95 protein-coding genes, 1 tRNA gene, 1 pseudogene and 1 riboswitch (1 of these 98 running past the window's edge) are annotated in these 115,343 nt (G+C 63.0%); of the genes and pseudogenes, 62 read left to right on the top strand and 35 right to left on the bottom strand.

Translation table 11 applies throughout. From position 1 onward, the window contains the following. A protein-coding gene (locus B1526_RS02210) for an amidohydrolase family protein (protein WP_095614487.1) crosses the window boundary here: on the bottom strand, nucleotides 1-1,249 show its 5' portion. 89 nt of this gene lie to the left of the window's left edge; the window shows 1,249 of its 1,338 coding nt (coding positions 1-1,249); its start codon is at nucleotides 1,247-1,249; the stop codon falls past the left edge of the window. A 151-nt stretch (nucleotides 1,250-1,400) separates the two neighbouring features. Between B1526_RS02210 and B1526_RS02205 the strand changes: the two genes are divergently transcribed. From B1526_RS02205 to B1526_RS02170, 8 genes and pseudogenes are all read left to right on the top strand, one after another. Further along, nucleotides 1,401-2,948: a PucR family transcriptional regulator gene (locus tag B1526_RS02205; RefSeq protein ID WP_162287920.1), complete on the top strand. Its 1,548-nt coding sequence runs from the start codon at nucleotides 1,401-1,403 to the stop codon at nucleotides 2,946-2,948. A 232-nt stretch (nucleotides 2,949-3,180) separates the two neighbouring features. Further along, complete coding sequence (locus tag B1526_RS02200) at nucleotides 3,181-4,479, top strand: MFS transporter (RefSeq protein WP_095614688.1); 1,299 nt, start codon at nucleotides 3,181-3,183, stop codon at nucleotides 4,477-4,479. 63 nt (nucleotides 4,480-4,542) lie between these two features. Continuing rightward, the gene (locus B1526_RS02195) at nucleotides 4,543-5,283 is read left to right on the top strand and encodes a creatininase (RefSeq protein ID WP_095614687.1); all 741 of its coding nucleotides are present in this window, start codon (nucleotides 4,543-4,545) and stop codon (nucleotides 5,281-5,283) included. 144 nt (nucleotides 5,284-5,427) lie between these two features. Continuing rightward, nucleotides 5,428-6,996 carry a Y-family DNA polymerase gene (locus B1526_RS02190; protein WP_095614686.1) on the top strand — a complete coding sequence of 523 codons (1,569 nt, stop codon included), beginning with the start codon at nucleotides 5,428-5,430 and terminating at the stop codon, nucleotides 6,994-6,996. Continuing rightward, a pseudogene (locus tag B1526_RS09455) lies at nucleotides 6,993-7,181 on the top strand (hypothetical protein); the annotation flags it as partial. The gene B1526_RS02190 and the pseudogene B1526_RS09455, both read left to right, overlap by 4 nt. A gap of 451 nt (nucleotides 7,182-7,632) precedes the next feature. Further along, a complete protein-coding gene (locus B1526_RS02180) occupies nucleotides 7,633-8,235 on the top strand; it encodes a DUF6591 domain-containing protein (RefSeq protein ID WP_095614484.1) in 603 nt (200 codons plus the stop codon). 122 nt (nucleotides 8,236-8,357) lie between these two features. Next, a complete protein-coding gene (locus B1526_RS02175; protein WP_095614483.1) occupies nucleotides 8,358-9,578 on the top strand; it encodes a GTP-binding DUF697 domain-containing protein in 1,221 nt (406 codons plus the stop codon). 290 nt (nucleotides 9,579-9,868) lie between these two features. Next, nucleotides 9,869-10,516, top strand: a complete 648-nt coding sequence (locus B1526_RS02170; protein WP_235606989.1) for a hypothetical protein — start codon at nucleotides 9,869-9,871, stop codon at nucleotides 10,514-10,516. 233 nt (nucleotides 10,517-10,749) lie between these two features. Here the strand turns inward: B1526_RS02170 and B1526_RS02165 are convergent, their stop codons facing one another. Beyond that, nucleotides 10,750-12,078, bottom strand: coding sequence for a hypothetical protein (locus tag B1526_RS02165; RefSeq protein WP_133088406.1), 1,329 nt, complete (start codon nucleotides 12,076-12,078; stop codon nucleotides 10,750-10,752). Nucleotides 12,079-12,182: 104 nt separating this feature from the next. Then, complete coding sequence (locus B1526_RS02160) at nucleotides 12,183-12,932, bottom strand: helix-turn-helix domain-containing protein (protein ID WP_235606988.1); 750 nt, start codon at nucleotides 12,930-12,932, stop codon at nucleotides 12,183-12,185. A gap of 483 nt (nucleotides 12,933-13,415) precedes the next feature. Here B1526_RS02160 and B1526_RS02150 point away from each other — a divergent pair, with 483 nt between their 5' ends. The 5 genes from B1526_RS02150 (at nucleotide 13,416) to B1526_RS02130 (ending at nucleotide 18,145) form a co-directional block, all read left to right on the top strand. Further along, nucleotides 13,416-15,026 (top strand): DUF6591 domain-containing protein, encoded by a 1,611-nt coding sequence (locus B1526_RS02150; RefSeq protein ID WP_095614685.1) that lies wholly within the window; start codon nucleotides 13,416-13,418, stop codon nucleotides 15,024-15,026. A gap of 40 nt (nucleotides 15,027-15,066) precedes the next feature. Next, complete coding sequence (locus B1526_RS02145) at nucleotides 15,067-15,723, top strand: hypothetical protein (protein WP_095614480.1); 657 nt, start codon at nucleotides 15,067-15,069, stop codon at nucleotides 15,721-15,723. A 52-nt stretch (nucleotides 15,724-15,775) separates the two neighbouring features. Further along, on the top strand, nucleotides 15,776-16,225 hold the full coding sequence (locus B1526_RS02140; RefSeq protein WP_026644469.1) for a hypothetical protein: 450 nt from the start codon (nucleotides 15,776-15,778) through the stop codon (nucleotides 16,223-16,225). 74 nt (nucleotides 16,226-16,299) lie between these two features. Further along, complete coding sequence (locus B1526_RS02135) at nucleotides 16,300-16,881, top strand: hypothetical protein (RefSeq protein WP_095614479.1); 582 nt, start codon at nucleotides 16,300-16,302, stop codon at nucleotides 16,879-16,881. 52 nt (nucleotides 16,882-16,933) lie between these two features. Then, nucleotides 16,934-18,145 carry an SPFH domain-containing protein gene (locus B1526_RS02130; RefSeq protein WP_095614478.1) on the top strand — a complete coding sequence of 404 codons (1,212 nt, stop codon included), beginning with the start codon at nucleotides 16,934-16,936 and terminating at the stop codon, nucleotides 18,143-18,145. A gap of 118 nt (nucleotides 18,146-18,263) precedes the next feature. On the opposite strand, the gene B1526_RS02125 is transcribed toward B1526_RS02130, so the two are convergent. The 4 genes from B1526_RS02125 to purT all read right to left on the bottom strand — a co-directional run bounded on the left by B1526_RS02125 (nucleotide 18,264) and on the right by purT (nucleotide 24,987). Further along, complete coding sequence (locus B1526_RS02125) at nucleotides 18,264-18,761, bottom strand: pyridoxamine 5'-phosphate oxidase family protein (RefSeq protein ID WP_095614684.1); 498 nt, start codon at nucleotides 18,759-18,761, stop codon at nucleotides 18,264-18,266. Nucleotides 18,762-18,936: 175 nt separating this feature from the next. Next, nucleotides 18,937-22,668, bottom strand: coding sequence for a phosphoribosylformylglycinamidine synthase (locus tag B1526_RS02120; RefSeq protein ID WP_095614477.1), 3,732 nt, complete (start codon nucleotides 22,666-22,668; stop codon nucleotides 18,937-18,939). Between the two features lie 164 nt (nucleotides 22,669-22,832). After that, a complete protein-coding gene (gene purC, locus B1526_RS02115; RefSeq protein ID WP_095614476.1) occupies nucleotides 22,833-23,585 on the bottom strand; it encodes a phosphoribosylaminoimidazolesuccinocarboxamide synthase in 753 nt (250 codons plus the stop codon). A gap of 154 nt (nucleotides 23,586-23,739) precedes the next feature. Further along, the gene (purT, locus tag B1526_RS02110; protein ID WP_095614475.1) at nucleotides 23,740-24,987 is read right to left on the bottom strand and encodes a formate-dependent phosphoribosylglycinamide formyltransferase; all 1,248 of its coding nucleotides are present in this window, start codon (nucleotides 24,985-24,987) and stop codon (nucleotides 23,740-23,742) included. Nucleotides 24,988-25,081: 94 nt separating this feature from the next. Between purT and B1526_RS02105 the strand changes: the two genes are divergently transcribed. Next, complete coding sequence (locus B1526_RS02105; RefSeq protein ID WP_095614474.1) at nucleotides 25,082-26,305, top strand: glycosyltransferase; 1,224 nt, start codon at nucleotides 25,082-25,084, stop codon at nucleotides 26,303-26,305. Between the two features lie 98 nt (nucleotides 26,306-26,403). Here B1526_RS02105 and B1526_RS02100 read toward each other — a convergent pair whose 3' ends face one another. After that, nucleotides 26,404-27,429 carry a threonine aldolase family protein gene (locus B1526_RS02100; protein WP_095614473.1) on the bottom strand — a complete coding sequence of 342 codons (1,026 nt, stop codon included), beginning with the start codon at nucleotides 27,427-27,429 and terminating at the stop codon, nucleotides 26,404-26,406. Between the two features lie 49 nt (nucleotides 27,430-27,478). Next, nucleotides 27,479-28,333, bottom strand: coding sequence for a hypothetical protein (locus tag B1526_RS02095; protein ID WP_133088404.1), 855 nt, complete (start codon nucleotides 28,331-28,333; stop codon nucleotides 27,479-27,481). A gap of 655 nt (nucleotides 28,334-28,988) precedes the next feature. Between B1526_RS02095 and B1526_RS02090 the strand changes: the two genes are divergently transcribed. The 6 genes from B1526_RS02090 (at nucleotide 28,989) to tuf (ending at nucleotide 34,320) form a co-directional block, all read left to right on the top strand. Then, nucleotides 28,989-29,189, top strand: a complete 201-nt coding sequence (locus tag B1526_RS02090; protein WP_095614471.1) for a hypothetical protein — start codon at nucleotides 28,989-28,991, stop codon at nucleotides 29,187-29,189. A gap of 313 nt (nucleotides 29,190-29,502) precedes the next feature. Continuing rightward, a tRNA-His gene (locus B1526_RS02085) sits at nucleotides 29,503-29,578 on the top strand. A gap of 363 nt (nucleotides 29,579-29,941) precedes the next feature. Further along, nucleotides 29,942-30,313, top strand: coding sequence for a 30S ribosomal protein S12 (gene rpsL / locus B1526_RS02080; RefSeq protein WP_006294990.1), 372 nt, complete (start codon nucleotides 29,942-29,944; stop codon nucleotides 30,311-30,313). Nucleotides 30,314-30,318: 5 nt separating this feature from the next. Then, on the top strand, nucleotides 30,319-30,789 hold the full coding sequence (gene rpsG / locus B1526_RS02075) for a 30S ribosomal protein S7 (protein ID WP_003813834.1): 471 nt from the start codon (nucleotides 30,319-30,321) through the stop codon (nucleotides 30,787-30,789). Between the two features lie 33 nt (nucleotides 30,790-30,822). Then, nucleotides 30,823-32,952: an elongation factor G gene (gene fusA, locus B1526_RS02070; RefSeq protein WP_095614470.1), complete on the top strand. Its 2,130-nt coding sequence runs from the start codon at nucleotides 30,823-30,825 to the stop codon at nucleotides 32,950-32,952. Nucleotides 32,953-33,120: 168 nt separating this feature from the next. Then, nucleotides 33,121-34,320, top strand: coding sequence for an elongation factor Tu (gene tuf, locus B1526_RS02065; RefSeq protein ID WP_024540765.1), 1,200 nt, complete (start codon nucleotides 33,121-33,123; stop codon nucleotides 34,318-34,320). 356 nt (nucleotides 34,321-34,676) lie between these two features. On the opposite strand, the gene B1526_RS02060 is transcribed toward tuf, so the two are convergent. Together B1526_RS02060 and B1526_RS02055 are read right to left on the bottom strand one after the other, a co-directional pair. Continuing rightward, nucleotides 34,677-35,387 (bottom strand): Pr6Pr family membrane protein, encoded by a 711-nt coding sequence (locus tag B1526_RS02060; protein WP_095614469.1) that lies wholly within the window; start codon nucleotides 35,385-35,387, stop codon nucleotides 34,677-34,679. Between the two features lie 203 nt (nucleotides 35,388-35,590). After that, nucleotides 35,591-36,142 carry a hypothetical protein gene (locus B1526_RS02055; protein WP_095614468.1) on the bottom strand — a complete coding sequence of 184 codons (552 nt, stop codon included), beginning with the start codon at nucleotides 36,140-36,142 and terminating at the stop codon, nucleotides 35,591-35,593. A 174-nt stretch (nucleotides 36,143-36,316) separates the two neighbouring features. Between B1526_RS02055 and efp the strand changes: the two genes are divergently transcribed. The 6 genes from efp to gmk all read left to right on the top strand — a co-directional run bounded on the left by efp (nucleotide 36,317) and on the right by gmk (nucleotide 43,756). Continuing rightward, nucleotides 36,317-36,880, top strand: coding sequence for an elongation factor P (gene efp / locus B1526_RS02050; protein ID WP_095614467.1), 564 nt, complete (start codon nucleotides 36,317-36,319; stop codon nucleotides 36,878-36,880). Nucleotides 36,881-36,913: 33 nt separating this feature from the next. Next, on the top strand, nucleotides 36,914-37,345 hold the full coding sequence (gene nusB, locus B1526_RS02045) for a transcription antitermination factor NusB (RefSeq protein ID WP_095614466.1): 432 nt from the start codon (nucleotides 36,914-36,916) through the stop codon (nucleotides 37,343-37,345). A gap of 68 nt (nucleotides 37,346-37,413) precedes the next feature. Continuing rightward, complete coding sequence (gene carA, locus B1526_RS02040) at nucleotides 37,414-38,661, top strand: glutamine-hydrolyzing carbamoyl-phosphate synthase small subunit (RefSeq protein ID WP_162287919.1); 1,248 nt, start codon at nucleotides 37,414-37,416, stop codon at nucleotides 38,659-38,661. Next, a complete protein-coding gene (gene carB, locus B1526_RS02035; RefSeq protein ID WP_095614464.1) occupies nucleotides 38,648-42,040 on the top strand; it encodes a carbamoyl-phosphate synthase large subunit in 3,393 nt (1,130 codons plus the stop codon). The genes carA and carB overlap by 14 nt, the downstream gene beginning before the upstream one ends. 33 nt (nucleotides 42,041-42,073) lie before the next feature. Continuing rightward, nucleotides 42,074-42,979: an orotidine-5'-phosphate decarboxylase gene (gene pyrF, locus B1526_RS02030; RefSeq protein WP_095614463.1), complete on the top strand. Its 906-nt coding sequence runs from the start codon at nucleotides 42,074-42,076 to the stop codon at nucleotides 42,977-42,979. Between the two features lie 159 nt (nucleotides 42,980-43,138). Further along, nucleotides 43,139-43,756: a guanylate kinase gene (gmk, locus tag B1526_RS02025; RefSeq protein WP_095614462.1), complete on the top strand. Its 618-nt coding sequence runs from the start codon at nucleotides 43,139-43,141 to the stop codon at nucleotides 43,754-43,756. A 104-nt stretch (nucleotides 43,757-43,860) separates the two neighbouring features. Here gmk and ilvD read toward each other — a convergent pair whose 3' ends face one another. Beyond that, nucleotides 43,861-45,720, bottom strand: a complete 1,860-nt coding sequence (gene ilvD / locus B1526_RS02020) for a dihydroxy-acid dehydratase (protein WP_095614461.1) — start codon at nucleotides 45,718-45,720, stop codon at nucleotides 43,861-43,863. Nucleotides 45,721-45,939: 219 nt separating this feature from the next. On the opposite strand from ilvD, the gene rpoZ reads away from it, so the two are divergent. From rpoZ to fmt, 5 genes are all read left to right on the top strand, one after another. Then, complete coding sequence (gene rpoZ / locus B1526_RS02015) at nucleotides 45,940-46,224, top strand: DNA-directed RNA polymerase subunit omega (protein WP_026644451.1); 285 nt, start codon at nucleotides 45,940-45,942, stop codon at nucleotides 46,222-46,224. A 172-nt stretch (nucleotides 46,225-46,396) separates the two neighbouring features. Next, a complete protein-coding gene (metK, locus tag B1526_RS02010; protein ID WP_095614460.1) occupies nucleotides 46,397-47,626 on the top strand; it encodes a methionine adenosyltransferase in 1,230 nt (409 codons plus the stop codon). Nucleotides 47,627-47,839: 213 nt separating this feature from the next. Then, on the top strand, nucleotides 47,840-49,123 hold the full coding sequence (locus tag B1526_RS02005) for a class I SAM-dependent methyltransferase (protein WP_095614459.1): 1,284 nt from the start codon (nucleotides 47,840-47,842) through the stop codon (nucleotides 49,121-49,123). A gap of 34 nt (nucleotides 49,124-49,157) precedes the next feature. Beyond that, nucleotides 49,158-51,356: a primosomal protein N' gene (locus tag B1526_RS02000; RefSeq protein WP_095614683.1), complete on the top strand. Its 2,199-nt coding sequence runs from the start codon at nucleotides 49,158-49,160 to the stop codon at nucleotides 51,354-51,356. Between the two features lie 90 nt (nucleotides 51,357-51,446). Next, on the top strand, nucleotides 51,447-52,424 hold the full coding sequence (fmt, locus tag B1526_RS01995; protein ID WP_095614458.1) for a methionyl-tRNA formyltransferase: 978 nt from the start codon (nucleotides 51,447-51,449) through the stop codon (nucleotides 52,422-52,424). 17 nt (nucleotides 52,425-52,441) lie between these two features. Here the strand turns inward: fmt and serB are convergent, their stop codons facing one another. Continuing rightward, nucleotides 52,442-53,125 carry a phosphoserine phosphatase SerB gene (gene serB / locus B1526_RS01990; RefSeq protein WP_235606987.1) on the bottom strand — a complete coding sequence of 228 codons (684 nt, stop codon included), beginning with the start codon at nucleotides 53,123-53,125 and terminating at the stop codon, nucleotides 52,442-52,444. Nucleotides 53,126-53,246: 121 nt separating this feature from the next. Between serB and B1526_RS01985 the strand changes: the two genes are divergently transcribed. The 6 genes from B1526_RS01985 to B1526_RS01960 all read left to right on the top strand — a co-directional run bounded on the left by B1526_RS01985 (nucleotide 53,247) and on the right by B1526_RS01960 (nucleotide 60,105). Continuing rightward, complete coding sequence (locus tag B1526_RS01985; protein WP_095614682.1) at nucleotides 53,247-53,870, top strand: DedA family protein; 624 nt, start codon at nucleotides 53,247-53,249, stop codon at nucleotides 53,868-53,870. A 186-nt stretch (nucleotides 53,871-54,056) separates the two neighbouring features. Then, nucleotides 54,057-55,673 (top strand): proteasome ATPase, encoded by a 1,617-nt coding sequence (arc, locus tag B1526_RS01980; RefSeq protein ID WP_235606986.1) that lies wholly within the window; start codon nucleotides 54,057-54,059, stop codon nucleotides 55,671-55,673. Beyond that, nucleotides 55,670-57,262 carry a depupylase/deamidase Dop gene (gene dop, locus B1526_RS01975; RefSeq protein ID WP_095614455.1) on the top strand — a complete coding sequence of 531 codons (1,593 nt, stop codon included), beginning with the start codon at nucleotides 55,670-55,672 and terminating at the stop codon, nucleotides 57,260-57,262. Before arc ends, dop begins: the two co-directional genes overlap by 4 nt. A 188-nt stretch (nucleotides 57,263-57,450) precedes the next feature. Further along, nucleotides 57,451-58,323: an inositol monophosphatase family protein gene (locus tag B1526_RS01970; RefSeq protein WP_407640986.1), complete on the top strand. Its 873-nt coding sequence runs from the start codon at nucleotides 57,451-57,453 to the stop codon at nucleotides 58,321-58,323. A gap of 109 nt (nucleotides 58,324-58,432) precedes the next feature. Continuing rightward, on the top strand, nucleotides 58,433-58,624 hold the full coding sequence (locus tag B1526_RS01965) for a ubiquitin-like protein Pup (RefSeq protein ID WP_095614454.1): 192 nt from the start codon (nucleotides 58,433-58,435) through the stop codon (nucleotides 58,622-58,624). Beyond that, on the top strand, nucleotides 58,624-60,105 hold the full coding sequence (locus B1526_RS01960) for a proteasome accessory factor PafA2 family protein (RefSeq protein WP_095614680.1): 1,482 nt from the start codon (nucleotides 58,624-58,626) through the stop codon (nucleotides 60,103-60,105). Before B1526_RS01965 ends, B1526_RS01960 begins: the two co-directional genes overlap by 1 nt. A 217-nt stretch (nucleotides 60,106-60,322) precedes the next feature. Here the strand turns inward: B1526_RS01960 and B1526_RS01955 are convergent, their stop codons facing one another. The 12 genes from B1526_RS01955 to B1526_RS01900 form a co-directional block, all read right to left on the bottom strand. Continuing rightward, on the bottom strand, nucleotides 60,323-60,604 hold the full coding sequence (locus tag B1526_RS01955) for an HU family DNA-binding protein (RefSeq protein ID WP_022857750.1): 282 nt from the start codon (nucleotides 60,602-60,604) through the stop codon (nucleotides 60,323-60,325). A gap of 161 nt (nucleotides 60,605-60,765) precedes the next feature. Then, on the bottom strand, nucleotides 60,766-63,237 hold the full coding sequence (locus B1526_RS01950) for a lysylphosphatidylglycerol synthase transmembrane domain-containing protein (protein WP_095614453.1): 2,472 nt from the start codon (nucleotides 63,235-63,237) through the stop codon (nucleotides 60,766-60,768). A gap of 213 nt (nucleotides 63,238-63,450) precedes the next feature. Continuing rightward, nucleotides 63,451-64,893, bottom strand: coding sequence for an adenylosuccinate lyase (gene purB / locus B1526_RS01945; protein ID WP_095614452.1), 1,443 nt, complete (start codon nucleotides 64,891-64,893; stop codon nucleotides 63,451-63,453). Between the two features lie 77 nt (nucleotides 64,894-64,970). Further along, nucleotides 64,971-66,467 (bottom strand): esterase/lipase family protein, encoded by a 1,497-nt coding sequence (locus B1526_RS01940; protein WP_235606985.1) that lies wholly within the window; start codon nucleotides 66,465-66,467, stop codon nucleotides 64,971-64,973. An 8-nt stretch (nucleotides 66,468-66,475) separates the two neighbouring features. Beyond that, on the bottom strand, nucleotides 66,476-66,856 hold the full coding sequence (locus tag B1526_RS01935) for a hypothetical protein (protein ID WP_133088402.1): 381 nt from the start codon (nucleotides 66,854-66,856) through the stop codon (nucleotides 66,476-66,478). 201 nt (nucleotides 66,857-67,057) lie between these two features. Then, complete coding sequence (locus B1526_RS01930; protein WP_095614449.1) at nucleotides 67,058-67,648, bottom strand: DUF6466 family protein; 591 nt, start codon at nucleotides 67,646-67,648, stop codon at nucleotides 67,058-67,060. Continuing rightward, nucleotides 67,645-68,667 (bottom strand): vWA domain-containing protein, encoded by a 1,023-nt coding sequence (locus B1526_RS01925; RefSeq protein ID WP_095614448.1) that lies wholly within the window; start codon nucleotides 68,665-68,667, stop codon nucleotides 67,645-67,647. The genes B1526_RS01930 and B1526_RS01925 overlap by 4 nt, the downstream gene beginning before the upstream one ends. Further along, the gene (locus B1526_RS01920; protein ID WP_095614447.1) at nucleotides 68,664-69,713 is read right to left on the bottom strand and encodes a vWA domain-containing protein; all 1,050 of its coding nucleotides are present in this window, start codon (nucleotides 69,711-69,713) and stop codon (nucleotides 68,664-68,666) included. The genes B1526_RS01925 and B1526_RS01920 overlap by 4 nt, the downstream gene beginning before the upstream one ends. A 2-nt stretch (nucleotides 69,714-69,715) precedes the next feature. Beyond that, nucleotides 69,716-70,252: a hypothetical protein gene (locus B1526_RS01915; RefSeq protein WP_095614446.1), complete on the bottom strand. Its 537-nt coding sequence runs from the start codon at nucleotides 70,250-70,252 to the stop codon at nucleotides 69,716-69,718. Beyond that, entirely contained in the window at nucleotides 70,249-71,214 is a 966-nt protein-coding gene (locus B1526_RS01910) for a DUF58 domain-containing protein (protein WP_095614445.1), read from the bottom strand. Before B1526_RS01910 ends, B1526_RS01915 begins: the two co-directional genes overlap by 4 nt. Beyond that, on the bottom strand, nucleotides 71,211-72,269 hold the full coding sequence (locus B1526_RS01905; protein ID WP_095614444.1) for an AAA family ATPase: 1,059 nt from the start codon (nucleotides 72,267-72,269) through the stop codon (nucleotides 71,211-71,213). The genes B1526_RS01910 and B1526_RS01905 overlap by 4 nt, the downstream gene beginning before the upstream one ends. Before the next feature lie 129 nt (nucleotides 72,270-72,398). Beyond that, nucleotides 72,399-73,100 carry a uracil-DNA glycosylase gene (locus B1526_RS01900; RefSeq protein WP_095614443.1) on the bottom strand — a complete coding sequence of 234 codons (702 nt, stop codon included), beginning with the start codon at nucleotides 73,098-73,100 and terminating at the stop codon, nucleotides 72,399-72,401. Between the two features lie 135 nt (nucleotides 73,101-73,235). Between B1526_RS01900 and B1526_RS01895 the strand changes: the two genes are divergently transcribed. The 3 genes from B1526_RS01895 to groL all read left to right on the top strand — a co-directional run bounded on the left by B1526_RS01895 (nucleotide 73,236) and on the right by groL (nucleotide 76,297). Then, entirely contained in the window at nucleotides 73,236-73,907 is a 672-nt protein-coding gene (locus B1526_RS01895; protein ID WP_095614442.1) for an Ig-like domain-containing protein, read from the top strand. Nucleotides 73,908-74,159: 252 nt separating this feature from the next. Next, a complete protein-coding gene (locus tag B1526_RS01890) occupies nucleotides 74,160-74,366 on the top strand; it encodes a cold-shock protein (protein WP_095614441.1) in 207 nt (68 codons plus the stop codon). 317 nt (nucleotides 74,367-74,683) lie between these two features. Next, on the top strand, nucleotides 74,684-76,297 hold the full coding sequence (gene groL, locus B1526_RS01885; protein WP_095614440.1) for a chaperonin GroEL: 1,614 nt from the start codon (nucleotides 74,684-74,686) through the stop codon (nucleotides 76,295-76,297). A 147-nt stretch (nucleotides 76,298-76,444) separates the two neighbouring features. On the opposite strand, the gene B1526_RS01880 is transcribed toward groL, so the two are convergent. Then, nucleotides 76,445-76,738, bottom strand: a complete 294-nt coding sequence (locus B1526_RS01880) for a WXG100 family type VII secretion target (RefSeq protein ID WP_095614439.1) — start codon at nucleotides 76,736-76,738, stop codon at nucleotides 76,445-76,447. A gap of 84 nt (nucleotides 76,739-76,822) precedes the next feature. Here B1526_RS01880 and B1526_RS01875 point away from each other — a divergent pair, with 84 nt between their 5' ends. From B1526_RS01875 to B1526_RS01855, 5 genes are all read left to right on the top strand, one after another. Next, nucleotides 76,823-77,743, top strand: coding sequence for a TPM domain-containing protein (locus tag B1526_RS01875; RefSeq protein WP_095614438.1), 921 nt, complete (start codon nucleotides 76,823-76,825; stop codon nucleotides 77,741-77,743). Nucleotides 77,744-77,804: 61 nt separating this feature from the next. Then, nucleotides 77,805-78,542 carry a response regulator transcription factor gene (locus tag B1526_RS01870; RefSeq protein ID WP_095614679.1) on the top strand — a complete coding sequence of 246 codons (738 nt, stop codon included), beginning with the start codon at nucleotides 77,805-77,807 and terminating at the stop codon, nucleotides 78,540-78,542. Nucleotides 78,543-78,607: 65 nt separating this feature from the next. Further along, on the top strand, nucleotides 78,608-80,479 hold the full coding sequence (locus B1526_RS01865) for a sensor histidine kinase (protein WP_095614437.1): 1,872 nt from the start codon (nucleotides 78,608-78,610) through the stop codon (nucleotides 80,477-80,479). A gap of 175 nt (nucleotides 80,480-80,654) precedes the next feature. Further along, nucleotides 80,655-81,044 (top strand): cold-shock protein, encoded by a 390-nt coding sequence (locus tag B1526_RS01860; protein WP_095614678.1) that lies wholly within the window; start codon nucleotides 80,655-80,657, stop codon nucleotides 81,042-81,044. A gap of 3 nt (nucleotides 81,045-81,047) precedes the next feature. Continuing rightward, nucleotides 81,048-82,418: a DUF3027 domain-containing protein gene (locus tag B1526_RS01855; protein WP_095614436.1), complete on the top strand. Its 1,371-nt coding sequence runs from the start codon at nucleotides 81,048-81,050 to the stop codon at nucleotides 82,416-82,418. Between the two features lie 88 nt (nucleotides 82,419-82,506). Here B1526_RS01855 and B1526_RS01850 read toward each other — a convergent pair whose 3' ends face one another. Together B1526_RS01850 and B1526_RS01845 are read right to left on the bottom strand one after the other, a co-directional pair. After that, nucleotides 82,507-83,574: a hypothetical protein gene (locus B1526_RS01850; protein ID WP_095614435.1), complete on the bottom strand. Its 1,068-nt coding sequence runs from the start codon at nucleotides 83,572-83,574 to the stop codon at nucleotides 82,507-82,509. Between the two features lie 125 nt (nucleotides 83,575-83,699). Then, nucleotides 83,700-84,695 (bottom strand): universal stress protein, encoded by a 996-nt coding sequence (locus B1526_RS01845; protein WP_095614434.1) that lies wholly within the window; start codon nucleotides 84,693-84,695, stop codon nucleotides 83,700-83,702. A 169-nt stretch (nucleotides 84,696-84,864) separates the two neighbouring features. On the opposite strand from B1526_RS01845, the gene B1526_RS01840 reads away from it, so the two are divergent. Then, nucleotides 84,865-87,414: an ATP-dependent Clp protease ATP-binding subunit gene (locus B1526_RS01840; RefSeq protein ID WP_095614433.1), complete on the top strand. Its 2,550-nt coding sequence runs from the start codon at nucleotides 84,865-84,867 to the stop codon at nucleotides 87,412-87,414. Between the two features lie 108 nt (nucleotides 87,415-87,522). Here B1526_RS01840 and B1526_RS01835 read toward each other — a convergent pair whose 3' ends face one another. Continuing rightward, the gene (locus B1526_RS01835) at nucleotides 87,523-88,950 is read right to left on the bottom strand and encodes a DUF349 domain-containing protein (RefSeq protein WP_095614432.1); all 1,428 of its coding nucleotides are present in this window, start codon (nucleotides 88,948-88,950) and stop codon (nucleotides 87,523-87,525) included. A gap of 118 nt (nucleotides 88,951-89,068) precedes the next feature. On the opposite strand from B1526_RS01835, the gene hisS reads away from it, so the two are divergent. From hisS to B1526_RS01795, 8 genes are all read left to right on the top strand, one after another. Beyond that, nucleotides 89,069-90,460, top strand: a complete 1,392-nt coding sequence (gene hisS / locus B1526_RS01830; RefSeq protein WP_095614431.1) for a histidine--tRNA ligase — start codon at nucleotides 89,069-89,071, stop codon at nucleotides 90,458-90,460. A gap of 101 nt (nucleotides 90,461-90,561) precedes the next feature. After that, nucleotides 90,562-92,358, top strand: a complete 1,797-nt coding sequence (aspS, locus tag B1526_RS01825) for an aspartate--tRNA ligase (RefSeq protein WP_095614430.1) — start codon at nucleotides 90,562-90,564, stop codon at nucleotides 92,356-92,358. Between the two features lie 470 nt (nucleotides 92,359-92,828). Further along, nucleotides 92,829-93,611: an alpha/beta hydrolase family protein gene (locus tag B1526_RS01820; RefSeq protein ID WP_095614429.1), complete on the top strand. Its 783-nt coding sequence runs from the start codon at nucleotides 92,829-92,831 to the stop codon at nucleotides 93,609-93,611. A gap of 164 nt (nucleotides 93,612-93,775) precedes the next feature. Beyond that, complete coding sequence (locus tag B1526_RS01815; RefSeq protein WP_095614428.1) at nucleotides 93,776-94,555, top strand: amino acid ABC transporter ATP-binding protein; 780 nt, start codon at nucleotides 93,776-93,778, stop codon at nucleotides 94,553-94,555. Nucleotides 94,556-94,604: 49 nt separating this feature from the next. Continuing rightward, nucleotides 94,605-95,453: a glutamate ABC transporter substrate-binding protein gene (locus B1526_RS01810; RefSeq protein WP_095614427.1), complete on the top strand. Its 849-nt coding sequence runs from the start codon at nucleotides 94,605-94,607 to the stop codon at nucleotides 95,451-95,453. 1 nt (nucleotide 95,454) lies between these two features. Beyond that, nucleotides 95,455-96,132, top strand: a complete 678-nt coding sequence (locus B1526_RS01805) for an amino acid ABC transporter permease (RefSeq protein ID WP_095614426.1) — start codon at nucleotides 95,455-95,457, stop codon at nucleotides 96,130-96,132. Nucleotides 96,133-96,135: 3 nt separating this feature from the next. Next, entirely contained in the window at nucleotides 96,136-97,257 is a 1,122-nt protein-coding gene (locus B1526_RS01800) for an amino acid ABC transporter permease (RefSeq protein ID WP_095614425.1), read from the top strand. Between the two features lie 322 nt (nucleotides 97,258-97,579). Continuing rightward, nucleotides 97,580-98,539 (top strand): PPK2 family polyphosphate kinase, encoded by a 960-nt coding sequence (locus tag B1526_RS01795; protein ID WP_235607008.1) that lies wholly within the window; start codon nucleotides 97,580-97,582, stop codon nucleotides 98,537-98,539. Between the two features lie 137 nt (nucleotides 98,540-98,676). Here B1526_RS01795 and B1526_RS01790 read toward each other — a convergent pair whose 3' ends face one another. Then, nucleotides 98,677-101,244: a DEAD/DEAH box helicase gene (locus tag B1526_RS01790; RefSeq protein WP_095614423.1), complete on the bottom strand. Its 2,568-nt coding sequence runs from the start codon at nucleotides 101,242-101,244 to the stop codon at nucleotides 98,677-98,679. An 87-nt stretch (nucleotides 101,245-101,331) separates the two neighbouring features. Between B1526_RS01790 and B1526_RS01785 the strand changes: the two genes are divergently transcribed. Both B1526_RS01785 and B1526_RS01780 read left to right on the top strand, forming a co-directional pair. After that, nucleotides 101,332-102,750 carry a replication-associated recombination protein A gene (locus B1526_RS01785; protein ID WP_095614422.1) on the top strand — a complete coding sequence of 473 codons (1,419 nt, stop codon included), beginning with the start codon at nucleotides 101,332-101,334 and terminating at the stop codon, nucleotides 102,748-102,750. Nucleotides 102,751-102,830: 80 nt separating this feature from the next. After that, nucleotides 102,831-104,342, top strand: coding sequence for an MFS transporter (locus tag B1526_RS01780; protein WP_407640985.1), 1,512 nt, complete (start codon nucleotides 102,831-102,833; stop codon nucleotides 104,340-104,342). 506 nt (nucleotides 104,343-104,848) lie between these two features. Here the strand turns inward: B1526_RS01780 and B1526_RS01775 are convergent. Further along, entirely contained in the window at nucleotides 104,849-106,726 is a 1,878-nt protein-coding gene (locus B1526_RS01775) for an AMP-dependent synthetase/ligase (protein WP_095614420.1), read from the bottom strand. A 286-nt stretch (nucleotides 106,727-107,012) separates the two neighbouring features. Here B1526_RS01775 and B1526_RS01770 point away from each other — a divergent pair, with 286 nt between their 5' ends. From B1526_RS01770 to B1526_RS01755, 4 genes are all read left to right on the top strand, one after another. Next, nucleotides 107,013-108,584, top strand: a complete 1,572-nt coding sequence (locus tag B1526_RS01770) for a DUF6508 domain-containing protein (protein ID WP_095614419.1) — start codon at nucleotides 107,013-107,015, stop codon at nucleotides 108,582-108,584. Between the two features lie 124 nt (nucleotides 108,585-108,708). Continuing rightward, nucleotides 108,709-109,431: a GNAT family N-acetyltransferase gene (locus B1526_RS01765; RefSeq protein ID WP_235606984.1), complete on the top strand. Its 723-nt coding sequence runs from the start codon at nucleotides 108,709-108,711 to the stop codon at nucleotides 109,429-109,431. A 17-nt stretch (nucleotides 109,432-109,448) separates the two neighbouring features. Beyond that, on the top strand, nucleotides 109,449-110,303 hold the full coding sequence (locus tag B1526_RS01760; protein WP_095614418.1) for a MazG nucleotide pyrophosphohydrolase domain-containing protein: 855 nt from the start codon (nucleotides 109,449-109,451) through the stop codon (nucleotides 110,301-110,303). Further along, nucleotides 110,290-110,661, top strand: coding sequence for a metallopeptidase family protein (locus tag B1526_RS01755; protein ID WP_095614417.1), 372 nt, complete (start codon nucleotides 110,290-110,292; stop codon nucleotides 110,659-110,661). Before B1526_RS01760 ends, B1526_RS01755 begins: the two co-directional genes overlap by 14 nt. 160 nt (nucleotides 110,662-110,821) lie before the next feature. Here B1526_RS01755 and B1526_RS01750 read toward each other — a convergent pair whose 3' ends face one another. Next, nucleotides 110,822-111,181, bottom strand: coding sequence for a YccF domain-containing protein (locus B1526_RS01750; RefSeq protein WP_095614416.1), 360 nt, complete (start codon nucleotides 111,179-111,181; stop codon nucleotides 110,822-110,824). 310 nt (nucleotides 111,182-111,491) lie between these two features. Next, nucleotides 111,492-111,603: riboswitch (TPP riboswitch) on the top strand. Here B1526_RS01750 and tenA point away from each other — a divergent pair. Further along, nucleotides 111,594-112,343: a thiaminase II gene (gene tenA / locus B1526_RS01745; RefSeq protein WP_095614415.1), complete on the top strand. Its 750-nt coding sequence runs from the start codon at nucleotides 111,594-111,596 to the stop codon at nucleotides 112,341-112,343. It overlaps the preceding riboswitch by 10 nt. A gap of 212 nt (nucleotides 112,344-112,555) precedes the next feature. On the opposite strand, the gene B1526_RS01740 is transcribed toward tenA, so the two are convergent. Beyond that, nucleotides 112,556-112,861 (bottom strand): YhbY family RNA-binding protein, encoded by a 306-nt coding sequence (locus B1526_RS01740; RefSeq protein WP_095614676.1) that lies wholly within the window; start codon nucleotides 112,859-112,861, stop codon nucleotides 112,556-112,558. A 235-nt stretch (nucleotides 112,862-113,096) separates the two neighbouring features. Continuing rightward, a complete protein-coding gene (locus tag B1526_RS01735) occupies nucleotides 113,097-113,927 on the bottom strand; it encodes an aldo/keto reductase (protein ID WP_235606983.1) in 831 nt (276 codons plus the stop codon). Between the two features lie 493 nt (nucleotides 113,928-114,420). Between B1526_RS01735 and B1526_RS09450 the strand changes: the two genes are divergently transcribed. Then, a complete protein-coding gene (locus B1526_RS09450) occupies nucleotides 114,421-114,873 on the top strand; it encodes a transposase-like zinc-binding domain-containing protein (RefSeq protein WP_456061920.1) in 453 nt (150 codons plus the stop codon). Here the strand turns inward: B1526_RS09450 and istB are convergent. Then, on the bottom strand, nucleotides 114,821-115,343 hold a 523-nt coding region (istB, locus tag B1526_RS01730), incomplete at its 5' end, for an IS21-like element helper ATPase IstB (RefSeq protein ID WP_106408088.1). The two genes, B1526_RS09450 and istB, sit on opposite strands and share 53 nt — an antisense overlap.

The following is a 115,343-nucleotide window of genomic DNA, read 5'->3' as shown; positions in this document are numbered from 1 at the left end:
TCGTCGTCGCCTGGAACATGGTGCGCCCATCGCGCACCGACATCACGACATCCGCGCGCTCGTACACGGCGTCGAACGCGTTGTGCGCGTCGAGCACGATGAAGTTCGCGGCGTTGCCTTCCTTGATGCCATAGGTGTCCGACAGGTGCAGCGTCGTCGCGCCGTTGACGGTGAGCAGGTCGAGCGCGCATTCGATTTCGTGCGGCGTCATCATCTGCGCGAGGTGCAGCGCATAGTCGAGGATGATCATCATGTTGCCGTTGCCGAGCGGATACCACGGATCCTGCATCGAATCCTGCCCGAGCGAGACGTTGATGCCCGCATCCGTGAGCTCCTTGACCCGTGTGATGCCCCGGCGTTTCGGGAACGTGTCCTGACGGCCCTGCAGGTAGAGGTTCTCGGTGGGTGCGCACGCGAAGTTCATCCGCGCATGCCTGAGCAGCTTCGTCAGATGGAAGAAGTAGCTGTTGTCCGCCGATCCGAGCGAACATGTGTGGCTCGCCGTCGTCATCGTCCCGATGCCCTCCGCGCCGGCGAGTGCGGCGAGCAGCTCGACGTAGCGCGAGTTCGGATCGTCCGTCTCGTCGCAATGCACGTCGATGAGTTTGCCATAGCGGGACGCGAGCTCGACCGTCGTGTGCATCGAACGTTCGCCGAATTCGCGGCACGCCTCGTAATGGGGGATGGCGCCCACGCAATCCGCGCCCATCCGCAGTCCCTCCTCGACGAGTTCGGCGCCCCCTTCATACGAGTACATGCCTTCCTGCGGGAACGAGACGATCTGGATCGTCACAAGGTCCTTGAGTTCCTCGCGCAGTTCGAGGAGGGCGCGCAACGACGTGAGTCTCGGGTCGGTGACGTCGGCATGGGTGCGGATGTACTGCACGCCGTGCCGCACCTCCATCGCGACGGCCTTGCGCGCACGTCCCTTCACCTCATCGACGGTGAGGTCGGACTTCGTCTCACCCCAGCGTTGGATGCCTTCGAACAGCGTGCCCGACGTGTTCGCTGCACCGGGTTTGCGTGATGTGAACACATAGTCGAGGTGTAGATGTGTATCGCAGAACGGTGCGCTGACCAGATGCCCGGTGAGGTCGACGATGGACGCATCCCGGAGGTCGTATCCCTGTGCGGCGAGCTTCGGGAGCAGATGTGTGCCGATCATGCGGAACACGCCATCCTCGATGAGCATGTCCTGGGGTTCCGTGCATCCGCGAAATGCGGCGTTCGTGAATACCGTCGTGGCCATCATGGCTCCTTTCGTGCCGGCGCGCCATGTGTGACGTGCCGGTAACGTGCGTCTGGGTTTCCTGTAATCTGTGCCCGCTATTCTCGCCGGCATCGTTTGCGCGCGTATGGCGGCGATGTGAATGCATGGCAACAGGGAATGGACGGTTTGTATGACGGTCACGGTCAAGGACATCCTCACGCGATCCGTGCTTGCGAAAGCGGATCCGATCGTCGAAGCGTCGCCGGACACGCTCGACAACACCGTCCGGTGGGCGTATACGAACGAACGGTATGATGTCGCGCGCTTCCTCTCCGGCGGCGAACTCGTCATCGTCGAAGGAAGCGCGCTGTTCGCCCATCTCGAGGACCACGAACTCGCGAAATACGTGGACTCGCTTGCGGACATCGGCGCGGCGGGGCTCGTCGTCGAGCTCGTCGAAGGACTGAAGGACATTCCCGCGGCGCTACGCGCGCGTGCGGACGAGCGCGGTCTTCCCGTCATCGGATTGCGCTCGCGCATACCATTCGTCGACGCCTGCCAGAGCGTGAACACACTCATCGTCAAGGACCAGTTCCTTGTGCAAATGGAAGTGGACGCATTGTCCACGGTGCTGCGACGCGAGCTCGCACAGGCGGACGATGTACAGGACGTGGGTGAACACCTCTCGCATATCTGCGGAGAATCGGTCGCCATCTACGACGCCGACGGTTTGCCGATCGCACAGTATGGCCCGACGATGGACGCTGGTGAGGCCCCTGTCGTGCTCATCCCGATAGAACGGCAAGGCGTGCCGGTCGCCACACTCGAACTTTCGCAGCGCGTACGGCTGTTCGACGAACGCACACGCACACAGATCGCGCATGTCGTCGGACAGGTCATGGCGGCGCTCATGCCACGGGACGCATCCGCCGCGATGACCGCGCGGGTGTTGTCCGGACCAGCCGATGGCATACATGCGGGACGCGAGGAGGCGGGCGACATCGGCCAGCTGCTCAAGGCGCTCGGGGCCGGCGACACGGCGTCGTACTACCCATTCGCTGTCGGCGTGCGCTCGCTCACGGCGTCCGCAGGGCGCATCGAACGGCTGCTGGAGGGGTTCGCCTCAATCGAGGGGGCCCAGACACTATGCATGTTGGATGGCGGTGTGATGTTCGGACTCGTCCATGTGGACGGCGGCGTGTGCGGGAGAAGAGAGGAAGGGGTTCCTACCGGCCTCGCTTGGCTCTCGAACCAATGCGACGAAGTGCTTGCAGGGGCGGCCGCCGATGCCGGAGGAGTCTGGACGATCGGCGGCCGCGCCGTCGCGGAGGCGGGCATGCTCGCCGATGCGATTGGCGTGATGCGCGCATGGATTCGGTCGGGCGCGCCGCAATGGGGGATGATGCACAGCGTATACGACGGGCTGCTCCCACGGTTCGCGCATGTGGGGAGGACGGACGAAGCGCTCGCGATGCTGCGCGGTGTGATGATGGGGGAGTCCCTCGCGGCGGATGATGCGCTCGTCCGTACACTCGCCGCCTGTTTTGAGACGGGGGACAACAAGACCCGCGCATGTGAGCGTCTGGGAATCCAGCGACAGACGCTGTACAACAGGCTTGACAAAGTGACAAGGTTTTGCGGAATCACATCCGAGGATGGCGTCGCCTGGTCCTTACTGTTATTCGCGGCGCAAATCGAAGCCGAGACGAACGGCGACGCGCCTGGGGCGACGTGGTGAGGGGCCGCGGTCGCGTTGACGAAACGTCGTCCGCATCGGCGCCGGCATTAACGATGCGTTCATGGTGCGGCAAACGCATCGCGCGATAGTGCGGATATCGCGGCACGACGCCGCGGATGGACAATCCGAGCAGAGTAGAAAGGTGGATGCCATGAGTGCCATAACAGATATGGGCATGGATGTCCGTGAGCTGGGCGGCGTGGAGCGCGAGCCGGAAGATGAGCGCCAGGGCATGGTGCGCAAAGTCGCATGGTCGTCGTTCCTCGGCAACTTCATCGAATGGTTCGATTACGCCTCGTATTCGTACTTCGCCACGGTCATCGCGGGCGTGTTCTTCCCCTCCTCCAACCGCACGGTCGCGCTGATGGAGACCTTCGGCGTCTTTGCGTTGTCGTTTGTGCTCCGACCGGTCGGGGCGCTGTTCTGGGGGCATTTCGGAGACAGGTTCGGGCGCAAACGGGCATTGAGCCTGTCGATCCTGCTGATGTCGGGGGCCTCGTTCCTCATCGGCTGCCTGCCGGCCTACGCGGTCATCGGCGTGCTCGCACCGCTCCTGTTGCTGTTGATGCGCATGGTGCAGGGCTTCTCGGCATCGGGCGAATACGCTGGTGCGGCGACGTTCCTTGGGGAATACGCCCCTGCCAGGCGTCGTGGCATCTATTGCTCACTCATTCCGGCGTCGACCGCGATCGGACTCCTCGCCGGTTCGACGCTCGCGATGCTGATGACGACGAACCTGGATGCGGTGGCGATGAGCGCATGGGGATGGCGTGTGCCGTTCCTGATGGCGGGTCCGCTCGGACTCATCGTGCATTACATCCGCAACAATGTCGCGGATTCGCCGATCTACGAACAGATGAACGCCGAGCTCGAACGCAAGGAAGGCGGAATGGATGCGGGGAAGGGGACGCGCAACGTCTCGCCGTTGCGCACACTGTTCCACGATCATCTCAAGCAGGTGTTGCTCAGCTTCGGCGCGTGCATGCTCAATGCGGTCGGTTTCTACACGGTGCTCACGTACCTGCCGACGTACCTTTCGGAAACGGTCGGCATGGAGGCCTCGCAATCCTCGCTCATCACGACGGTGTGCCTTGTGCTCTACATCGGTCTTGTCTTCGCGATGGGGCATATCTCCGATCATTTCGGCCGCAAGAAGGTGCTCGTCGGCGCCTGTGTCGCGTTCATCGTGCTGACCGTCCCCGCCTTCATGATCCTCGAGACCGGCGCGTTCTGGCCGGTGCTGCTCGTGGAGCTCGCGTTGTGCGCGACGCTCACCGCGAATGACGGCACACTGTCGAGCTATCTGACCGAGACATTCCCGACAAGCGTGCGGTTCACTGGTTTCGCGTTCAGTTTCAACCTTGCGAACGCCTTGTTCGGTGGCACGGCCCCGTTCATCGCGACGTGGCTCATCTGGGCGACCGGATCGGCGATCGCCCCTGCCTGGTACATGGTCGTCATCGCCGCCATCGCGCTCGTGGCGATGTGCCTGTCGCATGAGAACACCGAGAAGGACCTGGGGACGATCTGAATGTGCGGTGCGGCGCACTGTGGATGTGAAACGACAACAAAGGAGACAACAATGACGTACCGTATGGATGAGATGACATGGCCGGAGTTCGCGGCCCGCAAGGACAAGCCGGTCATCGTGCCGATCGGGTCGACCGAACAGCACAGCCAGCATCTGCCGATGCGCACCGATGCGACGTTGGCGGCGTGCATCGCCGAGGACCTCGCGAAGGCCGTGGACGGCACGGTCATGCCGACGATCAGCTACGGATACAAATCGAAGCCGCTTTCCGGCGGCGGGCCGTTGTTCCCGGGGACGATCGACATGAACGGCGCGACCGTCATCGCGCAGATGCACGACGTGCTGCGCGAGCTCATCGACGATGGATTCACGAAGATCGTCGTCATGAACGCCCATTTCGAGAACGAGGCGTTCATTGTGGAAGCGATCGACCTCGTCACGAGGGAGACAGGAGGCGCGGCGACGATCATCGAGACGAACTGGTGGGACCCGCTCACCCAGGACGTCATCGATGATGTGTTCAGCGGTGACCTTGTGTTCCCGGGGTGGGCGCTCGAACACGCGGCTGTCACCGAGACGGCGCTCATGCTGCATTACGCGCCCGAGGCCGTGCATATGGATCGCATCGTATACGAGGGGCCGGTGACGCCGAGACCATACGTGCGCTACCCGGTGCGTCCGGGGGACGTGCCGGCGTACGGCGGCCTCGCCGATCCACGTGGGGCGACCGCCGAAGCCGGGAAGCTCATGGCGGAGGCATGCGTGCGTGAGGTCGCGTCGATCTGCGAGCGCGAGTTCGCCTGATGCCTTGGCGTATGCGGGGACGGTGCCGGCGGTGTCGGCACCGTCCCCGCATACGCCATCCTTCCATCACGGGCATGCCATGGGACTTCGGCGCACGACGCGCCGGACTCGACGACTTCGAACATCTGTTCGATAATGGTCGTCATGAACGAGCGAACGTATCTTGCGATAGACCTCAAGTCGTTCTACGCGTCCGAGGAATGCGTGGAACGCGGCCTTGATCCGCTCGACGCCAATCTGGTCGTCGCGGATGAGTCGCGCACGTCCAAAACGATATGCCTCGCCGTCTCGCCGTCGCTCAAGGCGCTCGGCATAAGCGGACGGCCGCGCCTGTTCGAAGTCGAACAACGCATGCAGGACGTCAATGAAACGCGGCGTGTGCATGCGCCGGGACGCAGGTTCGCGGGGGAGTCGACAAGTGCGGCGCGGCTCGCGGCCGACCCGTCGCTCAAAGCGGCGTTCGTCATCGCGAAACCGCATATGTCACGCTATCTTGAGGCGAGCGCGCGCATCTACGGCATCTATCTGCGTTACGCGGACGCGAAGGACGTCCATGTCTATTCGATCGACGAAGTGTTCATCGACGTCACGTCGTACCTCACGTTTTTCGGATGCGACGCGCACGAGCTCGCGCGTCGCATCGTCGCGGACATCGTCGCGGAGACGGGCATCACGGCGACGGCGGGCATCGGCACGAACCTGTATCTCGCGAAAGTCGCGATGGACATCGTCGCGAAGCACATCCCGGCGGATGGTGACGGCGTGCGCATCGCGCGGCTCGACGAGATGGCGTACCGGCGTACGTTGTGGGCGCACCGTCCGCTCACCGATTTCTGGCGCGTCGGGCGTGGCGTCTCGCGCGCGCTCGAGCACCGCGGACTGATGACGATGGGCGACATCGCGCGCTGTTCGCTCGGTTCGGCGAACGACTATTACAACGAGGACCTGCTCTACAGGATGTTCGGCGTCAACGCGGAGCTGCTCATCGACCACGCATGGGGATGGGAGCCGTGCACGATTGCGGACATCAAGGCGTACAAGCCGCGCTCGTCGTCACTCAGCTGCGGGCAGGTGCTCCATGAACCCTACGATTGGGCGCATGCGCGCACGATCGTGCTCGAAATGGCCGACGAGGTCGCCTATGACCTGCTCAGGCACGGCGAGGTGACCGATCTCGTCATGTTGACGATCGGCTATGATGCCACGAGTCTCGACCGTCCGCAGGCGCAAGGGTACAGGGGGCCGGTCTCGACCGACCGGTACGGCAGGCGCACGCCGAAAAGCGCGCACGGCTCGAAACGGCTCGATCATGCGCGCGCGAACGCGTCGCGTCTGCGTGAGGCCTTCGCCGATGTGTTCGACCGTATCGCCGATGAGCGGCTGCTCGTGCGGCGCGTGACCGTTGGGGCGTCGCGGGTCGGGACGGACGGTGTGGACGGTGGCGATGGCGTCGCTGCGGATGGCACCCATCATGGGAGGTATGAACAGCAGGACCTGTTCGATGCCGTGGCCGGCGAAGGCACGGATGGGGAGGATGTGTCCGTGCGGCGGGATGGGGGTATGGGGCGCGATGCGCGCGAGCTCGCTGTGCAACGCGCGTTGCTTGGCGTCAAGGAGCGGTTCGGCGGCAATGCCGTGGTCACTGGGCGTAACCTTGAGGAAGGCGCGACCGGCATCGAGCGCAACCGGCAGATAGGAGGGCACGCCTCATGATCCTTGAGCCCACGCACCGCTATGACGACATCATCGTCATGGAGCACCACCGTTCGCGCGCGCATGGGCATATGCCCGTCGGGCAGCGGGCGGCGCAGTTCATGCCGTTCGCGGCGCTCAGCGGATACGGTGAGCTCATCGAGGACGCGTCGAAACCCGTCGAACGCCGTATCGAACTCGGGGAGGATGCACGCGAGGAACTCGACCGTAGGTTCGCGGCCGTGCTCGCGCGCATCGATGACCATCCGGTTGTCTCGGTGACGTATTTCCGGACGGCAGACCGTGCCGACCGCGGCATGTATGTGACGGCCGAAGGTGTCGTCGAACGGTATGATGGCGCATCGCACAGGCTGTTCTTCGATGACGGCGTCGGCGTGGCGTGTACGGACATTGTACGGATCGCCATGAAGGGCGCTGATGGTGACGTGGATCGGTGATCGGATGTGGATGGGATATCGGAATATCGGGGGTCGGGAATCTCGGATATCGGGAATCGGGTGTCGCGAGCGCAACCGTGAAGATTGTGTCAAAAACACGGTGGAAGATGTGAGTATGCGGAAGTTGTCATGGCTCTGATTTGTTACGATGGTAGTTAGATTGCGACCAGTGTGATGCAAACGATGTCAAGGAGACGGAATGGAAAAGACCACGTCGGATCAGGAAGCCGCATCGAAGAAGAAGGTGTGGGTCATCGCCATCGTCGGCGTGATCGTCGCCGCATTGGTCGCGGTGGGCATCCTCCTCGCGCTGCACTTCACATCGAAGAAGGACGCGTCCGCCGAAGCATCACCCTCGTCGGCGTCTTCGCAAAGCGCGGCTTCGGATGAGGGGAAGAAGGAAGTCACGCCATCGACGACCGATCCGGAACAGGTCATGAAGAACTATGAGGAATTCATGACGAAGTATGCGCATTTTGCGACGCTCCTCAACAGCGACGAAGGCATCCCGGCAAGCGAGGTGGAGGACTACATCGCCTGGAACGAACAGGCGGAGGACATCATGGCGCAGCTCCACGCGGTCCAGGACACGGAACTCACACCCGAGCAGCAGAAGGAATTCGATGCGATGCTCGACCGCGTCGACGACATGATGGTCGAGGCGACCGGTTCGGAACTCGTGCGGACGCCGCGTACGGCCGAGGAGGCGGAACAACAAGCGAAAGCGCGCGAAAAGGCGGCCGAGGAATCGCGCAACGCCCTTTCGAACACATCCGGACAGGACGCCGACCAGACGGAGTGACGCAGCTGCATGCGTAGACACACCTATCGCCGCGCCGCGGTACGACAGCGCACCAAGTGACACACCTATGCGCACAGGGCAAGCCGGCGACACGTCGATGCGCGTGTGCCTATGATGGCGGCATGACATACGATAACGGCCAAGTGATCGACGTGCAGCCCGTACCGCCGACGAACGGTGGCGCGCCCAAGGGGAATGTGTTCGTCCTGGGGAACTCGGGCGTCGGCAAATCGACGCTCATCAACGCCGTCATCGGTGACGACGTCGCGAAAACAAGTTTCGGCACCCGCGGCACGACCGAGGAACTCGACATCTACGAAAGCCCCGACGTGCCGTTCCGTGTGATCGATTCGATCGGATTCGAACCGTCGCCGATCAAAAGCATGCGCGCTGTGTACGCGGTACGCAAATGGTCACGTTTGAGCGCGAAAGACGGCAACGAGAACACACGCATCAACGTCATCTGGTTCTGCGTGGACGGCACCGCTGCGAAACTGTTCCCGGAAACGATCCGCAACCTGTCGAACGCGGTGCGCATGTGGAAATCGGTGCCGATCATCGCCGTCATCACGAAGTCGTATTCGCAGCCGGACCGCGCACGCAACATCGACATGGTGCGCGAAGCGTTCCGCGGGACGCGCGTCGAAAGGAACCTGCGTGCGATCGTGCCCGTCGTCGCGCAGACCTACATCATCAACGAGACCGCGTTCGCGGCGCCCGAAGGCATCACCGACCTCATCGACGCGACGATGCGCGCGATGCCGGAAGGCATGCAAGGCGGCACACGCGATCTGATGCAGTTCAAGCTCGCGCGGAAACGCGCGCTCGCACAAGGCCTCATCGGCGTGAGCGTCGTCGCCGGGGCCACGGTGGGCGCCGTGCCGATCCCGATCGCCGATTCGCTTGTGCTGTCCCCACTCGAACTCGCCGAACTCAACGGCCTCGCGCGGCTGTACGAGATAGACAAACATGAGGATGCGAAGCATTTCCTCGACTCGATCGTGCAGGTCGGCACGGCGAGCGTCGTCGCGCATTCGGCGATCAGCGCGATCAAAGCGATTCCCGGCATCAACATCGCGGCGAGCGTCCTCAACGCGGTCGTCGCGGCGAGCATCATCGCGGCGCTCGGCGAAGGCGCGGTCGTCGCGTTCGAACAGGTCTACACCGGCCAGCGGAGCGTGCGCGACACGAGTTGGGTGCAGCATCTGATGGAGGAACAGTTCGGTGACGGATTCATCGGCAAAGTCAGCGGCATCGCCGAAGCGACGCAAGGCGGCGGCAAGGACATGACGCAGATGATCATCGACCTCGTCAAAGCCGCGTTCTTCGGCCGTGGGAAGTGAATGTCACGCATTGACATTGCGGGGGAATCTCGGGTGTTAATGGAGAGACATTATCAGACTGATTATGTTGATTTGACTATCGATTCTTCTTGCGTGCTATTTACGTTACCGCTCTTTCCTGTGCGCATCGCAATCATGGACGACAGAGTCCCCGTTATCGGTTTCTCTGATAGAGTAATCCCGTGAAAAGGAGGTGCAGTGGATTCGGGCGATGTTCCTTTTGTCGCACCGGATGCGCTGTTGCGGGCGAAGGTGGCCGGTTTTCGCTGACGTGAGGGAGGAGAGAGCCCATGGCTGAAACAAACGGAAGAAAGAAGTTCGGCAGTTTGCAACAAGGGAACATCTGGGCTGTGGCGATTCTATGTGTGATAGTCGGGATTGCCGGAACGTTAGGGATCTTCTGGTTGTGTCCCTCGGTGATGCCGCCGTGGCTGCGTGAGAAGGGCACGGATGACACCCAGGTGATTCATTCGATGAAGCGAACGAAGGAAGTGTCGCTGTTGAGGCTTGGTGTGACGGGCATCATCTCGAAAGAGAACAAAAGCCATTTCTTCAATATGGAGATCCCGGGGACGGAACGCGCGCGGTTCATCCAATACACATTCGATGCGAAACTTGGGTTTGAAGGCAAGGAAGTCGTCATCAAAGAGGCTGGCGAGAACACGTTCGATGTCTCGATTCCGGAATTCAAATTCATTGGGTATGATCATCCGGAATACCGCGTGATCGTCGAACAAAATGGTGCATTGAGCTTTGGCACGCAACAGATAGATTCCCTTGACATGGTGAACAACATCCTTACCGACAAAGCGAAGAAGGAATACATTGATTCGAACCGGGACATCCTAGAAGAGCAAACGAAATCGTTCTATACGTCGATTGTCGCGAGCGTCAACCCTGATGCGAAGCTCAATTTCAGCTTCGCGAAGGCCTCGTAAGGCCGCGTATCGGCGTATTTGGCCATCTTTGGGTGCCTGAAAAGTCTCCATATGGGCGTGTCGTGTCAGAAGCGGCGCTATCTGGTCATCTTTGGGTGTCTTGAATACCCAAAGATGACCAGATAGCCCCGCTGGGTGCCTGACACGCCCGCGCGCGGCCGTTTTTAGGTACCCAAAGATGCCGAGAAAGGCCGTGCACGGCGCGAAGGGGGCTGAGTTTGGGGGAGATCAGGTCACCACAGTTTCGGGAAATTGCCGAATGCCTTCTTGATCTGGTCGCCTGCACCGTTGACCAGATTCCCGACCTGCTTGGTGCCTTCCTTCAGGTTGTCTCCCGCCTGCTGCAGGAGATGGCCGGTGCCGTCCGCCAACGCTTGCCCGACTTCACCCATCGCATCATTCCATTGCTTCTCGGAGAAGTGTGTCACCGCATATTCCTCACCCAGGGCTTTGTCGAATCGGGCAAGGGCGTCCACGATCGCATTGCCTTCGCGCATGACGACAGGTGCGTCCATCGGCAGGAGGATGACGCGCATGGTGTCATCCTTGCCCTGGACCGCTTCTTTGATGGCCTGCCGCAAATGGGCGGTCGCATCGGTGATGGAATGGTACCGGGCGCGTCGGTTCTCCGCGATGACGAAACGATGCTTGCTGAGGAGGTCCGGTGTGATGTCCGCGTCGATGAAGCGCTGCACTTTGAGCATATCGATGCGGTCCCGCATGCGGAGGCAATCGGCGGCGACGGCGAGCCAATCGCCAATGCCTGATCGGGCCTTGACGAGAGTGTCCTTCGTGGTCCGGGTATCGTTGACCGACGAGGCGATCTTCTCGGCGATGTCCTTGAGCTGGAGCAGTGAATACTGTTGGACTTCGTTCACTGTCTGGGCGCTGTTGCCCAATTGGTCCCATGTGGCATCCGAAAGGGTGCCGATGTGGGACAGTTCGTTCTCGGCTTCCGCCACCAATCCGGCGACGCTGAGGAATTTGGCAAGCTCGGCGTTCTTCTGCTGGCGCAGCACTTGATCGACTTTCGCGTCGATCTGCTTGAGGTAGTCGGTCATCTCCTTCATCGCCTGTTCAAGTGCCATCGTCAGCATGAGCATTTCGACATTCGCCACTTTGGCGGGGTTGAAGCCTCCCGCTATCCTCTCGAACTGCACATTGCCTTTGATGCCGCCTTTGCCGCCTTTGCCGATCACTCCCATGAAGTTGCCGGTGGCGTTATTGCGCAGAAACCCGTGCTCGCGGGCCTTCTGTGCGGATTCCTTCGTGAGCTTCACCCACCGTCCCGAACGTTCCTGTGCCTTGCCGAACATTTTCGTGGCACGATGCGCGGTCTTCAATATCGCAGCCTTGCTGATGTCCGTCGTGTGCTCTTCGCTGATCTGGAGCTCGGCGAGGGCCTGCTGGATGTCTTCGGAATCTCCCAGAAGCATGATGCCATCATCATCGCCGTATACTTCGATCTCTTCGGCCATGGTGTTCCTTTCTCTGCCGTTCAGGTTGAGCTCGCTACATCGATATCGATGTGGTAAACCTTCTGCGCATTCAATTATCCCCATATCGCTGTGTTATGGAGGGGAAGACGACGGAATATGACACAAATCTCCGCAGTGGGGGCGGCTATATGCGGCACATGTATGCAATATGCGCCATCCAGCGGGCCTCAGAGCGCGCCGTACCAAAGGTCGTCGTCGGAAGTCTCTTGCGCATCGTCATCGTCCTGTGTGTCCGAGATGTCCTGTGTGTCGAGGGAGTACTCGAATTGTTGTTCGGTCGGGGTGGGGTAGGCGTCTTTCAGCAATGCCGAGAACGATTCGTTCGCCATGCCGTAGAACGCGCCGATGATCAATTGGAACGTCAGATCGTCAGGCAGCTCGCTGCTGGCGGCGAGCGACCGCATCAGATTGTGGAACCGCTCGGGGTTGGTGTGGCAGATCGTGGACATCTCATAGAGCGTGAGCATTTTCGCCGCCAGCTCGTTGAACAGATCCGAGAAGAACATGCGGTTGATCGTATCGGCGCGCCAATCGCGCAATTCGGCGTCGGGGGAGCCGCCGGGGGAGTCTATCCATTCACGGATCGCCAGTAGGGCGTTGCTGCTCAGCCCCGTATAGGAACTCGCCTTCTCGAGGTCGAAGGATGTCTCGTCCGTCTCGCCGGTCAAATATCCGACGTCGACTCCGAAGAAGTCCGCGATGAGCATCATCGTCTCGTATTTGGGAAAGCCGATCGTGCCGTTCGCGGATTGGTTGCCGGTGTTGAGCCATCTGCTGACGTCCTTCTGGTGGAATTTCGTCAGATAGGTGCGATTGAGCGCACTGACGAACTCCACCTGTGTGAGGCCGCGCTCGCGCAGGCACTCGCGCAACCGTTGCCGCCAGCAGGCGGCGCGAAGCTGGGTTATATCATCCATGCTATATTCGCCTTCTCTTAATCCGCAAATTTATAACATGTTATGTCATTGACATTATATGCCGAAGTTTCGAGAATGGAACAACAGGGCATAGGACTCGTCATATCCCCGGAAAACCGCCGATTGTCGCGATAGGTAAGGAGTGCGATTCGCGAATAAAACATGCCCCTTAATGACGAGAAGCATGGCAGGGCGCAGACCCGACATGACCGAAGGACGGTCGTGGAGCATCTCTCGTCAGAAAGGAGTGCAGATATGTTCGCTCAGTTGGCAAGCATGATTCTGCGCGGCGTTCGAGAGTTGGATGAGGCGGCACGTGAGGCGTCGTCGGGTGAGCATCGTCCGCGTACGGCGGATGACGGGAGCCCGGCGTCGGCCTCTATGGGGAGTTCCGCGCTGGAACAGAACGACCGATAGGTGATCGGGTGTGCGGACGCGATCATGCATCCGCACACCTTGCCGCCAAGGAGGAGGGAAGAAGTCATGACCACGCCAGAAGTGAACCTAGGGGCGGGTCCGCAGCCGAATCAACAGACATATATGGCATCGGCGCAGGACGTGTACGGCGCATTGGAGCAGATGTTGCAGTTCAGCGCCGGATTCGATCTGATCCATAAGGACGATCAAACGAGGACCGTCACGTTCAGTGCTCCGGTCATCAGTGGGCTGTTCATTGCGAAGGTGGCGGAAGGCACCGATTCCTCCTTCAGCACCGTGCAGGTGACGGTGCCGGCCGAGGCGGGGGAGAGCGCACAGCAGGAGATCGCGAAATTCTACAAGGATCTCGGCGACCAGCTGATGGTACAGGCCCCGACGCAGACGATGCCGCCCGCGACGACGACCGTGCTCACCACGCAGGAACAGCCGACGCAGGCGATGCCGACGATGGATGCGACTACTACCACGACGACTCCGGTGTCGACGACGCCGACGAGCGGAGCCGCTGACGGTAATCAGTCGGGCGCTGGCGCTCATCGCGCGCCGAAGAACAAGTTCGCGGCGCTGCTGACCGACGAGAACACGGGGAGGACGTCCGCGATTGCAGTTGCGTCGCTCATCGTTAGCGCCGTGTATTTCCTTATCGGTCTGTTCGCTATGGGGACGCACCCGTCGATTGGATTGTGCGTAGTCCTTGCAATTGTCCCCATTGTGCTGTGTATATTGGCGTTCTCGCAAACACAACCGGGGAGGAAGCATGGTCGCATGCTCACGGTCATTGCGGCTGGCGTCACCGTCGTTGCGCTGGTGTTGTCGCTGATTGGGGCTGCAAGCGGAAGGTCTTCTTCGTCTTCTTCGTCTTCTTCGTCGTCGACTTCGGAAGATACCACCTCCTGCTCTGCTGTCACATTCCCGCGTGATGGCATTTCCGCCAAATTGCCTGCGATGGATAATGCTCAAGGCAGGATATATTATGAATACTCTGACCATATGGCCATGCAAGTATGCAATATTTCGCCAGAAGAATTTAATGACTATGTGGAGAAAATAAAGAAAGCTGGCTTCACTGCAGATTATGAGAAGAGCTCGGTTCATTATCAGGCGAAGAACAATGATGGCGACGAAGTTCGTGTGCAGTATGGCGAAAGCTATAAACAAATGACGATTCAAATCGAATCAGCATCTTATATAAAGGAGCAAGAGGAAGACGACGCTGCCGACGAGGAGGCTGCGAAGAAGGCCGAGGAGGAAGCCGGCAAGAAGGCTGAGGAAGAGAAGAAGGCCGAGGAGGAGCGCAAGAAGGCCGAGGAGGAGCAGAAGCGCCTCGAAGAGCAGGAGAGGAGGGCCCAGGAGGAGGAAGCGAAGAAGCAGCAGGGGGCGCAGAACCAGAACTCCGGTGGCGTGACCCCTGCCGTCAAGGAAGCGATGGATTCCTACGAGTCGTATATGAACAAGTACTGCGACTTCATGGAGAAGTACAATTCGTCCTCCGACCAGTCCGGCATGATGACCGAATACCTCAAGATGATGCAGGAATATTCGGATATGACGCAGAAGATCGAGGGAATGGACCAGTCCACATGGACCGACGCCGATCTGCAGTACTACCTTGAGGTCATGAACCGCGTCAACCAGCGGCTCGCCTCGGTCGGCTGATCCACTCCCAATCACTATCCACTTATCCGAAGGACCCATCATGACCGAATCGAATCCCGCGACACACCGCGTGCCAGTAGCTCGGCAAAGCTATCAAGCGCCCGTCGCGCAGACCTATGCCACGTTGCTGCAGACGTTGCGGTACAGTGCGGGATTCGACGTGGTCGGCAACGATGACGCCGCGCGCACCGTGAGTTTCCATCTTCCAAACGGTGGTGGTACATACGAGGCGCGCGTCGTCGAAAGCGGCGAACAGAGTGCGGTCATCATCGACGCGCCGCTCGGCGCGAACGACAGCAGTGGCGCATGCAGCCGCCTGTACCGTGAGCTTGCCGAACAGATGGCCGCGCAGAGCACCGTCGTTCCCTCGGATGTCATCGCGAAACGGCGGTTCTGGCGTTGGGTCACCGCGGACAACAACGGACCACGTTCAAAATGGGCGATCGCCGCGGTCGTCGTCGCATGCCTTGGCGCGATATACGGCGTATCAAGCTTCGACGAATGGAGCCCGAACTGGAGCGGCGCCCTCATGTTCATCATCCTCATGTTCACCGTATGCGGCGTGGCATTCGCGGTCACTGGGCGCCGAGGGCACGTGTCAGGACGCAACCTTGTCCTGATCGCGCTCGCGATCGCATGTGTCGCGACAGTACTGCTGCTGTGCGCGTCGATCGTCGTCCAAATCAGTCATGGGTAGCAATCATCCATTCATTCAATCAATCTTTCTTTTCTATATATAAGGAGTCATCATGAAGAGGACATCACTCGCAGGACCGCGCGCGCTCACGATCATCGGATCACTCGTCATGCTCGTCTCACTCGTGCTGCCATACGCCACGGCAAGCAATGACACGATGACGGCGTTCACGATCGCGGAACGGTGGAAGGAAATGCAGCAGATCGCGAACATGAGCTTCGGCGTATCCGAGGTCATCCTCGGCATAATCATCGTCATCGCGGCATGCGGTGTGCTCGCGCTCATCTTCGCGATCGCCGCGAAAGGCATCCCGACGCTCGTCTTCGCGATCATCGCGACATTGACCTACGTCTATTTCAATATGAGCTTCACCCCATACGGATCCTATAGCCTCGGCTTCGGCGTCTATCTGTTCTACATCGCCGCCGTCGCCGTCATCGTAGGATCGATCTGGATGATCGTCGTCAAGCGCGGCAACAAGAACGCAGTCGCCAGCGCATGACAGCTAAGGCCGCTCTGGTACGGTGAATTTAGCTGAGAGAAGCACATTCCACAAGGAAGTGAGGAGGGACAGATATGCACAGCATCGATCTGCTGCCGAATGAAGGCATCATCGCGCAGTTTGACGGCGTCGGTTGCGAAAGCCCCGATTTCAAGGGCTTCGAGCGCGGAGAACTGACGTTGACCAACATGAGTCTCGTGTTCACGTACACGCAGATCAAGATGTTCGGCAAGGACATCGACCACACGTTCTCGTGGGCGCTGCGCGACATCAAGGTGGTGAACGGCAAGCCGCAGCTCATCATCGACAAAGGCGACAACCACCAATGCGACATCCTGCTACGCAAAGGGAAGATCGAACTGCGCATGGAGTCCCATACGGATCTCATGAAGCTTGCGAACGGCATCAACAAGGAGATCACCGGCAGCGACGAGGACATCGTCGGCGCGCCGAAGACGTTCATCTCCGGAATCGCGAGCATGCTGAGCGGTGCGACGAAGGAAGTCGCCGAAGCGTTCACGATGAGCGGATTGGCGAAACCGAAAGGCGCGGGGAAAGCAGTGTCGCGCACATGCCTCGGCTGCGGGGCCGCACTGCACGGGACGGAAGGTGACACCGTCATATGCGAATACTGCGGCAGGACCGAGCAGCTGTAGCCGCCGCGCAGGAACCCGTTGACTTCCCAGGAACTTCAGAAAGAAGGCGACAATGGCGTTGATCAAGGCATTCGCGGGCGCATTGGGTGGCACGTTCGCCGACCAGTGGCTCGACATCATCACCGTCGACCAGTTCGATGAACACGCGGCGCTCATGCCGGGCGTGTACCAGGAGACGAACCGCGGGCGCGGCTCGAACACGAAGCATTCGGACGCAGTCATCTCGAACGGGTCGCGCATCTACGTGCCCGAGAACACGGCCGCGTTCATCTTCGACCAGTCGGGCATCGAGAACATCATCACCGAATCCGGAGGGTACGAGTACCGCACCGGCGGCACGGACAGCGTCTTCGCGGGCGACGGCATCGGCAAATCGATCTTCGGGCAGATCGGGGAGCGGTTCAAGTACGGCGGCGAACCGGTCGCGAACAAACGTGTCGCGTTCGTGAACCTGCGCGAGATCCGCGGACTCAAATTCGGCACGCCGGCGCCGCTCATGTACCACGATAGGTTCTACGACACCGACCTTGACATCCGTGCGCGCGGCATGATGTCGCTGCGCATCACGAACCCGACCGCGTTCATCCGCCAATTTGTGCCACCGAACGTCGACTACATCAGCTTCGACGATCCGAAGACGAAATCGCAGCTGCTGAGCGAATTCATGCAGTCGTTCTCGGTCGCGCTCAACTCGCTGTCGAACGAGTACCGCATCTCCGAACTGCCGAGCCAGGCGAACGCCATCGCGCAGACGATCGCCGCTGACGCGGGCAACGCCGGTACGTGGGAGTCTCGTTTCGGTATCCATCTTGCGGGCATCGGCATCGAGAGCATCGAGTTCACGCCGGAATCACGGGAGCTCGTCAAGCAGTATGCGGCGAACCGGATGAATGTGACGGCGTACGAGAACGTTTCGCAGCAGGCGTCGAACATCGCGGCGCAGCAGAAGATCGCGCAGGGTGTGCAGGACAACGGGTTCGGCGACATGGGCGGGATGATGCTCGGCCTTGGCTTCGCGCAGGGGGTCAATCCGATGACGGGTGCGATGCCGGGGCAGCAGATGCCCGGGCAGGTCGACGCGGCGAATGCGGCGGTCGCGCCGTCGACCGCACAGTCCGCGGCGGCGCAGGGTGCGCCGGCGCAGCCTGCGATGTCGGTGTCCGAACAGATGGAGGCGTTGAAGAGCCTCAAGGAGCTGCTCGACGCTGGCATCCTCACCCAAGAGGAGTTCAACCTCAAGAAGAGGCAGATCCTGGGGCTGTAGCCATCTGGTTATCTTTGGGTGTTGACGACACCCAAAGATAACCAGATGACCCCGCTTTTGGTGCAACGCGCCCGTAAGGGGCCGGTTTGGGTACCCAAAGATGGGCAGAAAGGCATGTTCACATGCGTGCGGCGGGCGCCGGATGCCGTTTCGCCGTGAATTCGGTCGACTCGATGCGCCATACGGCGACCTTCGCGACCTGCCGTAGCAGGAACGTGACGTCGTGCATCGCGGTGCGCTGCCGCATGAGCAATGTGAGCGCCTCGATTTTCTGCTCGGTGTCCTCCACGAGGCTCGCCACGCCGGTGCCGATGATTGACCGGAACGCCGTCGTCGACGAGCATGGTGTGCGCCCGGTGTATACGGTCGCGTCGCAATCCATTTCGAACGCGACGGGCAGGACGTTCCCGGCCGCGCGGATCGCGTCGATCTTGCGCCCCTCACGCGCCGAATGCATGAACAGCCGCAACATGCCCGGTGCGAACTCATACGCGAAGTTCACCGGTACGATCGTCAGGCCTTGGGCATCCTGATAGGCGACGCGCACGTCGGCGCAATCGCGCAGAATCGCCTCGACGTCCTCCGGGGCATGCACTTCGCGATCGGCGCGGCGCATCGGACGCAGCTGGGTGGTTGGGTCCTGCTCCAGCATGCTGTTCCTCCATATCTCAGCATCTTTGGGTGCCGAAAAGGCCCCATATGGGCGTGTCGCGTCAAAAGCGGGGGTTTCTCGGTGTCTTTGGGGGTTCACGACACCCAAAGACACCGAGAAACCCCCGCTTCCTGTCACATCACGCGAAGTAGGCGACGCCCGCCTCGAAGATCGGCTGGTAGGTGTTGCCCGGCACGTTCATGTACAGGCCGTTGCCCGAACGCTCCGAATGGCCCATCTTGCCGAAGACGCGGCCGTCGGGGCTTGTGATGCCTTCAACGGCGAGCATCGAACCGTTCGGATTGACCGACAAGTCCATGCTCGGCACGCCGTCCTCGTCGACGTACTGCGTGGCGATCTGGCCGTTCGTGGCCAGCTGCGCGAGCATGTCGTACGAGGCGACGAAGCGTCCTTCGCCGTGCGAGATCGCGACGGTGTGCACGTCGCCGACCTCGGTCTTCGCGAGCCACGGCGAGAGGTTCGACGCGACGCGCGTGCGCACGAGGCGGCTCTGGTGGCATCCGATCTCATTGAACGTGAGCGTCGGGCAGGCATCGGTCATCGGCACGATGTCGCCGAACGGCACGAGGCCGAGCTTGATGAGCGCCTGGAAGCCGTTGCAGATGCCGAGCATCAGACCGTCACGGTTCTTGAGCAGGTCGCGCACCGCTTCGGTGACGGCGGGGGCGCGGAAGAACGCGGTGATGAACTTCGCCGACCCGTCCGGTTCGTCGCCACCCGAGAAGCCGCCCGGAATCATGACGATCTGGCTGCGTCCGATCTCGTCGACGAGCGCTTGCGTCGACTCCGCGACCGCCTGCGGCGTGAGGTTGTTGACGATGAGCGTCGTCACGTCCGCGCCCGCGCGTTCGAACGCGGCCGCCGTGTCGTATTCGCAGTTGTTGCCGGGGAACACCGGGATGACGACGCGCGGTTTCGCGATCTTCGGCCCCGTGTACTGCACGCGCCGCTGCGTTGCGAACGAGACGGTCTCGACCTGTTCGAGTTCGGTGCCGTGGGGGGTGCGGTACGGGAAGACCGATTCGAGTCCGCGTTCCCATGTCTCCTGCAGCTGCGCGAGCGGCAGGTCGACGCCGTCCGCGTGGAAGACGTACTCGTCCGTCGTTTCGCCGACCTGTGCGATGTCGACGAGGTTCGACGCTGCGGGGATCTTCGCGTCGTCCGCGAGTTCGACGATGAACGATCCATACGCCGGGGCGAAGAGGTCGTCGACGTTGATCGAGTCGTCGAGACGGACGCCGATCGCGTTGCCGAGCGTCATGCGGAAGAGCGATTCCGCGGTGCCGCCGTATCCCGGTGTCGCGACCGCGACCGCGTCGTGGAAGTCAACGAGGTCTTCGACGACGCGGAACACCTCGAGGAGCGCGTCCTTGTCCGGGGTGATGCCGTCGTCGAGGTAGCGTGGCGCGATGCGCACGACGTGGTGGCCGCCCTGCTTGAACTCGGGGCTTGTCGCGCGGCGCATGTCGCCGACCGCGACGGCGAACGAGATGAGTGTCGGGGGCACGTCGAGGTCCTCGAACGATCCGGACATCGAATCCTTGCCGCCGATCGCGCCGACGCCAAGGTCGACCTGGGCCATGAGCGCGCCGAGCACGGCCGCGAGCGGCTTGCCCCAGCGTTCCGGCTCGTCGCGCAGCTTCTCGAAGTACTCCTGGAAGCTCAGGTACGCCTTCTCGTGTTCGAAGCCTGCGGCGACGAGCTTCGCGAGCGATTCGACGACCGAGAGGTATGCGCCGGTGAACTGGTTGCGTTCCATGATGTACGGGTTGAAGCCCCATGCCATCGCGGATGCCGTCGTCGTCTCGCCGAAGACGGGCAGTTTCGCGACCATCGCCATCGGCGCGGTCAGCTGCCTGCGGCCGCCGAACGGCATGAGCACGGTGCCCGCGCCGATCGTCGAATCGAAGCGTTCGGACAGGCCCTTGTTCGAGGCGACGTTGATGTCCGCGAGCATCGCGTGCATGCGTTCCTCGAGCGTGCCTTCGCCGAACGGCGTGGCATACGTGCCCTGTTCCACCACATGCGCGTCCTGGTGCTTGTCCGCGCCGTTCGATGCGAGGAATTCGCGCGACAGGTCGACGATTGTGTCCCCGTCCCAACGCATGACCATACGGGGTTCCTCGGTGACGGTCGCGATGACGGACGCTTCGAGGTTCTCCTCCTTCGCGTAGGTGAGGAATTCGTCGACGTCCTCGGCGGCGACGTCGACGGCCATGCGTTCCTGCGATTCGGAGATCGCGAGTTCGGTGCCGTCGAGTCCTTCGTATTTCTTCGGGACCTTGTTGAGGTCGACGTCGAGGCCGTCGGCGATCTCGCCGACCGCGACCGAGACGCCGCCCGCGCCGAAGTCGTTGCAGCGCTTGATGAGGCGGCATGCGTCGCCGCGGCGGAAGAGGCGCTGGAGCTTGCGTTCGACCGGCGCGTTGCCCTTCTGAACCTCGGCGCCGTCGAGTTCGAGCGATTCGACGTTGTGTGCCTTCGACGAGCCGGTCGCGCCGCCGATGCCGTCACGGCCCGTGCGGCCGCCGAGCAGGATGATCCGGTCGCCCGGTGCGGGCGTCTCGCGGCGCACATGGTCGGCGGGCGTCGCCGCGACGACGGCGCCGACCTCCATGCGTTTCGCGACGTAGCCGGGATGGTAGATCTCATCGACCTGTCCGGTCGCGAGCCCGATCTGGTTGCCGTAGGACGAATAGCCATGCGCGGCCGTCGTGACGAGCTTGCGCTGCGGCAGCTTGCCTTCAAGCGTCTCGTCGATAGGCGTGCGCGGATCCGCCGCGCCCGTCACGCGCATCGCCTGGTAGACGTACGAGCGTCCCGAGAGGGGATCGCGGATGCAGCCGCCGATGCATGTCGCGGCGCCGCCGAACGGTTCGATCTCGGTCGGGTGGTTGTGCGTCTCGTTCTTGAACAGGAAGAGCCAGTCCTCGTCCTCGCCGTTGACGTCGACCTTGACCTTGACGGTGCACGCGTTGATCTCCTCGGATTCGTCGAGGTTCGTCAAGATGCCGTTCGCCTTGAGCCACTTCGCGCCGAGCGTGCCCATGTCCATCAGTGTGACTGGGCGGTCGGCGCGCCCGAGCTCCTCACGCATCCGCAGATAGCGTTCGAAGGCCTCCTTGACGGTCGCGTCGTCGATCGTCACGTCGTCGAGCTGCGTGCCGAATGTCGTGTGGCGGCAATGGTCGGACCAGTACGTGTCGATGACTTTGATCTCGGTGATCGTCGGGTCGCGGTCCTCGTCGATGAAGTAGTCGCGGCAGAACTGCAGGTCGGCGACGTCCATCGCGAGCCCACGGTCGGCGATGAAGCGTTCGAGCTGTTCGTCGTCCATCCCGCGGAAGCCGTCGATGACTTCGACCTTGCCGGGCGTCGGGATCTGCGTCACGAGCGTGTCGCGCGTCGCGAGGCTCGCTTCGCGCGCTTCGACCGGGTTGATGACGTACTTCTTGATCGCGTCGATGTCGGGCGTGCTCAGATTGCCCTGCAGCGCGTAGAGCGTCGCCGAACGCACGGTCGGGCGTTCACCTTGGCTGATGAGCTGGATGCATTCGCTCGCCGAGTCGGCGCGCTGGTCAAACTGTCCGGGAAGGAACTCGACGGCGAACACGGCGTCGTCGCCGAAATCGGGAAAGTCGAACGCGACGTCGTCGGACTGCGGTTCGCTGAAGACGGTCGGCACGACCTGTTCGAACAGGTCCTCGCCGATGCCCTCGACGTCGTAGCGGTTGATCAGGCGGATCCGCTCAAGCGGCTTGATGCCCAGAATCGTCCTGAGTTCGTGGGTGAGCTGCTGGGCCTCGACGTCAAAGCCGGGCTTCTTTTCAACATATACGCGGAAAACCACGGTTCTTCCTTGCTCTCTCTTGGTGATGGAAACTGGTGCTGAAAAAACGGGAGCCGTGCCGTAGCCGGCACGGATGGGGAAATCAATGTAAGAAAAAAGGGGAGGGGGTGGCGGACGGAATCGGCCCGCACCCGGTGGCGAACACCAGATGCGGGCCGCTCATGTCATTCGGCGCGTTCGATGCCTTCCTGCTGTGCAAGCGCTGTCAGGCGATCGTAGATCTCCTCATAGGCGGGGATGATGTTGCCGAGGTCGCGGCGGAACAGATCCTTGTCGAGGTGCTCGATCTGGCCCGAACCGTCCTTGAGGTCCCACAGGCGGCACGTGTCAGGCGTGATCTCGTCGGCGAGCAGGATCGTGCCGCCGGACGTCTTGCCTTCCTCGATCTTGAAGTCGACGAGCTGCACGTCAATCTTCGAGAAGATGTCGAGGAGCGCGTCGTTGACGGCGCGCGCCTGCTTCGAGATCTCGGCGAGCTCCTCGTCGGACGCGAGGCCGAGCGCGACGATGCCGTCGTCGTTGATGAACGGGTCGCCGAGCTCATCGGACTTGTAGCAGAATTCGAGGATTGGCCGTGCAAGCTTCGTGCCCTCCTCGACGCCGTAGCGCTTCGCGAACGAACCGGCCGCCGTGTTGCGCATGATGATCTCGAGCGGGTACATGTCCATCGAGCGGACGAGCTGCTCGGTGTCCGAGATGCGCTTGATGAAATGGGAATCGACTCCACGGGCCTTGAGCAGGTCGAAGAGGACCGACGTGATGCGGTTGTTGAGGCTTCCCTTGCCTTCGATCTGAGCCTTCTTCGCGCCGTTGCCGGCGGTCGCCTGGTTCATGTATTCGACCCAAAGGACGTCCGGGTCGTCGGTTGCGTACAGTTTCTTGGCCTTGCCCTCGTAGAGCTTGTCCATTTTCTGCATAATTGGTGCTTCTGCCTTCCGTGGATCTACAAAATGGAACGCTGATGAACTGACGCCATCAGCGTAGCAAGCGGCGCTAACATGGGCGCGGTGTTTCTCACGTTTCAAACGGCCGCGCGGCGCGGTATGCGCCGCGCGGCCGGGATGGCGGTTTTCAGATGACGGTGATCGAGAGCGCCTGCGCCGTTTCGACGGCGCGCACGCGCGCTTCCGCGACGTCCGCGCCGAGCGCGAGCGCGACGCCCATCCTGCGGTGCCCTTCGACCTTCGGTTTCGCAAAGACGCGCACGTCGGTCCCCGGTTGCGCGAGCGCCTCGTCAAGGTTCGTGAACTCGGCTTCGCCGTGTCCCTCGACGACGATCGCGTGGCTCGCGGCCGCCGTATGCTCCGGGATGTCGAGCGCGACGTGCCCTTCGGTGACCGGTGCGCCGAGCATCGCGCGCGCGTGCAGGTCGAATTCGCTCAACCGTTGGCTGATCATCGTGACCATGCCCGTGTCATGCGGGCGCGGCGATACTTCGTTGAACAGGACGTCGCCGTCCTTGAGCACGAACAGCTCGACGCCGAACACGCCCCACGCGCTGTCCGTGCCCGCGCGAGCGACGAGTCCGTTCACCGCCGCGTCCGCGATGCGTTTCGCCTCCGCGAGCACATCCGCGGGCACGTTCGCCGGCTGCCACGAGTCGCGGTAGTCGCCGTCCTGCTGGCGCTGCCCGATCGGCTCGCAGACGACGACGCCCGCGGACGAGCTCACGGTGAGCATCGTCAGTTCGTAGTCAAGGTCGACGAGGCGTTCGACGATGACGCGCGACACGTCGCCTTCGTCATGCGCGCGGCGCCCCTGTTGCGCCTCCGTCCACGCGTCCGCAACGCCGTCCGCATCGTGCACGACCGACTGGCCGTGTCCGGACGAGCTCATGACCGGCTTGACGACGCACGGGTATCCGATCGCGTCGGCCGCCGCCTTGAGTTCGTTGAGGGAACCTGCGAAACGGAACGGCGTCGTCGGCAGTCCCAGCTCATCCGCCGCGAGCGTGCGCAGCGCCTCGCGGTCCATGCAGATGCCGGCGATCTTCGCGCTCGGCACGACGTGCGCGCCATTGTGCTCGGCCTCTTCGAGCACCGGTGTCGCAATCGCCTCGACCTCGGGGATGATGATGTCCGGATCGACATCCGCGATGAGTGCACGCAATGCGTCCGCGTTCGCCATGTCGAGGACGCGCGCCTCATGCGCGACCTGCTGCGCGGGCGCATGCGCATAGGAATCGGCGGCGATGACACGCACGCCGAGACGCGTGAGCGAGATCGCGACCTCCTTGCCGAGCTCGCCGGAACCGAGCAGGAGCGCACGTGTGGGATGGTTGCCGTTGGGGGTGCCGAGGGCACAATCGAATTTCGTCATGGCACCATTGTGCCACCGGCAGTGCACGTGCGTGGAGCCACCCCCGTCGCCGCGAACCGCCGGTTCGGCGCACCGACCGCTAGACTTGACAACCATGTGCGCACAACAGAACACGGCATCCGCCGACGCGGACCGCGACAATGACGAATGGCCGCTCACAGTCGCGCTCGTCGTCGACACATCCGGCAACGGGGGCAACGGCACGTCCAACTCGGCGACGCAATGGGCGGCCGAACTCAAACGGCAAGGGCACGAGGTGCGGCTCGTCGGCATCGGCGCCCCACGCTACCCGGCGCGCGTCAACCACATCCCGCTCGTCAGCTGGATATCGGCGAAGCAGCAGATGCAGTTCGCGCAGCCGAGCAAGACGCTCTTCGACCGCGCGTTCGACGGCGTCGACGTCGTGCACATCTACGAACCGTTCAAATTCGGCAGGCATGCGCTTGCGAACGCACGTGCGCACGGGCTGCCGGTCACGGCCGGCTTCCATGTCCAGCCGGAGAACGTCATGTACTCGGCCGGGCCGCTGCGCTACATCCCCGGCATGAACTCGTTCCTGTACTGGCTGTTCCACCATTGGCTCTACCGCAACGTCGACGCGATCCATGTGCCGACGAAGCTCGGCGCGCACCTGCTTGAGAAACACCATTACGGCGAGCCGATCTACGTCATCTCGAACGGCTACCAGCCACGGTTCACGGCGAAGCGACAGCGTCCGGGCGCGGAGCCTGCGGCCGTGCCGTTCCGCATCATCGCGTCGGGAAGACTCGCGAACGAGAAGAACCATATCGAACTCATCGAGGCGATCGCATTGAGCGCACACGCCGATGACATCCATCTGACGATCGCCGGCACCGGTCCGATCAAGCGGCGCGTCGTGCGCAAGGCGCGCAAGCTGCTCAAGCGTCCCGCGACAATCGGGTTCCATAGGAACGCCGACATGCCGGACCTGCTGCGCTCATGCGACCTGTTGTGCCATCCGTCGATCGCCGACCTCGAATCGGTGAGCGTCATCGAAGGGATGGCGTGTGGCCTTGTCCCCGTCATCGCCGACTCGCCGTTGAGCGCGGCCGGGCAGTTCTCGCTCACCCCGGAATCGTCGTATCCGATCGGCCATCCCGAGGAGCTCGCCGACCGCATCGACTGGTGGATCGACCATCCGCGCGACCTCAACGAATGGGGGGAGACCTACGCCGAACATACGAAGGAGACGTATTCGGTCGAACAGTCGGTCAAACGGTTCGTCAGGATGGAACGTGAGGTCATCGCCGCGCATAAGGCGGGCACACGCGCCGCAGGAAGCGACGGTGAGGAATAGGAAATGAGAGGATTGTGCCATATGCGATGCGCGCCCACCACAGAACAGTGGTGGGCGCGCATCGCATATCTGACCGGTATCTGGATCCGTACAGGTCGTCACAGATACGAGATCAGTTCGTCGACCTCGTCATCGGTCGTCGCCCAGCTTGTGCAGATGCGCAGCATGACGCTGTCCGTACCGACGGCCTCGATGAACCCCAGCGTCACATGCTCGGCGAGTTCGGCGGCCTTCTTGTCGGAGACGGTGATGAAGATCTGGTTCGTCTGCGAGACGAAGGCCACATCGTAACCCTTGTCCGCGAGCGCTTCGCGAATCTTGTCGGCCTCCTTGTTCGCGTGTGCGGACAGTTTGAAGTACAGGTCGTCGGTGAACAACGCGTCGAACTGCAGACCCAACAGCCATCCCTTCGCGAGGAGCGCGCCACGCTGCTTGACGAGCGTCGTGAAATTCGCGGGCGTGTTCGCGCGGGTGAACACGACGGCCTCGCCGAACATCGCTCCGACCTTCGTGCCGCCGATTGTGAACACATCGGCGACGCGCGCGATGTCGTCGAGGTCGGCGTCGTTGCCGTCGCTCGTCAACGCGTAGCCGAGGCGCGCACCGTCGATGAACAGCGGCAGGTCACGGTCGTGCGCGACCTGGGAGAGCGATTCGAGCTCCTCAAGTGTGTAGACGGTGCCGTATTCGGTCGGTTGGGAGATGTAGACGGAACCGGGGAAGACCATGTGCGTATGGTTCGGATCCGCATAGAACCGTTCGCAATAGTCGTCGAGTTGTTCGGCCGTGATCTTGCCGTCCTCGTTCGCCAACGCGAGCACCTTGTGTCCGGTCGCCTCGATCGCGCCCGCCTCATGCGTGTTGATGTGGCCGCTGTCCGCGCACACGACGCCCGCGTATTGCGGTGTGATCGCCGAGATGACCGTCTGGTTCGTCTGTGTGCCGCCGACGAGGAACCACACCTGCGCCCGGGGGTCGTCGCACTGTGCGGCGATCTTGTCGGCGGCGGTCTTGCAGTAGTCGTCGGTGCCGTAGCCCGGATGCTGCTCGTGCTGGATCTGCTGTACGCGCGCGAGGATCTGCGGCGCGGCGGTCGAGGAATAGTCGTTCTGGAAGGACAGCATTGCGAAACTCCTTGGTTCGGGATGGTTCAAGCGTCGGTAGTATGCCAGTCTAGTCGTCCACGTCCGCGCCGCGGCGGATTGTGGTGACGGTGAACGGTGCGTGGCGCATGCGCGCGTTCGAACGTTCGAGCGAGCGCGCAAGCGAAAGCGCGGGTGTGCGGGGTGTGAGGTCCTCATGCCAACGTGCGGACACGGCGAGGAAGATCAGATAGACGTACGGCATACCGAGGTTCGTCTCGAGAAGCGAATCGATGACGAGCGGCTTGAGCGACTCGACGAGGCCCAGTCCGGCGCTGCGGATGCCGCCGAGCAGCAGCGCCGCCTCCCATGCGAACTGGATGCCGATGCCGCATACGAGGAGCCAACGGATGTCGATGCGCAGCGCGGGGCGTGGCGCGCGTGTGAGGTTGTGGATGATGACGCCCGCGTATCCGACGAACAGGATGACCGCCATCCATCCGTGGTAGGCGCCCGTCGTGCGTTCGATCGTGATCGGATCGGCTACCTCGTCGGGGAGGAAACGGGATGTGATCGTCTGTGTGATGAGCGGCGCGCAGAACCACCATCCGAATATGAGCGTCGACCATTCGACGAGACGGTCGTCGTGTCGCAGATACAGCCATATCCATGTGAAATTCGTGAAACCGTAACTCATCGACATCCACAACAACACCCAGAACAATGACGCGTTCGGCGAGATCGAACGCGTACCGAGCGCAAGATGGAAGATGCCGAAGTCGACTGCGAAATACAACAGTCCGGCGGCGATGCCGACGAGTACCGTCATACGGCGGCGGCGCCACAGCAACAGCGCGGCGTAGAACATGAGGAACGCGACGTCGAGCCAGATGTAGAGGGGCGCGAACTGGCGGCGCGCGACGAAGTCGGCGGTTGTCGTGGACATCGTGGCTGTTGCGGAGGTTGCGGCAGCTGTGGTGAGCGGAAGGAAGGTCATGGTTCCAGCGTAGACGATGCGGTGTTGTGGTGAGTGGTGTAGCGGTGTAGCTGTGCGCGATTGTGGGTGGATTGGTCGGTGTGGTCTGCGAAGTGGGACGCAAATGGGGGCGTTTGTGGGTGGATTTGCAGGTGGGAACCGCGAAGTGGGACGCTGTGTCCGTTTTCGTGGATGCGGATTGCAAGTCGGGACGCAAACAGGTGTGTTTGCGGGTGGATTTGCAGGTGGGAACCGCGGTGTGGGAGGCTGTGTCCGATTTCGTCGGTGTGGTCTGCGGAGTGGGACGTACACGGGGGCGTTTGCGGGCGGATTTGCTGGTGTGAGCTGCGGTGTGGGACGTTGTGTCCGGGTTCGTCGGTGTGGTCTGCGAAGTGGGATGCAAGTGGGGGCGTTTGCGGGTGGATTGATAGGTAGTGGCTGCGAAGTGGGACATTGTGTCTGGTTTCGTCGGTGTGGTCTGCGGAGTGGGACGCGAATGGGTGTGTTTGCGGGTGGATTTGCAGGTGGGAACTGCGAAGTGGGACGCTGGGGAACAGGGTACACAGAAAGCACGGTGCACGGGGCAACAGGGTGCACGCATGAAGACGGCCCCCGAAGTGTCTAGGTGCCTTCGGGGGCCGTCTCGTTCTTCGACATCGCCATATCATCCAACACATCGGCGATGCACGTGCGCCGGGAATCCGACCTGTCCGAGGTCGAAACCGCCGATTCCCGGAAACGTCAGGTCTCGTGCTCCCAGCGCGTCGCCGCCAATCATCCGACGGTGGTGGCGTCCATTGCCGCCTCCGTCATCGTCGACGTGTGACGGATGCCGTCATCGGCGCGCGCCGCACGGGTCACCTGACCTACCCATGACCACGGTGATGTTCACTCTCATCCACATCACTCCAGTACAGGAAACCATCATGTAGGGAAAGGAGCCAAGCACCACATGTGCTTCATGTTGTGAACCCTGTTGAATTATGGTTCCAGTCTACCTCTTCGCGGTGCGCGACAGGCCGTTGGGGAGTGGTGCGGGTGAAGTATCGGAGGTAGACGACACGCCGTGTGCGGGATTTGGGTGGAGGTGGTGTATAGTTTTCATCTGTTGCCCGGTTCTTCACGGAACCGTTGCGATGGTGGCTATAGCTCAGTTGGTAGAGCATCTGATTGTGGTTCAGAAGGTCGCGCGTTCGAGCCGCGTTAGCCACCCCATCGAGAACCCTCCCTCGTGGAGGGTTCTCTGTTTTCCACAGCACATGGGCGACGCGGCGCGCAATCGCGATGAATGGTGAAGACACACCGCGCGCGTCTTCACAATTGCGGTATATCCGGCCCGTGTGGTATGTTCATAACTTGTGTGTGCCAGCCAAGCACCTTATGTGACAGGAGCTCGCGCTGGGATATCCCCAAGTTCGTTTGTACCACGCGCAGTAATGCGGCAGAGGGAGAACGAAGGGTCATCGGGCCGGTGAACAGTGGCTGTCTTTTCTTCATTCAGTGAAGTGGGGGAAAGTGAGGCTGCGATCAGTCGGCTTCACTAGGAAGAACAGAAACCACTGAATCGGAGAATTCAAGTTGCCTACTATTGAACAGCTTGTCCGTAAGGGACGCAAGGCAAAGCCGAAGAAGTCCAAGACTTTGGCTCTCAAGGGAAGCCCGCTGCGCCGCGGCGTGTGCACCCGTGTGTACACGACGACGCCGAAGAAGCCGAACTCGGCTCTGCGTAAGGTCGCCCGTGTCCGTCTGAGCTCGGGCGTCGAAGTCACCGCTTACATCCCGGGCGAAGGCCACAACCTGCAGGAGCACTCGATCGTGCTCGTGCGCGGCGGCCGTGTCAAGGATCTGCCGGGCGTGCGTTACCACATCGTGCGTGGCGCGCTCGATACGCAGGGTGTCAAGGATCGTAAGCAGGGCCGTTCCCTGTACGGAGCAAAGAAGGCGAAGTAAGAGATATGTCACGTAAAGGACCCGCCAAGAAACACCAGCTGCTGCCGGACCCGATCTACGGCTCGACCGTCGTGGCGCAGCTCATCAACAAGATTCTGCTCGACGGCAAGAAGTCGATCGCCGAGGACATCGTCTACTCGGCCCTCGATATGGTCAAGGAGAAGACCGACCAGGAACCGGTCGCGGTGCTCAAGCGCGCGCTTGACAACATCCGTCCGTCCCTCGAGGTCCGTTCCCGCCGTGTCGGCGGCGCGACCTACCAGGTCCCGGTCGAGGTCAAGCCGGCCCGCGCGAACACGCTTTCGCTGCGCTGGCTGACCGATTTCTCCCGCGCACGCCGTGAGAAGACGATGGCCGAGCGCCTCGCGAACGAGATCCTCGACGCCTCCAACGGCCTCGGCGCTTCCGTGAAGCGTCGTGAGGACACCCACAAGATGGCGGAAGCCAACAAGGCCTTCGCGCATTACCGCTGGTAATCAGTCACGGAAACGAAGAGTTAAGGAACATTCATGGCACTGGACGTGCTTACCAACCTCAACCAGGTTCGTAACATCGGCATCATGGCTCACATCGATGCCGGTAAGACCACCACTACCGAGCGTATTCTGTACTACACCGGTAAGAACTACAAGATCGGCGAGACCCACGACGGCGCTTCGACGATGGACTTCATGGCGCAGGAGCAGGAGCGCGGCATCACCATCCAGTCCGCCGCGACGACGTGCTTCTGGAACCGCCAGACCCATGACACGGGCGAGAAGTTCCAGATCAACATCATCGATACGCCGGGCCACGTCGACTTCACCGCCGAGGTGGAGCGTTCGCTTCGCGTCCTCGATGGCGCCGTCGCCGTCTTCGACGGCAAGGAAGGCGTCGAGCCGCAGTCCGAGACCGTGTGGCGTCAGGCCGACAAGTACGGTGTCCCGCGCATCTGCTTCATCAACAAGATGGACAAGCTCGGCGCCGACTTCTACTACTCGGTCGACACGATCAAGGAGAAGCTCGGGGCGACCCCGCTCGTCGTCCAGCTGCCGATCGGCGCTGAGAACGACTTCGTCGGCGTCGTCGACCTCATCCGCATGAAGGCCTACGTCTGGAACGACGTCAAGGACGACATGGGCGCCCACTACGACACCGTGGACATCCCGGACGATCTCAAGGAACGCGCCGAGCAGTACCGCGCCGAACTCCTCGACCAGGTCGCGGAGTCGGACGAGGAGCTCATCGAGAAGTACCTCGAGACCGGCGACCTGACCGAAGAGGAGATCCGCAAGGGCATCCGCACGCTCACGATCGCACGTGAGGCCTATCCGGTCCTGTGCGGTTCCGCGTTCAAGGACAAGGGCGTGCAGCCGATGCTTGACGCCGTCGTCGACTACCTGCCGAGCCCGGAGGATGTCCCGTCCATCGTCGGCTTCGACCCGTCCGACGAATCGATCGAGATCGACCGCAAGCCGACGCTTGACGATCCGTTCTCGGCGCTCGTCTTCAAGATCTCGACCCACCCGTTCTACGGCAAGCTCGTGTTCGTGCGCGTCTACTCCGGCTCCGTCAAGCCGGGCGACAACGTGCTCGATTCGACGAAGGGCAAGAAGGAACGCGTCGGCAAGATCTTCCAGATGCACGCCGACAAGGAGAACCCGGTCGACGCCGCCGAGGCGGGCAACATCTACACGTTCGTCGGTCTCAAGAACGTCACGACCGGCGACACGCTGTGCGATGAGAAGCACCCGATCTCGCTCGAGTCGATGACGTTCCCGGATCCGGTCATCGAGGTCGCCGTCGAGCCGAAGACGAAGGCCGACCAGGAGAAGATGAGCCTCGCCCTCGCGAAGCTCTCCGACGAGGATCCGACCTTCCAGGTCAAGACCGACGAAGAGTCCGGCCAGACCCTCATCTCCGGCATGGGCGAGCTCCAGCTCGACATCATCGTCGACCGTATGCGCCGCGAATTCAAGGTCGAGTGCAACGTCGGCAAGCCGCAGGTTGCCTACCGTGAGACGATCCGCAAGGCCGTCATGGGCCAGGAGTACACGCACAAGAAGCAGACCGGTGGTTCCGGCCAGTTCGCGAAGGTCCTCATGAACTTCGAGCCGCTCGACACCGAGAACGGCGAAGTCTACGAGTTCGCGAACGAGGTCACCGGCGGCCACATCACGAAGGAATTCATCCCTTCGATCGATGCTGGTGTGCAGGAGGCCATGGAGTCCGGCATCCTCGCCGGCTTCCCGGTCGTCGGCGTCAAGGCGACGATCGTCGATGGCCAGGTCCACGACGTCGATTCCTCGGAAATGGCGTTCAAGATCGCAGGCTCGATGTGCTTCAAGGAAGCCGCCCCGAAGGCGAAGCCGGTCATCCTCGAACCGATCATGGCCGTCGAAGTCCGTACCCCGGAGGAGTACATGGGCGACGTCATGGGCGACCTCAACTCCCGCCGTGGCTCGATCCAGTCGATGAACGACGCGACCGGCGTCAAGGTCATCGACGCGAAGGTCCCGCTGTCCGAGATGTTCGGCTACATCGGCGACCTGCGTTCGAAGACCCAGGGCCGCGCGATGTTCACGATGCAGATGGACTCCTACGCGGAGGTCCCGAAGGCCGTCGCGGACGAGATCATCAAGGCCCAGCGCGGCGAGTGACACGCGCTGCCATTTGGCTTGAACCTGTCTCCAGTCGGCGCTAGTATTTTGTAGCGCTGACTGGGTTCGGGTCCTATCAAGTGGCGAAAACCCAGAAACCCAGTAAACTGTAGCAAGTGCCTTGATGCCTCAAGGCTTACTACGAGAAACGTCCAGGAGGACAAACACATGGCAAAGGAAAAGTACGAGCGTACTAAGCCGCACGTTAACATCGGTACGATCGGCCACGTCGATCACGGCAAGACGACCCTCACCGCAGCGATCTCGAAGGTCCTGCACGATGAGTATCCGGATCTGAACCCGGAGTATGACTTCAACCAGATCGACGCCGCTCCGGAAGAGCAGCAGCGTGGTATCACGATCAACATCGCCCACATCGAGTACCAGACCGCGAAGCGTCACTACGCTCACGTCGACTGCCCGGGCCACGCCGACTTCGTCAAGAACATGATCACCGGCGCCGCCCAGATGGATGGCGCGATCCTCGTCGTCGCCGCGACCGACGGCCCGATGGCCCAGACCCGCGAGCACGTCCTGCTCGCCCGTCAGGTCGGCGTCCCGAAGATCCTCGTCGCCCTCAACAAGTGCGACATGGTCGATGACGAAGAGCTCATCGAGCTCGTCGAAGAAGAGGTCCGCGACCTCCTCGACGAGAACGGCTTCGACCGTGACTGCCCGGTCGTCCACACCTCCGCTTACGGCGCGCTGCATGACGACGCTCCGGACCACGAGAAGTGGGTTGCGACGATCAAGGAACTCATGGACGATGTCGACGACTACATCCCGACCCCGGTCCATGACCTCGACAAGCCGTTCCTGATGCCGATCGAGGACGTCTTCACGATCTCCGGTCGTGGCACCGTCGTCACCGGCCGTGTCGAGCGTGGCCGTCTCCCGATCAACACGAACGTCGAGATCGTCGGCATCCGCCCGACCCAGACGACGACCGTCACCTCGATCGAGACCTTCCACAAGCAGATGGACGAGTGCGAGGCTGGCGACAACACCGGTCTGCTCCTGCGCGGCATCAACCGCACCGACGTCGAGCGTGGCCAGGTCGTGGCCGCCCCGGGTTCGGTCACCCCGCACACCAAGTTCGAAGGCGAAGTCTACGTCCTCACGAAGGACGAAGGCGGCCGCCACTCGCCGTTCTTCTCGAACTACCGTCCGCAGTTCTACTTCCGCACGACGGACGTCACCGGCGTCATCACGCTGCCGGAAGGCGTCGAGATGGTTCAGCCTGGCGATCACGCGACCTTCACGGTCGAGCTCATCCAGCCGATCGCTATGGAAGAGGGCCTCACCTTCGCAGTGCGCGAAGGCGGCCACACCGTCGGCTCGGGCCGTGTCACCAAGATCCTCGGCTGATTCGTTCAGCTTCGATCTGACGCGGTAGTACGCGACTGACAAGGGAGCCCCCACCATGATGGTGGGGGCTCCCTTCGTATATCCACATCCATTTGTCGGTACCATCGTCGACCATATATCGTCGTTCACCATCGCACCAGTATTCCAATGGATCTAGTTGGCGGCGGTGCCGCGATGTGCGGCCGTCTGCGACGCGCATATGGTAGTTCGTGGCGGCGGTGCCGCGATGTGCAGCCGTCTATGACGTACAGATGGATCTAGTCGGCGGCGGTGCCGCGACAGACAGCTGCATAGAACGACAGACCGCCGCCCAATGGTGCATTGGGCGGCGGTCTGCGGTGTGCGATCGGTATCGATCAACGGTCGGAGATGACGGCACCGTCGGTGGCTGTCAGTGCGTCGGTGGACGCGTCCGTTCCGCGGCTGCCGCGGGGGAGGACACGGTCGACCGCCATCATCAGATACCCGAATATGATGAACGCGACAAGCAGGACGCCGATCCATCTGAGGACGCCGCCGACGCCGATTTCTGAGGCGTCGAGGAAGAAATAGGGGTAGAGGAGCGGCACGTCGGCGTCGAACCCGTAGAGCCACGCGCGTACGTAGACGAAACCGACATAGCACAGCGGGAAGATTGTCGCCGCAAGCGGATACGTCCACTTCACGCGGCGGTGTTCATAGCACAACAGCCAGTCGAATGTGAACATGAGCGGGAGCACAACGTGGAACGTGATGCTCGTGACTTCGAAGTTCTTCGCGGGGTCACGGTCGGGCTGCCCGGCGAGCAGCAGGTTGAAGACGAAGAACGTGAGCAGGATCGCGATGACGCTCACGAACTTGAGCGCGGGGTGCAGACGCACGGGGCCGTCTCCGCGGCGGCGCGCGGTCGCGACGAGTTCGCACAGCATGAAGCCGATGCACAGGTAATTCGAAAGGTTCGTGAAATACACGAAGAAATCGGGGTCGAATTCGGCGTCGTACAGCCCGAGGCTGCCGAATATGCCGACGACGCCGAGCGCGACGTAGCACGATTGGAGGATGAGTTGCGCGGTTCTGCTGCGGATCATGGATGCTGCACTTTCGTATATCGGAACGTGACACGTCCGCGCATGGCGCGCGCGGACGACGCATCATCCTACGCAATGCGGATATGTGCCGCGTTGTGCGAATCGCGGGAAGCGCGCGGCTGGTTTTTGTATGGAACGACAAACGGGGCGCGGACGTGCGCACACGTCCGCGCCCCGTCAGACGGCGTCATCCGATGATGCGGTCAGTGGAACGTGACCGTATGCAGGCCTTCCTTCTTGAGGTCGACGACATCGAGCGATTCGACGTTGCCGTTCGCGTCGAGCGAGACGACGACCGGGTTCATCGCCTTGATCGCGGCGTCCGAGAATTCGGTGTGCCCCGACGGCGACGACTTGAGCAGGATCATCGGCAGATCGTCGCGCAGCGTGTCCTCGGCGTCCGAACGTGCGTCGTTGACGAGGAGGACCTGTCCGTCCTCCTGTCCGGCGAAGTCCATGAGCATGCGCACGATGTCGCCGCGGCGCATGTTCGGCACCGCGACGGCCGTGTCACCATCATCGCGGATTTCGTGGTGGATCGTATCGACGCCTTTGAAATCGACGTCGATGACGTTCGCAGACGGCGGGACGGTCGGCAGGATATGCTTGTCATCGATGATGGCGAGCTTGCGCATGTCGGCGACGGCGTCGACGAGCGACTGGAACACCGTCACCTTGTCCGCGAGCGGCGCGGCACCGACGATGATGACGGAGCGGCCGTCGAGCAGTGCGTCGTTGACGAGTGGATCGATCATGAATGCCTCCTTGACATGGGTCTGCCCTCAGGTATAGCGCGCATCGGCCGTGCGCGGGGACGGTTGCGGTCATCGGCGTAACGGCGGGCGGCGCCACGCTGTATGGAGGTGCTGGCATAATATGCAAGGCTCTTTGTATAGCTGCACGATACGTCGAATGAATAGGTGAGTAATTTGGCACAGACTACCAACGACATCAAGAACGGATCCATCCTCAACCTGGACGGCCAGCTGTGGCAGGTCATCAAGTTCCAGCACGTCAAGCCGGGCAAGGGACCCGCTTTCGTGCGCACGACGATCAAGAACGTCCTCTCGGGCAAGATCGTCGACAAGACCTTCAACGCGGGCATGAAGATGGAGTTCGAGACCGTCGACAACCGCACGCTGCAGTACTCCTACGACGATGGCGACAACTTCGTCTTCATGGACATGACGACCTACGACCAGGTCATGATCCCGAAGGCGCTCGTCGGCGACAAGGCGAAGTACCTGCTCGAAGGCACCGACTGCATCGTCTCGTTCCATGACGGCCAGCCGCTTTCCGTCGAACTGCCGGCGTCCGTCGTCCTCACGGTCACGCACACCGAGCCGGGCCTGCAGGGCAACCGTTCGAACGCGGGCACGAAGCCGGCGACCGTCGAGACCGGCGCCGAGATCCAGGTGCCGCTGTTCATCGGCGAAGGCGAGAAGGTCAAGGTCAGCACCGAAGACGGCTCCTATCTGGGCCGCGAGAACTGATCGGGCTTTCCAGACAGTAAGGACGACAGCTCCATGGCACGTTCCACCGCCCGCAAGAGGGCTCTGAACACGTTGTATGAAGCGGACGAGAAGGGACAGGACATCCTGTCCCTTCTTGATGAGCGCATCGCCGAACCGGGCGCGCAGACACCGCTTCCCGAATACGCCGTCGAAATCGTGCGCGGTGTCGCCGAGCATCACCGGGACATCGACCGCATGCTCAACGACCATTCCACAAGTTGGAAAGTGCGCCGCATGCACGTCGTCGACCGTAATATCCTACGTATTGCGACGTGGGAGATCGTCTACAACGACGATGTCCCCGACAAAGTGGCCATCGATGAAGCGATCAACCTCGCCAAGACCTTGTGCGACGACGATGCACCATCCTTCATCCATGGTTTGCTCAGCGCGGTAAGCGCGACCGAGCACACCGGTGACGAGGAATCCGGCAAAGCCGAATAAGCCAGACGCGTTTGGCCGGGTCGCGAGTCTCAACCGGCCGCTATCCATCGTTTCGACAACCTTGATGAATGGGGGTTTGGGTGAACCAGATCGACTCGGCAACCGTGTTCACGGACGACGACGCCGTCCTCGTGCTTGAGGACGGGCAAGTCTACGTGGGCGAACCATACGGCGCGCGTGGCGGGACGAGGGGAGAGATCGTCTTCTCGACCGCGATGACGGGATACCAGGAGACACTCACCGATCCAAGCTATGACCGGCAGATCGTCGTGCAGACGTTCCCGCACATCGGCGACACCGGCGTCAACCATGACGATCCGGAATCGTCGCGCATCTGGGTCGCCGGCTATGTCGTGCGCGACCCCAGCCCGACCGTGAGCAACTGGCGCGCCGACGGCACGCTCGACGACGACCTCGAGCGCAACGGCATCGTCGGCATAAGCCATATCGACACCCGCAAACTCGTGCGCCATTTGCGCAGCGTGGGCGTCATGCGCGCCGGCATCTTCTCCGGCGACGCGCTCCTTGGCGCCGACGGCGAGCCTCGCTCCGTCGAATCGCTCCTCGCCGACGTGCGTGACACGCCGCAGATGAAGGGCATGAGCCTCTACGACGAAGTGAGCACCGACGAAGCCTACGTCATCGAACCGACGGGCGACTTCGCCGGCAAGGAACCCATCGCGACCGTCGCCGCGGTCGACCTCGGCATCAAGGCGATGACACCGCACCGCATGGCGGAACGCGGCTGCCGCGTGCATGTCCTGCCGTCGACGACGACGTTCGAACAGATCGAGGCGCTCAACCCCGATGGCGTCTTCTTCTCGAACGGCCCGGGGGATCCGGAGCAGGCCGGCCAGATGGTCGCGCTGCTGCGCAACGTCCTCGACGCTGGATACCCGTTCTTCGGCATCTGCTTCGGCAACCAGCTCCTCGGGCGCGCGCTCGGCTTCGGCACTTACAAGCTCAAGTTCGGCCACCGCGGCATCAACCAGCCCGTCAAGGATGTGACGACCGGCAAAGTCGAGGTGACCGCTCACAACCACGGCTTCGCCGTCGACGCCCCGATCGGCGAGACGGTCGATGCTCCGTTCGAGGATGGCAAATACGGCAAGGTCTTCGTGAGCCATGTCGATCTCAATGACAACGTCGTCGAGGGTCTGCAGTGCGTCGACATCCCGGCGTTCTCCGTCCAGTACCATCCCGAGGCCGCGGCCGGCCCGCACGACGCCGCCTATCTGTTCGACCGCTTCGTCACGATGATGAACGACGCCAACGCCAAGAAAGCCAAGGAGGAATCCACGAATGCCCAAGCGTAACGACATCAAGTCGGTCATGGTCATCGGCTCCGGCCCGATCGTCATCGGCCAGGCCGCCGAGTTCGACTATTCGGGAAGCCAGGCATGCCGTGTGCTGCGTGAGGAAGGCATCCGCGTCATCCTCGTCAACTCCAACCCCGCGACGATCATGACCGATCCGGAGATGGCGGACGCGACGTACATCGAGCCGATCGCGACGCCGATCCTCGAACGCATCATCGCGAAGGAACGCCCCGACGCGCTGCTGCCGACGCTCGGCGGCCAGACCGCGCTCAACGCCGCCGTCGCGCTCGGCGAGGCCGGCATCCTCAAGAAGTACAACGTCGAACTCATCGGCGCCTCGCTTGAGGCGATCGACCGTGGCGAGGACCGCGAATCGTTCAAGCAGGTCGTCGAGGAGGCGGGCGCCGAATCGGCACGCTCCGACATCGCGCATACACTCGAGGAAGTCGACGCGATCGCCGAACGCTTCGGCTTCCCGCTCGTCGTGCGCCCGAGCTTCACGATGGGCGGCCTCGGATCCGGCATCGCGCATGACACCGAGGAGCTGCACCGCATCGCGGGCGCGGGCATCCACTATTCGCCGACCGACGAGGTGCTCATCGAAGAGGGCATCGAAGGCTGGAAGGAATACGAGCTTGAGCTCATGCGCGACCGCAATGACAACGTCGTCGTCGTCTGCCCGATCGAGAACGTCGACCCCGTCGGCGTGCACACGGGCGACTCGATCACCGTCGCGCCGGTCTTCACGCTCACCGACCGCGAATACCAGAAGCTGCGCGACATCGGCATCGCGATCATCCGCGGCGTCGGCGTCGACACGGGCGGCTGCAACATCCAGTTCGCGATCCATCCGGACACCGGACGCATCATCGTCATCGAGATGAACCCGCGCGTCTCGCGCTCGTCGGCGCTCGCGTCGAAGGCGACTGGCTTCCCGATCGCGAAGATCGCGACGAAGCTCGCACTCGGCTATACGCTCGACGAAATCCAGAACGACATCACGAAGTCGACGCCGGCGAGCTTCGAACCGACGATCGACTATGTCGTCACGAAGGTGCCGCGCTTCGCGTTCGAGAAGTTCCCGGGCGCCGACCCGACCCTGACGACGTCGATGAAATCGGTCGGCGAGGCGATGGCCCTCGCGGGCAATTTTGCCGAATCGCTCGGCAAGGCGATGCGGTCGATCGACAAGCGCGACATGGGCTTCTCGTGGGACGGCGAACGCCCGTCCGCAGCGGAGGTCGACGAGCTCCTCGAAGCGATGAAGGTGCCGACCGAGCACCGCTATCTGCAGCTCATGCGTGCGATCTGGGGCGGTGCGAGCGAAGGGCAGATCTTCGCGGCGACGAAGATCGACCCGTGGTTCATCCGCCAGTTCATGATCATCAACGACATGGCGATGCAGGTGCGCGCCGCCGAGACGCTTTCCGTGCGCCTGCTCAAGAAGGCGAAGCTCGCGGGCCTGTCCGACTTGCAGATCGCGCATCTGCGCGGCCTCGGCGACGCCGGCGAGAACACGGTGCGCGAACTGCGCTGGAACTACGGGCTGCACCCGGTCTACAAGACCGTCGACACATGCGCGGCCGAATTCGACGCGGCGACACCGTACTACTATTCGTGCTACGCCGACGAATCCGAACTGCGCAAGCGCGACCGCGAAGCCGTCATCATCCTCGGCTCCGGCCCGAACCGCATCGGCCAAGGCATCGAGTTCGACTACACGTGCGTGCACGCCGTGCAGGAACTCGGCAAGGACTATGACACGATCATGGTCAACTGCAACCCGGAGACCGTCTCGACCGACTACGACATGTCCGACCGCCTCTACTTCGAGCCGCTCACGTTCGAGGACGTCCTCGAAATCTACGAGGCGGAGAAGAAGATGGGACCGATCAAGGGCGTCATCGTCCAGCTCGGCGGCCAGACGCCGCTCTCGCTCGCCGCGCGCCTCAAGGCCGCCGGTGTGCCGATCCTCGGCACGACGCCGGAATCGATCGACCTCGCCGAGAACCGCGAGCTCTTCGGCGAAGTGCTGCGCGCCGAGAAACTCAACGCGCCGCGCTTCGGCACCGCGCTGAGCCTCGACGAGGCGCTCGACGCCGCGCATGCGATCGGTTATCCGGTGCTTGTGCGCCCAAGCTATGTGCTCGGTGGACGCGGCATGGAGATCGTCTATGACGACGCCCAGCTTGAGAAATACGTCAACCGTGCGCTCGACCAGGCGAAGGCGGACACCGTCGTCTCCGGACGGCTTCCGTCGCCGCTGCTCATCGACAAGTTCCTGCAGGACGCGATCGAAATCGATGTCGACGCACTCTACGACGGCCACGAACTCTATATCGGCGGCATCATGGAACACATCGAGGAGGCGGGCGTCCACTCCGGCGACGCGGCGTGCACATTGCCGCCGAGCACATTGAGCGACGACCAGATCCGCAGGCTGCGCGAGGCGACGCTCGCAATCGCGAAGGGCTGCGGCGTGCAGGGACTCATCAACGTCCAATACGCGTTCATGGCGAACACCCTCTACGTCATCGAAGCGAACCCGCGCGCCTCGCGCACGGTGCCGTTCGCATCGAAGGCGACGGGCGTCGCGCTTGCGAAGGCGGCGGCGCGCATCATGGTCGGCGAGACGATCGAGCAGCAGCGCGCGAACGGCCTGCTGTTGCCGCACGGCGACGGCGGCGATGTGCGCATCGGCCAGCAGGTCGCGATCAAGGAATCGGTGCTGCCGTTCAAGCGCTTCCGCACACCCGTCGGCAAGACCGTCGACATCCTGCTCGGCCCCGAGATGCGTTCGACGGGCGAGGTCATGGGCTTCGACCGCGACTTCCCGCACGCGTTCGCGAAGAGCCAGCTTTCGGCATACGAAGGCGGCCTGCCCACGTCGGGAACCGTGTTCATCTCCGTCAACGACACCGACAAGCGCCAACTGCCGCTCTTCGCGGTGCGCCTCGTTGAACTCGGGTTCACGATCTGCGCGACGGAGGGCACGGCGTCCGTGCTGCGCCGTTACGGCATCGACTCGAAGATCGTCGACAAGATCACGGCGCGCGTCGACTCCGACCCGGATGCGCCTGTCGAGGTCGCGAAGGCCGCCGGCAGCATCGGCAAGAACGTCGTCGAACTCATCGAGGAAGGCAAGATCGACCTCATCCTCAACACGCCGAACTCGCGTGGTTCGCGTTCGGACGGATACTCGATCCGCGCCGCCGCGATCGCCGCCGATGTGCCGCAGTTCACGACGATGACCGAGTTCTCTGCGGTACTATTGGCGATAGAGGCCGTCAAGGCGAACGACTACCAGGTCATGAGCATTCAGGAGCATGCGCGTGAGCTGTTCGCCATGGAAAGCCGAACGGAAGACAACGAATAGCCGATCTACCTTCACAAAAGGGGGAGCAGTACGATGACCGACCCCAGCACGCAGGAGCAGCTCGCCTTGCGATCCGATTTCGGAGTGAGGCTGAGCAATTCGATGAAACAATACGGACCACTGTGCGTGGGCATCGATCCGCATCGAAAGCTCCTCACGGACTGGGGGTATGAGGTCGACGCGCAAGGCGCCGAACTCTATGCGATGCGTATGCTCCAGGCCGCGAACGGACGCGCGGCCGCGGTCAAATTCCAGACCTCGATGTTCGAGCGCTACGGTTCACGCGGATACGCGGCGCTCGAACGCGTCCTCTTCGCGGCACGGCAGATGGACATCATCACGATCGTCGACTGCCTGCACGGAGGATTGTCGACGACGATCTCCGCGATCGCCGACGCCTATTTCAAACCGAACGCGCCGATGCTCGCCGACGCGATCACCCTGCTGCCGTATTACGGCGCGCGTTCGCTCGGCGGCGTCATCGACGATGCGCTCAACAACGGACGCGGTGTGTTCATCGCGTCGCTCACGTCGAACCCGGAAGGCGCGAGCCTGCAGACGGCGATCCGCCAGACAGGTGAGTACAAAGGCAAGACGGTCGCGTACGGCATCGCGAACACCGCACAGAAATACAATATGGACACGCCGGGGCTCGGATCGGTCGGGCTCATCATCGGCGCGACGATTGGACAGTGGCTCCAGGAAAGCGGCGTCGCACCGTCGAGCTTCACCGGCCCGATCCTCTCGCCGGGATACGGATGGCAGGGCGCGGAGGCGAGCGACCTCAAGACCGTCTTCCGCGGCACACACGGCAACGTGCTCGTCACCGTCTCCCGCGCGATCGCCGAACACGGACCGGATATCCAATCGCTCATCCAGGCGACGGAAAGCATCGCGCTCGACGTCCGGCTCGCGCTCATGGAGGAGACGCTCGACTGAGCATATGGACGGTGCAACCGTCATCCGACCCATCGATATCCATATCGATTTCTCTAATCCATCCATCCATCCATCCATCTCTGCGGCGGCTGTGGCCGTCACATGACTGTACGGGAGCACAACGTGGAGAGCACGCAACACACACAACATACGGACGACATGGACACAGCGGCCGCGACTACGGCAAGCAATACCGCAAAAGGAGGCAGGCTTGTCGTGCTCACCGGGCCGACGGCCGTCGGCAAAGGCACCGTCGAGGCGGCGATGCTCGCGAAGCACCCCGAGGTGTGGGTTTCCGTGTCCGCGACGACGCGCGCCCCGAGGCCGGGAGAGGTGGACGGCGTCAACTATTGGTTCCTCGACGACGACGAGTTCCTTGCGCGGCAGGCGCGCGGCGAGTTCCTCGAGACGGCCGTCGTGCACGGCATGGCGCGCTACGGCACGCCGCTCGCACCCGTACGTGAGCATCTCGCGGCGAACACGCCGACGCTCCTTGAGATCGATCTGCATGGCGCGCGCCGCGTCAAGGAACGTGCGAAGGAGCTCGGCCTTGACGTCGTCTATGTCTTCATCGCGCCGCCGAGCTTCGACGAGCTCAAGCGCAGGCTCGCGGGGCGCGGCACCGAGACGCCCGCACAGCAGGCACGGCGCTTGGAGACGGCGAAGGTCGAGCTCGCGGCCGAACCAGAATTCGATGTGACGATCGTCAACAACACCGTCGACGAGGCCGCCGACGCGTTGTGGAAGGTCATCGCGGACGAATACGGGCTTGACTGATCGCTACTGGCAGCCGGCGAACCTCATGGCAAGGGGGCGGGTTCCGGAAATCGATTTCCGGAACCCGCCCCCTTGCCATGAGGTTCAGTGCCGTTCACCGCCTGTCAGGCGAGGCCCGAGAGACGGTCGATCAGGTCGGGGTCGCGCGTCGCACCCTTGTCCGCGGAGCGCGCGAACGCGGCGAAGGCCTTGAGCGCCTGGCTCACGTGGCGGTCGCGGTGCGCGACGTAGCCGGCGCCGGCCTCGAGCTTCGCGCGTCGTTCGGCGAGCTCCTCATCACTCAGTTCGACGTTGATCGTGCGATCCGGGATGTCGATCGCGATGATGTCGCCGTTCTCGACGAGCGCGATGTTGCCGCCGCTCGCCGCCTCAGGGGCGACATGCCCAATCGACAGGCCCGACGATCCGCCCGAATAGCGGCCGTCGGTGATGAGCGCGACTTCCTTGCCGATGCCCTTGCCTTTGACGAACGACGTCGGGTAGAGCATCTCCTGCATGCCCGGGCCGCCCTTGGGGCCCTCGTAGCGGATGATGAGCGCCTGGCCCGGCTTGAGCGTGTCATTGAGGATGACCTCGACGGCCTGTTCCTGGGATTCGACGACGAGCGCGGGGCCTCGGAACTCCCAGATCTCCTTCGGCACGCCAGCGGTCTTGACGACGCAGCCGTCGGGCGCGAGGTTGCCACGCAGCACAGCGAGGCCGCCTTCGGTCACCGCCGGATGCTCGACGTCATGGATCGCGCCGTTGACGCGGTCGGTGTCGAGCTCGTCGAACTTCGTCTCATGCGTCCACGGTTCGGGGGAGACGATGTGCCCGGGCGCCGCCTTGAAGAAGTCCTTCGCGTAATCGGTGCACGTCTCGCGCATGATGTCCCAATCGTCGAGTTTGCTCTCAAGCGACGGGTAGTCGATCGAATGGACGTCACGGTGCAGCTTGCCGGCGCGGTCGAGTTCGCCGAGGATGCCGGTGATGCCGCCCGCACGGTGCACGTCGGAGATCTCCCACTCACCGGATGGCGAAGCCTTGCAGATGCATTGGACGGTGTGGGAGATGCGTTCGATGTCGTTGAGTGTGAAGTCGACGTCCGCGGACTGCGCCATCGCGAGGATGTGCAGGACCGTGTTCGTCGAGCCGCCCATCGCGACATCCATCGTCATCGCGTTCTCGAAGGCGTGCTTCGTCGCGATCGAACGGGGGAGGACCGACGTGTCGTCCGCGTGGTAGTAGCGGTTCGCGATGTCGACGACCGTCTTCGCGGCGCGCTCGAACAGCTGTTTGCGGTAGCCGTGGGATGCGAGGACGGTGCCGTTGCCGGGAAGCGCAAGCCCGATCGCCTCGGTCAGGCAGTTCATCGAATTCGCCGTGAACATGCCCGCGCATGAGCCGCATGTCGGGCACACGGTGCGTTCAAACGCGAGGAGGTCCTCGTCGGTCATCGCATCGTCCGCCGACGCGTACATGACGTCGATGAGGTCGGTGTTCTCCTTGACGGTGCCGTCGGGCATGACCGTCGTGCCGGATTCCATCGGGCCGCCCGAGACGAACACGGTCGGGATGTTCAGGCGCAGCGCGGCCATGAGCATGCCCGGCGTGATCTTGTCGCAGTTCGAGATGCAGATGAGGGCGTCGGCGCAGTGCGCATTGACCTGGTATTCGACTGTGTCGGCGATGATCTCACGGCTCGGCAGCGAGTAGAGCATGCCGGTGTGGCCCATCGCGATGCCGTCGTCGACGGCCATCGTGTTGAATTCGCGCGGGATGCCGCCGGCCTTTTTGACGGCCGCGGAGACGAGTCGTCCCACTTTGTTGAGATGTACGTGTCCGGGGACGAATTCATCGAAGGAGTTGGCGATGGCGACGATCGGCTTGCCGAAGTCCTCGCCATCCACACCGGCGGCGCGGTAGAGCGCGCGGGCACCGGCGAACATTCGTCCGTTCATGATTTTCGCAGATCGCATTTCCATAGCAACCCATTCAACCGTACGATCGCCGCGCCTTACACCGCGATGGTCATATCGTGGGAAATCTTTGCCGAATATTGACATTTGCGGATACGGCTGTCATATGACGCGGCGTGTCGCATATGGGGACAACGTCGATCGTCGTGCTTGAACGCGTCGCGGCGATGCGATATCATGAATGCTTTGAACAAGCATTGTGCTAGTGATTTGGAGACCTCAACTATGGCATTCGGTACCGAGCCTACACCCACCGGACTTGCGAATCCACCTATCGACGACCTCATGGAGCATGCGGACTCCAAGTATGCGCTCGCGATCTTCGCCGCGAAACGCGCGCGTCAGATCAATTCGTATTTCACGCAGCTCAACGAGGGGCTGCTGCAGAACGTCGGCCCGCTCGTCGAGTACCAGAGCCAGGAGAAGCCGCTGTCGATCGCGTTCCGTGAGATCAACGAAGGTCTGCTCGAGGAGACGCTTGGCGAGGACGACCTCAACGAAGGCAACTGACCGCGGTCTCCCGCGGATCGGCAGGGCCCCGGTTTCCCATGCGGCGTAATGAGCCGGAGGGAAACCGGGGCCTAGTATTATGCGGCGAAGCGGCTATGATGTGTTGAGCGCCGCCCAAGCGGCTCGACGCGCCGCACCATGACAAGCACACGACAAGCACCAGGGGAGTCTTATGGCCGAACTCAAGTTGATTTCCGCGGAATCGGTGACCGAAGGGCATCCGGACAAGATCTGCGACCAGATCTCCGACGCGATCCTCGACGACATGCTGCGTCAGGACAGCCATTCGCACGTCGCCGTCGAGACATCCGCGACGACGGGGCAGTTCTTCGTCTTCGGCGAGGTGTCAAGTGAGGGGTACAGCGACATCCAGAACATCGTGCGTTCGGTCGTGCGCGACATCGGGTACACGAGTTCCGAGGTCGGACTCGACGCCGATTCGTGTGGTGTCCTCGTGTCGATCACCGAACAGAGCCCCGAGATCAACCAGGGTGTGTCGAGGCTCAGCCGCGACGAGGAGAGCGCCGCGTCGCGTGAGGAACGCTATGAGGCGCAAGGCGCGGGCGACCAAGGTGTCATGTTCGGCTACGCGAGCGATGAGACCGACGTGCTCATGCCGCTGCCGATCCATCTCGCGCACCGCCTTGCGAAGCGGCTGACCGATGTGCGCAAATCCGGCGAGGTGCCGTTCCTGCGCCCCGACGGCAAGACGCAGGTGACGATCGAATACGACGAGCATGATGTGCCCGTACGCCTCGACACCGTCCTCGTTTCGACGCAGCACGACCCGTCGGTGCGTCAGGATTGGCTCAAGGAGCAGCTCGACGAGCACGTCATCAAGCCGGTCCTCGACGAGGTCCTCTCCGACCGCGTGCGCCACGATGACTACCGTGTCCTCGTCAATCCGACCGGCTCGTTCATTATGGGCGGCCCTGCGGCCGATGCGGGCCTCACGGGCCGCAAGATCATCGTCGACACCTATGGCGGCGCCGCGCACCACGGTGGTGGCGCGTTCTCCGGCAAGGACCCGAGCAAGGTCGACCGTTCCGCCGCGTACGCCGCACGTTGGGTCGCGAAGAACATCGTCGCCGCAGGGCTCGCGCACAAGGTCGAAGTACAGGTCGCCTATGCGATCGGCGTCGCCGACCCGGTGAGCATCAACGTCGAGACCTATGGCACCGAGGCCGACGGCGTGACGCGTGACGACATCCAACGCGCCGTGCGCCGCGTGTTCGACCTTCGCCCGGCCGCGATCGTCGACGAACTCGACCTGCTGCGCCCGATCTATGCGAAGACGGCCGCCTACGGCCATTTCGGCCGCGACGACGCCGACTTCCCTTGGGAGGCGACGAACCGCATCGACGCGCTCAAGGACGCGATCGCCGACGAACACCGCGCGTGAACGGCATGCCGATTCGCACGCCAGCATGATGACGGCAGGGGCCACGCATCCGCGTGGCCCCTGCCGCGTTGTCCGGTGGCGCTCGCGCCGACGCCTGTACCATACCGGTTTTACCGGCAGCTGAATGCGATAGGCAACATCCGATGGGTACACTGTGCTTCCAAGTCGGAAAGCCGTAGCAGCATCACCGGATGCATTGAGGAGGAGGCATACATGGCATCGATGACCGTCGCGCAGATGGTGGAACTTTTCGTCAAACCGGACGCCCCGATCCATGTGGCCGCGTTCGACGGGTCGAGCTTCGGCGACGCCGACGCGCCGGTCACGCTCGAGATCAAAAGCTCGCGCGCGATCTACTATCTCGTCAACGCGCCCGGCGAACTCGGACTTGCACGCGCCTACCTGCAGGGGGACATCGACTCGCCGCAGCTCGTCCCCGGCGACCCGTACCGCCTCTTCGGCGACCTCGTCGCCGTCAAGCCGTATCTGCGCGCACCGAATCCCGCGCAGCTCGCGCATGCGGTCGCATCGGTCGCATCGCATGGCATCCGCCTCCCCGAACCGCCGGCGATCGAAGGGCCGGGACGCCTGCACCGCCTCACGGAAGGGCTTCTGCCGCATTCAAAGGCCGGTGACGCTGCGACGGTGAGCTACCACTACGACCAGTCGAACGATTTCTACGCGTTGTTCCTCGGCCCGTCGATGACGTACACGTGCGCCGTCTTCGATTCTCCTGACACGTCGCTTGAGGCCGCGCAGAAAGCCAAGCTCGACCTCATCCTCGACAAGCTCGCACTCAAGCCCGGCGACCGCCTCCTCGACATCGGATGCGGATGGGGCTCGATGGAGATCGAGGCGGCGAAGCGCGGCGTCAAGGTCCTCGGTGTCACGCTCTCCGAGGAACAGGTCGAATGGGCGCAGCGTTGGATTCGCGAGGAAGGGCTCGAGGACCTCGCCGAAGTGCGCCTCATGGACTACCGCGACGTGCCCGAAGGCGACTTCGACGCGATCTGCTCGATCGGCATGATGGAACACGTCGGGCACAAACATTACCCGTCGTATTTCAAGGAGATCTACGACAAGCTCAAGCCCGGCGCGATGCTGCTCAACCATCAGATCACGCGCTGCGACTCGCATCAAGGCAAGAAGGCGGGGCAGTTCATCGACCGCTACATCTTCCCGGACGGCGAACTGTCAAGTCCGGCGGAAATCGAAATGGTCATTCAGGACACGGGCTTCGAAGTCATCAACCAGGAGAACCTGCGCCAACACTACGCGCTCACATTGCACCGCTGGAACGAGAACCTCGTCGCGCATTGGGACGAGGCCGTCAAGCTCGTCGGCTCGCCGAAGGCGCGCCTGTGGGGCCTGTACATGGCCGGTTGCGCATACAACTTCGAGATGAACAACATCCAGGTGCACCAGTTCCTCGCCGTCAAGCCGCAGGACAACGGCACCGACACGTATCCTCTGCGTCCGTGGTGGCCGCGCCACTGAGCGCTGCTCAGCCCTCCCGTTACACTGGATGGGCATGAGCACACCGGAAGCGACGCAGCCCACATTCGACGGCATGCAACCGCGCGCGCGGCGCAAGCGCGGTGGTGCGGGGCACACGACCGCGCGTACGCTTCCCGTCGCGCGCGTCGTGCTCGACGTGCAGGCGACGCATCTCGGGCGCTGTTTCGACTACCTCGTCGACGAACGCCTGTCCGACGCCGCACAGCCCGGATGCATCGTGCGCGTGCGCTTCGGTGGACAACGCATCTCCGGCATCATCTGGGAACGCGTCGGGGAAAGCGACACCGACGAGTCGGCGTTGCGGTACATCGAACGGGTGTTGAGCGGCGTTGTCCTCAATGCGCGCATGCGTGCGGACATCGCCGCGATCGCCGACGCATACGGCGGCACCTACGCGAACATCGTGCGTGTCGCGCTCCCGCAGCGCATCGCCGCGATCGAACGGCAGATGCAGGATGCCCCGCATGCGGACACGCACGACGCCGCAACCGTCGACGTCGACGCCGAGCGGCGCCTATCGGATATGTTCGCGCGTCGCTACGAGCAGGCGCGCGTCCTTGCGGACGCGCTCGCCGCCGACCGTTTTCAATCGTTCGTCGTCGACGGCGTCGCCGGGACGGCATGTGACGGCCTCGCATGGATGGCGCTCCGCGCGCTTGCGTACGGCAAAGCGGCCGTGTTCGTCATGCCCGGCATGCGCGAGGTGTGGGAGCTCATGCATGCGCTTGATATGGCCGGATTGCACGCGTATGCGCCTGATGCCGACAACGGCGGGTACACAGGGGACGTCGCCGTGCTGAGCGCGTCGGTCGGACAGGCGGAGCGTTACCGCGCGTATCTCGCCGTCAGTGCCGGGCATGTGCGTTGCGTCGTCGGCACGCGCGCGGCGATGTATGCGCCGGTGTCCGGGCCGGCCCTGTTCGCCGTGCTCGATGACGGCGCCTATCAATACGCCGACGGACTCATGCCCTACGCGAACGCGCGCGGCGTGTGCCGCCTGCGCGCGCGGTTGCACGATGGTGTGTTCGTCGCATACGCGTATGCGCGCAGCGTCCTGAGCGCATGGGAATGCGAAGACACGACGGCGATGCCGGTCGCCGTAAGCGGACCGAGCGCGTCGATCGTGCCGTACCGTGACGAGGCGCGCGCGGTGGCGCCTCCCGTACGGTGGCTCAACCGTGACGAACTCGCACGTCTCGCCGACCCGAGCATCGGCGCCCGCGTGCCGCATACGGCCGTGCGCGCGCTCGAAACGGCGCTTGGCCGAGGTCCGGTCCTGTTCTCTATCCCATCCGACGGCATCACGGAAACGCTCGTATGCGCGCAATGTCTGCGTCAGGCGCGCTGCCTGCGCTGCACGGGACCCCTCGAACGCAGCGGCCCACAGTCGGCCGCGCGCTGCCGCTGGTGTGGCGCGGCGGCCATTGATTGGCATTGCGCGCATTGCGGCGGCGGACGGATGCGCGTCGTGCGCGTCGGCGCCGCCGGCACCGCGCAGGAACTGCAGGGCCTGTTTCGCGGCGCGCCGATGGTGCTTTCGAGCCCACACCAGCCGCAGGGTGTCATCGAACAGGTCGGCGATGCGCCGGCGATCGTCATTGCGACACCCGGTGCCGAGCCGCATGTGCGCGGTGGCCGATACAGCGCCGTCGCGATCCTCGACGCGTGGACAAGCCTGTACCGGCAGAACATCGACGCGCGTATCGACGTGCTGCGCGATTGGATGCGCGCGATGGCATTGTGCGCGCCACGTGCCGACGGTGGCGTCGGACTGCTCATCGGGGAGACCGACCCCGTGATCGCGCAGTCGCTCATGACATGGGATTCAAGTGTCCTCGCGCGCGACGAGCTCGACGACCGGCGTGAGACCATGCTGCCGCCCGTCACAAGCGCGGCATGCGTATGGGGACAGCGCACGGCCGTCATGGAGGCCCTGCGGCGCATCGGCGCGATCGATGGCGATTGGGCGACCGTACGGTGCGGCGACGATGAGCGTGAGGCAGTGCTCGGACCGGTGCCGATCGCGCCGGAGCGCACGATGGACGCGCGTGAGCTCGAGCAGATGCGTGACCGTGTCAAGGCAATCGTTCTCGTGAACCATGTGCATCGCGCCGAGCTTGCGACACGGTTGCGCACGGCCGTCGCAAGGCATGTGGCCGCGCGCGCATTCGGCGAACTGCGGTTCCGCATCGACCCGAAGGACCTGCTGTAGGCGCTCAGCCCACGGCGGCATGGCCCCACGGACGCACGGCGCCGACTACGATTGTGGACGAACCATACGAGTGGACAAGGAGAACACAAGATGCTGCGGGTACTGTTTGCGGGCACGCCGGAAGTGGCGGTGCCGTCGTTGAGGACACTGGCGCACGACACGGAGCATTTCGAGGTCGTCGCCGTGCTGACGCGTCCCGACGCGCCGACGGGCCGTGGGCGCCGTCTCATGCCGAGCCCCGTCAAGATGGCGGCACAGGAGATGGGGCTCCCCGTCATGGAATGCGATCCGAACGAGGAGGCGTTCCTCGCCGCGCTCAAGGCGACGGGCGCCGAGGCGGCCGCGGTCGTCGCCTACGGCAGGATCATCAAGGAACCGGTGCTTGAGGCGCTTCCCCTCGGCTGGTACAACCTGCATTTCTCGCTTCTGCCGCAGTGGCGCGGCGCCGCCCCTGTGCAGCGCGCGATCTGGGCCGGCGAATCGGTGACCGGCGCGTCCGTGTTCCGCATCACGAAAGGCATGGACGAAGGGCCGGTGCTCGCGCAGTCTACGACCGAGATCGGCCGGCATGAGAACGCCGGCGAATTGCTCGACCGCCTCGCCGAGGACGGCGCCCATCTGCTCGCCGCGTCGCTCGAAGGCATCGCCGAAGGGCAGATCACGCCCGTTGAGCAGCCTGCCGGCGCGTTCGAGGTGGCCGCGAAGATCTCGCATGACGACGCGCATATGACATTCGATGTGCCGGCGTTCGCGCTCGACCGTCAGATCCGCGCATGCACACCGCTGCCGGGTGCATGGTGCGACCTGCACACGCAAGGCGATGCGCTCGCCCCGACGACGCTGCATGTGACGAAGGCATCACCCGCGAGCGAGGAGCTGCGCGAAAGCGTCGACGTGCCGGACGACCTCAAACCCGGCGAACTGCGTGTCACGAAGCGCCATGTGTGGGTCGGCACGGCGACCGAGGCCCTCGAGCTCCAACTCGTCAAAGCGCAAGGCAAGAAGGAGATGGGCGCGGCAGAATGGGCGCGCGGCGCACATCTCGGCGAAGGCGCGTTCCTCGACTGAGACCGGCGGGACGTCGGCTATCGGCGTAGGAAATCGAGGACGCGCATGAGGTCGCGTTCATCGATCGTGTGCGGCGCGGCCGCACGCACCGCGGGCTTCGCGCAGAACGCGACGCCGAGGCCCGCTGCGCCTATCATCGGCAGGTCGTTCGCGCCGTCGCCGACGGCAACCGTCTGCCGTTGCGGTATCGTGTTCGCGTCCGCCCATGCACGCATCGAGCGTAGTTTGACATCCTTCGTGACGATTGGGCCGCGCACGGCGCCTGTGAGCGTGCCGGTCCCCGGGTCGGCGTCGAGGCGGTTCGCGATCCAATAGTCGAGGCCGGCGTCCTCGGCGAGCCGGTCGACGATCTCATGGAATCCGCCGGAGACGACGCCGACCTTCCAACCATGCGCGTGCAATGTGCCGATGAGCTCCAATGCGCCTTCCGTGAAATGCAGACGTGCGTACACGTCGTCGAATATCGAAACAGGAAGCCCTTTGAGGAGTGCGACGCGCGCATCGAGCGCCTGCGCGAAATCGAGTTCGCCGTTCATCGCACGAGCCGTCACCTCACGGATGAGTTCGCCGACACCGGCGGCCTCGCCGAGTTCGTCGATGACCTCCTCGTCGATGAGCGTCGAGTCGACGTCCATGACGAGCAGGCCGGGACGGTCGATCGTGGGGCAAGTGTCAAGGATTTGCAAAGGTGTTGCGCTCATAGCAATGATTGTCGAAAAACGCTGGGACAATGGCCGCATGCGTTTTTCGATGGTTCTCTCCCAGATTCCGGTCGATGAGCAGCTGCAATGCGCGACAAGCTCGGACGGCCTCATCGGCTCGATGACCGCATGGCTCGTGCAGCTCATGGAGACCGTCGGCGGTGTCGGCGTCGCGCTCGCGATCGCGCTTGAGTCGATCTTCCCGCCGATCCCGAGCGAAATCATCCTGCCGCTCGCCGGTTTCACGGCGGCGCGCGGCAGCATGGGCCTCGTCGCGGCAATCCTGTGGGCGACGATGGGCTCATTGCTCGGCGCATGGACGTTGTACGGCATCGCCCGCTGGTTCGGCCTGCACCGCATCCACAGGGCCGTCGACCGCATCCCCGGCGTCGGCCGCGACGACGTGGACAAGGCGAACCGCTGGTTCACGAAATACGGCAACTGGTCCGTGCTCATCGGCCGTGTCATCCCGGTCGTCCGCTCGCTCATCTCAATCCCCGCGGGATTCAACCGCATGAACTTCGCGCAGTTCTCGCTGTGGACATTCATCGGATCGGCGGTCTGGAACACCGTGCTCGTCACTGCCGGCTACATGCTCGGCGACCAATGGTGCTCGATCCTCGGTGTGCTCAACGTGTTCGAGGACGTCATCATCGTCGTGTTCGCGTCCGTGCTCGTCTTCTTCGGCGCGCGTTGGGTTCGCAATCTGATACGCGAGCGCCGCGCCTCACGTGGCGATGCGTAATATGACGGTACGCGATACGCGTTGAAGTCAAGGCCGGATGGGAGCCTTCCGCTACACTGTGAGGGGTCGCATGCATATGCGACGCCGAAGTGTGCGCGGACCCCATCCGGCCGTTTCCATACGATGCCGGACAAAGGTGGCCGCGCTCTCGGTGCAGATGATGACAGGCGTATGGCAAGGTGGAAGATGGACGATACTGACGACGTACATGATGCGCTCGAAGCGCTCGCCGCACACAACGACCGTCTACAGGCGAAGAACCACGCGCTCGCCGCGGCGCTCAAACGGGCGGGCGACGAGCTCACGAAGGCGAAATCCCAGCTCGAACGGTTCACACAGCCGCCACTCACCTTCGCGACGATGCTGCGGCTGCACACGTGCACGACCGACGACCGTGGCGTGCAGCGCGCAAGCGCCGAGGTGCTCAACGGCACGCGGCGTATGATCGTGCCGGTTGCCGCCAACGTGCCCGCGTCGCGTCTCGAACCCGGCATGACGCTCGTGCTCAGCGAGAACCTCGTTATCGTCTCGACCGCGGCGAGCGAAACGGTCGGCGCCGTGCGCACCGTCGATGAGGTGCTCGACGACGGCCGGCTCGTCGTCGCCGATGTGTCAGGCGAGCGCAGGGTCGTGCGACGTGCGCCCGATCTTGCCAGTGTGCACCTGACTGGCGCGGACAGGATCGTCATCGACCCATCGCACCATTTCGCGGTCGCGGTCCTCGCACGCGAGGAGGCGTCGCAGCTGCTCCTTGAGGAGACGCCCGACGTCACGTTCGACGACATCGGAGGACTCGACGAACAGATCGCGCGCATCCGCGACACCGTGCAGCTGCCGTTCGAACACCGCGACCTGTATGCGGCGTTCGGCCTGACACCACCGAAGGGTGTGCTGCTCTATGGGCCTCCGGGCAACGGCAAGACGCTCATCGCGAAGGCGATCGCGCACGAACTTGCGGGGCGCGACGGCGCGCACGGCGTCTTCCTCGCGGTCAAAGGGCCGGAACTGCTCAACAAATACGTCGGTGAATCGGAACGGATCATCCGACTCATCTTCGACCGCGCGCGCGAACGCGCCGCGCGCGGCGAAGCGGTCATCGTCTTCATCGACGAAATGGACGCGTTGTTGCGCATACGCGGATCAGGCGTGTCCTCCGACGTCGAGACGACGATCGTGCCACAGTTCCTTGCGGAACTCGACGGCGTCGAACGTCTTGACAACGTCATCGTCATCGGCGCGTCGAACCGTGTCGACATGATCGATCCGGCCGTGCTGCGCCCCGGACGGCTCGGCGTCAAGATCCGCGTCGACCGTCCGGATGAGACACAGGCGCTCGCGATCGTCGCGAGGTATCTGACCGCCGGTCTGCCATATGCGCCGGGCACCGATGCGGCCGCGCTCGCGCACGCGCTCGTCGACGACGTCTACCGTCGCGACGGCGCGCGTGCGCTCGCGCGCGTCACCTTCGATGACGGCGCGCGGCGCACGCTCGACCTCGCCGACGTCGTCTCGGGCGCGATGCTGCGCAATATCGTCGACCGAGTGAAGACGAACGCCGTCAAAGCGAGTGTGCGGCACAAGGACATGGCGCGGATCGACATGGGGATGGTCGCCGACGCCGTCCGTGACGAATACGAGTCGGTCCGCGATACGCTCGGCGATGTCGACGCCGCGCAGTGGGCGAAGGTCAACGCGATAGGCGGCGGCCACGTCGTCGAATTGCGGCGGCTGCCGACGGCGTATGGTGATGACGTGAATGAGGATGGCAACGAAGTGGACGATCGACGAAAGGGACGCATATGAGTGTGAAGAGGGTCATCGGCACGGAGACCGAGTATGCGGTGACCGCGGCGCACGGCAATCCCGTGCAATGGTCGTTCGATGTCATCGCGGGGGCCGCCGACGGGCGTGCACGGCGCATCCGTTGGGACTACCGTCAGGAGGACCCGGTCAACGACATGCGCGGGCGCAGGCTCGAGCGCGCGGCCGCACGTCCGGACATGCTCACCGACGAGCCGCAGCCGCATATCACGAACGTGCTCGCCGACAACGGCGGCAGGCTCTATGTGGACCATGCGCACCCCGAGTACTCGTCGCCCGAGACGACCGATCCGTTCACCGCCGTCGTCTACGACACGGCGGGCGATATGCTCATGCGGCGTGCCGCGGCGCGCGCGAACGCGGACGGCCGGGCCGACGGCACGCTGCGGCTCTACCGCAACAACGTGGACGGCAAAGGGGCGAGCTGGGGGGCGCATGAGAACTATATGATGCGCCGCGATGTGCCATTCGACGACGTCGCCGCGATGATGACGGCGCATTTCGTCACACGCCAGCAGTATACGGGTTCGGGGCGCATCGGCATCGGCGAGCGGGGGGAGCGGCCCGGTTTCCAATTGAGTCAGCGCGCCGACTACTTCCATATGAACGTCGCGCTGCAGACGACGTTCGACCGGCCGATCGTCAATACGCGCGACGAGCCGCACGCGCCCGCCGACATGCGGCGGCTGCACGTCATCGTCGGCGACGCGAACCGCATGGATGTGCCGCGCGTGCTCAAGCTCGGCACGACGAGCATGCTGCTGTGGACGCTCGAACATGCCGACGACGCAGGCATCGACATCGATGCGCGCCTCGGCGAGTTGCGTCTCGCCGACCCGGTCGACGCGATGCACCGTGTGTCGCATGACCTGACACTCGCCGAACCGCTCGCGTTGGCCGAAGGGAGCGTGATGACGGCATGGCAGATCCAGGTCATGCTCAACGCGCTCGTCTATGAGACCGCCGCGGCGGTCCATGGCGTCGATACGCGTGGCGAACCCATATGGCCGGACCGCGAGACGCGGTCGGTCATGATGATGTGGAAGCAGGCGCTTGTCGACATCGCGACGATACGCCATGCAGACGTGTGCGAACGTTTGCAAGCCGAGGGGGAGGCGTCGCGCCTCGAATGGCTCCTCAAATGGCAGATCATCGAACGCATGCGCGCCCGGTTGCATCCCGACACACCGTTCGACGAGGCGTTGCATGACCCGCGGCTCCAGATGATCGACCTCAAGTGGGCGAGCCTCGACGATGAAGGGTCGATTTTCGCGAAGCTGCGTGCGCGCACCGAACGCACGGCGTCGGATGACGAGGTCGCCGAGGCCTCGCATACGCCTCCCGAGGACACGCGCGCATGGCTCCGTGGCACGCTTGTCACGAGATGGCCCGGTCAGATCCGCGCCGCCTCGTGGACGCGTATCACGACACTCGACGATCCGGACGGTATGCAGTGGACGCTCGATATGGCCAATCCGCTCGCCTACACGCGCGAACAGTGCTCCGCGGCCGTCGCCGCCGCGGACGACATATGGGATGTGATGCGCGCGCTTGGGGCGCATCATGACTGATGGGAACGGCGCGGCGCTGCGATATGCGCGGCGAATGCCGCATGGTAAATGCAAACGTTGTACTCAATTTGGGCGTCCGTGCCACATAACCACATGGATGCCGCTATAGTGGACAGTGCGTGCCGACCGGCGGAACCGGCAAGCGCATGCGAATGACACGACCGACGAGGAACGAAGGTGTGCACACGATGACGATGGAACTGCGTGACCTTGCGATGCAGGTCGCCCGCATCGCCCAGGACGCCGGCAAACACGCACTCAGCAACCAGGTGACACCGAAGAATCTGACCGAGCTGAGCACGGCGGCCCGCGACTACTCGCGCGGACTCGAACTGGACGGGCGCCTCAGCCAGTTCATCTACAACCGGCTCACCTACGTGGACGCGTTCAACGGGCGCTGGGACGAGCGCGACGACGCATGGCACGCGGGGGACCGCTACTGGTGCATCGGCGGCATCGACGGCGTCATCAACTACACGCGCAACATGGCTGAATGGTCGGTCACCGTCTCGCTCTTCGAGTTCAACGAGTTCGGCTCCGCACAGCCGATCCTCGGTGTCGTGCACGCCCCGGCGCTGCAGCTGACCTACATCGCCGCCCGCCGCAGCGGCGCGATCCGCATGCGTACGACGCCGCTCGGCGAGAAGCGCGAGAAGATCATGCCGTCGACGACGCGCAGCCTCGACGGCTCGGTCATCGGATTTGGCATGTCGTTCAAGTCCGCCGAGGCGCGTCACGCGCTCAAGGTCGTCGGAGACATCGCCGGCCTGCCCGCCGACATGAAGCGCATCGGACCGTCGTCGCTCGACCTGTGCAAGGTCGCCGACGGCACCTACGACGCCTACTTCGAGCCGCATCTGCACAAATGGGACGTGCCGGCGCTCTCAGCCGGCGCCGTCGTGCTGTGGGAGGCGCAGGGCCAGCTGAGCAACTGGCGCGGCGACCTGATCCACTGGCGCAGCGAGAACAACCTCGTCGCAACGAACGGCCTCATCCTCGACGATCTCAAATCGTATCTCGTCGAATCCTGGGAACACGGAAACGACGAAGCGCACGACTGAACACAGGCACCGGGGCGGACACATGACGTGTCACCGGTGCATGTCCGTGCGTGCGATGCGGTAGTGTGGCAGACGACACGACAACCGTCCGACGACGAGAGGAACAGACATGCCGCAGGAACAACGGTCCCCATCGACCCAGCACGACGACACCGCAGCCGCAGAGACACGACACAAGACGACCACGCGCGCCGACGCGGGCATCGACGACCTCGACGCGATCCTCGACGACATCGAGACCGTCCTCGAGACGAACGCCGAGGAATACGTGAGCGGATTCGTACAGAAGGGCGGCGAATGATGCCCCAGCTGCACGACAGCCGCAACCGCGGGCGCGGCGACGCAGCCTCGTCCGCGCACAAGGACGGCTTCGAGCGCATCTTCGGCATCGAAACGGAATACGGGTTGAGCGTGACCGGCACGGCGCGCGCGACCGACGCCGGACAGGTCGCGATGATGATGTTCCAGCCGATCGTGCAACGTGCACGTTCAACGAACACGTATCTCGAGAACGGCTCCCGACTCTACCTCGACATCGGCTCCCACCCCGAATACGCGACCGCCGAGGCGCGCACACCGGGCGCCGCACTGCTCGCGGACGCCGCCGGCGAACACACCATGCGCGACCTCGCACTCGACACCCAACGCCGACTGCGCGACACCGTCGACCTGCACGCGACGATCCATCTGTTCAAAAACAACGCGGACAGTGCGGGCCATTCGTTCGGCTGCCACGAAAACTACCTCGTGCGCCGTGGCGTGCAGCTCAAAGCGATCGAGACGCAACTGCTGCCGTTCCTCATCACACGGCAGATCCTCACTGGCGCGGGACGGTACACGGACGGGCATTGGACCGTGACGCAGCGTGCCGCGTTCGTCGACGAGACGGTATCATCGGCGACGACACGTTCGCGTCCGATGATCAACACACGCGACGAGCCACACGCCGACCCCGAATCATTCCGTCGCCTCCACGTCATCATCGGGGATTCGAACCGTTCGCAATGGGCGACGGTGATGAAACTCGCGATGACGCACCTCGTCCTGTGCACGATGGAATGGGGCGCGCGCAGCGGTTCGCCGACAGGACTCGAACACCTCGCGCTCGCCGACCCGGTCGATGCGAACCTCGCCGTCGACGCCGACGGCGCCGACGCGTGGCTCGTGCTCGCCGACGGTACGATGATGACGGCGCTCGCGATGCAGCGGCGGATGCTCGACGCGGTCGCGACGTTCGCCGACGGATTCCATGACGAAATCGCCGCATCGTTCGACGGCGACCCGTTCATGACGCTCGACGATGTGCTCGACGAATGGAGGACGGGGCTCGACGCGCTCGCGGCACACGAATGGACGGCGCTCGCCGACCGGGTGGATTGGGCATGCAAACGGCATGTCATGGCAGGCATCGAAGCGCGTGGCGCTGTCGATCCGATGCGGATGCGGCAACTCGACCTCGACTACCACGACATCGCGAATGGTGTCCTGTACGGCTCGCTTGTGCGCCATCACAGGATGCGCGCACTGTGCACGAACGAACAGATCGAGGATGCGGTGACGACGCCGCCCCCGGACACGCGCGCCGTGCTGCGTGGCGCATTTGTCAGGCATGCGCTTGGGGCCCCGGTGACATGGGCGTGCGATTGGACGCAGCTCAAGATCACCACGCCGGTCAAGGATGAGATCATGCTTCTCGATCCGTTCGACGCGGACGGGGGCGCCCCGTTCGCGCGCATCATCAGGGAGGTCGACGCAAGCCGCGCCGCGGACAGCGCCGTATGAGCGCAGGCCGGTCGAATGGTGGCGCACCGGCCGTTGCCGTTGTGGTGCCGACGTGCGTATGACAGCGATATATGACAGACGTGGAGGGGCCCACGACCAACGTTGGTCGTGGGCCCCTCCACGTCTGTGGCATCAAGCGGCCGGATCCGTCATCCGATCATTGGCGATGGCCTGCCGGGATACCGGTCCGTTCGACGCGTGGCGCCATCCACTCAGTTCACTCAGTGACGGCCTTCTTGAGCAGCGAACCGGCCGAGATGCGCACGCCGTAGGTCGCCGGGATCTCGATGGTCTCGCCGGTGCGTGGGTTGCGGCCGGTACGGGCGGCGCGCTTGACGCGCTCGGCGGAGAAGAGACCGGTCAGCTTCAGGCCTTCGCCAGACTTCATGGCCTCGACGAATACATCCTGGAATGCATTGACGGCGGCCTCAGCCTGAGCCTTGGTCAGGTGGGACTTCTGAGCGATCTTGGTGACGAGATCAGACTTGTTGTATGCCATGTGAGCATCCTTCTTGGTTCAGGGGTTGAGCCCATTGCGCGTCTCAACCACATGTTCAGTATGAATCTTAGCGCATGAATGTGGTGAAACCGGTGTTTCTCAAGGGTTTTGAGAACTTTTTTCGCCGTTGGCACGTTCCGGGCCCCCAAATCGCGCTGAAATCAGATCAGATTGTGCCTGTCGAGCCACTTCATCGCGAGGGCACCGATCGGGATGCGCAGCCAGTAGAAGCCGAGACGGTAGACAAGCGTCGCCGAGATCGCGATCGTCGACGGCACACCGACCGCCGTGAATGCGACCGAGAGCGCCGCTTCGACGGCGCCGAGGCCGCCCGGTGTCGGCACCGCCGATCCGAGTGTGTTCGCGAGCAGGAAGATGAACGTCGTCTCGATTGGATTCGTCGAATAGCCGAAGGCCTCAAGCGCCGCCCAGAAGCCCAGGCCGGTCGACAGGTTGAGGATGAGTCCGCCCGCGGCGCTCACGGCGAGCTTCGCCGGCTGCGTGAGCGTTTCAAGCAGGCTGCGCGCGTACGACTTGACGAGCGGCAGGTATTTGTCGGTCACCTTCTTGCGGATGGGGGGAATCGCCATCGCGATCGACACGATGAGGGCGACGGCGGCGATGACGATGATGAGTGTGTTCGTCGGCACCATGCTCGACAACGAGTTGCGGCCGGTGAAGATGCCGATGACGATGAGCAACACGACGGTGACCGCCGCCTGCACGGCCCACACCGCGCTCATGATCGCCGTCGCGACGGTGTTGCGGTAGCCGCTTTTGCGCAGGAACTGCAGGTTGACGAACGCCGGGCCGATGCCGGCGGGCATCGAGACGGCCGTGAATCCGGCGGCCATCTGCGAGAACAGGATGCCGAGCGGATGGCGGTGGTCACGGTCGATGAAACCGCCGAGCGAGACCGCCGAACCGACCCATGCGAGGAAGCTGAACAGCAGCACGACGATCGCCATCCAGATGTTCGCGTCGCGTGCAGCCTTGATCATCTCGCTCGGGTTCATCTGGGTGACGACGACGAACACGGCGACGACAAGCAGTGCGATCGCGAAGAACGACCGTGCGCTGAAGCGTGAGAGCGTGACCTGTTCGAGCGATTCGGAGACCTCTTCGGGGGCAAGCGCACCCATCGACTTGCGTAGGTCCTCGAGGAGCGTCTTGTTCCATCCTTCGAGCGTGCGCGTGGATGCGGGCACGGCCGCCTTCTGCACGAAAGGTATGAGGTTGACGAGTGTTTCGTCGTCCCATGCGCGCCGCGCGAGCGCGACGGTGCGGTCGATGCCGATGAGTGCGGCGAACAGCGCGAGCATCTGCACTTTGTCCAATGAGACATTCGCCGAGGAGCTCGCGTCGTCGCCGTTCTGCCAGCCCGCGATCACGGGTGTGCCCTGTTGTGTGCGCGCGAGGACGTCGGACGTGATGCGCCGGTGCGTGTAGCCGCGCCGGTGCGCGCGTTTGAGGTACGTCATGTATCCGAGGACCATGTCGTCGTCGAGTTTCCCGGTGTCGGTCGTGTGCAGTGCCGACGCATGGTCGAGGACGAGGATTGACGATTCGCCCGCGTCGACGACGCCGTATGGGCGCATCGATGGCAGACTGAGGTTGCGCAGCCCAAGGAGCATCGCGAAATGGTGGTGCGTCGCGCTCACGGCGGAGCGGTCATGGCGCACGGCGACGCCGCTCAGGCGGATGAGCTGCCAGAGCTGGTTGAGGTAGCCGGTCACATGCAGCTGGTTGTCGAGGACGGAGACGACACACTCATGGCCGTCCTGTGTGCGGCATGTATAGATGCGTGAGTTCTCGACGAGGTCATCCTCAAGTGACGTGTGCAGGATGCCGTTGTGTGTGTCGTCGGCGTCGCGCAGCCGCAGTTCGCGCGGTGCGAGTCCGATCTGGCGCAACGCCGATACCACATGCACACCCCACGCGCCGGAGTTCGGTGTGCCGATCGCGAAACGGATGACAAGACCGACGATCCTGCCGACGCATATCGACACGATGACGCCCGGTACTGAATTCCACGAGCTGATGATGAGCAGGATCGCGCCGACAAGGAGCACGTTCCAACCCCATTTGACGGTCGAACGCATGCGCCGTGGTCCAGCGACCGTCAGGAACGCGCTGATCGCCGCATAGAAATCAGGCAGGAGCGATGTGCCGGTGTGGGTGCCGGTCGACAGCAACGAGTTGACGAGGATCGCCGAACCGTGTGTCGACAACAGGTATGAGACGCCCCATACGGCGCCGAAGCCGAGGATGAGTCCGCCGACGGAGCATGCGGATTGCAGCCATTCGCGGTTGATGACGAGTTGGATGAGCACGCTGACGACGGCGAACAGCACGATGAGCTGCTGCAGGAACGACGCAGGGACGTCAAGGAGCCATTCGAGCGCGCGCGCTGCCGTGTGCGCGTCGCTTTCGACACCGCTTGTGATGCCGCGCAGATAGACGGCGAACACGATGATGAGCACACCGAGGATGAGCGCGGCGGCGGCATGGATGAGGTCGGAGAAGACATGCGTGCGTTTCGGCTCGATGTCCGCGATGACGACGTCATCGGGGGCCGCCCGTCCGCCGGACTCCGGCCGGGGCTGCTGCGTTTCCTGTTGAGATGCTTGCATCGACGTCCTTCTCCTACGTGGGACGGGGGATGACGGCCTTTGGCTGCCTGTCCTGTCTGTCTTCGAACCCTACCCATTCTAGAGGAGCATGTGCCAAAGCGCCTTGCATATGACATGAAGATGGTTCAGGGCATACGAAAACCGCCGCCACGGACCCTGGCAGGCGGCCATGGGTGCGCGGCGGCGGATGGAGGCCTGTAGGCCGGCGGCCGGTCAGTGGTCGAACGCGACGAGCTTCGCGGCATCGCCGACGTATGTCGCCGGTGTGAGCGCCTTGAGTCGCGCCGCGGTCGCATCATCGAACGCGAGGGAATCGATGAACGCCTCGACGTCATGCTGGCTGATCTCATGGCCGCGCATGAGCTCCTTGACCTTCTCGTAGGGCTTCTCCATGCCGGGTAGGCCTGCGAGCTCGCAGGCGCGCATCGCCGTCTGGATCGGCTCGCCGAGCACCTCCCAGTTCGAGTCGAGCTCACGGTCAATGACGATCGTGTTCGGATGGATTGACTTGAGGCCGCCGAGTAGGTTGGCCAGTGCGAGGACCGAATAGCCGATTGCCGATCCGATGTTGCGCTGCGTCGTCGAATCGGTCAGGTCGCGCTGCCAGCGGGATTCGACGAGCGTCGCTGCGAGCGTGTCGAGCAGCGAGCACGAGATCTCGAAGTTCGCCTCCGCGTTCTCGAAACGAATCGGGTTGATCTTGTGCGGCATCGTCGATGAGCCGGTCGCGCCCTTGACAGGCACCTGCGCGAACACGCCGCGCGAGATGTACATCCACACATCGACGCACAGATTGTGCATGATGCGGTTCGCATGGCTCATCGTGCCATAGAGCTCGGCCTGCCAATCATGCGATTCGATCTGCGTCGTCAGTGGGTTCCACGTCAGGCCCATGCGTTCCTCGACGAACGTGCGCGACACGTCGATCCAATCCACATCGGGAATCGCGGCGAGATGGGCGCCGAACGTGCCCGTTGCGCCATTGATCTTGCCAAGGTACTGCTGCGCGCGCACATGGGAGATCTGGCGGTTCAGACGGTACACGTAGACGGCGAGCTCCTTGCCGAGCGTCGTCGGCGTCGCCGGCTGCCCATGCGTGAGCGACAGCAGCGGCATGTCCTTGTAGCGTTCCGCCTGTTCGGCGAGCAGGTCGACGATTGCATCGATCCCCGGAAGCCAGACACGTTCTACGGCGTTCTTGACGCAGCGCGCCGTCGACAGGTTGTTGATGTCCTCGCTCGTGCATGCGAAATGCACAAGCGTCTTGAGACCGGTCAGCTGCGTCTCGTGCCCGAGTATGTCGGCGGCCTTGTCGAGCTGGTCGTCGATGTAGTATTCGACGGCCTTGACGTCATGATGCGTCACGGCTTCATGCGCGGCATGCTGTGCGATGCCCTCGGCGCCGAACTCCTCGGGGATCGCACGCAGGAACGCCTGCTCCTGTTCGGTGAGCGGCTCGACGCCCGGGACGATCGGTTGCCAGCCGTTGCCGGCATAGCCGTTGGCGAGCATGATCATCCATTCGACTTCGACGCGCATGCGCTCGCGGTTGAGCGCCGGTTCGCTGAGATACTCGACGAGTTCGGCGGTCTGGGCATGGTAACGGCCATCGAGCGGGGTGAGCGCGATGGCGGGGGAGATGTCGGTAAGCTTCATGTCATTCACTCTACGCAAGGCCGTGAACGCATGGCCCATCCGTCTCACGGATGTGCCATGCGCCGTGCGCCGGCTCGTCACCGGTCCTCATCACCCCGGTCGCCGATGCGGCCCTGCCAGTATGACGTCCCTTGGTATTCTCCGGCGATCGTACGGCGGAAATGGTCGTCATGGCGTTCGAGTGCAGGCGTGCCGAGTTGCGCCGCGCTCGCATACGCGGCCTCATGGTAGGCGAGGTCGTGGGTGAGCCCGGACGGCCCCTCGGCGATGTCGACGGCGCTTGACGCGAGCAGGCGGTCGTCATCTTCATGCGCGAGGCTGCCCCGCACGGTGAGCCAGCGGCCCTGTTCCGGGTTCGCCGCCCCGTCAAGCGCCGCGACAAGTTCGTCGTCCATTTCGACGCTCGTCACCCATGTGCCCTTCGCGACCGGATGGTTCGCGATCGGCGACCCGGCCGTGACGACATGCCCGACTGTGAATTCGTCCGTGTAGTCGCTCGCGATCGTCGCCGCGATGATGCCGCCTTGTGAATGACCGATGAGCGCGACCGGATCGCCGCACGCGACACCGGCACGGCGCATCGCCTCGGCGACGAAGCGTGCGCTGTCCGCGTGCGCGCGCTCCGTCGCGTCGTCGCTCATCAGCTCGACGTTCTGCTCCCATCCCAATGGCGAATCCGCCTGCCCGTCGGTGCCGGGGATCGTGACGAGCCATGCGTTCGTGCCATCCGCACGCGCATACCGTGAAATGGCGATTGTCGCATAGGACAGTCCGCTGCGTGCTGTATCCGCGTTCGCACGGCCAAGCCCGCGCAGGTCATGCAGCGCCGTCGCGGTGTTGTCGGCGTATCCGACGGGTGCCGTCAACGCATGCACCTGTCGGATGGTGAGCCGTGAGCCTTGCACGAGGTCGTTGGCCGGGGCGCTTATTGCGGTGATCCGGCCAGCCGCGGCGGCGACGCCCGAACCGTTCCTCATGATCGTATCGAGCGGGGACGCGCCCGACATCCTGTCGCCAATGCCGGCGAGCAGGCCCTCCTGCATCCATGAGGTCGCATGGGACATATGCGCGACGCCGAACGTGCCTTCCGTCGCATAGCCGTATCCAGCGCCGAACAGTCCCATGCCCAAGCCGATGACCGACATCGCGAGCGGATCGGCTTTCGCAAGCAGTTGCACGACCTTCGTTGTACGGGCGCGGTTCCTTGATTCCGCGGCGTTGTATATGCCCCACGCCCGGGCGACGAGGTCGGCGAGACGGCCGCATTCATCGGCGAGGCGGCGCACCATCACGCCAACGTCGTTGCATGCGTCGACCGCACACGCGATCCGGTGCATGAGCATATCCGCGTCACCGTCCGGGGCGTGCATGGATGGTGTGGACGTGGGCAGTGCGGTCGCGGGGAAGCGCACGCTTACATCCATCCTTCGTGACGAAAGCGCGCACGCCGTGCGTGTCCACCGTGCCGCGCACGCCGTGAGCACGTCATGCTGGCTCGCGAGTGTGCGATGGGCGTGCAGGTAGGCGCCGTCATCGGCGACGCCGAAGGATCCCCCATGGACTGATGAGGTCACGTATCGTGTCATATCGTCCCCTGACCGAACAACATCGCCGGTGCGACGTCGCCTTGCGCACGGACGATGGCCGCCTGTGTACGCAACGCGCGGATGCGCTCGCGGTAGAGTTCGCCTGCCGGCCCATGCCATGCGTCGATCCGCACCATGGCGGTTGTGCGCAGCAGGTCGTCGAGTGCAGTGTCGCATTCATGTGCCATGCGCTGCATGAGCGCATGGCAGTCGCGCATGACCGCGAGGAGTGCTTGCGCGCGTGTCGTGTCAAAAGCCGCGGCCGATCCCGGGACAAGGGTGGAGCCGGCTGCGATGAGCATGCGTACTGGCCGTCGTGCATGCCATCCTCCGGCCGTGGATGTGGTCAACGGTGTGATGTGGTGTGTCGTATCCATGCTCCCATTGGACGCCATCGGCACGATCCGCGTCCAATGATGTAGCCCTCTGTGACCGGAACGTGGGCTCGGTCCCATCGTGTGGACGACACGGCGCGTTATCCACAGCGGCGGTTATGCACACCGGTTGTGGAAGGGGCCCGGTCCATCCACATGACGTGGATGGACCGGGCCCCTTCCACAGGAGAAGATTTTGCGCCGTCACCACGGTTTGGCGTCCTGGCTGCCTGCTGTGCCGGCGTCCTGTCCGCGTTTGCCGTTGTTCGACGTCGTTTCCTCATCGCTGTTCGTTGTCTCGTTGTTCTTGAGCAGCTCCTCAAGCTTGCGCCGTTCCTGGTCGTTGAGCGCGGGGTCGCCGGTACGGTCCGCATCCGCGGTCGATGTGCCGCCGGAGGATTGCGGGCCGTCCGCCTTGCCATCCTCATCGATCTGGTGTGCAAGGCGTTCGGTGAGCGTTTTCGACACGGCCGCGTTCGCTTCAAGGGAGGATGCAAGCTGCGGCAGGAGCGCCGCCTTCGAACCGAGGAGGGTGTCGTAGCGCGCATCGGTCTGGCGTTGCTGGGTGAGCAGCCGTTTGAGGTCGGCGTCCGGTTTGCCGGCTTCGTCAATCGTGCGCGTGAGTGTCGCGGCGAGTGATGCGCCGTCATGCGCGGCATGGATGTTCCAAGCCGACCAGACGGCCGCGGCGAGCGCGGCGACGGCCATGATGATGAGGATGACGCGCACGGCGAGCGGCGTGCGCGAATGTGTGCCATCCGCGCCGCCGCGGGCGGCATGTGATGTCTGTGTCACGGCAAAAGCCTCCTTGACTGGCCGAACCATGCGCCGACCTCCCACGCCAGTACGGCGAGCAAGATGAACACGAGCGGCCAGACGACCGGTGTGATGCGCACGCGTTCCTTGTGCGTCGTCGTCGAACGCCACTGTTTCGATTCGGCCGTGATCCCCGCGTCGACGGCCGTGCCGCCGTCCGCGGTGAACAACGCCGTGCCGCTGAGTTCGTCGGCGATCGATTCGATCTGCCCTTTGTCCATGACCGACACGCCCGATTGCCCGGTCGCCGGATCGATGACCCATGCGCCATCGCCGTCCGTGCCGTCGACATCGGAACGTGGCACTTTGCCGCCTGACTCGGTGCCGACGCCGATGACGCATGCGTCGTCGATGTACCGGCGCAGCGACGAGAACGTCCGCCGTGATGTCGGGATCGTCTGCTCACCGTCGGTGATCAGATACAGCACGATGCGGTCGTCGGGGTGTGCGTCGCGTATTGACTTGAGTGTGAGCAGCAGCTGGTCGATCGCGGCGTCCGCCGACGACCCCGCCGAGGCCGAGGTCGGTTCGGTGCGCAGCGCCGACGCCCAATGGTCGATCGCCGCCGCATCCGGCGTGAGCGGCACATCGAGCGTTCCCGACGCGCCGAAGCTGACGGCCGCGAAACTTGAGTTCGCATACTGCTTCGTGATGTCGTCAATCGCGTCCTTCGCCGCGTCGATGCGGCTTATGCCACTGTGCGCGCCGTAGGTCGCGTCGCCGACACCCATCGAACCGGTGACGTCGGTCGCGATGACGACGTCGGTCGCGTTCACGGCGCGGCTTGTCGTCGTCGTCGCGATGCTCGGCGTCAACGCGATCACCGCGACGAGCACACATATGATGACGCGTCTGACGCACATGCCGACCGTCTCGTCGCTCGCGCCGCGCCTGCGTACATGGAGCACAACGACCGCGGCCGCGCACACGGCCATGGCCACGGCGAGCGCGGATCCGGCGACCCATCCGGGCGCCGGGGCAAACGTGAACGTGTTCATCGCCTCAACCTCCAAGCCACAAGCAGCCATGCGCCGACGAGCACGGCGAGCGCGAGCGTCCACCATCCGGGCGCGTCGGTCCATGCCGCACGGTCGTCGGTGTCGACGTCCTTCGTCTGCCGTTCGTCGATCGAACGCACGAGCCCATCGACCGAATCACCGTTCGACTGGGTGAGGAACACGCCGCCATGCTGTTCGATGAGGGTGCGCATGCGCGCCGTCTGCTCGTCGCCTTCGCTTTCCTTCGGCCCCGAGAACAGGCCGTCGACGGTGATGCCGGCCTTCGACGTCATATCGAGCGCCTCCTCGAGCGTGTACGTCGGCGTGCCCGATACGACATTGTCGGTCGCGAGCACGATCGACGCGTCACGGTCCATGTCCTGCTGCGACCTGCCATAGGAGAAGCCGGGCAGCATCGCCGCGCAGCTGACGAGGCCATCCCCGATGAGGCTCGTCGCGTTCTTGCGGTTCTGCGTGCCGGCAAGCCAATCGGAAACCTGCTGGTACTGTTCGTCGCTCATATCGTCGATATTGTCCTGCGAGGCGACGCCTTCAAGGAGCGTGCTCGCCTCGTCGAGTTCACGACTGACCATCGCGTAGTCGTCGGTGAGCGGGAACACCGTGCGCGAAGTCGAGTTGAAGATGCTCATGCCGATGCGTTCACCCTGGAACCGTTCGACGAGCGAACGGTAGGTATCGATCACCTCGCGGTCGTAAGGCAGTGCGGAACCCGAGACATCGAGGCACAGCACGATATCGCGCGTCGCGCTGCGCTCATGTTGCGCATCCACATGCGTCGGGCGTGCCGTGAACGCGCACGTGACGGTGAGCGCGGCGACGAGGAGCGCGGCCGCCGTACGGCCGAGCCTACGCCACAGACGCATGAGCCGTGCGCCCTCATCGGTTTTCAGGTCGTCGTCGATGCCGAATGCCTCGGCGGCGTCGGCATCATCCCGCCGTGCGTTGAGCCAGAAGGCGAGTGCGCCCACGGCGATTGCGGCGGCCACGGAGACCGCAGCGGCCCATGGCCATTGCCAATGCAGCATGTTCAGCGCCACCTTTCGACGAGGTCGGCGACCCAGCCGGCCGCTTGCGCGACCGATGCGCTGTGCGCCTGCGGATGGTCGTCATCGGCGAATTCCGGCGGGTAGAGCGCTGCGATCGTCATCCGCAGCGCATCCCAGTTGTCCGTATTGCCCGTGCGTGGCTCATGTTCGAGGTCGCGCAGCGTGCGCGTCGCGAGCGGTCGCCCCGAACGGGCCGACGCGAACGCACGAGCGAGCGCCGCGAGCTCGCTGTAGGCTTCGTCCGCAGTGATGCGGTGTGTGTCGTGGTCATGCACGACCGCATCGATGCGCGCGAGCCACGTGCGCTTGTCGGAACCCTCGGCGTGCGCGCCTTGCGTGGGTGTGCGCGCCTTGCGCGGACGCGACAACACGACCGCGCACACGATGCACACGACCGCGATGACGGCCGCGGCACCGCAACACGCCCATAGCATCGTGGAAACGTCCGGGGCCGGTTGGACATGCAGATCGTCGGATTGCACGGCGAGCGAGGAGAGCGTATCGGCATCGGTGTTCATCGGACGTCTCCTTCCGTGCGCGTGCGCAGCAGCGAAGCGCCGCCCGGCGTACCGAAGCGGCTCAATGAGATGAGCCGGACGAAATCCGTGAACATCGCCTCGCTTGAATCGGCGTGAATGAACCTCGAACCGCAGCGCGAAAGCTCTTGGCGCAATGCGGAGACAAGATAGGAACGGTGCGTCGCGACCTCGTCGGAGAGCGTGCGGCGTCTGAGGAACGCGGGCACACGCCGGCCGCTCGCGCCGTCGACGACGTGTGCGCCGCGCCGGCCGGAAACCGGTTCGTCGGCGAAGGGATTGATTGTGCCGACATCGATGACGACGAGCGGATGCGTCTGCGCGATGCGCCGTATGCGGCGCAGCTGTTCGACGTCGAGCGCCTCGGCGTTCGTCGCGAGCACGATGAGCGCATGGCTTTCCCTCAACCGGACCGCGTAATCGAGGAGTGCCCCGATGTTGCGCGGCTGCGACCATGTGCGGTCGAGCGCGGTGTCGATCGTGCGTTCGAATTGCGCGAGGCCGCCATGGAACGGGACGCGTGTGATGCGCGACGCGTCACCAAGGACAAGGGAGATATCGTCGCTGCGGCGCAGCGTGAGCGCCGCGAACATGCACAACGCGTTCGCGGCGACCGCCCATGCGCGTTCACCGGACGGGCATGTGGCCGTCATCTCGCGTCCAGTGTCCATGAGCAGATAGACACGGCTGCTTGACAGGCGCTCGCGTTGGACGACCATCGCGCGCCCGGAACGGGCGCTGATCTTCCAGTCGATCTGCCGCGCCTCATCACCGGTCTCATAGGCGCGCACGTCGAGCAGGTCGTCGTTGCCGCCGCGTCGCCTCGAACGGTGTTCGCCTTCGAGGATGCCGAGCGCACGGTCGACCGTCGGCAATGACATCGAGGCGCCGAGCGCCTCGATGCGGCGGCGTACGCGGGCTTCGGTCGCGGACGCGTCGATCATGGAACCGGGACCGCCTTGACGATGCTGTCGACGATCTGGTCGGCGGTCATGCCGTCGGCGAGCGCCTCGAACGTCAGCAGGATGCGGTGGCGCAGCACTTCGTGGACGAATCGTTTGACATCCTCGGGGATCACGTAATCGCGGCCGGCCATGAGCGCCGCTGCCTGCCCGATGCGCACGAGCGCGATCGACGCGCGTGGCGAGGCGCCGAGACGGACACGTGAGGAAAGGCCCTGGACCGGTTTCGTACCGCCGCCACGGGACGTGTCGGCGATATCGACGGCGTAGCGCATGATCGCGTCGGACACATGCACGCGGCGTGCGGCGGAGCGCAGGAATTCAACGTCCTGGATCGAGATGACGTCGGGGGTCACGGCCGTCGGGTCGATCGTGTCGGAACCGCGGCGCGTGAGCATCGCGAGCATCGCGACCTCCTGATCGGTCGTCGGATACGTCATGACGGCCTTCATCATGAAGCGGTCCATCTGCGCTTCGGGCAGGTTGAACGTGCCCTCCTCCTCGATCGGGTTCTGGGTCGCGATGACCATGAACGGCTTCGGCAACGGGATGCGCTGGCCTCCGATCGTCGTCGCGCCTTCGGCCATCGCCTCGAGCATCGCGGACTGTGTCTTCGCGTTCGAACGGTTGATTTCGTCAAGCAATACGAAATTCGCGTGAATCGGGCCGATCTGCGTCGAGAAGCGCTGCGTCGAGAAATCGAAGACCTGCGTGCCCACGAGGTCGGAAGGCATGAGGTCGGGTGTGCATTGGACGCGCTTGAACGTGCCGGACACCGACGTGGCGAGCGTCTGCGCGGCGGTCGTCTTCGCGAGTCCCGGAACGGATTCGATGAGGATATGGCCGCCCGCGACGAGCGTCGTGATGAGTGATTCGCGCAGATTGTCCTGCCCGACGAGTGTGTCGGAGAAACGGTTGCGGATGCGCGCGACGAGTTGCTGCGCGCGCGCCGTATCCTGCGCGGCCGGCGCGTTCGGCCTGGCGGCGGCTGGCGGCGCGGCCGGCGGCATCTGCGGTTGCTGTTGGAACAAGGCCATGGCTTGCACTCTTCCGTAGTTCGTGGGTTTGCTTTCGACTGCACATTGTACTTGCCGTGCTTGAACGCGTCGGTGGGTGAACATCCATGGATGCATGTATAGGGCATGTGCGGGGCGCCGGGAGGCGGCCTAGAGCGACCAGTCGACCGGGGAGGCTCCCATCGATTCGAGCGCGGCGTTCGCGCGCGAGAACGGATGCGAGCCGAAGAACCCACGTGATGCGGACAGCGGGCTCGGATGGGCCGACGCGATGATGAACGCGTTCGACAGCAGTGGCGCGAGTGTCTGCGCGTTGCGTCCCCACAGGATCGCGACGAGCGGCAGCGGCCTGCCGTGGTCGTCGACGCGCGCGTTGAGCGCCTTGACCGCCTCGTCGGTGACGGGGCGCCAGCCTTTGTCCTGATGGCTGTTCGGATGGTGCGCCTCGACCGTCAGGCTTCTGTTGAGGAGCATGACGCCGCGTTCGGTCCACGGCGTCAGGTCGCCGTTGCGGGGCGGCGGCACATGCAGGTCGTCCTGCAGTTCCTTATATATGTTGATGAGGCTCTTCGGCAACGGTCGCACGTCCGGGGCGACCGAGAAGCTCAGGCCCACGGGATATCCCGGTGTCGGATACGGGTCCTGCCCGACGATGAGCACCTTGACGTCGCGGAACGTGGGTGTGCGGAACGCGCGCAGGATGTCATGGGGTGCAGGGAGGATCTGCTTGCCCTGCGCCGCCTGCTCGCCAAGGAAGTCGCCCATCCGGTGGATCTGCGGTTCGACGGGTGCGAGCGCTAGCGCCCATTGCGGGTCGATCGATTCGTTCAACGGTTTGCATTGCCTTGCCATACGGCCTTAGGGTACCCGCACAGGTGCCGTTGCGGCGTGCCCAGTGTGTTCGTTATAGTGAATGGCGGGAACGTCATGCGCGTATGCCTGTGCATGGCATGCGGCGCGACGTACATCAGACACGGAAGGACCACTATGGCTCGCAAGGACAGTGAGGGGTACGATTCCTACCCGAAGGACGCCTACGACGATCCGCCCGAGGGGCCGGTCGGCGTGCACAGGGGCGCGCGTTCGCTCGGCGTGAGGCTCACGCCGTTCGCCATCGTCATCGTCGCGGCGGCCGCCGCCGGCGTACTGTTCTGGAGCATCTTCTCCGGCGAGGCCGCGAACATGTTCCGGCGGCACGACTCCGCCGCCTCCCAAAGCTCGAGCGCCCAGGTCGCGCAGACGACGCAGGCCACGGGCGACGAGAGCTCCGCATCCACGTCGGCGTCGGAGTCCTCGGCGGCGTCCGAATCATCCTCCCCGGTGGAAAGCGCTTCGCCGTCGCAGTCGCCTTCCGCATCCGAGTCGTCGACGCCCGAGGAATCGCAGCAAGTCAACATGAACGCCGCGATAAGCGTCGTCAACGGCTTCGGAGGAGATGGCGCCGCTGGAGCAAAGGTGGACGTGCTTAAAGCTGCCGGCTTCGGCAACGCCACGGCGACGAATCCCGACGGCAAGCCGCTTCCGGGGCAGACCGTCGTGTGGTACCAGAACGACGCCGACCTCGCGACCGCGCAGCAGGTCGCCAATACGCTCGGCATCGCGACCGTCGAACAGAAGGACGGCATCAGCGAGCCGATCGTCGTCGTGCTTATGCAGTGAACGCCCGCTCCGGCATCCCGCGCCCAACGGGGCCGTGTCCGTTTCCCTGACAGGGAAACGGACACGGCCCCGGCTGTTTTTGGGGCAATACCCGTAACTGTCTCATATTTGGTCGATATGGCGTGTCCAAGACGGCATGGGTGACTACACTGTAATCCGGTTACGGTTCGACGCCCGATGATTGGGGACGTTTTAGGTCACGGGTCGCGCTGCCGTGGCTTTCATGGTTTGGCTAAAGAAAGAATTAGGGAAATGACACAGGGAACCGTCAAGTTCTTCAGTGCGGGAAAGGGATATGGATTCATCACTCCTACGGATGGCGGCGATGACATCTTCGTGCATTATTCGGTCATCCAATCGGATGGATTCCGCACACTGCACGAAGGGGACACCGTCGAATACGAAATGGAGGACACGCCGAAGGGGCTTCGTGCGAAAAACGTCTCGGTCGTGAAATAGCCGTTTCCTGCCGACGCTCCATCCCAGACACAAAGCCGGACAGGCCTTCCCGAACCGCTTCGCCTCGGGAAAGCCTTCCGGTTTTCCCATCCCTGTCGACATGGCGAAGCTTGCTTGGGTGTCCATACGGGCGGTCGTCCGTCTTGCCCACAGCGCAATGCACCGCATGTCGTGTTGGCACTCGACGGGTGAGAGTGCTAATCTGCCATGTAGCACTCGGGCGATGGGAGTGATCGCCGAAAGCTGACGGTCGGCTGTCCGCTTCCATGATCCGGGTGATGTCGTAATGACGTATCTATCCCATAGTGGAGGAACATATGGCAAAGATCATTGAATATGACGAGGAAGCGCGCCAGGGCATGCTGGCCGGTCTCGACAAGCTCGCGGACACCGTCAAGGTGACGCTCGGACCGAAGGGGCGCAACGTCGTGCTCGACAAGACGTACGGCGCGCCGACGATCACGAACGACGGCGTCTCGATCGCCAAGGAGATCGACCTTGAGGATCCGTTCGAGCGCATCGGCGCCGAACTCGTCAAGGAAGTCGCGAAGAAGACCGACGACGTCGCAGGCGACGGCACGACGACCGCGACTGTGCTCGCGCAGTCGCTTGTCCACGAAGGACTTAAGAACGTCGTCGCCGGTTCGAACCCGATCGCGCTGCGCCGTGGTATCGAGAAGGCTTCGGACGCGATTGTCAAGGAACTCGTCGCATCGGCGAAGCCGGTCGAGACGAAGGACCAGATCGCCGCGACCGCGACGATTTCGGCCGCTGATCCGGAAGTCGGCGAGAAGATCGCCGAAGCGCTCGACAAGGTCGGTCAGGACGGCGTCGTGACCGTCGAGGACAACAACCGCTTCGGCCTTGACCTCGAGTTCACCGAGGGCATGCGTTTCGACAAGGGCTACATCTCCCCGTACTTCGTCACGAACGCCGAAGACCAGACGGCCGTGCTCGACGAGCCGTACATCCTGCTCACGAGCGGCAAGGTCTCGTCGCAGCAGGACGTCGTCCACATCGCCGAGCTCGTCATGAAGACCGGCAAGCCGCTGCTCATCGTGGCCGAGGACGTCGATGGCGAGGCGCTGCCGACGCTCATCCTCAACAACATCCGCGGCACCTTCAAGTCGTGCGCCGTCAAGGCCCCGGGCTTCGGCGACCGCCGCAAGGCGATGCTGCAGGACATGGCGATCCTCACCGGTGGCCAGGTCGTCTCCGAGGAGATCGGCCTCAAGCTCGATTCCGTCGACCTGTCCGTCTTCGGTACCGCGAAGAAGGTCATCGTCTCGAAGGACGAGACGACAATCGTCTCCGGCGGCGGTTCGAAGGAGGACGTCGAGGCACGTGTCGCGCAGATCCGCGCCGAGATCGACAACACCGACTCCGATTACGACCGTGAGAAGCTCCAGGAGCGTCTCGCGAAGCTCGCCGGCGGCGTCGCCGTCATCAAGGTGGGCGCCGCGACCGAAGTCGAGGCCAAGGAACGCAAGCACCGCATCGAGGACGCGGTGCGCAACGCGAAGGCCGCGATCGAGGAGGGCCTTGTGCCCGGTGGCGGTGTCGCGCTCGTGCAGGCCGCAGCGAAGGCCGAGAAGGACGTCAAGCTCGACGGCGACGAGGCGACCGGTGCCGCGATCGTCTTCGGCGGCATCGAGGCTCCGCTCAAGCAGATCGCCGACAACGCCGGCCTGTCCGGTGACGTCGTGCTCGACAAGGTGCGTTCGCTGCCCGAAGGCGAAGGCTTCAACGCCGCGACCGACACCTATGAGGACCTCATGGCCGCTGGCGTCACCGACCCGGTCAAGGTCACGCGTTCCGCGCTGCAGAACGCCGCGTCGATCGCCGGTCTGTTCCTGACGACCGAAGCGGTCGTCGCGAACAAGCCGGAGCCGGCCCCGGCCGCAGGCGCGAACCAGGACATGGGCTACTGATCGGATGACAGGCGATCGCGCCGGACTTGGCCGGTGTAATGACCGCTCCCGACATTGATCGACGAAGGTCCCGTCTCCCCACCAGAGAGACGGGACCTTCGTCGTTATCGCGATTCTGGGTGCTGCGGCGCATATGCGCAACAGTGCTCAGCCGGCGCTGAAAAGCCGCGCTGCCGCATGCTCGGCGTCCGCGTATACGGTCGACGCCTGCGTGAGCGCCTGCTGGATCGATTCAAGCGAGCGTTCCATCTGCTGTTGCGCGGCACGCCATTGTGTGGCGAGCGCCGTGAACTGCGCCGCGGCGCCTCCGTGCCAGCAGTCCTGCAATGCGTTGAGGTTCGCATACATGCCGTTGACGGCTTCCCTGATTCGGGCGACCGATGAGCACACGGCCGCGCTCGACGCCTGGATGCGTTCCGAATCGACTTGGTATTGGGGCATCGTCCTTGTCCTTTCCGATATGGGTTTTCAGTTGTCTGTGGAACACCGGAAGGCATGTGACCGCCGCCCGGTACTGTGGAATATATGACGATGCGAATCGAGAACCAAGCGGAAACGACACCTGTGTACGGACGGTCCGGTTATCCACAATTCACGGCAGGCATAATCAGCGTCACCGCTCGCCGATGCGTGACACTCGTGCTCGCGTTCATGCTCGCTGTGGCGATGGCCGGCACCGGCATGGCGCGCACCGCATTCGCCGATGACCCTACACCGTCGCCGGCGGCGTCCCAGCCGGCATCCGATGCGGATGCGATTGACGCCAACGGCGGCTACATCCTCGACACGCAGAACCTGCTCGGCAACGACATGGCGAAGGTGTCCGATGCGATCACACGCACCCGCGAACAGACGGGTGTCCAAGTCCGTCTCATCTATGTCGACTCATTCAATTCGACCGAATCCCCGGACGCATGGGCGCGTGAGACGCTCAAATCGCTCGATCCGGCTCCGAACACCGTCCTGCTCGCCGTCGCGACGAACGACGGCAACCTCGCCGTCGTCGTCTCTCCCGATTCCGACGAATGGCTGCGCAGCCAGCAAAGCGTCGACGCGCTCTCCGAGGCGGCGTCCGCGCCACTCACCGGCGTCAAGGCGGGGGAAAGCCCCGATTGGGCGAAATCGGCGATCGACATGATGGATGTCATCCAAAGGGAGAAGAGCACGTCCACGTCGCAATCGGCGGTCATGATCGGCATCATCGCGCTCATCGCGGTGGTGGCGGTCGCCGCGGTCGCCGTCGGTGTCGTCATCGTCATACGCCGCCGCAAGGAAGTCGACACCGATGCCGCAACATCCGATATGGGCATGACCGCGAACGGTGCGACGGACCTCGCAACGGAGACGAGGGCGGACGATGCGGACGCGGCGATCAACGATGCGGATATGGCTGCGGACGATGCGGCTGCGGATGATACGGATCCGCATGTGGCATACAAGCAATGAGCACTCTATCTCACAGCGCACATTCAGGAAACGTTCAGTGTCCGAGGACATGATGGTCGGTATGAATGCGAGCAAAGGTATTGAAGCGAAAATCGTCGTCGTCGACGACGAACCCTCCATCCGTGAACTGCTTGTCGCCTCGCTGCATTTCGCAGGCTACGAAGTCGAGACGGCGGCGTCTGGCTCGGAGGCGATCGAAGTCATCGAGCGCACGAAACCGGATCTGATCATCCTCGACGTCATGCTGCCGGACATCGACGGATTCACCGTCACACGCCGCATCCGCCAAGAGGGCATCGACGCGCCCGTCCTCTTCCTGACCGCACGCGACGACACGCAGGACAAGGTCATGGGGCTGACGGTCGGTGGCGACGACTACGTGACGAAACCGTTCAGCCTTGAGGAAGTCGTCGCGCGCATCCGCGCGATCCTGCGCCGCACGCGCGAACAGGTCGAGGACGATCCGATCATTCGCGTCGGCGACCTTGAGATCAACGAGGATTCGCATGACGTGACGCGCGCCGGACAGACGATCGACCTAAGCCCGACCGAATACAAGCTGTTGCGCTACCTCATGGACAACGAGGGGCGCGTGCTGTCAAAGGCGCAGATCCTCGACCACGTCTGGCAATACGACTGGGGCGGCGACGCGGCGATCGTCGAATCGTACATCTCCTATCTGCGCAAGAAAGTCGACGACCTCGAAGTGACGGACGAGGACGGCACGAAGCACAAGGTGCAGCCGCTCATCGAGACGAAGCGCGGCATCGGCTACATGATTCGCGTCCCGCGCAGCTGACGGCCGGCGGCGGCGCGCGCCGAACGGATACATGAACATGCAGGACATGCATCGGAGGACATGAGATGACGGAGCATGGCACCGGTGGCGGGACAAGCGTGCCCGCCCCGGCGCGTACGGCGCGAGACGGACGCAAGGGACTGCTCGCCCATGTCTCGTTGAGCGCGAAACTCGTCGCATCGATCATCGTACTGTTGTCGGTCGGCACCGTATGCATCTCGCTCGCGATCACCCAACTCGTCAACAACTACATGACGCAGCGCACCGACAACCAGCTGCTGCAGCAGGCCGACCTCGTGTTTCGCAACACGGCGCTCCTCAACAGCAAGGCGAACCCGACGAATCCGATGATCAGCTACTATGTGCAGGCCTACGACGCGCATACCGGCACATCGACGATCCTGCTCCAGCCGGTCTACAAGGACGGCGTCGTCTCCCGGCCCGATCTGCCGACCGATGGGAGCCTCGACGGCCACGAACTCGCGAAGCCGTACACGACGCCGGCGATCGTCGACACGTCGAACACGACGCGCACGCCCGACCATGCGACGATGACGATGGCCGAATACCCATGGCGTGTCGTCGCGCTGCGTTGGATCAGTGAGGATGCGAACGGCATCCAACACAACCGTGGCATCATCTACATCGGACTATCGCTCGGCAACCAGAGCGACATGATCGACAACCTCACGAAATTCTGCGTCATGGTGAGCATCGCCGTAGTCATGCTCGGCGGCGTCGTGAGCGCGCTCCTCGTGCAACGCACACTCGAACCGCTCAAACGCATCGAGAAGACGGCTGCGAAGATCGCGTCGGGCGACCTGTCGCAACGTATCCCGCCGGCGCCCGAAGGCACCGAGATCGGTTCGCTCTCACGTTCGCTCAACCTCATGCTCGCACAAATCGAACGCAGTTTCCGGCAGCAGCAGATGACGACCGACAAGATGAAACGGTTCGTCTCCGACGCGAGCCATGAGCTGCGCACGCCGCTCGCGGCGATCCACGGCTATGCCGAACTGTACAAGATGCAGCGTGGTGCGGGAGACGGCGAGCACGCGCTTGAGCTCGCCGACGACTCGATCGACCACATCGAGGCGTCGAGCGCGCGCATGACCGTGCTCGTTGAAGACCTGCTGTCACTTGCGCGGCTCGACGAGGGACGTGGCATCTCGATCACGCAGCATGTCGATTTCGGCGCGGTCATCGCCGATTCCGCGAGCGATCTGCACGCGCTCGACCCGCAACGAGAGATCCGCACGGGTGTCATCGGACTCGATTTCGACGATCCCATCCACCCGAAGTTCACGATGACCGCGGGTGCGCTGCCGAAGGTCACGCTTGTCGCCGACGGTGCGCGTCTGCAGCAGGTCGTCACGAACATCGTCGGCAACATCCACCGGTACACGCCGCAGGATTCGCCCGTCGAACTCGCGCTCGGCGTGATCGGCGCGTCGATGGGCGCGGACGAGCTCACGCAACTGCCGCCCGACGGCGATTCGATCGCCCATGTGCTGCACGCCGCGCTCATGTACACGAAGACGAATCACGGGGCCGCCTTCGCCGTAGCCCGCTTCGTCGACCATGGGCCGGGCGTCCCCGCCGAATCGCGGTCGAGGATCTTCGAGCGCTTCTACACGGCCGACCCTTCGCGGGCACGTCTCAAAGGCGGCACAGGCCTCGGCATGGCAATCGCGCAATCGGTCGTCAACGCGCACCATGGCTTCATATGCGCGACCGAAAGCGAAGGCGGCGGTCTGACGCTCACGATCATCCTGCCGCTCACGCCGAATGGCGAAGCGCATGGGGGCGCACATGCCGACCTGGAGCCGGCGGCCGTCGCGAACCCCGCGGCCGTTGCAGATCCGACGGACCATGCGAAAGACGGCAGGAAAACAGAGCGGAAAGCCGACAGGAGAGGTGGCCGGACCAAGCCGTGACGATGTCGGCGTACGGCGCTGGCGTGCCGTACGCCGACATCGAACGCAGACATTCGACGGATGCGCGGCATGTGCGGTAGAATGAACCTTTGGTATTACGCGCGGGCAGTTCCCCGCGCCATGACGGAACAGCACCATGTCGGACGGACATGGGGACAACAGTGGAGAGGTGGACATGCCTAGCGGACGTGTACGTTGGTTCGATGCGAAGAAGGGATTTGGATTCATCACCGGCGATGACGGTCCGGATGTGTTCCTTCCGCAGACCTCGTTGCCGGAAGGGGTGAACGAGCTGCGCAAAGGCGCCCGGGTCGAATACTCGGTCGTCGACGGCAACCGTGGCCCCGTCGCGATGAGCGTGACGCTCGTCAAGTCGGCGCCGTCGCTTGTCAAGGCGACGCGGCCGAAGCCGGATGACATGGCCGCGATCGTCGAAGACCTCATCAAGCTCCTCGACAACGCCGGCAACCAGCTACGCCGCCACCGCTACCCGTCACAGACGGACAGCCGCAAGCTCGCGCAGCTGTTGCGCGCCGTCGCCGACAACTTCGATGTACAGGAATGAACGATGGCAGATGCATTTGACCCCGAGGCGCTCGCACGCGCCGTCGCGATCGACACCGCCGAGGATGCCGACCACGTTGGCGACTTCGTGACGAGCATCGCGTCCTCGGATGGTGTGACCGATTTCCGTTTCGTCGCGACGATGGTCGGCTACGAAGGCTGGCAATGGTCGGTCACGTTGTTCCATGACGTCGACGACGACCGGTGGACCGTCGACGAGGCGACGCTCATCCCGACCGACAAGGCGCTCCTTCCGCCCACATGGGTGCCGTGGAAGGACCGCCTCGAACCCTCCGACCTATCGGTCACCGATGCAATCGGAACCGAACCGGATGACCCGAGGCTTGAGCCGGGCATGGACGAATCAGAAACGGAAACGGTCACGATGACCGTCTCCGGAGATGGCGCGACGACGGACGAGGAGGACCTCCATGACGCGGTCGAGGAATTCGACCTGTCGAGAAGGTCGGTCATGTCCCCGCTTGGGCGCGCGCAGACGGCGCAACGGTGGTATGACGGCCCACATGGGCCGAAATCGCTTTCGACGAAGACCGCGGACGGCAACACCTGTTCGACGTGCGGGTTTTTCATCCAGTTGCGCGGTGAGCTGAGCGAGATGTTCGGCGTCTGCGCGAACCGCTGGAGTCCCGATGACGGACGTGTCGTCTCCCTCGACCATGGCTGTGGCGAGCATTCGCAGATCGAGCCGCCCGAGCCGAGCCATCTGTGGATCCAGACCAAACCTGCCTACGACGACGTGCATATCGACATCGTCGCGCAAATCCCTCGTGAGGAACGCGGCGACGTCGAACTGATCGAGACGGTCGTCGACGCCAAACGTCACGACGGCGCACACGACGGTACGAAGTCGGCGACGGATGTGGCGGATGACGAGGACACTGTGGATGTTGTGGATACCGCCGGCGATACAGACAATACGGACAACACAGATACCGTAGACATCACGGATACGTCACATGACGGGGACGAGACGATCGACGCGGATGTGCAGATGGCGACCGACGATGCGCAAACGCGCGCCGCGGACGATACGATATCGGACGAACCGCGCGCAGCGCACGACGAGAAAGTCGATGAAACCTCACTGACCGACGCCGCCGACGACGTCGTCACGAACGAGGAACGTGAGGCAATCGCCGCATCGGACGCGGAAGGCGACGAGACAGAGGACACCGTCGGCGAGACGCAGATCGTCGCCGAATTGACGACCGACGCCGAGGAACAGGGCGAGGACTTCCAGGAGTCGCTCGAAGCGAAAGCCGACGGGGACGCGACGGCGGATGGTGATGCGGCTGCCGCGGCGGACGCAGCGGAGGTGCCGCCAGTGCGACCCTATGAGGAGGCGCACGACTGACAGGTGTGGCACCGACGCGTACAGGGCGGTGGATGACAACGGTCATCCACCGCCCTGTACGCGTTCCTGATATCAGTGCCGGATATCCTCATGTGCGGCTTGCATCATGTGATGACGGGGACGGTGAAGGAGAGGAGGACGCATCCGCGGATGCCGACGGACTCTTCGACACGTTCGCCGACGGTGACGGTGACGCGCTCGACGTGGGGGAGGACGATGATGTCGGCGACGGGGTAGGTTTCGCCGTATCCGTCGTCGAGGATGGCGTCGGTGTCGGCGTCGCCGTGACCGTCTCGGTCGGTGTCGGCGCCTCGACGGGCTCCTCGGTTTCGTCCTGTGTGGGTGTCTGCGTGCCGGTGTCGGTCGTCTCGGTATAGAGGCCTTTGATCGTGCCACCAGTAATCGCGAGCAGTTCCTTTGCGATCGTGATGTAGACATCGTGCAGGTCCTTCGATGTCTTCGCGTGCGCCTTGAGGTCGTTGTCTCGCGTCGTCATCGTGCACGTGGGGATCGCGGGTTCCTTGCCTGCATCATCCATCAGGATGTTGAGCTTGCGCAGGTCGGATGCGTCGATCGTCGTCTTCGGATCGTCGATGTACTGCTTTGCCGAGGTGATCGCCATGTCCGCAAGCCGCTTCGCCTCGCGCGCCTTCGCCGCCTCCTGTTCGCACGATGCCATCGCCGCCGCGCGCGGCGTGCCGCTGATGTTGCCGTTCGCATACAGGTATCCGAACGCGCCGCACAATATCAACGCGCCGATGATGATCGTGATCCACGGCAGACGGCGGCGCCGTTTCACCGAACGGCGTTGCTCGTCGTGGTCCTCATGGTCGGGGTATGCGGTGCCGTCCTCGCGTTGTCCGAGTTCCGACTCGTGCCCTTCGCCGTCGTCGGCGTCGTTTTTGTCATCATCGTCACTGTCAGTATCATCGCCGTCGCCATTGTGCGGCGCGAACGACGGTGGATTCTGGCGCGCGAATTCCATCGTGTCACCCGACGCTTCACGCGCGGATGAATCGGCGGAAATCGACGCCTCCATCTCATGCGCCGACGTCCCGTCATCCCCGGGCGCGTCCGCATGCGCGTCGTGCGCGATGCCGTCGTTGTGCTCGTCCATATCGTCGTGTGCTGTGCCGTTCGTCATCTTGTCTTCCATGTCGCCTTCCAAATCCCCTTAGTCTATGCGCGCATCGTGCATACGTGCGCATGCGCTGAGCTTACGGTGAACGTGTACGTCGGTGCGGATGGGATGTGCATGATGGCGTTCAGTGCACGACGCCGTCAGTGCACGACGGTCACGTTGCATTCCGCGGAATTGATGACCTGTTTCGACACCGATCCGAGGAAATGCGCGTCGAGGCCACTCAGGCCGCGCGAACCGACGACGATGTGCCGCGCATAGCGTGATGCGCTCACGAGGCCCTTGCCTGGGGAGATGTGGAACGCGTTCGGCGTCACATCGAGCGGCGCCGGCAGCTTGGCCGCGTCGATGAAGTCCTCAAGGCGGCGCATCGCGTACCGCTGCGCGACGTCCATCGGCGCGATGCTCGATTCGTATCCGGGAACCGTGCCGAGGTCCTTGATCCTCCAGAAGAACATGACGTGCAGCGGTGCGTCGTTGAGTTTCGCGAGCCCCGCCGCGAACTCAAGCGCCCGGCGTGACGTGTCCGAACCGTCGACGCCGACGACGATCGGGCGCGCCGTGCGTGGTATCTCGACGTGCGGCGTCACGAAATGCACGTGCTGGTCGTTCGGCGAAAGCGCGTTTGCGATCTGGTCCTGCACATCGATGTCCTCATCCTGCGCGCTGCGGATGATCGTGACGGGCACATCCGCCTCCTCGGCGAGCGACGAGGAGAGTGAACCCAGCAGCCAGCGCGCGACGCGGCTCATCGAACGGCGTCCGATGACGATCTGCTGCGCGTTCGCGCCGATCTCGAGGAGCGCCGTGCTCGCGGCCGCACGGAACGACGTCAGCTTGATCTGTTCGTCGCTCATGTCCATGTCCTTCGACGCGGCATCGACCCATGTATGCAGCTCGTCGGCGATCCGTTCGCGCAGCACGTCGGCCTCCTCCTTCGTCGACGGTTCCGGCCCCATGTCCCACGAATACGACCATCCATACACGGCGTTGACGCATTGACCGGAAAGCCGTGCCTGCTGGAGTGACCAGCGCAGCGCGGCGAACGATTCCGCGGAGCCGTCGACGCCCACGACGATGTCCGACTTGGGATTGATGTCCGATGGGGGATTGGGGGAAGCGGTTGTCTCGCTCATACGATGCTCCTTGCGTTGCCTCATGCGCCGCGTGCGTGCCCCGGACGCGGCTCGTTCACCGTCTCCAAGCATAACGTAATCGGCCATCGGAAAAAACGAAGGTCGCGGAAATAAACGTCACAAGAAATCTGTAGAGTGATGTGGAATCACCATATATGGAAGGACAAGCATGTTCGAACGGTTTACCGACCGTGCGCGGCGCGTCATCGTGCTCGCGCAGGAAGAGGCTCGTGCCCTCCAGCACAACTACATCGGCACCGAGCATCTGCTGCTCGGCCTGATTCGTGAGGGAGAGGGCGTCGCCGCGAAGGCCTTGGAAGCCAAAGGCGTCACGCTCGAGGACACGCGCAAGCAGGTCGAGGAGATGATCGGCAAGGGCAACGCCGCGCCGAACGGCCATATTCCCTTCACGCCGCACGCCAAGCAGGTGCTGGAGCTTTCGCTGCGGGAGGCACTGCAGCTCGGGCACAGCTACATCGGCACCGAACACATCCTGCTCGGCCTCATCCGCGAAGGCGAAGGCGTCGGCACCCAGGTCCTCATCAAGATGGATGTGGACCTCGGCGAACTGCGCACGACGACGATCGATATGATCCGCGGCAATTCGAACGGTTCGGATGACAAGGGCGACATGGCGAACGCCGGCGGCGTGCAGGACAAGCGCGCCCAGAGCGGCTCGGCCATCCTCGACCAGTTCGGCCGCAACCTCACCGCCGAGGCCCAGGAAGGCAAGCTCGACCCGGTCATCGGACGCAGCAAGGAAATCGAACGCGTCATGGTCGTGCTGTCACGCCGTACGAAGAACAACCCGGTGCTCATCGGCGAACCGGGCGTCGGCAAGACGGCCGTCGTCGAAGGGCTCGCGCAGAAGATCGTCGCCGGTGACGTCCCGGAGACGCTCAAGGACAAGCAGGTGTACTCGCTCGACCTCGGCTCGATGGTCGCGGGCTCCCGGTACCGCGGCGATTTCGAGGAGCGCCTCAAGAAGGTGCTCAAGGAGATCAAGACACGCGGTGACATCGTGCTGTTCATCGACGAGATCCATACGATCGTCGGCGCCGGCTCGGCAGATGGCGCGCTTGGTGCGTCCGATATGCTCAAGCCGATGCTCGCACGTGGCGAACTGCAGACGATCGGCGCGACGACGACCGATGAATACCGCAAGTACATCGAAAAGGACGCGGCGCTTGAACGCCGTTTTCAGCCGATCCAGGTCGCCGAACCCTCGATCGCGGAGACGATCGAGATCCTCAAGGGACTGCGCGCGCGCTATGAGAACCATCACCATGTGACGATCACCGATGGTGCGCTGCAGTCTGCGGCGGAGCTGTCCGCACGCTACATCCAGGACCGCAACCTGCCGGACAAGGCGATCGACCTGATCGACGAGGCGGGTGCGCGCCTGCGCATCAAGCGTCTCACGGCACCGCCCGAGCTCAAGGAACTCGACAACCGCATCGCGAAGATCGCGAAGGACAAGGACCAGGCGATCAAGGACCAGGAGTTCGAGAAGGCCGCCGAGCTGCGCGACAGCCAGGAGAAGCTCGAAGGCGAACGCAAGGCGAAGGAGAAGGCCTGGCGCGAAGGCGAATCCGACGTCCGCATGGTTGTCGATGAGGATGTCATCGCGCAGGTCATCTCGCAGAGCACGGGCATTCCGGTGTTCAAGCTCACGCAGGCGGAATCGAAGAAGCTCATGTCGATGGAATCGGAGCTCCACAAGCGCATCATCGGCCAGGACGAGGCGGTCTCCGCGTTGTCCCGTTCGATCAGGCGCACGCGCGTGGGCCTCAAGGACCCGAAGCGCCCGGCAGGCTCGTTCATCTTCGCCGGCCCCACGGGCGTCGGCAAGACCGAGCTCGCGAAGGCGCTCGCGCAGTTCCTGTTCGACGATGAGGACGCGCTCATCCGCGTCGACATGTCCGAGTTCTCCGAGAAGTACGCGGCATCGCGTCTCTTCGGCGCGCCCCCGGGATACGTCGGCTACGAGGAAGGTGGCGAGCTCACCGAGAAGGTGCGCCGCAAGCCGTTTTCCGTCGTGCTCTTCGACGAAATCGAGAAGGCGCATCCGGACATCTTCAACACATTGCTGCAGGTGCTTGACGACGGTCATCTCACCGATGGCCAGGGACGGAAGGTCGATTTCAAGAACACGATCATCATCCTGACGACGAACCTCGGTACACGTGACATCGCGAAGGCGGCGAACACCGGCTTCAACATGGGCAACAACACCGAGTCGAGCTACCAGCGGATGAAGGACCAGGTCTCGAACGAGCTCAAGCAGCAGTTCCGCCCCGAGTTCCTCAACCGCCTCGATGACATCATCGTGTTCCGCCAGCTCACCGAGCCTCAGGTGCGCGAGATCGTCGACCTCGACGTCAAGCAGCTCAATGACCGTCTCTTCGACCGCCATATGGAGCTCGACCTGACGGACAAGGCGAAGGACCTGCTCGCGCAGAGGGGCTTTGACCCGCTCCTCGGGGCGCGTCCGCTGCGCCGCGTCATCCAGCGCGACATCGAGGATACGATCTCCGAGAAGATCCTCATGGGCGAGCTCAACGACAACGAGCGCGTCGTCGTCGATGCGGAAGGTGACGGCATCCTCGGTGAGTTCATCTTCAGGGGTGAGCCGTTCGAGCTGCCGGCAGCCGGCGAGGGCGACGACAGCAAGGACGTCGTCGCGGAGGAGCCACAACCGGTGGGCAGCGGCGAATGAGCGCGGCTGACGCCTGACGTCACAGCACAGCTGTGACCGCACATACGAAAGGGGTGCGCACCGATTCCTCGGTGCGCACCCCTTTTTGCGTTGTGCTATGGGCGGCGGTCACATGATCGCGTTGAGCCACTGCTCCTTCGTCGCCTTCTCGGCTTCGAGCTTCGCTTTCTGCTTCGGGTCATCGGTCTTGGCGATCCGCTCGTCGAGTTCGTCGAGCTGCGCCTTGAGCTGGCCTTCGAAGCTCGACTTGCGGGCGTCGGCCTCCGGGTCGCTGCGCTTCCATGCGGCATCCTCGACGGCCTTGATCTGCTTGTCGACGTCATCGAGGCGGCCTTCGATGCGGCGCATGTCCTCGCGCGGCACATAACCGATCTGGTCCCATTCCTCCTGGATCGCGGCGAGCTGCTGGCGTGCCTTCTTCGCTTCCGTCTCGTCCTTGACCGGCACGAGCGCCTCCGCCTTGACGAGGAGCGCCTCCTTCTTCGCGAGGTTCTCCTTCTCCGCCGTGTTCATCTGCTCACGGTCGGCCTGACGCGCGTTGAAGAACGTGTCGGCGGCTTCGCGGAACTGCGCCCAGAGCGTGTCGTCCTCCTGGCGTCCTGCGCGTCCCGCCTGCTTCCAGCGTGCCATGAGGTCGTTGAAGCGGCGCGACGTCTCCGCCCACGCGGTCGAATCCTTGAGTTCGTTCGCCTCGGCGATGATCGCCTCCTTTGCCTTGCGAGCGGCCGCGCGCTCGTTGTCGCGCGCCTGCGCCCACTTGCGGCGCGCCTGGTTGAACGTCGTGCGCGCGGTCGAGAAACGCTTCCACAGCGCGTCGGCGTCGGACTTGTCGATGCGGACGGTCGTGCGCTGATGCTGCTGCCACTGGTCGAAGAGCGAACGGAACTTGTCCGCCGTCGAACGCCAGTTCGTGTTGTCACCGAGGTTCGCGGCGAGTTCCTCCGCCTTCTCGACAATCTTCGTGCGTTCGGCGACGGCGTTCGCGACCGCCTCCTTGCGCGCGGCGGCGATGGACTCCTTCTTCGCCTGCGCCTGCGCCTTGAGCTCCTCGAACTGCTTGCGCAGCGCCGGAATGTCACCGACGACGTCGGGGTTGGCGGTCTCCTCGTCGAGCGCCGCCACGGTTTCGTCGATTTCACGGGGCTTGATCGAGTTCGACTTGAGACGCTGCGCGAACAGGTCGAGCTTCGCCTTGAGGTCGAGGTAACGGCGTGCGTACAGAGCGAGCGCCTCTTCCTTCGACGCGTCCGGGAACTGCCCGACCTCGCGCTCCGCGTCGCCTTCCTTGACATAGACGGTGCCGTCATCGCCGACACGGCCGAACCGCTCGGCCTCCTTGATGTCCTGCTCGGCGAAGCCGCCGGTCTTCGCGGCCGGTGCGGCCTTCGCGTTCTTCGCGAACGCGGCGGGCGAGGGAGCATGGGCCTTGATGGCCGCCGGCGTCGGCGCAGCCTTCGCGTGCTTCGCCGCTTCGGGGGCAGCCGCCTGCTGCGTCGGATCGTTGGTCTGGGATTCGGTGACGTTATTGTCGGCCATGGTCAGCTCCTTAGGCTTGGTGGACACGAAAGAATGAGAACGTATTCGCACTCTTTGTTACTTAGTGTAGGCAATGGCATCGATACATTTTCCGCGACATCCCTTATGATGTGGAACCGTGGCAAAAGGTGCATCTATATCAGGTTTTCCAGAGTGGCTCCCCTCTGAACGCGTAGTGGAGCAGCGTGTCATCGACACGCTCCGTGATGTCTTCGAGCTTAACGGGTTCATCGGCATCGAGACCCGTGCGGTCGAACAGGGCTCGAGCCTGCTCAAGAAAGGCGAGACGAGCAAGGAGATCTACCTGCTCTCGCGTCTGCAGGAAGTGGGCCATGAGTCCGACACGGCCGTCGAGCAGCGCCTTGGGCTGCATTTCGACCTCACGGTCCCGCTCAGCCGTTATGTCGTCGAGCATTCGGGGCAGCTGCCGTTCCCGTTCAAGCGTTGGCAGATCCAGAAGGTGTGGCGCGGGGAGCGTCCGCAGGAGGGGCGCTTCCGCGAGTTCGTGCAGGCCGACATCGACGTCGTCGGCGAGGGCACGCTTCCCGAGCATTACGAGGTCGAACTGCCGCTCGTCATGGTGAACGCGCTCGAACGGCTGCGTGAGTTCGGTCTGCCGAAGGCGACCGTCCATGCGAACAACCGCAAGCTTTCCGAAGGCTTCTACCGTGGGCTCGGGCTCACGGACATCGAAGGCGTCCTGCGGGAAATCGACAAGCTCGACAAGATCGGCGCCGACGAAGTCGTCAGGCTGCTCGTGAACGAATGCGCGGCGAGTGAACAACAGGCGAACGCATGCCTCGAACTCGCGCAGATCACGGCATCCGATGGACAGTCGCTCATCGACCGTTTCAACGGACTGTGCGAAATCCACCACATCGATATGGATGGCGACGCGTACGCGATGGCGAAGGAAGGGCTCGACACACTCACGATGATCGTCGACGAAGCCGCGCGCATCCGCCCGGGCTCCGTCATCGCGGACCTCAAAATCGCGCGTGGCCTCGATTACTACACCGGTTCCGTCTACGAGACGTTCCTCGACGGCGCATCCTCACTTGGTTCGATATGCTCCGGTGGCCGCTATGACAACCTCGCGTCGCAAGGCAGCCGCAAATACCCCGGTGTCGGGCTGTCGATAGGCCTGTCGCGCCTCGTGTCGTATATGCTGCACTCCGCCGGCGCGACGGCGAGCCGCATCTCCCCGGCGTGCGTCCTCGTCGCCGTGTGGAACGAGGAGAACCGCGGTGAATCGAACGAGATCGCGCGTCAGCTGCGCGCACGCGGCATCGCCGCGGACGTCGCGCCGACGGCCGCGAAACTCGGCAAGCAAATCAAATACGCGGACAAACTCGGCATTCCTTATGTCTGGTTCCCGAACGAGGACCCGGCAGACGACGGCCCCGACCAGGTGAAGAACATCATCAGCGGTGAGCAGACGGACGCCGATGCGCGGTCATGGGAGCCGGATACTGTGTATGCCCGGCAAACAGTGGAGACGCACGCCTGAACCACGCCCGCGCGGCATACGCCGACGACCGGGAACGACCTGCGGCAAACGAACAGCAAACAGAACAATACAGAGAACAATACATACAGAATAGAGGAAGTATGAGCCAGACGGCTTATCGCACCCATCACGCCACCGAGGTTACCGAGGATCTCGTCGGGGAGCGCGTTACGCTCGCCGGTTGGGTCGACCGTCGCCGTGACCACGGCGGCGTCGCGTTCATCGACCTTCGCGACAACAGCGGCCTCGTGCAGGTCGTCATCAACGATGAGGAGATGGCGCGTCCGCTGCGCAGCGAATACGTCATCGAAGTCGAAGGCAATGTGCGCCTGCGCCCGGAGGGCAACGAGAACGACCATCTTGCGACCGGCAAGGTCGAGGTCGTCGCCGACAGGATCGATGTGCTCGCGAAGTCGGACGCGCTGCCGTTCCAGGTGTCGACGGCGCTCGAGAACGAATCCGAGAACAAGCTGCCGGGCGAGGATGTGCGCCTCAAGTACCGTTACCTCGATCTGCGCCGCCCCGCGATGCAGCGCAACGTCAAGCTGCGTTCGGACATGATGCGCGCGGCGCGTTCTGTGCTCGACAAGCTTGGCTTCACCGAGGTCGAGACGCCGACGATGATCAAGTCGACGCCGGAGGGCGCGCGCGACTTCGTCGTACCGGCGCGCCTCGTGCCGGGCTCGTGGTACGCGCTTCCGCAGTCGCCGCAGCTGCTCAAGCAGCTGCTCATGGTCGCGGGCGTCGAACGCTACTACCAGTTCGCGCGCTGCTACCGTGACGAGGACTTCCGCGCCGACCGCCAGCCTGAGTTCACACAGCTCGACATGGAGATGGCGTTCGTCGACCAGGAGGATGTCATGGCGATGGCCGAACAGGTCATCGCGGCGATCTGGAAGGCCGACGGCTACGACGTCAAGCTGCCGATCAACCGCATCACGTGGCAGGACGCGATGGACAAGTACGGTTCGGACAAGCCGGACCTGCGTTTCGGCAACGAGCTCGTCGAACTCACCGAGTACTTCAAGGACACGCCGTTCCGCGTGTTCCAGGCCCCGTATGTCGGCGCCGTGCTGTTCAAGGGCGGCGCGTCGACGCCGCGCCGCCAGTTCGACGCATGGCAGGATTGGGCGAAGCAGCGCGGAGCGAAGGGCCTCGCGTATGTCGTGTTCGCCGAGGACGGTGAACTGAAGGGGCCCGTTGCGAAGAACCTCTCCGAAGAGGAACGCGCGGGACTCAAGGAAGCGGTCGGCGCCGAGGATGGCGACGCCGTGTTCTTCGCGGCGGGTGCGCGTGAATCGTCGCAGCTGCTGCTTGGCGCGGTGCGCGTCGAACTCGCCGAACGCGCGGGTCTGCTCAAACCCGACGATTTCGCGTTCACATGGGTCGTCGACTTCCCGCTCTTCAAGCGCACCGACGATCCCGATGACGATGACGTGGCCGTCGGCCATTCGAAGTGGACGTCGATGCACCATCCGTTCACGATGCCGTCGAAGGACTGGATCGACACGTTCGACGAGGACCCCGAGCACGCGATGAGCGATTCGTACGACATCGTGTGCAACGGCAACGAGATGGGCGGCGGTTCGGTGCGTATCCACCGTGACGACATCCAGGACCGTGTCCTCAATGTGCTCGGCATCACGCCCGAAGAGGCGAACGACAAGTTCGGCTTCCTGCTTGAGGCGTTCAAGTACGGCGCGCCGCCGCACGCGGGTATCGCGCTCGGTTGGGACCGCACCGTCGCACTGCTTGCCGGCGCCGATTCGATCCGTGACGTCATCGCGTTCCCGAAGGCGGGCGGCGGCCGCGACCCGCTCACCGGCGCTCCGGCGCCGATCAGCGACGAGCAGCGTGCCGAGACCGGCGTCGACTACGACCCGGAGGAGGACGACTGAGCCGGCCGTGTCTGGTCATGTCTGTGACACGGTACCGGTGGTACATCCGATAGGCTGATTGCCGATGAGGGCGGGGTGCGACCCATCATGGGTTGCACCCCGCCCTTCCTTGTCCAGACGCCGCATCCGTTACGGGTTGTTGCTGTTTGCGGGTTGCTCTTGCTTATGGGTGGTACCTGTTGTTACGGGCAGTGCCTGCTTATGGGTTGTTCCTGTTATGGGTTGCTCGTGCTTGCGGGTTGTTTTCCTGCTTACGGGTGGCATCTGCTGGTACTGGCAGTACCTGGTTTCGGGCGGCACCTGTTGCAGGAGACGAATAAGGGTGCTGCCGGTTAAGGATTGTGCGCCGCCGGTAGCGCGTGGGAGCGGCGTCGGGTATGTGGATTGGCTCTCGGCGTGACCGGTGCGTGAAGTCGGCCATGCGCGCCTACGATGGCGAATAGTGATGCAACCGGTAAGGAGATCCACAGATGACGGACAAGACGAGCGAGGCAATCGAGGTCAAACGCGACGGACTCACACTCCATGGGCTCGTGGAGCGACCGAAGGACATCCAGTCCGGGCCGGCCGTCATCTTCATGCATGGGTTCCTGCGTGACATGGGCGCGAAGGACGGCGACGTCTACCAACGTATCGCCGACGCGCTCATCGCACAGGGGTACATCGTCGTCCGTTTCGATTTCAACGGCCGCGGCGCGAGCGACGGCGCATTCGCCGATTCCGATGTGTTCAACCAGATCGAGGACGCGATCGCCGTGCTCGACCATGTGCGCACGCGCATCCAACCGACTGAGATCTCGCTCATGGGGCATTCGCAAGGCGGCGTCATCGCCGGCATGACCGCCGGCATGTACGCCGATGTCATCACGAATCTCGTCATGCTCGCGCCGGCCGCGACGATCAAGGACGACGCCCTGCGCGGCACACTGCTCGGGGTGCCGTTCGACGCGAACCACATCCCCGATGAGATCACGCTGCGCAATGGGGAGCATGTCAACGGCAAGGTCATGCGCATCGCGCAGACGTTGCCGATCTACGAGACGACGGCGATGTTCAAAGGCCCGGCACTCGCGATACAAGGCGAGGACGACGCCGTCGTCGGCGACGGTCCCGCGAAACAGTACGGTGCCGCGATGCCCAATTGTGCGGTGAGCCTGTACACGCATCTGGGGCATCCTTTTGACGGGGAGGACCGTGACACCGCGATTGATGAAGCCGTGCAGTTCCTCGTCGCGAACCAACGCATCATCTGAACATCGCAGACGACTGAACGCGACGGGCGACGTGCACATGAACACTCCACATCGATGGATAATACGACAGAATCGAAATCGATTATCTAAATAAGATTCGGAGTTGGCGAACGCGTTGCGCGATATGCAGTGCACGAAACACACGAACTTTACACTGTGCGCCTATGACAGCAACTACAGCAACACAACAGGGCGCACAGGGCGACGACCGTTACCTCGTCGAGCTCGAACATGTGGAGAAGCACTTCGGCAACCTCCATGTGCTGCGCGATATCAACCTCAAAGTCAAGAAGGGCGAGGTGCTCGTCATCGTCGGACCTTCAGGTTCCGGAAAATCGACGATGTGCCGCACGATCAACCGTCTCGAGACGATCGATTCGGGCGTCATCCGCATCGACGGACAGCCGCTGCCGGAGGAAGGGCGCGCGCTCGCGCAACTACGTGCGGAAGTCGGCATGGTGTTCCAGTCGTTCAACCTCTTCGCGAACAAGACGATCCTCGACAACGTGACACTCGCGCCGATCAAGGTCCGCCACATGGACAAGACCCAGGCCGAGCGGGAGGCGATGGACCTCCTCGCGCGCGTCGGTGTCGACTCACAGGCGAACAAGATGCCGTCGCAGCTTTCCGGCGGCCAGCAGCAGCGCGTCGCCATCGCGCGCGCGCTCGCGATGCATCCGAAGGTCATGCTCTTTGACGAACCCACGTCGGCGCTCGACCCCGAAATGGTCAACGAAGTGCTCGACGTCATGGTCGAACTCGCCCACGAAGGCATGACGATGCTGTGCGTCACGCATGAGATGGGCTTCGCGCGCAAGGCCGCGGACCGCATCATCTTCATGGCGGACGGACAGATCCTCGAACGCGGCACACCGGACGAGTTCTTCGAACATCCGCGGACGGAACGCGCGAAGGACTTCCTCTCGAAGATCCTCACCCACTGAACACCGTCCATACGGCGTGCATCAGGCAAACGGAAGCAAAGAAGGAACAATGACCCAACGAACAACCATGCGCGCGTGGCTGCGCAAAGGACTCGCGGCGCTGTGCGCGCTCGCGTGCACCGTGGGCGTGGCGGCGTGCGGATCGGACGAAGCGGACGGCGACCACGTCATCAAGGTCGGCATCAAATTCGACCAACCGGGACTCGGATTCAAGAAATCAGGCACCTATGAGGGATTCGACGTGGACGTCGCGCGCTACATCGCGAACCAACTCGGTTACACGGATTCCGAAATCGTCTTCAAGGAGGCGCCGAGCAAACAGCGTGAGGCGATGCTGCAGAACGGCGACGTCGACATGATCCTCGCAACGTATTCGATCACGGATGAACGCAAGAAGGCGGTCGATTTCGCGGGACCGTACTTCGTCGCGGGACAGGACCTCATGGTCCGCGCGAATGACACATCGATCAAGGGGCCGCAGGACCTCAACGGCAAACGCCTGTGCTCGGTCACCGGTTCGACGTCGGCGAAGGTCGTCAAGGAGAAGTTCGCGAAGGAAGTGCAGCTCATGGAGCAGCCCGGATACGCGGAATGCGCGACGGCGCTGCTTTCCGGCATCGTCGACGCGGTCACGACCGACGACATCATCCTCGCGGGCCTTGCGGCGGCGTCACGCGGCAAGCTCAAAGTCGTCGGCAAACCGTTCACCGAGGAGTATTACGGCGTCGGCATCAAGAAGGACGCCGATTCCAAGGAGTTCGCGACGAAAATCAACGACGCGATCGAGGAGATGGAGAAGACCGGCGAATGGGAGCGCGCGATCGAACACGCGACCGAAGGCACCGGATACAAGCCGAATCCGAAGTACAATCCGCCGAAACCGGACGAAGGGGAGTGACATGGAAGGATTCATCTCACTGTTCCAGCAGTACAACGTGCCCGCCGCGTTCCTCGTCAACCTCGAACTGACGTTCTGGTCGGCGCTGTTCTCGGCGGTGCTCGGCGTCATCCTCGTGCTCATGCGCATCTCGCCCGTCGCGTCGATGCGTCATGTGGCGGGCGGCTATGTCGAGCTGTTCAAGAACATGCCGCTCACGATCATCATGGTGTTCATGGTGCTCGGCGCGTTCGCCCAGCTCAAACTGAGCTTCTCCGACAATTTCGACACGAACTTCTTCTGGCTCGCGGTCGTCGGCCTGTCGCTCTACACGGCGGCGTTCGTGTGCGAGTCGCTCAGGAGCGGCATCAACACGGTGCCGCTCGGGCAGGCGGAGGCGGCGCGCGCGATGGGGCTCAACTTCATGCAGTCGGCGACGCTCATCATCATGCCGCAGGCGCTGCGCGGCTCGGTTGCGCCGCTCGGCAACACGCTCATCGCATTGCTCAAGAACTCGACCGTCGCCGCCGCCGCGTCCGTCGCGACGGAGACGTCGTCGCTCATGAGCGAAATGATCGAGTTCCGTCCGGACGTCATCATCCAGATCTTCCTGATCTTCGCGTTCGGCTACGTCATCCTGATCATCCCGATCGGTCTGCTGACGACGTTCCTGTCCAACAAGCTCGCGGTACGGAGGTGAGTCATGGCCGCAAATGAAAGCGCTCTGCTCTTCGACCAGCCCGGTCCAAGGATGCGCAAGAGGATCAAGATCATCAATTGGATCGCCGCGATCGTGTTCGTCGCGCTCGTCGTGCTCATCCTCACGCGGTTGTACAACCCGCCGGACGGTGAGAACCAGCTCAGTTGGGAGTTGTGGAAGCCGGCGATCGACGGCGAGGCGTGGGCGGACTTCTATCTGCCCGGTCTATGGGCGACATTGCGCGCGACGTTCCTCGCCGTGATCGGCGCCGTTGTGTTCGGCCTGTTCTTCGGTGTGGGCCGTCTCATTCCGAACGCGGTCGTGCGCGGCGTGTGCGGCATCGTCATCGAGTTCTGCCGTGCCGTCCCCGTCCTCATCATGATGATCTTCTTCTGGCGCTGGTTCGCGTTCATGGACCTGCCGAGCCCCGCATATTGGTCGGTCGTCCTCTCGCTTGTGCTGTACAACGGTTCCGTTGTCGCCGAACTTGTGCGTTCGGGCGTCGGCAACCTGCCGAACGGACAGCATGAGGCGGCTGTCGCGCTCGGTCTGACGCGCACGCAGTCGCTGCTGAGCGTCGAGGTGCCGCAGGCGATCTACGCGATGCTGCCTGCCGCCGTCACGCAGCTCGTCGTCGTGCTCAAGGACACGGCGCTCGGCTCGATCATCATGTACACCGACCTGTTGCAGGAATCGCGCCGACTCGGCTCGATGTATTTCAACATTCTGCAGACGCTTGTCGTCGCCGGTGTCGTCTATTTCATCCTGTGCTGGCTGTTGTCGCGTCTCGCGGAGTGGCTGCCGGTGCGTATGCAGCAGCGTACGATGGCGCCGACGGAAGCGGAGCCGGTCGCGCCGATCGCGATCCTCGACCCGTCGAACGCCAACCAGATCGCGGTCGCACACGAGGAACGCCCGCTCGGCGGCTCGCAGCGCCTGTACCATGTGCATCACCGCGGCACGAACGCGTCGATCCGCAACTGGAGGCGCACACGGTACACGCAAGGCTACGATGAGACGCAGCCGCAGAGCCAGAAGGTCAGGAACGAGCACCGCCATCATCAGCACCACCATCATCACGGCGGTCAGGATGATGCGTCGACGCAGTCAGGTACGAAGCGCTGATGCGCGCCACGTGGTGACGTGACCATGCGCCACTGCCGTTACAGGTGGCGTGTGAGGCCCGCGGGGTACGCTCCGCGGGCCTCATCTTGTAGTGGGATGCATAAAGGATGCTTACGGGATGCACTGAGCAATCGCTTACGGGATGCAGTGGAAATGTTGTACGAGGTGCACCGGCAATGCTTACGGGATGCACCAAGAATGCTTACGGGATGCACGGCGCGATTGCTTACGGGATGCAGCGGTTGCGCTTGGGGGAGCGGGGCTGGGGCACTAGACTGGAACCATGGCGAAAGACAAGCAGTCGAAGAACATCAGGAAAACGATGAAGCAGATCGCCTCGCACGCCCAGGCCGTGGACAGTGCCGATACGATCACCGAACGCCTTGCGCGTGCGGCGAAGTCGAGCGACATGCTCAGTTCGGTGTGGACGCTCCCTCCGGCGCAGCGGTTGCGTTTTTCGGCGAACACCCGCCTCACGTCGATCAATGCGGCGGCGACTCCCGGTTTTGAAGGAGGCCAGGAGGATGGGGAGCGGTTCATCGCCTTGAGTGCGGCGGAGATCGCGCGGTACCAGCGGCTCATGTACGCGAACGGCGTACGCGGCGACCATCACCGTCTGCTCATCGTGCTGCAGGGGATGGATGCGTCCGGCAAGGGTGGCATCGTGCGTCACGTGTTCAGCCAAGTCGATCCGATGGGCATCCATTACCACGGGTTCGGGGCACCCACGCCCGAGGAGCGCAAGCATGACTACTTGTGGCGCATCCGCAAGGAGCTGCCGGCGAACGGATGGATCTCGATATTCGACCGTTCGCAGTACGAGGACATCGTCATGCCGCATGTGTACGGCACGGTTCCCGAGGAGGTGTGGCACGAGCGTTACGACGAGATCAACGCGTTTGAGCGCGACCTTGTCGGTGACGGTTGCGCGATCATCAAGATCTTCCTCGTGTCGAGCAAGGACGCGCAACGCAAACATTTCCTCGGTCGTCTCGACGATCCGCGCAAATACTGGAAGTTTGATCCGAGCGACCTTGATGCGCGCGACCGCTGGGACGACTACATGGTCGCATGGCAGCAGGTGTTCGAACGGACGAGCACGTCATATGCGCCGTGGTACTTGGTGCCCGCGGACAAACGTTGGTATTCGCGCATCGTCGTATCCGAACTGCTGCGCACGACGATGAAGAACTTCAATATGACATGGCCGCCGCTTGATGTCGACAGGGACGAGGCGATCAGACGGCTCAACGGGGATATGGAAGAGGATGCGAAGGATTGATATAAGGGATTGATATAAGAGAGAGGGGTGGATGGGTGAGGGTGTTCGTGTATCACGAGCGCCCTCACCCATCCCATATTGCATACGATATAGATCGATGTATCTCAATTCATTGTCGTATCCCTTGTGTCTGCCGTCTATTGTGCTTCGGTCACGTTCCTGACGCTGTAGTCACGGAACACGACCTCACCCTGCTCCTGTGTCGCATCGAGGTCGACGACGCCTGTGATTGCCCAATCATGGTCGCCGTCGGAATCGTCGAGGATCTGTCGCACGGTCCACGTGTGGCCCTGTCGCTCGTCGCGTTCATCGATGATGAAGAACTCGCCGCTGCGCGCCTTCATATCCGTGCCGACGTATTCGTGTTCGTCGTAGAACGCGTCGAGCGTGTCCTCCCATTCATGCACGCCGTAATGCCAATCCTTGTCGAGTGCGCCGAGTGCTTCGGGGTCGTCGAGGTCGATGAGCTGGACGCGGCGGAACAGCGCGTTGCGGACGAGGACTGTCAGGCCGCGGCGGTCTTCGACGACGGCGTCGGGACCTGTCGGCGCGGCGAGCGTCGCGGCATCCCCCTCGTCAAGGCGTCCGGCGTTCTCCCATTCGTCGACGAGGCTCGAATCGATCGAGCGGACGACGACGCGCAGCCATGCGATGATATCATCGAGTCGTTCGTCGCGTTTCTCGGGCGGAACGGTGCGCGCGAGCACACGGTATGCGTCGGACAGGTAGCGCAACAGTGTGCCTTCGGAACGCGCGATGTTGTAGCGCGCGATATACCCGGTGAAATCGGACGCCGTCTCGACCATGTCGCGGACGACTGATTTCGGGCTCAGCCAATAGTCGTTCGCCCAAGGCACATCATGGCGGTATTGGGTGAACGCGGCGTCAAGCATGTCCGCAAGCGGCTTCGAATAGGTGATGTCCTGGATGCGTTCCATGCGTTCGTCATAATCGACGCCATCCGCCTTCATGTCCGCCATCGCGGCGTCGCGCGCCTGCCGTTCCTGCGCGCGCAGCACCTGCTTGGGATCCTCGAGCGTCGCCTCGACCATCGAGATGACGTCGAGCGCATACGTCTCGCTCTGTGGGTCGAGCAGTTCGAGCGCGGCGAGCAGGAACGGGCTCAACGGCTGGTCGAGCGCGAAATCACGCGGGACATCGACCGTCAGATAGCAGTCCTTGCCGCCGTCCGCGCGGTCCTCGGTCTCGATGACGCCGGTGTCGAGCAGCGTCGTGAAGATCTCGTCGGCACGTGTGTGCAGCTGGTCCTTCTGCTCAGGCGTCTGCTGCGAATCGTCGATGAGGTCGTCGACGCGCCTGCGCGCGTCCCCTCCCTGTTCCACTTCGTTGAGCACGATCGCGTGGGTGATTTTCATATGCGGCACAAGTGTTTCGGGTGCGGCGTCAATCAGCTTGTCGAAGGTCTGCTCGTTCCATGTCACGAAACCCTCCGGTGCCTTCTTGCGCTTGATTTTGCGCAGTTTCTTGGGGTCGTCGCCGGCTTTCGCGACCGCCTTCGCGTTCTCGATCTCGTATTCCGGAGCCTCGGCAATGACGAGGCCTTCGGTGTCGAACCCGCTGCGCCCCGCGCGGCCGGCGATCTGATGGAATTCACGGGCGCGCAGCCTGCGCATGCGCGAACCGTCGAATTTCGTCAGCTGTGTGAGCACGACGGAGTGGATCGGCACATTGATGCCGACGCCGAGCGTATCGGTGCCGCATATGACCGGCAGCAGGCCCTTCTGTGCGAGCTGTTCGACAAGCCTGCGGTAGCGGGGGAGCATGCCGGCGTGGTGGATGCCGACGCCATTGGCGAGCAGACGCTTGAGGATCTTGCCAAACGCCGTCGTGAATTTTGTGCCGGCGATCGCTTCGGCGATCGCCTTGCGCTGCTCCTTGTTCGAGACGCCTGCGCTCGCGAGCGATTGCGCGGTGTCAAGGGCGGCGTCCTGGGAGAAATGCACGACATAGACGGGCGTCTCGTCCTTCGCGATCGCCAGTTCGACCGTCTTCTCCAGAGGGTGCAGCGTGTATTCGTAGGACAGCGGGACGGGGCGCGGCGCGTCGGCGATGATGTCCACATCCGCGTCGGTCATGCGTTCGAGCTTGTCGGCGATTGCGTTCACATCGCCGAGCGTCGCGCTCATCAGCAGGAACTGCGTCTGCGGCAGCGTGAGCAGCGGGACCTGCCACGCCCAGCCGCGTTCGGGGTCGCCGTAGAAGTGGAACTCGTCCATCGCGACACATCCGATGTCCGCGTGTGTGCCTTCGCGCAACGCCTGATTCGCGAGGATCTCCGCGGTGCAGCAGATGATCGGGGCGTCGGCGTTGATATGGGAATCGCCTGTGACCATGCCGACGTTGTCTCGTCCGAACACCTCGACGAGGTCGAAGAACTTCTCCGAGACGAGGGCCTTGATCGGCGCCGTGTAATAGGAGCGCCTCCCCGTCGACAACGCGGCGAAGTGCATGCCAAGCGCCACGAGCGATTTGCCCGAACCGGTCGGCGTGTTGAGGATCACGTGGTCGCCCGCGAGCAGGTCCATGACCGCCTCCTCCTGATGCGGCCATGGCTCGATGCCTTTGACGTCGTGGACCCATGTGAAGAAACGCTCATAGATCTCGTCATCCGTCAGGGGGTCCATCCCCGGACCCCAGCTCGGCGCGAGCTCGCCGAGGGAACCATACTTCGTGTCATCCGTCATACCGTCCAGTCTAATGCGCGCCCTTGTATCCCTGCAGGGCGGCGTGTCGAACAAATGTTCGAACGATGGGGCGTTAGACTGGTGCGTATGACGGAAGATCTGTTCTCGGCGACCGAGGCCGATGATGAACTCGTGCGACCGCTCGCCGTACGCATGCGCCCGACGACACTCGACGACGTCGTCGGGCAGCGGCGTGTGCTCGAGCCTGGATCGCCGCTGCGCCGGCTCGCCGACCCCGCATCGCGCGGTTCGCTCACCGCACCCAGCTCGATTATCCTGTTCGGTCCCCCCGGCGTCGGGAAGACGACGCTCGCCTATATCGTCGCACAGCGGTCGGGGCGTGTCTTCGAGGAGCTGTCCGCGGTCACATCCGGCGTCAAGGACGTGCGCGCCGTGCTCTCGCGCGCTCACGAGCGGCTCGTATCCGAAGGCAAGGAGACGGTCCTGTTCATCGACGAGGTACACCGGTTCTCGAAATCGCAACAGGACGCGCTATTGCCCAGTGTCGAGAACAGGGACGTCACGTTCATCGCCGCAACGACCGAGAACCCGAGTTTCTCGGTCATCAAACCACTGCTGAGCCGATCGGTCGTCGTCAAACTCGAACCACTTGAACCCGACGAACTGAAGACCGTCGTCACACGCGCCGTCGACGACCCACGCGGACTCGACGGCAACGTCATACTCGATCCCACGGCACTTGACGACATCATCCGCATGGCCGGCGGCGATGCGAGGAAATCGCTCATGATCCTCGAAGCGGCCGCGGGCGCGCTCGACGCGCCCCAGCGCGCCTCGGAACGCGGATCGGACACGGCAAAGCCCGTCATCGACGCCCAAGTCGTCGCACAGGTCATGGATGCGGCGACCGTACGGTACGACAAAGACGGAGACGACCACTACGACGTCATCTCCGCGTTCATCAAATCGATGCGCGGATCGGATCCGGACGCGACGCTGCACTATCTGGCGCGTATGATCCGCGCGGGCGAAGACCCCAGGTTCATCGCACGGCGCATCATGATCGCGGCGGCCGAGGAGGTAGGCATGGCCGCGCCGCAGATCCTGCAGGTGACGGTCGCCGCCGCGCAGGCGGTCGCGATGATCGGCATGCCCGAAGCGCGCATCATCCTGTCCGAAGCCGCGCTCGCCGTGGCGACGGCACCGAAATCCAACGCGAGCTATATGGCGATCAACGACGCGCTCGCGGACGTCGACGCCGGCCTCATCGGGCAGGTGCCGCTGCATCTGCGCAATGCGCCTACGAAACTCATGAAAAGCTGGGGCAACCACGAGGGGTACCAATACGCGCATGAGGCGCCCGGTGCGGTCGCTGCGCAGCAGTACATGCCGGACGAATTGGTTGGGCGCGAGTACTATCATCCCAATGACAGGGGGTACGAACACGAACTCGGACCCCGTCTTGACGCCATCCGATCCATCCTCCGCAGGTCCGGGGGCCCGCAGGGTGCGACGCGACGCGATGGCGAAACCAATAATCACTGATCATCCATCGATCATCGTCCCTGTGCGCCGTGCGGCATGCGACGGGCAGGTGAGAAAGGAGCATGCCCATTTTGAACACGATGCAGACCACGACGAATGACGGAAACGAACGCCGAATTCCGCCGGCCGCGAACGACGTAGACAGTGAAAGGATTCCGGGGAAACTCATCGGATCCATCGTCGCGGTCGGTTCGCTTGCGTTCATCGGCATCCTCACGGAAACGGTCATGACGGTGCTCTTCCCGCAGCTCATGGATGAATTCGGCGTCGACATGGCGACCGTACAGTGGATCACGACGATCTACCTGTTGTCCGTCGGCGTCACGATGCCGCTTTCCTCGTACCTCAACCGTCGGTTCACGATGAAATCGACGTTCGTCGCGGCGGTTGCGCTCGCGGTGGCCGGTTCCGCGATCGTGGTCTTCACCTCGAATTTCGCCGTCATCCTGCTCGCGCGCGTCATTCAGGGTGTCGGCTCGGGTATCGCGACGCCGCTCATGATGAACATCATCCTGCAGCAGTCGCCGCGCTCGAAGGTCGGCAGGCTCATGGGCGTCGGCTCCCTCGTCATCACCGTCGCGCCAGCGATCGGCCCTACGGTCGGCGGCGCGGTCACGAGCGTGCTGCCGTGGCGTAGCATATTCGTGTTCGTCATCCCGGTCGTGCTCATCGTATCGTTGCCGATCGGACTCGTGTGCATCCAACAGAAACGCGACGTTGAGGAGGCGAAGCTCAATCCGCTGCAGTTCGTCGCGATCGTGCTCGGCCTTGCCGGCCTCATCCTCGCGATCAACCAGACCGGCGTCGCGATAAGCGATGCCGTCGCCGGCAACAGCGCCGTGCTGACGGTCGTCGTGGCGGCTGTCGCGTTCGTCGTCGGCATCGGGGCGCTTCTATTCTTCGGATGGTCGACGAAGCGGTCGTATTCGCCAATCATCCGTCTTGGATGGATGCGCGACCCCGTAGTGCTGTTCCATCTCGCCGCCTATCTGCTCATGCCGATGGTCGGCATCGGATTCGGCTATGTCATCACGAACCTCGCGCAGCTCTCGCTTGGCACGAGCGCGCTCATCGCAGGCCTGCTCGTGCTGCCGGGCGCGCTCATCGGCGCGTTCTTCGCGCCTGTGGGCGGCATGTTCTATGACCGCTACGGCGCCACGCGCCCGATCCTGTCGGCGTTCACGGCGTGCATTGTCGCACTGGTGCTCATGCTTGGGTTCTCGATGCACATGACGCCCGTACTGCTTGCGGGGTTCTACTTCATTTTCGGTGTGGGGTACGCGCTCGGCTACTCGAACATCCTCACTTCGGCGCTCAACGGTGTCGCTCCCGAGTTCTCTCCCGACGGCAACGCCGTGTTCAACACATCGTTGCAGTTCGGTGGCGCCGCAGGTACGACGCTGTTCTCGACCGTGTTCGCGATCGCCCAGGCCGGTGCCGGTGCACAGGGGACGCCGGCATTCGCACATGCGACGACGATTGGTGGATGCTGGACCTTCGCGCTTATGCTGTGCATCGTCGTTGCCGCTTGGTGCTTCCTCTTCGCGGCATTCCGCATGCGTGCGCACCGCATGCTCCGCACCCTTCGTTGATGTCTGGATGTTTCCGTTTCCTTACCGGGCGCATCCGCTTACCGGGCGGTACTGCTTGTTAAAGCAGTACCGCCCGGTAAGCGGATGCGTCGGACAATATGTGAGATTTATGCCTCCCGTAGGGCATGCCGCCAGTACGTAGGCGCCCATCCGTAAAAACATGGTCGCGCAGGGACGCTGCCCACTAAGGGTGTGCAACCGGTAACAGAGAGCGCAACCGGGGCGACAGGGGGTGCGGCCCGTAAAAAACATGAACGCACAGGGGATGCTTCCGACAAAATATGCAGCCCGTAACAGAAGGAGCGTGAAGTGCGACCAGTAAGAGGATATGCGACCCGTAAGAGGATGTGCAGCCCGTAACAGTGGGGGATATGGGATGTGTATGGTGGCTGGGGAAGAGAGACATCGCGATAGGAAGAATGGAGATACGATACGGGGCGCGGACATGGTGAAAAATTTCGGGGTGCGGTTCCAGGAACCGCACCCCGAAATGCTTGGTGGAGGTGTCACTTCTTTCGTGGCGCGTAGATGACCGTGTCTATGAGCTTCCTGTAATGGTCGACGATCTGCTTGCGGCGCGTCTTGAGGCTCGCGGTGATCATGCCGTTGTCCTGCGTGAACTCGTCGGGGAGGATTTCGAATTTGCGGATCGATTCCGCTCGGGAGACACCTTCGTTCGCCTTGTTGACGATGCGTTCGACCTCCGTGTAGACGATCGGGTTCTTCGAGAGCTCTTCGAGCGACGAGGCGGGCGCCGCGCCCTGGGATGTGAGCCACGCGTTCGCATCGTCGAGGTCGAGCGTGATGAGCGCCGCGATGAACGGTTTGCGGTCGCCGATGACAAGACACTGCGCGACGACGGGCGATGTCATGACAGTCGTCTCCAGCTGGCCTGGGGAGACGTTCTTGCCGCCCGCGGTGATGATGAGGTCCTTCTTGCGGCCCGTAAGCGTGATGAAGCCATCCTCGTCCACATCGCCGAGGTCGCCTGTGTGCAGCCATCCGTCCGTGATCTGCTGTTCCGTCACCTCGGGCTGGTTGTGGTAGCCCATGCATACGCTTTCGCCTTTGAAGCACAGCTCGCCGTCCTGTGCGATGCCGACCGTCGTGCCGCACAGCGGCTGCCCGATCGTGCCGATGCGGTTGTTCTCCGGCAGGCTCACGCTCACCGGTCCGCACGTCTCCGTCATCCCGTATCCCTCGAGCAGCGGCATGCCGATGCCGTTGTAGAAATGCGCAAGGTCCGAGTCCATCGGCGCGCCGCCTGTGATCGCGAAATCGGCGTTCGGGCCGAAGACGGTGCGGATCTTCTTGTAGACGATCTGGTTGTAGAACGCGTGCCGCATCCTCACGGAAGCCGGCATGCGCTCGCCGGACTGTTCGTATCGCGACCATTCCTGCGCCGCCTTCACGCCGCGCAGGAACATGCGCCCCGCGATGCCGGTGCCGGCGCGTTGGGACGCGGCGTTGTAGACCTTCTCGAACACGCGTGGCACGGCGAGCAGCAGTGTCGGTCCGAAGTTCTCGAAATCCTTGATGATCGTCTTCATGTTGCTGCTCAGGCCGAGCGTGAGTGTTCCTGCGAACGCGACGATCGTCATGAACCTTGCGAAGACGTGGGACATCGGCAGGAACAGCAGCAGGCGGCGGTCGGGGATGTTGATCGCGCGTGGCATGTACTGCAGCGCGTGCATGCATTCGGCCGCCATGTTCCTGTGGCTGATCTCGATGCCCTTCGGCGTTCCCGTCGAGCCGGACGTGTAGATGATCGTCGCGAGCATATCCCCGTGCGTGGCTTTGCGCCGCTTTTCGAATTCGTCGTCGCTCACGTGCGCGCCGAACGCGATGATCGCGTTGACGGCGTCCGATGTGATGACATACGTCGCACGCAGCGATGCGACGTCGACATTGATCGATTCGACTTTCTCACGCTGTCCGTCGTCCTCGGCGAACGCGAGCACGACGGACGCGTCGTTGAAGACGGTGCGGATCTGCGCGGGGGAGTTCGTTTCGTAGACGGGAACGGTCACGCAACCGATTGACATGATCGCGAGGTCGAGCGCGACCCATTCCCAACGTGTGTGCGCGATGATCGCAATCGATTCGCCCGGGCGTGCGCCCCATCCGATGAGCCCCTTCGCGATCGCGATGACCTTGTCGCGGAACTCGGCGGCTGAGAACGTCTCCCATTGGCCATCGCCGTTCTTGTAGCTGACCATCGAACCGTCGGCGTCGCGTTGCGCGCGCTGCGCGAGGAAATCGAAGAGGTTGATGTCCGGGTCGATCGGCTCGTGCAGTGCCGTCGTGTATTCCTTGACGATCACCGTCGCGTTCGTGACTTCGTCGTCATCGCGCGTGGCGCGCTTCGTGTTGTCTTCGCTCATACGTATACGATTACTCGCTCGCGCATACAAAACGAGGTTCGCTCGTGTGTCCACCCTACGGTTACGTAAGCGTTCGGATATCGGATGGTCGGACGCCCGCGACATGCCGTGATACCAGAAACAGTTCGCTCAGGACGAACAAACTGGTATGATTAATTCATCAGATAAATCTCATAATGACTATTGGACACCTCCTTCTGCTGGTAGCTGATAATCATGTCCTCGATAGACAGTCTGCAAGAGATAATTTTCCTCTGCGGTCGTATGCCGAATGAAGGAGGTAGGCTTGGTCAGGAGACAGTGCGTTTGCGGCGCTCCGCTGCACGGGCTCGACACGCAGGGCCCCCAGATGTTCGGGTTCATCCCATCCTCATCGCTTGCCCATTACAACTACGATTGTGCGTTCGACACCGGTGTCACGCTCCCGGGGGGACGTATCTTCGAACACTGCCTGACGTGTGGTGCGATGGTGCTGTGTGAGTATCCGACGCTGGATGGCTCGCTGCGCGGCGACGACCCGCTCATCACCTATGGTCCGGGGACCGTCTACGAACAATGCGACATCGCGTCCGTCCCCGTGACCTACCGTTCGTTCCGCGCGCTCATGTCGTCGGGCGTCACAGGCGGCGTCATGTACTCGCAGGCGTTCAGAACCAACCTCGCGCAGCTGTTCCAGACGGACGAACACCATATGCCGAGCTGGAAGATCGCGAAGGACGCGATGCTCGACCCGGTCAACAACGCGCTCGACGAATGGTGGTACGCGTCGATCGGACGCAACTTCATCGTCCTCTATGAGGATTCGCAGGTGTTGCACATCGTGAGCGCATGGCACCGCATCCCCGGCACGGCGATCAAGAACTCGGACATCGTGCGCATCAACGGACTCAACAGCGACCCGTTGCGTGTGCACGCACGGGACACGATCGAGATGGCGGCGGAAAGCGAACTCGAGATCCCCGACGAACGCAGAAGCGTCCTCGGCATCGGCAACCACGCGCGCCTGCGGCTCATCGACTCCGGCATCCGCGTCGGACACATCATGCGCGAGCTCGCGTCATGGTCGAGCCCGGACGCGCTCGCGCGCGGTGTGCGACTGTTCAAGGATGACGCCGTCTCACAGCTGACCGACACCTCGTTCGGCATCCGCCACGCCGTTGTGCGCGATGGCGACACGGACGAACAGGTCGATCTGCTCATGCGCCATGACGTCGTCGCGAAAGTCACATGCACGTGCGCGGCCGCGCAGGCGAAGCACATCTGCGCGCACATCGTCGCGATGGTGCTCGACATCGCACGACGCTACCGTTTCCGCATCGTGCTGCCGAAATCGACGGACGACAACGCCCCACGTACGCTCACGAGAAAGCGTGGTGCACACACGGACATCGACGAGACGATGTACGGCCATTACGCCGACGCCATCGACGTCATGCGCGAACACACGCCCGACGGACCACGCTACGATTGGCTCACCGCGTACATCGAACCGTTCGAGACACCATCAGCGCCGCTCTACCATGTCGAGTTCCTCACCGAAGGCGCGCTCGCGATGCACAACGTCGGATACTGCGTCTACAACGAAGTCGTCCTGAGTTTCGTCGACCTCGTCATCAACCAGGGGGACAAGGACTACGCGCGCACGTTGCGGCACTATGGGCTTGACAAGGATGTGTCGATTCCGATCCTCAATGTCGATACGCTCGACGCCGCGCTCATCGCCGCGCTCATCACGATGATTGTCTACCGTGAGCGCCGCAACGAGGGCTATCTTGCCGAATGCCTCGAAAACGGCATCATCGTGCGCCTCCTCAAACGCATGCGCGAAGTCGATGGCGACGAAGCCGACCTCATCTGAGACGGACATGTCCCAAATGCCACGAAACCGAGGCGTCATGTGACGTGCGCCGGCGTGGCCGCCGATGCACGCCGGAAGGTGAATCGCCGTGCTGGAGACGCGCCACGCGCGTAGCATGAGAGGTATGAACGACACAATCACATACAGGACAATGCGCCGCGACGACTATCCGGCAATCACGCAGATGCTGTGCGACGCATGGCACACCGATCCGACGATGGATCACGACTTGGAGATGAAACTCGCCGAAATCGACCTTGAACATTGCCTCGGGCGTGCGACAAACGCCCAGGTCGCGGTCAAGGACGGCGAAATCGTCGGCGTCGTGCTCGGGCGCATCGACGCGCAGGAGACACGCAACGGCCTCAACAGCCATCGGACACGCAACATGCGGCTGCTCGCGTCGCTGCTGACATCGTCGCGCGGACGCAAGGCGCTGCTGGATATGAAACGGTATGAGGACACGAACCTCAAGATGATCGCCGAAGCGAAGAAGGACGGCCACGCCTATCAAGGCGAGCTTGTCCTGCTGCTCATCCGTCCCGACATGCGTGGGCAGGGGATCGGCAAGCACCTGTTCGGCTGGATGACCGACCAATTCAAGCAGGCGGGCGTCGAACGCTACTTCCTGTTCACCGACAGTCAATGCGACTATGCGTTCTACGACAACGCGGGGCTCACGCGGCGCGCCGAATCGGCCGTGCTCGACAACGAACCGCACACGCCGAAAGAGGAAGCCGAAGTGCACGCCGAAGACGACGTGCTCGACGACCATCTGCACGCGTTCGTCTATGACAACGAGACGTCACCGGCGAACGAAGGCGTCAATCCGCTCGGCCGTGACTGACGGGTGCACGGCGAACGATGACGACGGCACAGACGACGACCGGCGGCGCGCGCGCAGGCGCCGCCGCAGACGAATACCGGCTTCCTGAAGGGTTCGAACATTGTTCGAAACTCAATCCGGTACGGGAAGCATCATGTGCGCTCGAACGCGTCAGGGCGGTCGTCGCGGTCCTGCACGGCCCCGACGGCTGCCCGTGGGACGGCGAACAGACGAACGAGACACTCCTCAAACCGTTGCTTGAGGAAACCTACGAATACATCGACGCCGTCGAGACCGCGGACCGTGACAACATGCGCGAGGAACTCGGCGACATGCTGCTGCAGTCGGTGTTCCAGGCGCAGATCTGCTCGGAGGACCCGTCCGACCCCTTCGACATCGACGAAGTGTGCGACAGGCTCGTCGACAAACTCATCACAAGGCATCCACGCGTGTTCCGCGCCGACGACGAAGCACAGGGCGAACTCGGCGCGGATGATACGCTCGCGTTGTGGGAGCGGATGAAGCAGCGCGAAAAGCGCAGGGCATCGGTGCTCGACGGCATCTCGAACGCGCAAGGGGCGCTTCCCCGCAGTGCGAAAGTCGTCTCACGCATCCGCAAGTCGGCGAATGCGGACGACCTCGAAACCGCATTCGATGCGCCGAGCGCACTCGTCGACGATTATGCGGACCGGATACTCGAGATCGTGCGCGAGGCACAACGCGCGGGCGTCGACATCGAACGTGACCTGCGCAACCGGTTACGGGAAGTGGAGGCGGCGATCGTCGACATCGAAGGCGGCATCGGTGCGCAAAGTGCCGAGGCTGGCTTACCGGATGCGGGCGTCGCCGGCATGGCGTCGATGGACGAAAGGGAAGACGATGCAGATCAGTAGGCAGGCGTTCAACGCCGCCGTGCACGAGGCGATCGCGGGGTTGCCGCAGAAATTCAAGGACGCGTTGCAGAACATCGCGATCACGACGGCAGACGAACCGAGCAAGGAACAGCTCGCATCGGCGCACGTCGACGACCATGGCGAACTCCTCGGCCTCTACCAAGGTACGCCGATCACGAAACGTGGATTCAGTTTCGCAGGCGAGCTGCCGGATGTCATCACGATCTTCCGCGGACCGCACGAACGCGTCTGCCATACGCATAAGGAACTCATCACGCAGATTCAGAAGACGGTGCTCCACGAGATCGGCCATTATTTCGGCTTCGACGACGCCTACCTGCATTCGCACGGATACTGATCGACGTTTGTCGCGCGCGGATGCGCGGTGTGGTGGATAACGTGTGTATTCGTCCTACCGGTGGCACGTGCGTCCTGATCGCGCATCATGCTGTTGGATGCGTATTGCTACCGGTGGCACGTTGCTCATGCCACCGGTAGCGCATCGGGGAGTGCGGTTTTCAGGAAATCGTCGAACCGAACGGCCACAGTGCGAGCTTCGCCATCTTGAACGACTGGATGCCGAACGGCACGCCGATGATTGTGATGCAGTTGAGGACGCCTGCGACGCAGTAGCCGAGCGCCATCCAGAAACCGACGAGCACAACCCAGATGATGTTGACGATAAGCGATCCTGCGCCGCCACCGTAGACGACATGCAACCCGAAAGGCGTGAGCGTGAGCTTCGCCATCTTGAACGCCTGGAGTCCCAACGGGATGCCGACGATCGACATGCACAGCAGCACCCCGACGACGAGCCATGCGAACGCGATCTCCAAACCGCCGAGTATCAACCATAGAATATTGCCGACTAATCTCATGCCACACAGTATACGGGAAGAGCATGCGTATTCGCTGAAAATACTGAGTTTATTTGATTGGTCATGAACTGGATGCCACCATCGCTTACGGGTGGCATCGCTTACGGGTGCCACATCACTTACGAGAGCCGTAATCATCTACGAGTGGCGTTATTGCTTACGGGTGTATCGCTTACGGGCCGCACTACCGCTTATGGACGGGTGACATTATCTCTTACGTACGGGGGCACTGCCGCTTACGGGAGGCACCGCGTGCGTCTCCGGCGTCGTCGAGGAATGCTGACATACTACAAAGGCGCGCATCACGCGCGGAACAACGCAGGGGAACCCGCGGCCGAACGCCGCAGGTTGAGAAGATCATCGATCTGACCCTTTGAACCTGTTGGTTAACACCAGCGTAGGGAGACGGATAATGACAACAGAACAGTCACATCATGCAACCGGTATCACATTGACGAACTTGCCACCGTTTGCACGCAGGATGCGCGATGCCGCGGACCTCGTATGGGAGGAAGGTTACCGGCAGCCGTTCATCCGCGAACTCGGCGCGGGCACGTTGCCGACACACAAGTTCGCGTTCTACCTCAAACAGGATGAGCTGTATCTCAACGATTACGCGAAAGTGCACGCGCTCGCCCTCACGAAAACGGACGATGCGGACATCATGAAGTTCATGGTCGGCGTGCAGCGTGCGATATTCGACGTCGAGAAGTCACTCCATAACGACTATCTGGCGTCGTATGGCATCACGTCTGAAGACATGCGCCAAGCGAGGCAGTCGGCGTTCGCGCGTGCGTACACGACGCATATGCTTGCCATCGCCTATGGCGGCGACCTGCTCGATGTGCTCGTCGCCGTGCTGCCGTGCGCGTGGGTGTACGCCGATTACGGGCAGCGGCTTGCCGCCGAGTTCGCGGACACACTTGCGGACAATCCGTACAAAAGCTGGATTGACACCTATAAAACCGACGAATTCTGGCAGTCCTCCGTGTGGCTCATCGAGCACATCGAGCAGCTCGCCGCACATGTCGATGACGCCAAACGTGACGAATTGGTCGAATTGTTCATCCACGGCGTCGAGAATGAATACATGTTCTGGTCAAGCGCGTATGATGAGCAGATGAGCTGGAAACCGCAGTGGATCGCGCTTGATGCGTCATGATTGTTACGTGATGCATGTGCATCCCGTAAGTGCGACTGTGTGAACAATATGAAGAGGCCGCACCGTTCGATTCCGGGAACGGTGCGACCAATTTATATATGTATCGTGTATGTCTGATCAATAGTCGATATCAAAGGGTTGTTGATTTCATCATATGTCCCATTCCATGTATCAATCAAACAGATACAGATTAGGAACAGGTCATTCACTGATCATTCGCGGACGAGACGGATGTGTTCGACGTCGTCGCGTTTCGAGACGCGGAAGAGGACGAAACGGTTGCCGATGACCTGAACGACGTCGGCGCCGAGCGCATCGGCGAGGTTCCCGGCGGCCTCGCGCGCATCCATGCCGGAGCCGTCCTGAACCTGACCCTTGATCAGTTCGCGTTTCTCGATTGTCTCGTCTGCCTGCTTGATCGCGGCGTCTGTCAGGTCGTTCTTGCCAATGTAGACGAGGGGCTTGAGCTGGTTCGCCATCGCGCGCAGCTGCTTCGTCTGTTTCTTCGTCAATGCCATGCTATCGGTGTCCTTCTGTGTGCTGTCGATGATGTTCATGCAAGTGCGTAACCGCACCATCGTAACCGATGCATATGATATGCCGACGCGCGTCTTCGGAGGGGTGGTTGATCGGTGTTGCCGCAGAAGCATCCGTCTCCCGCACTGGTTACGGGAGGTAGTGGTTACGGGAGGCACGCGCGCGTGCCTCCCGTAACCACTACCTCACATCGGTCGGATGGATTGAGTCGGATGATCAGAAATCGAAGTTGTTCGGATCGGCGCCGTTGCGTTTGCCGGTGTCCATCGCGCTGATCTTGTGCATGTCCTCGTCGTCGAGTTCGAAATCGAATACATTGATGTTCTGTTGGATGCGCGTGTTGTGCACCGATTTCGGCAGCACGATCACGCCACGCTGCAGATGCCAGCGGATGACGACCTGCGCCGACGACTTGCCGTACTTTTCGCCGATTTCGAGGAGGCGGTCATCCTTGAGCAGGCCGCTACCGGTACCACCAAGCGGACTCCATGCCTCGACGCCTATGCCGTGCCCATGGCAGTAGTCGATCATGTCCTGGTTCGGGAACGTGGGGGACGACTCGATCTGGTCGACGGCCGGTTTGACATCCGTGTTCGCCAACAGTTCGTCGAGGTGGTTCTTCGCGAAATTGCTCACGCCGATGGCACGTGCACGTCCGCTCCTGTAGATTTCCTGAAGCGCGCCCCATGCGTCCTGCCAACCTTCCGCAGGCCAGTGGATGAGATAGAGGTCGACATAGTCGGTGCCGAGGCGTTCGAGGCTTTCTTCGAACGCCTCCATCGTGCGGTGTTTGCGGATGTCCTCGTTCCACAGCTTCGTCGTGATGAATACGTCTTCACGTGGCACGCCGCTTGTCTTGACCGCTTCGCCGACCGACTGTTCGTTGCCGTAGATGCTCGCCGTGTCCACATGACGGTAGCCGCATTCGAGCGCCGCATGCACGGCGTCGATTGTCGTCTGTCCGCCCGGCGTCTGGAAGACGCCGAGGCCGACTTGTGGAATGAGCACGTCGTTGTTGAGTACGATGTCATGTCCTGTGGGTTTCACGATTCCTCGATTCCTCGTATGTCGTATGCCGCGAATGGGCGGTTGCACAGGTGCCGTCCCGATGCTCCCCGTACCGTCGCAATCAAGTATGCAAGTCGTTTGCATCATAGACATTGTGCGCATCGGCGACGTCGCGTGGTGACGATGGACGCGGAACGTGAAGACGGACCGTTGTGCCTAATCCTAAGCGTCGATTATCGATGCCGTATGCTGAATAAGCGGTGCGAGGAACCCGGGAATGTAGGAAATGTAGGAAGGGAAGGGAGGCATTCTCGGTAGCGTCATCGGTAGCAGCGAATGATTGCTGGAGGCGGCGGGAGGAACGGGCAAGTCGGTTGACGGATGCGTGAGGTGTCGGCATATGGTCGCGCATCGGCGGTGAAAAAAAGGGTTATAGGCCAAAAAGTGTGTCTGGAATCGTGCCTTAGGCCTTGTGTCGCATAGGGTTTCATGGGTTCGAAAGACGGTGGTGTGGCTTTCGCGCCCGGCCGGAATGTGTGTCTGGAATCCTTGTCGACCCTTACTGCCGCTTGGGTTGACAGCCGTTCGAAAGTGCCGGTTCCATGGTGTCATGGGACAGCCATTGTGCCCGCGGTGCGGCGGGGAGATGAAAAGGAACGGCACGACCAGCGCGGGCAGGACCCGCTGGCGGTGCAAGGACACGGGATGCGGGTCGAGCAGGACGCGCGGCTATGACACAGCCGCGCGCGACGTGCGCGGGTTCATCGACTGGCTGCTGTCGGCGGACACCCAAGAGCGGCGGCATGTGAGCGCCCGCACGCTGCGCCGGCGCAACGAGCTTGGGTGGAGCCTGTGGCCGCCATGCCCGATGGACGGGTGTATTTTGTCAAGTCGGTGTTTTGGTTTTGGTCATGTAGTTTTTTCGGTTTTGGTCATTGGGGCATGCTGGTCGTGGTTGATTGGTTGTTGGTGTGGTCGAACATGAGGGCTTCGCTCATGCGTCGGCTTGGTCCGTGGAATTCGATGAGGCGTCCGTGGTGGACGATGCGGTCGACGATCGCGGCGGCGAGTTTGTCATCCGCGAAGATGGTGCCCCATTTGCCGAATTCGATGTTGGTGGTGAAGATGATGCTGCGTCGTTCATAGGCGCCGGCGATGATCTGGTAGAGCAGGCGGGCGCCGTCGATGTCGAAGGGCACGTAGCCGAATTCATCGAGGATGATCAGATCGGCGCGGGCCAGGTCCTTGAGGATCTGATCGAGACTGCCGGCGCGTTTGGCCTTGCCCAGTTGCAGGACGAGTTCGGCGGTCTGGCAGAAGCGCACGGCGCGTCCCTGTCCGATGGCTTTGACGCCCAGGGCGGTGGCCAGGTGGGTCTTGCCTCGTCCGGTGCGTCCGTAGAAGACGAGGTCCTGGGCGTGGTCGAGGAACTCGAGGCTGGTGAGTTGGTCCCTG

The organism is Bifidobacterium criceti, assembly GCF_002286935.1.
In the GTDB taxonomy this organism is placed as follows: Bacteria; Actinomycetota; Actinomycetes; order Actinomycetales; family Bifidobacteriaceae; genus Bifidobacterium; species Bifidobacterium criceti.
The sequence above is the reverse complement of the archived record's forward strand: the minus strand, read 5'-3'. Positions and strand labels throughout refer to the sequence as shown.

Coding starts and splice junctions, on each gene's coding strand:
- tenA (WP_095614415.1), top strand. CDS start 111,594: ATGACAACAGAACAGTCACATCATGCAACCGGTATCACATTGACGAAC.
- rpoZ (WP_026644451.1), top strand. CDS start 45,940: ATGGCATTCGGTACCGAGCCTACACCCACCGGACTTGCGAATCCACCT.
- B1526_RS01895 (WP_095614442.1), top strand. CDS start 73,236: ATGGCTCGCAAGGACAGTGAGGGGTACGATTCCTACCCGAAGGACGCC.
- aspS (WP_095614430.1), top strand. CDS start 90,562: ATGAGCCAGACGGCTTATCGCACCCATCACGCCACCGAGGTTACCGAG.
- B1526_RS01820 (WP_095614429.1), top strand. CDS start 92,829: ATGACGGACAAGACGAGCGAGGCAATCGAGGTCAAACGCGACGGACTC.
- purT (WP_095614475.1), bottom strand. CDS start 24,987: ATGACGAAATTCGATTGTGCCCTCGGCACCCCCAACGGCAACCATCCC.
- B1526_RS01960 (WP_095614680.1), top strand. CDS start 58,624: ATGCCCCAGCTGCACGACAGCCGCAACCGCGGGCGCGGCGACGCAGCC.
- B1526_RS01845 (WP_095614434.1), bottom strand. CDS start 84,695: ATGAGCGAGACAACCGCTTCCCCCAATCCCCCATCGGACATCAATCCC.
- B1526_RS01970 (WP_407640986.1), top strand. CDS start 57,451: ATGACGATGGAACTGCGTGACCTTGCGATGCAGGTCGCCCGCATCGCC.
- rpsG (WP_003813834.1), top strand. CDS start 30,319: ATGTCACGTAAAGGACCCGCCAAGAAACACCAGCTGCTGCCGGACCCG.
- B1526_RS01755 (WP_095614417.1), top strand. CDS start 110,290: ATGCAGATCAGTAGGCAGGCGTTCAACGCCGCCGTGCACGAGGCGATC.
- B1526_RS01865 (WP_095614437.1), top strand. CDS start 78,608: ATGACGGAGCATGGCACCGGTGGCGGGACAAGCGTGCCCGCCCCGGCG.
- B1526_RS01955 (WP_022857750.1), bottom strand. CDS start 60,604: ATGGCATACAACAAGTCTGATCTCGTCACCAAGATCGCTCAGAAGTCC.
- tuf (WP_024540765.1), top strand. CDS start 33,121: ATGGCAAAGGAAAAGTACGAGCGTACTAAGCCGCACGTTAACATCGGT.
- B1526_RS01800 (WP_095614425.1), top strand. CDS start 96,136: ATGGCCGCAAATGAAAGCGCTCTGCTCTTCGACCAGCCCGGTCCAAGG.
- B1526_RS01910 (WP_095614445.1), bottom strand. CDS start 71,214: ATGATCGACGCGTCCGCGACCGAAGCCCGCGTACGCCGCCGCATCGAG.
- B1526_RS02125 (WP_095614684.1), bottom strand. CDS start 18,761: ATGCGCCGCGCCGATCGCGAAGTGCATGCCCCGGAGGACGTCGAGGCG.
- B1526_RS01750 (WP_095614416.1), bottom strand. CDS start 111,181: ATGAGATTAGTCGGCAATATTCTATGGTTGATACTCGGCGGTTTGGAG.
- serB (WP_235606987.1), bottom strand. CDS start 53,125: ATGAGCGCAACACCTTTGCAAATCCTTGACACTTGCCCCACGATCGAC.
- B1526_RS02150 (WP_095614685.1), top strand. CDS start 13,416: ATGACCACGCCAGAAGTGAACCTAGGGGCGGGTCCGCAGCCGAATCAA.
- B1526_RS01790 (WP_095614423.1), bottom strand. CDS start 101,244: ATGACGGATGACACGAAGTATGGTTCCCTCGGCGAGCTCGCGCCGAGC.
- B1526_RS01985 (WP_095614682.1), top strand. CDS start 53,247: ATGACCGCATGGCTCGTGCAGCTCATGGAGACCGTCGGCGGTGTCGGC.
- gmk (WP_095614462.1), top strand. CDS start 43,139: ATGGACACAGCGGCCGCGACTACGGCAAGCAATACCGCAAAAGGAGGC.
- carA (WP_162287919.1), top strand. CDS start 37,414: ATGGGGGTTTGGGTGAACCAGATCGACTCGGCAACCGTGTTCACGGAC.
- B1526_RS09450 (WP_456061920.1), top strand. CDS start 114,421: ATGTGTGTCTGGAATCCTTGTCGACCCTTACTGCCGCTTGGGTTGACA.
- B1526_RS02140 (WP_026644469.1), top strand. CDS start 15,776: ATGAAGAGGACATCACTCGCAGGACCGCGCGCGCTCACGATCATCGGA.
- B1526_RS01890 (WP_095614441.1), top strand. CDS start 74,160: ATGACACAGGGAACCGTCAAGTTCTTCAGTGCGGGAAAGGGATATGGA.
- B1526_RS02100 (WP_095614473.1), bottom strand. CDS start 27,429: ATGCTGTCCTTCCAGAACGACTATTCCTCGACCGCCGCGCCGCAGATC.
- B1526_RS01905 (WP_095614444.1), bottom strand. CDS start 72,269: ATGGCCTTGTTCCAACAGCAACCGCAGATGCCGCCGGCCGCGCCGCCA.
- fusA (WP_095614470.1), top strand. CDS start 30,823: ATGGCACTGGACGTGCTTACCAACCTCAACCAGGTTCGTAACATCGGC.
- B1526_RS02105 (WP_095614474.1), top strand. CDS start 25,082: ATGTGCGCACAACAGAACACGGCATCCGCCGACGCGGACCGCGACAAT.
- metK (WP_095614460.1), top strand. CDS start 46,397: ATGGCCGAACTCAAGTTGATTTCCGCGGAATCGGTGACCGAAGGGCAT.
- B1526_RS02160 (WP_235606988.1), bottom strand. CDS start 12,932: ATGGATGATATAACCCAGCTTCGCGCCGCCTGCTGGCGGCAACGGTTG.
- B1526_RS01765 (WP_235606984.1), top strand. CDS start 108,709: ATGAACGACACAATCACATACAGGACAATGCGCCGCGACGACTATCCG.
- B1526_RS01860 (WP_095614678.1), top strand. CDS start 80,655: ATGCCTAGCGGACGTGTACGTTGGTTCGATGCGAAGAAGGGATTTGGA.
- B1526_RS02135 (WP_095614479.1), top strand. CDS start 16,300: ATGCACAGCATCGATCTGCTGCCGAATGAAGGCATCATCGCGCAGTTT.
- B1526_RS01855 (WP_095614436.1), top strand. CDS start 81,048: ATGGCAGATGCATTTGACCCCGAGGCGCTCGCACGCGCCGTCGCGATC.
- B1526_RS02190 (WP_095614686.1), top strand. CDS start 5,428: ATGAACGAGCGAACGTATCTTGCGATAGACCTCAAGTCGTTCTACGCG.
- B1526_RS02130 (WP_095614478.1), top strand. CDS start 16,934: ATGGCGTTGATCAAGGCATTCGCGGGCGCATTGGGTGGCACGTTCGCC.
- B1526_RS02180 (WP_095614484.1), top strand. CDS start 7,633: ATGGAAAAGACCACGTCGGATCAGGAAGCCGCATCGAAGAAGAAGGTG.
- B1526_RS01840 (WP_095614433.1), top strand. CDS start 84,865: ATGTTCGAACGGTTTACCGACCGTGCGCGGCGCGTCATCGTGCTCGCG.
- dop (WP_095614455.1), top strand. CDS start 55,670: ATGAGTGTGAAGAGGGTCATCGGCACGGAGACCGAGTATGCGGTGACC.
- B1526_RS02145 (WP_095614480.1), top strand. CDS start 15,067: ATGACCGAATCGAATCCCGCGACACACCGCGTGCCAGTAGCTCGGCAA.
- B1526_RS01900 (WP_095614443.1), bottom strand. CDS start 73,100: ATGGCAAGGCAATGCAAACCGTTGAACGAATCGATCGACCCGCAATGG.
- B1526_RS02055 (WP_095614468.1), bottom strand. CDS start 36,142: ATGATCGATCCACTCGTCAACGACGCACTGCTCGACGGCCGCTCCGTC.
- B1526_RS01785 (WP_095614422.1), top strand. CDS start 101,332: ATGACGGAAGATCTGTTCTCGGCGACCGAGGCCGATGATGAACTCGTG.
- B1526_RS01875 (WP_095614438.1), top strand. CDS start 76,823: ATGACGATGCGAATCGAGAACCAAGCGGAAACGACACCTGTGTACGGA.
- B1526_RS02205 (WP_162287920.1), top strand. CDS start 1,401: ATGACGGTCACGGTCAAGGACATCCTCACGCGATCCGTGCTTGCGAAA.
- B1526_RS01795 (WP_235607008.1), top strand. CDS start 97,580: ATGAAGCAGATCGCCTCGCACGCCCAGGCCGTGGACAGTGCCGATACG.
- ilvD (WP_095614461.1), bottom strand. CDS start 45,720: ATGGAAATGCGATCTGCGAAAATCATGAACGGACGAATGTTCGCCGGT.
- B1526_RS02170 (WP_235606989.1), top strand. CDS start 9,869: ATGGCTGAAACAAACGGAAGAAAGAAGTTCGGCAGTTTGCAACAAGGG.
- B1526_RS02175 (WP_095614483.1), top strand. CDS start 8,358: ATGACATACGATAACGGCCAAGTGATCGACGTGCAGCCCGTACCGCCG.
- groL (WP_095614440.1), top strand. CDS start 74,684: ATGGCAAAGATCATTGAATATGACGAGGAAGCGCGCCAGGGCATGCTG.
- purB (WP_095614452.1), bottom strand. CDS start 64,893: ATGAAGCTTACCGACATCTCCCCCGCCATCGCGCTCACCCCGCTCGAT.
- B1526_RS01935 (WP_133088402.1), bottom strand. CDS start 66,856: ATGGATACGACACACCACATCACACCGTTGACCACATCCACGGCCGGA.
- pyrF (WP_095614463.1), top strand. CDS start 42,074: ATGACCGACCCCAGCACGCAGGAGCAGCTCGCCTTGCGATCCGATTTC.
- nusB (WP_095614466.1), top strand. CDS start 36,914: ATGGCACGTTCCACCGCCCGCAAGAGGGCTCTGAACACGTTGTATGAA.
- B1526_RS01760 (WP_095614418.1), top strand. CDS start 109,449: ATGACGACGGCACAGACGACGACCGGCGGCGCGCGCGCAGGCGCCGCC.
- B1526_RS02000 (WP_095614683.1), top strand. CDS start 49,158: ATGAGCACACCGGAAGCGACGCAGCCCACATTCGACGGCATGCAACCG.
- B1526_RS01775 (WP_095614420.1), bottom strand. CDS start 106,726: ATGAGCGAAGACAACACGAAGCGCGCCACGCGCGATGACGACGAAGTC.
- carB (WP_095614464.1), top strand. CDS start 38,648: ATGCCCAAGCGTAACGACATCAAGTCGGTCATGGTCATCGGCTCCGGC.
- B1526_RS01740 (WP_095614676.1), bottom strand. CDS start 112,861: ATGGCATTGACGAAGAAACAGACGAAGCAGCTGCGCGCGATGGCGAAC.
- B1526_RS02195 (WP_095614687.1), top strand. CDS start 4,543: ATGGATGAGATGACATGGCCGGAGTTCGCGGCCCGCAAGGACAAGCCG.
- B1526_RS01870 (WP_095614679.1), top strand. CDS start 77,805: ATGAATGCGAGCAAAGGTATTGAAGCGAAAATCGTCGTCGTCGACGAC.
- B1526_RS01950 (WP_095614453.1), bottom strand. CDS start 63,237: ATGCAAGCATCTCAACAGGAAACGCAGCAGCCCCGGCCGGAGTCCGGC.
- B1526_RS01880 (WP_095614439.1), bottom strand. CDS start 76,738: ATGCCCCAATACCAAGTCGATTCGGAACGCATCCAGGCGTCGAGCGCG.
- B1526_RS01925 (WP_095614448.1), bottom strand. CDS start 68,667: ATGAACACGTTCACGTTTGCCCCGGCGCCCGGATGGGTCGCCGGATCC.
- B1526_RS01835 (WP_095614432.1), bottom strand. CDS start 88,950: ATGGCCGACAATAACGTCACCGAATCCCAGACCAACGATCCGACGCAG.
- B1526_RS02200 (WP_095614688.1), top strand. CDS start 3,181: ATGGTGCGCAAAGTCGCATGGTCGTCGTTCCTCGGCAACTTCATCGAA.
- fmt (WP_095614458.1), top strand. CDS start 51,447: ATGCTGCGGGTACTGTTTGCGGGCACGCCGGAAGTGGCGGTGCCGTCG.
- B1526_RS02060 (WP_095614469.1), bottom strand. CDS start 35,387: ATGATCCGCAGCAGAACCGCGCAACTCATCCTCCAATCGTGCTACGTC.
- B1526_RS01815 (WP_095614428.1), top strand. CDS start 93,776: ATGACAGCAACTACAGCAACACAACAGGGCGCACAGGGCGACGACCGT.
- B1526_RS02005 (WP_095614459.1), top strand. CDS start 47,840: ATGGCATCGATGACCGTCGCGCAGATGGTGGAACTTTTCGTCAAACCG.
- B1526_RS01780 (WP_407640985.1), top strand. CDS start 102,831: ATGCAGACCACGACGAATGACGGAAACGAACGCCGAATTCCGCCGGCC.
- B1526_RS01850 (WP_095614435.1), bottom strand. CDS start 83,574: ATGGAAGACAAGATGACGAACGGCACAGCACACGACGATATGGACGAG.
- arc (WP_235606986.1), top strand. CDS start 54,057: ATGGACGATACTGACGACGTACATGATGCGCTCGAAGCGCTCGCCGCA.
- B1526_RS01805 (WP_095614426.1), top strand. CDS start 95,455: ATGGAAGGATTCATCTCACTGTTCCAGCAGTACAACGTGCCCGCCGCG.
- B1526_RS02095 (WP_133088404.1), bottom strand. CDS start 28,333: ATGTCCACGACAACCGCCGACTTCGTCGCGCGCCGCCAGTTCGCGCCC.
- B1526_RS01965 (WP_095614454.1), top strand. CDS start 58,433: ATGCCGCAGGAACAACGGTCCCCATCGACCCAGCACGACGACACCGCA.
- B1526_RS01915 (WP_095614446.1), bottom strand. CDS start 70,252: ATGAACACCGATGCCGATACGCTCTCCTCGCTCGCCGTGCAATCCGAC.
- B1526_RS01810 (WP_095614427.1), top strand. CDS start 94,605: ATGACCCAACGAACAACCATGCGCGCGTGGCTGCGCAAAGGACTCGCG.
- B1526_RS02165 (WP_133088406.1), bottom strand. CDS start 12,078: ATGGGGATAATTGAATGCGCAGAAGGTTTACCACATCGATATCGATGT.
- B1526_RS01920 (WP_095614447.1), bottom strand. CDS start 69,713: ATGCTGCATTGGCAATGGCCATGGGCCGCTGCGGTCTCCGTGGCCGCC.
- purC (WP_095614476.1), bottom strand. CDS start 23,585: ATGCAGAAAATGGACAAGCTCTACGAGGGCAAGGCCAAGAAACTGTAC.